This is a genomic window from Methylophaga sp. UBA3613 (assembly GCF_002375415.1).
Classification (GTDB): Bacteria; Pseudomonadota; Gammaproteobacteria; order Nitrosococcales; family Methylophagaceae; genus Methylophaga.
Window position 1 is genome coordinate 125,711 of the sequence record NZ_DFLS01000007.1, and the last position, 112,673, is coordinate 238,383.

At 45.3% G+C, this 112,673-nt stretch carries 116 protein-coding genes and 2 tRNA genes (1 of these 118 cut by a window edge); 60 read left to right on the forward strand and 58 right to left on the reverse strand.

Annotated features, from left to right (window positions below; translation table 11 throughout):
• On the reverse strand, nucleotides 1-783 hold the 5' end (the start) of the coding sequence (gene gltB / locus B3S93_RS09220; RefSeq protein ID WP_292748688.1) for a glutamate synthase large subunit. It extends 3,708 nt beyond the left edge of the window; the window shows 783 of its 4,491 coding nt (coding positions 1-783); the start codon lies at nucleotides 781-783; the stop codon falls past the left edge of the window.
• A 233-nt stretch (nucleotides 784-1,016) separates the two neighbouring features.
• On the opposite strand from gltB, the gene purE reads away from it, so the two are divergent.
• Genes purE through B3S93_RS09235 form a run of 3 tightly spaced genes read left to right on the forward strand, consistent with a single transcriptional unit; the run spans nucleotide 1,017 to nucleotide 2,931 of the window.
• The gene (purE, locus tag B3S93_RS09225) at nucleotides 1,017-1,511 is read left to right on the forward strand and encodes a 5-(carboxyamino)imidazole ribonucleotide mutase (RefSeq protein ID WP_292358520.1); all 495 of its coding nucleotides are present in this window, start codon (nucleotides 1,017-1,019) and stop codon (nucleotides 1,509-1,511) included.
• Nucleotides 1,512-1,525: 14 nt separating this feature from the next.
• Nucleotides 1,526-2,656 carry a 5-(carboxyamino)imidazole ribonucleotide synthase gene (locus B3S93_RS09230; protein WP_292402577.1) on the forward strand — a complete coding sequence of 377 codons (1,131 nt, stop codon included), beginning with the start codon at nucleotides 1,526-1,528 and terminating at the stop codon, nucleotides 2,654-2,656.
• Nucleotides 2,656-2,931 carry a SelT/SelW/SelH family protein gene (locus B3S93_RS09235; RefSeq protein ID WP_292402574.1) on the forward strand — a complete coding sequence of 92 codons (276 nt, stop codon included), beginning with the start codon at nucleotides 2,656-2,658 and terminating at the stop codon, nucleotides 2,929-2,931. The genes B3S93_RS09230 and B3S93_RS09235 overlap by 1 nt, the downstream gene beginning before the upstream one ends.
• A 52-nt stretch (nucleotides 2,932-2,983) precedes the next feature.
• Here the strand turns inward: B3S93_RS09235 and topA are convergent, their stop codons facing one another.
• From topA to B3S93_RS09255, 4 genes are all read right to left on the reverse strand, one after another.
• Entirely contained in the window at nucleotides 2,984-5,266 is a 2,283-nt protein-coding gene (gene topA / locus B3S93_RS09240) for a type I DNA topoisomerase (RefSeq protein WP_292358525.1), read from the reverse strand.
• An 84-nt stretch (nucleotides 5,267-5,350) separates the two neighbouring features.
• The gene (locus B3S93_RS09245) at nucleotides 5,351-5,818 is read right to left on the reverse strand and encodes a DUF494 family protein (RefSeq protein ID WP_292358527.1); all 468 of its coding nucleotides are present in this window, start codon (nucleotides 5,816-5,818) and stop codon (nucleotides 5,351-5,353) included.
• Nucleotides 5,819-5,841: 23 nt separating this feature from the next.
• On the reverse strand, nucleotides 5,842-6,963 hold the full coding sequence (gene dprA, locus B3S93_RS09250; protein ID WP_292402571.1) for a DNA-processing protein DprA: 1,122 nt from the start codon (nucleotides 6,961-6,963) through the stop codon (nucleotides 5,842-5,844).
• A gap of 10 nt (nucleotides 6,964-6,973) precedes the next feature.
• The gene (locus tag B3S93_RS09255) at nucleotides 6,974-8,005 is read right to left on the reverse strand and encodes a LysM peptidoglycan-binding domain-containing protein (RefSeq protein WP_414673861.1); all 1,032 of its coding nucleotides are present in this window, start codon (nucleotides 8,003-8,005) and stop codon (nucleotides 6,974-6,976) included.
• 187 nt (nucleotides 8,006-8,192) lie between these two features.
• Between B3S93_RS09255 and B3S93_RS09260 the strand changes: the two genes are divergently transcribed.
• From B3S93_RS09260 to B3S93_RS09330, 15 genes are read left to right on the forward strand one after another with little or no spacing between them, the layout of a single operon-like run.
• Nucleotides 8,193-8,510 carry a c-type cytochrome gene (locus B3S93_RS09260; RefSeq protein ID WP_292358533.1) on the forward strand — a complete coding sequence of 106 codons (318 nt, stop codon included), beginning with the start codon at nucleotides 8,193-8,195 and terminating at the stop codon, nucleotides 8,508-8,510.
• 37 nt (nucleotides 8,511-8,547) lie between these two features.
• Nucleotides 8,548-9,051, forward strand: a complete 504-nt coding sequence (gene def / locus B3S93_RS09265) for a peptide deformylase (protein WP_292358535.1) — start codon at nucleotides 8,548-8,550, stop codon at nucleotides 9,049-9,051.
• Nucleotides 9,052-9,059: 8 nt separating this feature from the next.
• A complete protein-coding gene (fmt, locus tag B3S93_RS09270; RefSeq protein ID WP_292402566.1) occupies nucleotides 9,060-9,992 on the forward strand; it encodes a methionyl-tRNA formyltransferase in 933 nt (310 codons plus the stop codon).
• Nucleotides 9,985-11,292 (forward strand): 16S rRNA (cytosine(967)-C(5))-methyltransferase RsmB, encoded by a 1,308-nt coding sequence (rsmB, locus tag B3S93_RS09275; RefSeq protein WP_292402563.1) that lies wholly within the window; start codon nucleotides 9,985-9,987, stop codon nucleotides 11,290-11,292. The genes fmt and rsmB overlap by 8 nt, the downstream gene beginning before the upstream one ends.
• A complete protein-coding gene (locus B3S93_RS09280) occupies nucleotides 11,270-11,851 on the forward strand; it encodes a DUF4390 domain-containing protein (protein ID WP_292358538.1) in 582 nt (193 codons plus the stop codon). Before rsmB ends, B3S93_RS09280 begins: the two co-directional genes overlap by 23 nt.
• On the forward strand, nucleotides 11,836-13,995 hold the full coding sequence (locus B3S93_RS09285) for an ATP-binding protein (RefSeq protein ID WP_292358540.1): 2,160 nt from the start codon (nucleotides 11,836-11,838) through the stop codon (nucleotides 13,993-13,995). Before B3S93_RS09280 ends, B3S93_RS09285 begins: the two co-directional genes overlap by 16 nt.
• Before the next feature lie 2 nt (nucleotides 13,996-13,997).
• Nucleotides 13,998-15,272 carry a sigma-54-dependent transcriptional regulator gene (locus B3S93_RS09290; RefSeq protein WP_292358542.1) on the forward strand — a complete coding sequence of 425 codons (1,275 nt, stop codon included), beginning with the start codon at nucleotides 13,998-14,000 and terminating at the stop codon, nucleotides 15,270-15,272.
• 9 nt (nucleotides 15,273-15,281) lie between these two features.
• Complete coding sequence (trkA, locus tag B3S93_RS09295) at nucleotides 15,282-16,655, forward strand: Trk system potassium transporter TrkA (protein ID WP_292358544.1); 1,374 nt, start codon at nucleotides 15,282-15,284, stop codon at nucleotides 16,653-16,655.
• Between the two features lie 3 nt (nucleotides 16,656-16,658).
• Nucleotides 16,659-17,216, forward strand: coding sequence for a YqgE/AlgH family protein (locus tag B3S93_RS09300; protein ID WP_292358546.1), 558 nt, complete (start codon nucleotides 16,659-16,661; stop codon nucleotides 17,214-17,216).
• Nucleotides 17,213-17,632 (forward strand): Holliday junction resolvase RuvX, encoded by a 420-nt coding sequence (gene ruvX / locus B3S93_RS09305; protein WP_292358548.1) that lies wholly within the window; start codon nucleotides 17,213-17,215, stop codon nucleotides 17,630-17,632. Before B3S93_RS09300 ends, ruvX begins: the two co-directional genes overlap by 4 nt.
• Nucleotides 17,629-18,159, forward strand: coding sequence for a bifunctional pyr operon transcriptional regulator/uracil phosphoribosyltransferase PyrR (gene pyrR, locus B3S93_RS09310; RefSeq protein ID WP_292358550.1), 531 nt, complete (start codon nucleotides 17,629-17,631; stop codon nucleotides 18,157-18,159). Before ruvX ends, pyrR begins: the two co-directional genes overlap by 4 nt.
• On the forward strand, nucleotides 18,149-19,123 hold the full coding sequence (locus B3S93_RS09315; protein ID WP_292358551.1) for an aspartate carbamoyltransferase catalytic subunit: 975 nt from the start codon (nucleotides 18,149-18,151) through the stop codon (nucleotides 19,121-19,123). The genes pyrR and B3S93_RS09315 overlap by 11 nt, the downstream gene beginning before the upstream one ends.
• Nucleotides 19,120-20,403 (forward strand): dihydroorotase, encoded by a 1,284-nt coding sequence (locus tag B3S93_RS09320; RefSeq protein ID WP_292402560.1) that lies wholly within the window; start codon nucleotides 19,120-19,122, stop codon nucleotides 20,401-20,403. Before B3S93_RS09315 ends, B3S93_RS09320 begins: the two co-directional genes overlap by 4 nt.
• 19 nt (nucleotides 20,404-20,422) lie before the next feature.
• Nucleotides 20,423-20,599, forward strand: a complete 177-nt coding sequence (locus tag B3S93_RS09325) for a DUF3012 domain-containing protein (protein ID WP_292402558.1) — start codon at nucleotides 20,423-20,425, stop codon at nucleotides 20,597-20,599.
• Nucleotides 20,596-21,363: an HAD family hydrolase gene (locus B3S93_RS09330; protein ID WP_292402555.1), complete on the forward strand. Its 768-nt coding sequence runs from the start codon at nucleotides 20,596-20,598 to the stop codon at nucleotides 21,361-21,363. Before B3S93_RS09325 ends, B3S93_RS09330 begins: the two co-directional genes overlap by 4 nt.
• Before the next feature lie 425 nt (nucleotides 21,364-21,788).
• On the opposite strand, the gene B3S93_RS09335 is transcribed toward B3S93_RS09330, so the two are convergent.
• Nucleotides 21,789-21,865, reverse strand: a tRNA-Asp gene (locus B3S93_RS09335).
• 225 nt (nucleotides 21,866-22,090) lie between these two features.
• A complete protein-coding gene (locus B3S93_RS09340; protein WP_292358559.1) occupies nucleotides 22,091-22,927 on the reverse strand; it encodes a plastocyanin/azurin family copper-binding protein in 837 nt (278 codons plus the stop codon).
• Nucleotides 22,928-23,550: 623 nt separating this feature from the next.
• On the opposite strand from B3S93_RS09340, the gene B3S93_RS09345 reads away from it, so the two are divergent.
• Nucleotides 23,551-25,683 carry a TonB-dependent receptor family protein gene (locus tag B3S93_RS09345; RefSeq protein WP_292748692.1) on the forward strand — a complete coding sequence of 711 codons (2,133 nt, stop codon included), beginning with the start codon at nucleotides 23,551-23,553 and terminating at the stop codon, nucleotides 25,681-25,683.
• Nucleotides 25,684-25,863: 180 nt separating this feature from the next.
• Here the strand turns inward: B3S93_RS09345 and B3S93_RS09350 are convergent, their stop codons facing one another.
• The 5 genes from B3S93_RS09350 to B3S93_RS09370 form a co-directional block, all read right to left on the reverse strand.
• Nucleotides 25,864-26,205: a hypothetical protein gene (locus B3S93_RS09350; protein ID WP_292358563.1), complete on the reverse strand. Its 342-nt coding sequence runs from the start codon at nucleotides 26,203-26,205 to the stop codon at nucleotides 25,864-25,866.
• Between the two features lie 78 nt (nucleotides 26,206-26,283).
• Nucleotides 26,284-26,664: a DUF6746 family protein gene (locus B3S93_RS09355; RefSeq protein ID WP_292402549.1), complete on the reverse strand. Its 381-nt coding sequence runs from the start codon at nucleotides 26,662-26,664 to the stop codon at nucleotides 26,284-26,286.
• A 159-nt stretch (nucleotides 26,665-26,823) separates the two neighbouring features.
• Nucleotides 26,824-27,249 carry a plastocyanin/azurin family copper-binding protein gene (locus B3S93_RS09360; RefSeq protein ID WP_292402546.1) on the reverse strand — a complete coding sequence of 142 codons (426 nt, stop codon included), beginning with the start codon at nucleotides 27,247-27,249 and terminating at the stop codon, nucleotides 26,824-26,826.
• A 223-nt stretch (nucleotides 27,250-27,472) separates the two neighbouring features.
• Nucleotides 27,473-27,898, reverse strand: a complete 426-nt coding sequence (locus B3S93_RS09365) for an MgtC/SapB family protein (RefSeq protein ID WP_292358566.1) — start codon at nucleotides 27,896-27,898, stop codon at nucleotides 27,473-27,475.
• A gap of 117 nt (nucleotides 27,899-28,015) precedes the next feature.
• Complete coding sequence (locus B3S93_RS09370) at nucleotides 28,016-29,092, reverse strand: AI-2E family transporter (protein WP_292358568.1); 1,077 nt, start codon at nucleotides 29,090-29,092, stop codon at nucleotides 28,016-28,018.
• Between the two features lie 162 nt (nucleotides 29,093-29,254).
• Between B3S93_RS09370 and B3S93_RS09375 the strand changes: the two genes are divergently transcribed.
• A complete protein-coding gene (locus B3S93_RS09375; RefSeq protein ID WP_292402542.1) occupies nucleotides 29,255-30,334 on the forward strand; it encodes an efflux RND transporter periplasmic adaptor subunit in 1,080 nt (359 codons plus the stop codon).
• A 6-nt stretch (nucleotides 30,335-30,340) separates the two neighbouring features.
• Nucleotides 30,341-33,505 carry an efflux RND transporter permease subunit gene (locus B3S93_RS09380; RefSeq protein WP_292402538.1) on the forward strand — a complete coding sequence of 1,055 codons (3,165 nt, stop codon included), beginning with the start codon at nucleotides 30,341-30,343 and terminating at the stop codon, nucleotides 33,503-33,505.
• Here B3S93_RS09380 and B3S93_RS09385 read toward each other — a convergent pair.
• Nucleotides 33,481-34,011, reverse strand: a complete 531-nt coding sequence (locus B3S93_RS09385; RefSeq protein WP_292402535.1) for a lipocalin family protein — start codon at nucleotides 34,009-34,011, stop codon at nucleotides 33,481-33,483. The genes B3S93_RS09380 and B3S93_RS09385 overlap by 25 nt on opposite strands.
• Before the next feature lie 48 nt (nucleotides 34,012-34,059).
• Here B3S93_RS09385 and B3S93_RS09390 point away from each other — a divergent pair, with 48 nt between their 5' ends.
• Entirely contained in the window at nucleotides 34,060-34,317 is a 258-nt protein-coding gene (locus B3S93_RS09390; RefSeq protein ID WP_292402532.1) for a TIGR03643 family protein, read from the forward strand.
• 30 nt (nucleotides 34,318-34,347) lie between these two features.
• Here B3S93_RS09390 and B3S93_RS09395 read toward each other — a convergent pair whose 3' ends face one another.
• From B3S93_RS09395 to B3S93_RS09450, 12 genes are all read right to left on the reverse strand, one after another.
• Complete coding sequence (locus B3S93_RS09395; RefSeq protein ID WP_292358578.1) at nucleotides 34,348-34,743, reverse strand: MAPEG family protein; 396 nt, start codon at nucleotides 34,741-34,743, stop codon at nucleotides 34,348-34,350.
• A 32-nt stretch (nucleotides 34,744-34,775) separates the two neighbouring features.
• Nucleotides 34,776-35,585, reverse strand: a complete 810-nt coding sequence (locus tag B3S93_RS09400) for an HD-GYP domain-containing protein (RefSeq protein WP_292402529.1) — start codon at nucleotides 35,583-35,585, stop codon at nucleotides 34,776-34,778.
• Nucleotides 35,586-35,632: 47 nt separating this feature from the next.
• Complete coding sequence (locus B3S93_RS09405; RefSeq protein WP_292402527.1) at nucleotides 35,633-36,370, reverse strand: dienelactone hydrolase family protein; 738 nt, start codon at nucleotides 36,368-36,370, stop codon at nucleotides 35,633-35,635.
• 79 nt (nucleotides 36,371-36,449) lie between these two features.
• On the reverse strand, nucleotides 36,450-37,460 hold the full coding sequence (locus B3S93_RS09410) for a class 1 fructose-bisphosphatase (RefSeq protein ID WP_292402524.1): 1,011 nt from the start codon (nucleotides 37,458-37,460) through the stop codon (nucleotides 36,450-36,452).
• Between the two features lie 159 nt (nucleotides 37,461-37,619).
• A complete protein-coding gene (locus B3S93_RS09415) occupies nucleotides 37,620-38,435 on the reverse strand; it encodes a formylmethanofuran dehydrogenase subunit C (protein ID WP_292402521.1) in 816 nt (271 codons plus the stop codon).
• Nucleotides 38,432-39,334 carry a formylmethanofuran--tetrahydromethanopterin N-formyltransferase gene (fhcD, locus tag B3S93_RS09420; RefSeq protein ID WP_292358588.1) on the reverse strand — a complete coding sequence of 301 codons (903 nt, stop codon included), beginning with the start codon at nucleotides 39,332-39,334 and terminating at the stop codon, nucleotides 38,432-38,434. The genes B3S93_RS09415 and fhcD overlap by 4 nt, the downstream gene beginning before the upstream one ends.
• Nucleotides 39,331-40,998, reverse strand: coding sequence for a formylmethanofuran dehydrogenase subunit A (locus B3S93_RS09425; RefSeq protein ID WP_292402518.1), 1,668 nt, complete (start codon nucleotides 40,996-40,998; stop codon nucleotides 39,331-39,333). The genes fhcD and B3S93_RS09425 overlap by 4 nt, the downstream gene beginning before the upstream one ends.
• Before the next feature lie 12 nt (nucleotides 40,999-41,010).
• Nucleotides 41,011-42,285: a formylmethanofuran dehydrogenase subunit B gene (locus tag B3S93_RS09430; protein ID WP_292402514.1), complete on the reverse strand. Its 1,275-nt coding sequence runs from the start codon at nucleotides 42,283-42,285 to the stop codon at nucleotides 41,011-41,013.
• 94 nt (nucleotides 42,286-42,379) lie between these two features.
• Nucleotides 42,380-42,976: an SPOR domain-containing protein gene (locus tag B3S93_RS09435; protein ID WP_292748697.1), complete on the reverse strand. Its 597-nt coding sequence runs from the start codon at nucleotides 42,974-42,976 to the stop codon at nucleotides 42,380-42,382.
• A gap of 11 nt (nucleotides 42,977-42,987) precedes the next feature.
• Nucleotides 42,988-44,751 carry an arginine--tRNA ligase gene (gene argS / locus B3S93_RS09440; RefSeq protein WP_292402511.1) on the reverse strand — a complete coding sequence of 588 codons (1,764 nt, stop codon included), beginning with the start codon at nucleotides 44,749-44,751 and terminating at the stop codon, nucleotides 42,988-42,990.
• Between the two features lie 77 nt (nucleotides 44,752-44,828).
• Nucleotides 44,829-47,003: a primosomal protein N' gene (locus B3S93_RS09445; protein ID WP_292402509.1), complete on the reverse strand. Its 2,175-nt coding sequence runs from the start codon at nucleotides 47,001-47,003 to the stop codon at nucleotides 44,829-44,831.
• Between the two features lie 233 nt (nucleotides 47,004-47,236).
• Nucleotides 47,237-48,850 (reverse strand): Na/Pi cotransporter family protein, encoded by a 1,614-nt coding sequence (locus B3S93_RS09450; RefSeq protein WP_292402506.1) that lies wholly within the window; start codon nucleotides 48,848-48,850, stop codon nucleotides 47,237-47,239.
• A 98-nt stretch (nucleotides 48,851-48,948) separates the two neighbouring features.
• Here B3S93_RS09450 and folA point away from each other — a divergent pair, with 98 nt between their 5' ends.
• Nucleotides 48,949-49,434 (forward strand): type 3 dihydrofolate reductase, encoded by a 486-nt coding sequence (gene folA / locus B3S93_RS09455; RefSeq protein ID WP_292402503.1) that lies wholly within the window; start codon nucleotides 48,949-48,951, stop codon nucleotides 49,432-49,434.
• Here the strand turns inward: folA and B3S93_RS09460 are convergent.
• The 3 genes from B3S93_RS09460 to B3S93_RS09470 are packed head-to-tail and all read right to left on the reverse strand — an operon-like array spanning nucleotide 49,431 to nucleotide 54,618.
• The gene (locus tag B3S93_RS09460; RefSeq protein WP_292358603.1) at nucleotides 49,431-49,667 is read right to left on the reverse strand and encodes a TIGR02647 family protein; all 237 of its coding nucleotides are present in this window, start codon (nucleotides 49,665-49,667) and stop codon (nucleotides 49,431-49,433) included. The genes folA and B3S93_RS09460 overlap by 4 nt on opposite strands.
• Before the next feature lie 25 nt (nucleotides 49,668-49,692).
• The gene (locus B3S93_RS09465; RefSeq protein WP_292402500.1) at nucleotides 49,693-53,670 is read right to left on the reverse strand and encodes a sensor domain-containing protein; all 3,978 of its coding nucleotides are present in this window, start codon (nucleotides 53,668-53,670) and stop codon (nucleotides 49,693-49,695) included.
• A complete protein-coding gene (locus B3S93_RS09470) occupies nucleotides 53,671-54,618 on the reverse strand; it encodes an ABC transporter substrate-binding protein (RefSeq protein ID WP_292411539.1) in 948 nt (315 codons plus the stop codon). It lies immediately after the preceding gene.
• Between the two features lie 173 nt (nucleotides 54,619-54,791).
• On the opposite strand from B3S93_RS09470, the gene B3S93_RS09475 reads away from it, so the two are divergent.
• Together B3S93_RS09475 and B3S93_RS09480 are read left to right on the forward strand one after the other, a co-directional pair.
• Nucleotides 54,792-55,040: a hypothetical protein gene (locus B3S93_RS09475; RefSeq protein WP_292358608.1), complete on the forward strand. Its 249-nt coding sequence runs from the start codon at nucleotides 54,792-54,794 to the stop codon at nucleotides 55,038-55,040.
• A gap of 12 nt (nucleotides 55,041-55,052) precedes the next feature.
• Nucleotides 55,053-55,397, forward strand: coding sequence for a pentapeptide repeat-containing protein (locus B3S93_RS09480; protein WP_292402496.1), 345 nt, complete (start codon nucleotides 55,053-55,055; stop codon nucleotides 55,395-55,397).
• Nucleotides 55,398-55,448: 51 nt separating this feature from the next.
• Here the strand turns inward: B3S93_RS09480 and tatC are convergent, their stop codons facing one another.
• Genes tatC through hisB form a run of 10 tightly spaced genes read right to left on the reverse strand, consistent with a single transcriptional unit; the run spans nucleotide 55,449 to nucleotide 60,626 of the window.
• Nucleotides 55,449-56,192, reverse strand: a complete 744-nt coding sequence (tatC, locus tag B3S93_RS09485; RefSeq protein ID WP_292358612.1) for a twin-arginine translocase subunit TatC — start codon at nucleotides 56,190-56,192, stop codon at nucleotides 55,449-55,451.
• Nucleotides 56,182-56,505 carry a Sec-independent protein translocase protein TatB gene (tatB, locus tag B3S93_RS09490; protein ID WP_292358614.1) on the reverse strand — a complete coding sequence of 108 codons (324 nt, stop codon included), beginning with the start codon at nucleotides 56,503-56,505 and terminating at the stop codon, nucleotides 56,182-56,184. The genes tatC and tatB overlap by 11 nt, the downstream gene beginning before the upstream one ends.
• 5 nt (nucleotides 56,506-56,510) lie before the next feature.
• Nucleotides 56,511-56,756: a Sec-independent protein translocase subunit TatA gene (gene tatA, locus B3S93_RS09495; RefSeq protein WP_292358616.1), complete on the reverse strand. Its 246-nt coding sequence runs from the start codon at nucleotides 56,754-56,756 to the stop codon at nucleotides 56,511-56,513.
• A gap of 9 nt (nucleotides 56,757-56,765) precedes the next feature.
• On the reverse strand, nucleotides 56,766-57,104 hold the full coding sequence (locus B3S93_RS09500; RefSeq protein WP_292358618.1) for a histidine triad nucleotide-binding protein: 339 nt from the start codon (nucleotides 57,102-57,104) through the stop codon (nucleotides 56,766-56,768).
• Complete coding sequence (locus B3S93_RS09505; RefSeq protein ID WP_292358620.1) at nucleotides 57,101-57,421, reverse strand: phosphoribosyl-ATP diphosphatase; 321 nt, start codon at nucleotides 57,419-57,421, stop codon at nucleotides 57,101-57,103. Before B3S93_RS09505 ends, B3S93_RS09500 begins: the two co-directional genes overlap by 4 nt.
• Entirely contained in the window at nucleotides 57,418-57,801 is a 384-nt protein-coding gene (gene hisI, locus B3S93_RS09510; protein WP_292358622.1) for a phosphoribosyl-AMP cyclohydrolase, read from the reverse strand. The genes B3S93_RS09505 and hisI overlap by 4 nt, the downstream gene beginning before the upstream one ends.
• Nucleotides 57,798-58,571: an imidazole glycerol phosphate synthase subunit HisF gene (gene hisF / locus B3S93_RS09515; RefSeq protein ID WP_292358623.1), complete on the reverse strand. Its 774-nt coding sequence runs from the start codon at nucleotides 58,569-58,571 to the stop codon at nucleotides 57,798-57,800. Before hisF ends, hisI begins: the two co-directional genes overlap by 4 nt.
• 1 nt (nucleotide 58,572) lies before the next feature.
• On the reverse strand, nucleotides 58,573-59,322 hold the full coding sequence (gene hisA / locus B3S93_RS09520) for a 1-(5-phosphoribosyl)-5-[(5-phosphoribosylamino)methylideneamino]imidazole-4-carboxamide isomerase (RefSeq protein WP_292358625.1): 750 nt from the start codon (nucleotides 59,320-59,322) through the stop codon (nucleotides 58,573-58,575).
• A 25-nt stretch (nucleotides 59,323-59,347) separates the two neighbouring features.
• On the reverse strand, nucleotides 59,348-59,983 hold the full coding sequence (gene hisH / locus B3S93_RS09525; RefSeq protein ID WP_292358627.1) for an imidazole glycerol phosphate synthase subunit HisH: 636 nt from the start codon (nucleotides 59,981-59,983) through the stop codon (nucleotides 59,348-59,350).
• Nucleotides 59,984-60,032: 49 nt separating this feature from the next.
• Complete coding sequence (gene hisB, locus B3S93_RS09530) at nucleotides 60,033-60,626, reverse strand: imidazoleglycerol-phosphate dehydratase HisB (protein ID WP_292358629.1); 594 nt, start codon at nucleotides 60,624-60,626, stop codon at nucleotides 60,033-60,035.
• Between the two features lie 97 nt (nucleotides 60,627-60,723).
• On the opposite strand from hisB, the gene fnr reads away from it, so the two are divergent.
• The gene (fnr, locus tag B3S93_RS09535) at nucleotides 60,724-61,473 is read left to right on the forward strand and encodes a fumarate/nitrate reduction transcriptional regulator Fnr (RefSeq protein ID WP_292402493.1); all 750 of its coding nucleotides are present in this window, start codon (nucleotides 60,724-60,726) and stop codon (nucleotides 61,471-61,473) included.
• A gap of 100 nt (nucleotides 61,474-61,573) precedes the next feature.
• Nucleotides 61,574-62,254 (forward strand): OmpW/AlkL family protein, encoded by a 681-nt coding sequence (locus tag B3S93_RS09540; RefSeq protein WP_292402490.1) that lies wholly within the window; start codon nucleotides 61,574-61,576, stop codon nucleotides 62,252-62,254.
• 47 nt (nucleotides 62,255-62,301) lie between these two features.
• On the opposite strand, the gene murJ is transcribed toward B3S93_RS09540, so the two are convergent.
• Nucleotides 62,302-63,846 (reverse strand): murein biosynthesis integral membrane protein MurJ, encoded by a 1,545-nt coding sequence (gene murJ, locus B3S93_RS09545; RefSeq protein ID WP_292402487.1) that lies wholly within the window; start codon nucleotides 63,844-63,846, stop codon nucleotides 62,302-62,304.
• Nucleotides 63,847-64,033: 187 nt separating this feature from the next.
• Here murJ and B3S93_RS09550 point away from each other — a divergent pair, with 187 nt between their 5' ends.
• Nucleotides 64,034-64,522, forward strand: a complete 489-nt coding sequence (locus B3S93_RS09550; RefSeq protein ID WP_292402484.1) for a hypothetical protein — start codon at nucleotides 64,034-64,036, stop codon at nucleotides 64,520-64,522.
• On the opposite strand, the gene B3S93_RS09555 is transcribed toward B3S93_RS09550, so the two are convergent.
• On the reverse strand, nucleotides 64,519-65,430 hold the full coding sequence (locus B3S93_RS09555) for a hydrogen peroxide-inducible genes activator (protein ID WP_292358639.1): 912 nt from the start codon (nucleotides 65,428-65,430) through the stop codon (nucleotides 64,519-64,521). The genes B3S93_RS09550 and B3S93_RS09555 overlap by 4 nt on opposite strands.
• Before the next feature lie 139 nt (nucleotides 65,431-65,569).
• Here B3S93_RS09555 and B3S93_RS09560 point away from each other — a divergent pair, with 139 nt between their 5' ends.
• From B3S93_RS09560 to B3S93_RS09575, 4 genes are all read left to right on the forward strand, one after another.
• Complete coding sequence (locus B3S93_RS09560; protein WP_292358641.1) at nucleotides 65,570-65,734, forward strand: rubredoxin; 165 nt, start codon at nucleotides 65,570-65,572, stop codon at nucleotides 65,732-65,734.
• 113 nt (nucleotides 65,735-65,847) lie between these two features.
• The gene (gene recF / locus B3S93_RS09565) at nucleotides 65,848-66,924 is read left to right on the forward strand and encodes a DNA replication/repair protein RecF (RefSeq protein WP_292402481.1); all 1,077 of its coding nucleotides are present in this window, start codon (nucleotides 65,848-65,850) and stop codon (nucleotides 66,922-66,924) included.
• Between the two features lie 74 nt (nucleotides 66,925-66,998).
• Nucleotides 66,999-69,413: a DNA topoisomerase (ATP-hydrolyzing) subunit B gene (gene gyrB, locus B3S93_RS09570; protein ID WP_292402479.1), complete on the forward strand. Its 2,415-nt coding sequence runs from the start codon at nucleotides 66,999-67,001 to the stop codon at nucleotides 69,411-69,413.
• A gap of 93 nt (nucleotides 69,414-69,506) precedes the next feature.
• Complete coding sequence (locus B3S93_RS09575) at nucleotides 69,507-70,064, forward strand: cytochrome b (protein ID WP_292402476.1); 558 nt, start codon at nucleotides 69,507-69,509, stop codon at nucleotides 70,062-70,064.
• A 68-nt stretch (nucleotides 70,065-70,132) separates the two neighbouring features.
• Here the strand turns inward: B3S93_RS09575 and B3S93_RS09580 are convergent, their stop codons facing one another.
• A complete protein-coding gene (locus B3S93_RS09580) occupies nucleotides 70,133-71,446 on the reverse strand; it encodes an NAD(P)/FAD-dependent oxidoreductase (protein WP_292402473.1) in 1,314 nt (437 codons plus the stop codon).
• A gap of 138 nt (nucleotides 71,447-71,584) precedes the next feature.
• On the opposite strand from B3S93_RS09580, the gene B3S93_RS09585 reads away from it, so the two are divergent.
• From B3S93_RS09585 to B3S93_RS09600, 4 genes are read left to right on the forward strand one after another with little or no spacing between them, the layout of a single operon-like run.
• Nucleotides 71,585-72,145, forward strand: a complete 561-nt coding sequence (locus tag B3S93_RS09585; protein ID WP_292358649.1) for a flavoprotein — start codon at nucleotides 71,585-71,587, stop codon at nucleotides 72,143-72,145.
• Nucleotides 72,138-73,613 (forward strand): DUF6513 domain-containing protein, encoded by a 1,476-nt coding sequence (locus tag B3S93_RS09590; protein ID WP_292402471.1) that lies wholly within the window; start codon nucleotides 72,138-72,140, stop codon nucleotides 73,611-73,613. The genes B3S93_RS09585 and B3S93_RS09590 overlap by 8 nt, the downstream gene beginning before the upstream one ends.
• Nucleotides 73,585-74,169, forward strand: a complete 585-nt coding sequence (locus tag B3S93_RS09595; RefSeq protein WP_292402468.1) for a DUF447 domain-containing protein — start codon at nucleotides 73,585-73,587, stop codon at nucleotides 74,167-74,169. The genes B3S93_RS09590 and B3S93_RS09595 overlap by 29 nt, the downstream gene beginning before the upstream one ends.
• On the forward strand, nucleotides 74,159-74,866 hold the full coding sequence (locus tag B3S93_RS09600; RefSeq protein ID WP_292402466.1) for a (5-formylfuran-3-yl)methyl phosphate synthase: 708 nt from the start codon (nucleotides 74,159-74,161) through the stop codon (nucleotides 74,864-74,866). Before B3S93_RS09595 ends, B3S93_RS09600 begins: the two co-directional genes overlap by 11 nt.
• Nucleotides 74,867-74,926: 60 nt before the next feature.
• Here the strand turns inward: B3S93_RS09600 and metE are convergent, their stop codons facing one another.
• Nucleotides 74,927-77,206 (reverse strand): 5-methyltetrahydropteroyltriglutamate--homocysteine S-methyltransferase, encoded by a 2,280-nt coding sequence (gene metE, locus B3S93_RS09605; protein WP_292402464.1) that lies wholly within the window; start codon nucleotides 77,204-77,206, stop codon nucleotides 74,927-74,929.
• A 100-nt stretch (nucleotides 77,207-77,306) separates the two neighbouring features.
• Between metE and B3S93_RS09610 the strand changes: the two genes are divergently transcribed.
• Complete coding sequence (locus tag B3S93_RS09610) at nucleotides 77,307-78,203, forward strand: LysR family transcriptional regulator (protein ID WP_292402461.1); 897 nt, start codon at nucleotides 77,307-77,309, stop codon at nucleotides 78,201-78,203.
• Here B3S93_RS09610 and B3S93_RS09615 read toward each other — a convergent pair.
• From B3S93_RS09615 to gpmI, 5 genes are read right to left on the reverse strand one after another with little or no spacing between them, the layout of a single operon-like run.
• Nucleotides 78,200-79,003, reverse strand: a complete 804-nt coding sequence (locus B3S93_RS09615; protein ID WP_292358661.1) for a response regulator — start codon at nucleotides 79,001-79,003, stop codon at nucleotides 78,200-78,202. The two genes, B3S93_RS09610 and B3S93_RS09615, sit on opposite strands and share 4 nt — an antisense overlap.
• A 12-nt stretch (nucleotides 79,004-79,015) precedes the next feature.
• Nucleotides 79,016-79,570, reverse strand: coding sequence for a DJ-1 family glyoxalase III (locus B3S93_RS09620; protein WP_292358663.1), 555 nt, complete (start codon nucleotides 79,568-79,570; stop codon nucleotides 79,016-79,018).
• A gap of 11 nt (nucleotides 79,571-79,581) precedes the next feature.
• Nucleotides 79,582-80,913 carry a S41 family peptidase gene (locus B3S93_RS09625; protein ID WP_292358665.1) on the reverse strand — a complete coding sequence of 444 codons (1,332 nt, stop codon included), beginning with the start codon at nucleotides 80,911-80,913 and terminating at the stop codon, nucleotides 79,582-79,584.
• Between the two features lie 24 nt (nucleotides 80,914-80,937).
• The gene (locus B3S93_RS09630; protein ID WP_292402458.1) at nucleotides 80,938-82,086 is read right to left on the reverse strand and encodes a murein hydrolase activator EnvC family protein; all 1,149 of its coding nucleotides are present in this window, start codon (nucleotides 82,084-82,086) and stop codon (nucleotides 80,938-80,940) included.
• A gap of 8 nt (nucleotides 82,087-82,094) precedes the next feature.
• Nucleotides 82,095-83,627 carry a 2,3-bisphosphoglycerate-independent phosphoglycerate mutase gene (gene gpmI, locus B3S93_RS09635; protein WP_292402445.1) on the reverse strand — a complete coding sequence of 511 codons (1,533 nt, stop codon included), beginning with the start codon at nucleotides 83,625-83,627 and terminating at the stop codon, nucleotides 82,095-82,097.
• 158 nt (nucleotides 83,628-83,785) lie between these two features.
• Here gpmI and B3S93_RS09640 point away from each other — a divergent pair, with 158 nt between their 5' ends.
• The 6 genes from B3S93_RS09640 to B3S93_RS09665 are packed head-to-tail and all read left to right on the forward strand — an operon-like array spanning nucleotide 83,786 to nucleotide 87,254.
• Nucleotides 83,786-84,076: an ArsR/SmtB family transcription factor gene (locus tag B3S93_RS09640; RefSeq protein ID WP_292358701.1), complete on the forward strand. Its 291-nt coding sequence runs from the start codon at nucleotides 83,786-83,788 to the stop codon at nucleotides 84,074-84,076.
• A 35-nt stretch (nucleotides 84,077-84,111) separates the two neighbouring features.
• Entirely contained in the window at nucleotides 84,112-84,531 is a 420-nt protein-coding gene (locus B3S93_RS09645) for a rhodanese-like domain-containing protein (protein WP_292402443.1), read from the forward strand.
• 16 nt (nucleotides 84,532-84,547) lie between these two features.
• Entirely contained in the window at nucleotides 84,548-84,805 is a 258-nt protein-coding gene (gene grxC, locus B3S93_RS09650; RefSeq protein ID WP_292402440.1) for a glutaredoxin 3, read from the forward strand.
• Between the two features lie 22 nt (nucleotides 84,806-84,827).
• The gene (gene secB / locus B3S93_RS09655) at nucleotides 84,828-85,310 is read left to right on the forward strand and encodes a protein-export chaperone SecB (RefSeq protein ID WP_292358674.1); all 483 of its coding nucleotides are present in this window, start codon (nucleotides 84,828-84,830) and stop codon (nucleotides 85,308-85,310) included.
• Nucleotides 85,311-85,319: 9 nt separating this feature from the next.
• Nucleotides 85,320-86,354 (forward strand): NAD(P)H-dependent glycerol-3-phosphate dehydrogenase, encoded by a 1,035-nt coding sequence (locus B3S93_RS09660; protein ID WP_292358676.1) that lies wholly within the window; start codon nucleotides 85,320-85,322, stop codon nucleotides 86,352-86,354.
• A gap of 24 nt (nucleotides 86,355-86,378) precedes the next feature.
• On the forward strand, nucleotides 86,379-87,254 hold the full coding sequence (locus B3S93_RS09665; RefSeq protein WP_292402438.1) for a hypothetical protein: 876 nt from the start codon (nucleotides 86,379-86,381) through the stop codon (nucleotides 87,252-87,254).
• A 53-nt stretch (nucleotides 87,255-87,307) separates the two neighbouring features.
• Here B3S93_RS09665 and B3S93_RS09670 read toward each other — a convergent pair whose 3' ends face one another.
• Entirely contained in the window at nucleotides 87,308-88,471 is a 1,164-nt protein-coding gene (locus B3S93_RS09670) for a class I SAM-dependent methyltransferase (protein WP_292402436.1), read from the reverse strand.
• A 16-nt stretch (nucleotides 88,472-88,487) separates the two neighbouring features.
• Between B3S93_RS09670 and B3S93_RS09675 the strand changes: the two genes are divergently transcribed.
• A complete protein-coding gene (locus B3S93_RS09675; protein WP_292402433.1) occupies nucleotides 88,488-89,207 on the forward strand; it encodes an SDR family oxidoreductase in 720 nt (239 codons plus the stop codon).
• Here B3S93_RS09675 and folK read toward each other — a convergent pair.
• Both folK and folB read right to left on the reverse strand, forming a co-directional pair.
• Nucleotides 89,139-89,666, reverse strand: coding sequence for a 2-amino-4-hydroxy-6-hydroxymethyldihydropteridine diphosphokinase (gene folK, locus B3S93_RS09680; RefSeq protein ID WP_292358683.1), 528 nt, complete (start codon nucleotides 89,664-89,666; stop codon nucleotides 89,139-89,141). The genes B3S93_RS09675 and folK overlap by 69 nt on opposite strands.
• Nucleotides 89,663-90,016 carry a dihydroneopterin aldolase gene (gene folB, locus B3S93_RS09685; protein ID WP_292358684.1) on the reverse strand — a complete coding sequence of 118 codons (354 nt, stop codon included), beginning with the start codon at nucleotides 90,014-90,016 and terminating at the stop codon, nucleotides 89,663-89,665. The genes folK and folB overlap by 4 nt, the downstream gene beginning before the upstream one ends.
• A gap of 76 nt (nucleotides 90,017-90,092) precedes the next feature.
• Between folB and plsY the strand changes: the two genes are divergently transcribed.
• On the forward strand, nucleotides 90,093-90,689 hold the full coding sequence (gene plsY / locus B3S93_RS09690) for a glycerol-3-phosphate 1-O-acyltransferase PlsY (RefSeq protein ID WP_292358686.1): 597 nt from the start codon (nucleotides 90,093-90,095) through the stop codon (nucleotides 90,687-90,689).
• Here plsY and tsaD read toward each other — a convergent pair.
• Complete coding sequence (gene tsaD, locus B3S93_RS09695; RefSeq protein WP_292358687.1) at nucleotides 90,681-91,697, reverse strand: tRNA (adenosine(37)-N6)-threonylcarbamoyltransferase complex transferase subunit TsaD; 1,017 nt, start codon at nucleotides 91,695-91,697, stop codon at nucleotides 90,681-90,683. The two genes, plsY and tsaD, sit on opposite strands and share 9 nt — an antisense overlap.
• A 151-nt stretch (nucleotides 91,698-91,848) precedes the next feature.
• Here tsaD and rpsU point away from each other — a divergent pair, with 151 nt between their 5' ends.
• The 7 genes from rpsU (at nucleotide 91,849) to B3S93_RS09730 (ending at nucleotide 97,963) form a co-directional block, all read left to right on the forward strand.
• On the forward strand, nucleotides 91,849-92,064 hold the full coding sequence (gene rpsU, locus B3S93_RS09700) for a 30S ribosomal protein S21 (protein ID WP_014705573.1): 216 nt from the start codon (nucleotides 91,849-91,851) through the stop codon (nucleotides 92,062-92,064).
• Nucleotides 92,065-92,087: 23 nt separating this feature from the next.
• On the forward strand, nucleotides 92,088-92,549 hold the full coding sequence (locus B3S93_RS09705) for a GatB/YqeY domain-containing protein (protein ID WP_292358689.1): 462 nt from the start codon (nucleotides 92,088-92,090) through the stop codon (nucleotides 92,547-92,549).
• Nucleotides 92,550-92,617: 68 nt separating this feature from the next.
• Nucleotides 92,618-94,342 (forward strand): DNA primase, encoded by a 1,725-nt coding sequence (gene dnaG / locus B3S93_RS09710; protein WP_292402430.1) that lies wholly within the window; start codon nucleotides 92,618-92,620, stop codon nucleotides 94,340-94,342.
• A gap of 95 nt (nucleotides 94,343-94,437) precedes the next feature.
• Nucleotides 94,438-96,276, forward strand: coding sequence for an RNA polymerase sigma factor RpoD (rpoD, locus tag B3S93_RS09715; RefSeq protein WP_292358692.1), 1,839 nt, complete (start codon nucleotides 94,438-94,440; stop codon nucleotides 96,274-96,276).
• A gap of 10 nt (nucleotides 96,277-96,286) precedes the next feature.
• Nucleotides 96,287-96,363 (forward strand) — tRNA-Ile (locus tag B3S93_RS09720).
• Nucleotides 96,364-96,683: 320 nt separating this feature from the next.
• A complete protein-coding gene (locus B3S93_RS09725; RefSeq protein ID WP_292402428.1) occupies nucleotides 96,684-97,664 on the forward strand; it encodes a DnaJ C-terminal domain-containing protein in 981 nt (326 codons plus the stop codon).
• The gene (locus B3S93_RS09730; protein ID WP_292402425.1) at nucleotides 97,661-97,963 is read left to right on the forward strand and encodes a chaperone modulator CbpM; all 303 of its coding nucleotides are present in this window, start codon (nucleotides 97,661-97,663) and stop codon (nucleotides 97,961-97,963) included. The genes B3S93_RS09725 and B3S93_RS09730 overlap by 4 nt, the downstream gene beginning before the upstream one ends.
• A 387-nt stretch (nucleotides 97,964-98,350) precedes the next feature.
• On the opposite strand, the gene B3S93_RS09735 is transcribed toward B3S93_RS09730, so the two are convergent.
• Entirely contained in the window at nucleotides 98,351-99,238 is an 888-nt protein-coding gene (locus B3S93_RS09735; RefSeq protein ID WP_292402422.1) for a LysR family transcriptional regulator, read from the reverse strand.
• Nucleotides 99,239-99,330: 92 nt separating this feature from the next.
• Between B3S93_RS09735 and B3S93_RS09740 the strand changes: the two genes are divergently transcribed.
• From B3S93_RS09740 to B3S93_RS09755, 4 genes are read left to right on the forward strand one after another with little or no spacing between them, the layout of a single operon-like run.
• Nucleotides 99,331-100,893 carry an NADH-quinone oxidoreductase subunit L gene (locus B3S93_RS09740; RefSeq protein ID WP_292402420.1) on the forward strand — a complete coding sequence of 521 codons (1,563 nt, stop codon included), beginning with the start codon at nucleotides 99,331-99,333 and terminating at the stop codon, nucleotides 100,891-100,893.
• Complete coding sequence (locus tag B3S93_RS09745) at nucleotides 100,890-103,277, forward strand: YbcC family protein (protein ID WP_292402418.1); 2,388 nt, start codon at nucleotides 100,890-100,892, stop codon at nucleotides 103,275-103,277. The genes B3S93_RS09740 and B3S93_RS09745 overlap by 4 nt, the downstream gene beginning before the upstream one ends.
• A complete protein-coding gene (gene cysD / locus B3S93_RS09750; RefSeq protein ID WP_292402415.1) occupies nucleotides 103,277-104,197 on the forward strand; it encodes a sulfate adenylyltransferase subunit CysD in 921 nt (306 codons plus the stop codon). The genes B3S93_RS09745 and cysD overlap by 1 nt, the downstream gene beginning before the upstream one ends.
• Nucleotides 104,194-104,982 carry a DUF6671 family protein gene (locus tag B3S93_RS09755; RefSeq protein ID WP_292354251.1) on the forward strand — a complete coding sequence of 263 codons (789 nt, stop codon included), beginning with the start codon at nucleotides 104,194-104,196 and terminating at the stop codon, nucleotides 104,980-104,982. Before cysD ends, B3S93_RS09755 begins: the two co-directional genes overlap by 4 nt.
• Before the next feature lie 118 nt (nucleotides 104,983-105,100).
• Here the strand turns inward: B3S93_RS09755 and tpiA are convergent, their stop codons facing one another.
• From tpiA to B3S93_RS09775, 4 genes are all read right to left on the reverse strand, one after another.
• Nucleotides 105,101-105,976, reverse strand: coding sequence for a triose-phosphate isomerase (tpiA, locus tag B3S93_RS09760; protein WP_292354253.1), 876 nt, complete (start codon nucleotides 105,974-105,976; stop codon nucleotides 105,101-105,103).
• A gap of 44 nt (nucleotides 105,977-106,020) precedes the next feature.
• A complete protein-coding gene (locus B3S93_RS09765; RefSeq protein WP_292402412.1) occupies nucleotides 106,021-107,025 on the reverse strand; it encodes a class 1 fructose-bisphosphatase in 1,005 nt (334 codons plus the stop codon).
• A 76-nt stretch (nucleotides 107,026-107,101) separates the two neighbouring features.
• Nucleotides 107,102-108,172: a class II fructose-bisphosphate aldolase gene (gene fba, locus B3S93_RS09770; RefSeq protein ID WP_292748707.1), complete on the reverse strand. Its 1,071-nt coding sequence runs from the start codon at nucleotides 108,170-108,172 to the stop codon at nucleotides 107,102-107,104.
• Between the two features lie 188 nt (nucleotides 108,173-108,360).
• Nucleotides 108,361-108,882: an ankyrin repeat domain-containing protein gene (locus tag B3S93_RS09775; RefSeq protein WP_292748709.1), complete on the reverse strand. Its 522-nt coding sequence runs from the start codon at nucleotides 108,880-108,882 to the stop codon at nucleotides 108,361-108,363.
• 175 nt (nucleotides 108,883-109,057) lie between these two features.
• On the opposite strand from B3S93_RS09775, the gene B3S93_RS09780 reads away from it, so the two are divergent.
• The gene (locus B3S93_RS09780; RefSeq protein ID WP_014705602.1) at nucleotides 109,058-109,231 is read left to right on the forward strand and encodes a YqaE/Pmp3 family membrane protein; all 174 of its coding nucleotides are present in this window, start codon (nucleotides 109,058-109,060) and stop codon (nucleotides 109,229-109,231) included.
• A 92-nt stretch (nucleotides 109,232-109,323) separates the two neighbouring features.
• Here the strand turns inward: B3S93_RS09780 and B3S93_RS09785 are convergent, their stop codons facing one another.
• Entirely contained in the window at nucleotides 109,324-109,464 is a 141-nt protein-coding gene (locus B3S93_RS09785) for an entericidin A/B family lipoprotein (RefSeq protein ID WP_292354261.1), read from the reverse strand.
• Nucleotides 109,465-109,926: 462 nt separating this feature from the next.
• Here B3S93_RS09785 and B3S93_RS09790 point away from each other — a divergent pair, with 462 nt between their 5' ends.
• Genes B3S93_RS09790 through B3S93_RS09800 form a run of 3 tightly spaced genes read left to right on the forward strand, consistent with a single transcriptional unit; the run spans nucleotide 109,927 to nucleotide 112,316 of the window.
• Nucleotides 109,927-110,388: a FecR domain-containing protein gene (locus B3S93_RS09790; RefSeq protein WP_292354263.1), complete on the forward strand. Its 462-nt coding sequence runs from the start codon at nucleotides 109,927-109,929 to the stop codon at nucleotides 110,386-110,388.
• Nucleotides 110,385-110,954, forward strand: a complete 570-nt coding sequence (locus tag B3S93_RS09795; RefSeq protein ID WP_292402400.1) for an OmpA family protein — start codon at nucleotides 110,385-110,387, stop codon at nucleotides 110,952-110,954. The genes B3S93_RS09790 and B3S93_RS09795 overlap by 4 nt, the downstream gene beginning before the upstream one ends.
• Nucleotides 110,955-110,969: 15 nt before the next feature.
• Nucleotides 110,970-112,316 (forward strand): TolC family outer membrane protein, encoded by a 1,347-nt coding sequence (locus B3S93_RS09800; RefSeq protein ID WP_292354267.1) that lies wholly within the window; start codon nucleotides 110,970-110,972, stop codon nucleotides 112,314-112,316.
• Between the two features lie 161 nt (nucleotides 112,317-112,477).
• Here the strand turns inward: B3S93_RS09800 and B3S93_RS09805 are convergent, their stop codons facing one another.
• Complete coding sequence (locus tag B3S93_RS09805) at nucleotides 112,478-112,645, reverse strand: hypothetical protein (protein ID WP_292748711.1); 168 nt, start codon at nucleotides 112,643-112,645, stop codon at nucleotides 112,478-112,480.
• Nucleotides 112,646-112,673 lie beyond the last annotated feature (28 nt).

A 112,673-nucleotide genomic window follows, 5' to 3' on the forward strand; every position in this document is an offset into this window, starting at 1 on the left:
GCCTTGAACAGTATTGATTTCGCCATTGTGTGCGAGATAACGGAATGGCTGAGCCAGACGCCATTGCGGCCAGGTATTGGTAGAGAAACGCTGATGGAACACACAAATCGCAGTTTCCATGCGTTCATCACTGAGATCTTTATAAAACACTGGCAAATATGAAGGCATTACCAGGCCTTTATAAGACACCACTTGTGATGACAGGCTTGGAATGTAGAAATCTTTATCGTCTGTAATGGCTTTTTCAGCTTTACGGCGCGCGATATATAGATTGCGTTCAAATGCCGCATCATCCATAGACTCGCCAGCATTAACAAATACATGGCGCATCTTCGGTAGCAGCCGCAGGGCTTCCTGACCACATGCTGCTTCAGGTTCAACGGGCACTTCACGCCAGCCAGCGATTTGCAGGCCTTGTTCGATGAGTTTTGCGGTAACTGCGTCCTGCGCTAACTGTGCTTTAGTGTCGTCCTGTGACAGAAATACCATACCCACTGCATAGCGCTTTGCCAGCGAAAAGCCAAGCTCTTCGGCAATAGCTTTAAAAAAGCTGTCAGGTTTTTTTAGCAATAAACCACAACCGTCGCCGGTTTTGCCATCCGCACCGATTGCACCACGATGGGTCAGGTTACCCAGTGCTTCAATGGCTGTCTTAACAAGCCAGTGACTGGGTTTACCATCCATCTGAGCAATAAGTCCGAATCCGCAGTTATCGCGCTCAAATTCAGGTCTGTAAAGACCTTGTGTTAGTTCTGTTGGCTGACTCACGTCACATACCTTCATCGTTTGTTAGCGCCGTCGCAGCTCCACTCCGGTAGTTAAACCGGCACAGCTATGTCTAAACTGAGGAGCGTCGCACAAAAACACGGCAGAAAGGATCACCTAGTATAACGATTGATCCGGTACCATTCAATTCTAGCTGCATTTTTTTGACAACAACCAACAGCAGTAAATTTTCCTATTTTCAATAAAATAGCTAAAATGCACTGCTTTTCTGACAAACAATCGGACTAACAATGGACAAACCACTGGTAGGCGTAGTGATGGGCAGTAATAGTGACTGGCCAGTCATGCAAAAAGCCGTTGAACAACTTGAAGCTTTTGGCGTTGCCTACGAAACTCAGGTTGTATCTGCTCACCGAACCCCCGATCTGCTGACCGAATATGCCAAAACGGCTAAAAGTAAAGGGTTAAGCTGCATCATCGCGGGAGCTGGTGGAGCCGCCCATTTGCCAGGTATGCTCGCGGCGAACACATTAGTCCCGGTACTCGGTGTTCCGGTTCCTTCGCGTTACCTCAAAGGCCAGGACTCTCTTTTATCCATTGTACAAATGCCTAAAGGTATTCCGGTTGCTACCTTTGCCATTGGTGAAGCTGGCGCTGCAAATGCTGCTTTGTTTGCTATTGCCCAGCTGGCAATTCATGACACAAAACTGGCAGCAAAACTGGAACAGTTCCGCAAAAACCAGCATCAGGCCGTGCTGGATATGACACTTCCCCCATTAGCATAGAACTGAGGATGTAGATGATTTTACCAGGTGCCACATTAGGAATGCTTGGCGGCGGTCAGTTGGGCCGCATGTTTACCACCGCGGCCCAGACGATGGGCTACAAAGTTATTGTGCTGGATCCAGACAAAAACAGTCCTGCCGGAATTATCGCTGATCAGCATATCTGTTCCGCTTACACTGATGAAGCCGCCTTGACCGAGCTGGCTCAGCATTGTGCAGCAATCACTACCGAGTTTGAGAATATTCCGGCCAGCACCCTGGCCTTTCTCGAAAAACGTACTGTTGTGCACCCCTCCTCATCTGCTCTGGCCAGCACGCAAAACCGCAATACAGAGAAAAACTTTATTCGTGCGCAAGGCATTGCCACCGTGCCGTTTGTCCGCATAACCCATCGGGATGATTTTGCTGATATCAGCACTCAGATTAAATTCCCGGCCATTCTTAAAGTCGCAACCTTTGGCTATGACGGAAAAGGTCAGATTGTTTGTGAGGATTTACAGGCTGCTTATGAAGCTTTTGAGGCTTTAGGCCAAAAAGAATGTGTGCTGGAACAGCGAATCGATTTGGAGCGTGAGATTTCGGTTGTTCTGGCGCGTGGTGAAGATGGTCAGATCACCGCTTTCCCGGTCGCAGAAAATGTCCACATCAACGGAATTTTACATTCAACCACTGTGCCTAGTGCTGCCGCTGAAACACAGCAACATGCTGCTATTGAAATGGCCAGTAAAATTGCTGATGGACTTGATTACGTTGGCACTATGGCAGTTGAGTTTTTCGTTTCCAAGCAAGGCGAAATAATTGCCAATGAAATTGCCCCTCGTCCGCATAATTCGGGTCATTACACACTGGATGCCTGCAGAACCTCACAATTTGAACAACAGGTACGCATGTTATGCGGTTTACCCGCTGGAAGCTCCAAATTAATATCCCCTGTGGTGATGATTAATCTACTGGGTGATGTATGGGGAAACAGTCAACCTGGCTGGGATAAGCTACTCAATAAACCAGATATTAAACTGCATTTGTATGGCAAGAGAGAAGCCCGTGCTGGACGCAAGATGGGCCACTTTAATGTTCTGGCGGACACTCCTGAATTGGCAATGCAATCCGCCAATATGGTGTTTGACGACATCAAGGCAGATTAATGCATAGCGTTACCATTGTTTACTGTACCCAATGTCGATGGATGCTCCGTGCGGCCTGGATGGCGCAGGAGTTGCTCAGCACCTTTGATGGAGAGATTGCAGAATTAACACTTAAACCGAGTACCGGCGGTACTTTTGAGGTTACAGCAGACAATCAGTTGGCCTGGTCTAGAAAACAAGAAGGCCGTTTCCCGGAAATTACGGAGTTAAAGCAGCGGGTCCGCGACATAATTGCCCCTGAGCAGGATTTAGGTCATTCGGATCGGAAAAACTAAAATGCCACTTTGGTGAATTAAAAAAGGGACGTTTTCGCGTCCCTTTTTATTGTTAAGCGCTTTCCACTTTCTCACTAAAGCCACAATCCTTCTGCGGACAGACTTTTTCGGTGCCTTTGCTCTTGGTTGTCTTAATGGTCAATATCGGCCACTGACAATTTGGACAGGCTTCTTTGATCGGTTCGTTCCATAATGCATAGTCGCAGGTCGGATATTCCGAGCAAGAATAAAACACTTTGCCTCGGCGTGACTTGCGCGTCAGGATTTCGCCCTTATTACATTTGGGGCATTCAACGCCAGTATTTTCAGGCTGCTCCAGTGATTCAATGTGTTTGCATTTCGGGTAACTGCTACAGCCGATAAATTTACCGTATTTACCTGTACGTACCCACAAATCCGATTCACATTTCGGGCATTTACGCCCTTCAACCACTTCCGGCTCACTCGCGGTGGTTTCTTCACCATCAATATTGCGGGTGTAATCGCATTCCGGATAACCGGTACAGCCGATAAACCGGCCACTGCGGCCTAACCTGCTGGATAGTTTTTTACCACATTTAGGACAATCTTCATCCAGCAGTTCCTGAGTGACATCGCTACGCTGGACTTCTTTATCCTTGGTTTCAACCTGCTCTTTAAATGGTCCCCAGAAATTGCGTAATAAAGGAATCCACTCGGCTTCACCCCGCGACACCGCATCCAGATCATCTTCCAATTTGGCAGTAAAGTCATAGTCCACATAACGGGTAAAATGCTGAACCAGAAACTTGCCGACAACACGTCCCACATCGGTGGGGTGAAAACGTTTGTTAATCAACTCAACATATTCACGCTGCAATAATGTAGAGATGATGCTGGCATAGGTCGAAGGACGACCAATATCATGTTCTTCCAGACTTCTGACCAGACTGGCCTCACTGTATCTTGGTGGTGGCTCGGTAAAGTGCTGTTCAGGGCGAATGGCGACTAGATCTACAACCTCTCCGACTTCCATCGGCGGCAGGATATTTTCATCTTTGTCACCCTTGGTATCATCCTTCCCTTCCAGATAAACACTCATGAAACCCGGGTTTACCACGGTAGAACCATTGGCGCGGAAGGTATTGCCCTTACCACAGCCCAGATCCACGGCAACGGTATTCAAAGTCGCGTGGATCATCTGACTGGCTAATGTACGCTGCCATATCAGGTTATAAAGTTTGTGTTGATCGACGGATAAATATGCTTTCATTTCATCCGGCGTGCGTAAAACTGAGGTTGGTCTTATTGCCTCATGCGCTTCCTGGGCATTTTTGGATTTGGTTTTGTATTCCTGCGGTTTGCCTGGTACCGATTTCGCCCCATAGCGCTGACCGATAAACATGCGAATTTCTTCAATCGCTTCTGCCGCCAGCGACACAGAGTCAGTACGCATGTAGGTGATTAAACCTTCTGCACCCTCACCGGTATCAACACCCTCGTATAATTGCTGTGCCACACTCATCGTGCGCTGAGCGCCAAACCCCAGCTTACGGGAGGCTTCCTGTTGCAAGGTAGAGGTAGTAAATGGTGCTGCAGGATTACGCTTGCGTTGTTTTTTCTCAACGTGGGTAACTAGCAGTTTACCTTCAGCCGCTTTTGTTAATGTCGAAACGACATCCTCAGCTTGCTCGGTATGACCGATGCTGAACTGGCTCAGCTTCTCATTTTTATAGTGGGTTAACTTCGCCTGAAACGGGGTTTTCTCAGCGGTGGCATCTGCTTCAATGGTCCAGTATTCCTGAGCTTTGAAAGCTTCAATTTCCAGCTCACGCTCGACAATCATCCGTAACGCAGGACTTTGTACCCGGCCAGCAGATAAGCCGCGACGTACTTTCTTCCATAATAACGGGGAAAGGGTGAAGCCGACCAGATAGTCTAGCGCACGGCGTGCCTGCTGAGCGTTAACCAGATCCATCGACAATTCGCGTGGATTGGCTACCGCATCATTAACGGCCTGTTTGGTGATCTCATGGAAAACAACACGGAAGGTTTCTTTATCTTTTAACACACCCTTCTTTTTCAATAACTCATACAGATGCCAGGAGATTGCTTCTCCTTCACGATCCGGATCCGTTGCCAGATAGAGCGTGTCAGCTTTTTTCATGGCCTTGGCAATCGCCTCGACATGTTTGCTGTTGCGATCAATCACTTGATATTTCATCGCAAAATCATTTGACGGATCGACGGCTCCTTCTTTGGGCTGTAAATCTCTCACATGACCATAAGATGCCAAGACTTCTACATCTTTGCCCAGATACTTTTTGATGGTCTTGGCCTTGGCCGGAGACTCAACAATAACGAGTTTTTTTCCCATATAATCCTGTACCAAAAATAGACGCTCTAAATAACACTGCCCGTGTAAAACGGGCAGTATTAAGGAGAATAAGAGCGGTCAGATTTAGTGAATAACCGCCTCCAAATCTTCAAACACCAGATCTTCCATCCAGGCATAAGCAACTTCTCGGCCCGGTTGATAAAACAGCACCATGAGTACGACCCACTTGAGCTGTTCCAAATCAATTTCTTCGCTGTCTAATGCCAATACACGTTCAATAACTACTTCGCGAGTTTCGACATCCAAAACACCGACCTGTTCCAAAAACAGTAAATAGCCTCGACAATGAATATCGAGACGCTCTATTTCACTCTCACTGAAAACACGAATATGTGTATTGGGATTGTCTGTCTGCGGAGCCACTACCGTCATATTGTCTAGCCAATCAAGTGCTTTGTGTATTTCCATTTCCTGAAAGCCGACCTGTTCTAATTCAAGCTCCAGGACATCTTTATCAGGCTGACTGCTATTTTCTGTATCGATATAGTTTTCGAACAGATAGAGCAACACATCAATTACATTTTCTTTCATCGGCTTCTCTGTTGTGGGCGTGATCAGGTTCCGTTTCGAACGTAACGTCCTCCAGGCAGTGAAGCAACCTGACCTTGCAGCTCCAGTAATAACAGCATGGATGAAACGGCATCAGCCGTCAATCCGCTTTTGTCAATAAGTATATCGATATGGATCGGGTCATAACCCAAAAACTCAAACAATAACTGGTAATCATTATCCAATTCTGCTTGCACCGATGCTTGCTCTAATGAGGTCGGTTTCTCCAAAGCTTGCGGAACAACCCCGGCAATGGCCCCCAGTTCTTCAATAATGTCATTTGCCGTTTCCACCAGCTTTGCTCCCTCACGTATCAACTGATGACAGCCCCGGGATAATGGATTATGAATTGATCCAGGAATAGCAAACACTTCACGACTCTGTTCCATAGCCATTCTGGCCGTAATCAATGAGCCACTTTTCACTGCCGCCTCCACAACCAAAGTGCCAAGGCTCAAACCACTTATAATACGGTTACGGCGAGGAAAGTTTTCCGCTTTGGGTGAAGTGCCTAATGGAAATTCAGAAACAATCGCCCCCCCTTCGGCAATGTGATGTGCCAGATTTCTGTGTGATGCTGGATACACTCGATCCAAACCGGTACCAATCACCGCGATTGTTTTGCCAGATGCTGCCAGAGCGCCTTTATGAGCGGCAGCATCAATACCCGTGGCCAAACCACTGGTAATGACAATATCGCCCTGAGCCAGGTATCGCGCGAATTCAAATGCTGTGTCGCTGCCTGAAGCGGTCGGGTTACGACTACCCACAATCGCCAACTGCCAGTTGTTAAGCAGATTGATATCCCCCTGAACATACAATAAAGCCGGAGGATCAGGTATTTGTTGAAGCAACTCTGGATAAAGATGATGTTGTTGATCGATGACATGGCGATTATCAGCTGATAGCCATTCCAAATCTCGCTCAACCTGCTCCCAATCTGGCGTTTGTAGCGCCGAGACAATTTTTGGATCAAAACCTTTTAATAAGCTTGGCGCTTGAAAAATATCAGCTGGTTGATGAACTTGCTGTAGCAGTTTGTTAAAAGTGGCTGGCCCAACACCCGGAATACGTTGCAGAGCCAGCTGACATGCCAGAGACAGTTGCGAAGCAGAAAATCTATGCAAACTGTTTCCTTTATTCTGCAGAACGCACCTTGTCAAAAAGGTGCATGGAGGTAGTTGCTTTCATCACAATCGCATAACTTACCTTTTCATAAAGCTTGAATACCAAAGCCTCCCCGGCGTGCACATCAGGCAGTGTCACCATCGCTTTACGATCTTCGCTGACGGCATCACGTATGGTTTTACCAGCTTTATATACGGAAAGAACATGGCCACTTTCCAGACCATCAAGTGTACCGAGATTTAGCACAATGATCTGATACTGACCCACCTGCGATACACCGTCAAATACCGAAATAATCATGCCATCCATTGGTTGTGATGGCGCACGGGGAATGAAGTTAAGTTCAAAATCCTCTTCTTCCACAGGCAACAACCTATCTCCCACCATCACTTCACGATTGGTATAGGTTAACCCCAGCGTGGAAACCTCTCCGGGCTCTTTCACCACAGCATCGCCTGTATATATAGCTTCAACGCCGAGCTCTTCGCCGGTATTGGGATCAAAATAAATCTTACCGCCACGGAACACATTAAATTCATTTTGCTCAGGATCAATAATACCTTTGGCATAAACAATATCGCCGGCTCCAGACAATAATCTTTCATCAGAAGTGGCAACAACATAGGGGGCAGCGTCAAGAACTTCAGCACCGACTACTCGAGGTTTCGTCAGAAAAGGTCGGATAATTGATAAAGGAATGGTATGGATGGCTTCATCCATTCGAATTTCACGCATTTCTGGTGAAAGTTTGTAAGTCTGCTGTCCACGGCTTAGCTCGAGTACTGGCCGACCATCACGATATACCAGCGTTAATTCATCGCCAGGATAGATAAGATGAGGGTTTTCAACCTGAGGATTTACCTGCCAGATTTCAGGCCAGTGCCAGGGGTATTGCAGAAATTTGGCTGATATATCCCAAAGTGTATCGCCTTTAACGACCACATAACGATCCGGATGATCAGGATTAAGGGCCACCTCATTTGCAAGCACTGAAGCACTCATCAACAGGGCGAAGAAACCTAAACAGATGTGACGTATCATCATAAAATCCTCATGGACGCTACAGGGCAGCCATTATCCCTGGACAGACAGCAACGGCTCATAGTGTCTAATAAGCGATTACACTAATCAAGTAATCCAGCAACAAACTTGGTTTATAATGTGTCGATATCTCGACTGGTTAAACTTTTTCAGTCTGGCAATACCAACTTACTTGACGGAGAACAGCATGAAATTAACGTTGTGTTTTATTATCGGCATTGCTGCCGTTATGATGAATTCCCTGGCTATTGCTGAAGGCGATATTGCTGCCGGAAAGGCAAAGTCCGCCGTCTGTTCAACCTGTCATGGTGCTGAAGGCATCGCAATTATGCCAGTTTATCCGAATCTCGCTGGACAGAATGCTGAGTATTTAGTGTCAGCGCTTAAAGCTTATCGTGATAAGCAACGCCAGGGTGGTATGGCCGCGATCATGCAGATGCAAGCGAATAACTTGTCAGACGAAGATATCGCCAACCTCGCAGCATATTACTCAAGTTTGAAATAACTGACTGCTGGTGAAATGATTTATAGCAGGTACTGAAATGGCTCAACTGAATATATTGCACTTCCCCGATCCCAGGCTACGTCTGAAAGCGAAGCCTATTGAAAAGGTAACGGATGAAATCCGCCAGCTGGCAAATGATATGCTGGAAACCATGTACGATGCTCCGGGCATTGGCCTTGCTGCCACTCAGGTTAATCAACAGAAACGGTTAATTGTTATCGATGTTTCTGAAGATAAAACCAGCCCGCTGTTTTTGATTAACCCCGAGTTAATTGAAACCGAAGGCGAACGTGAATTTGAAGAGGGCTGTCTTTCGGTACCGGAAGCTTATGAAACAGTTACCCGCGCTGACACGATCCGCGTCCGTGCATTGAATCTGCAAGGCGAACCGTTTGAAATGGATGCCGATGGTATTCTGGCAACCTGTATTCAGCATGAAATCGATCATCTGGAAGGCAAACTGTTTGTTGATTATCTTAGTAATCTCAAACGTCAACGCATCAAAAAACGGCTGGAGAAACACCAGAAACAAAAATTATAAGGACATCCATGCGCATCATTTTTGCCGGCACTCCGGACTTTGCAGCAACCACGCTGGCGGCTCTACTGACAACCGAACATGAAATTTGCGCCGTCTATTCACAACCGGATCGTCCGGCTGGCAGAGGTCGGAAACTGACTGCCAGCCCGGTTAAGCAACTTGCTTTACAACACCATATCCCGGTTGAACAACCACTCAATTTCAAAGCTGAAGCCGATCGAGCTACCCTTGCCAGTTATCAGGCAGACTTAATGATTGTAGTAGCCTATGGGTTATTGTTACCACAAAGTGTTTTGGACACTCCCCGACTGGGCTGCATTAATGTTCATGCCTCCCTGTTACCACGCTGGCGTGGTGCCGCTCCGATTCAACGTGCCATCCTGGCTGGGGATAAACAAACCGGTGTTTGTATTATGCAAATGGAAGCCGGACTGGATACCGGACCGGTTATCAAACGTGCAGAAATAGCCGTAGAAGCAAATGATACTGGCGAACAACTGCATGACAAACTGGCATTGCTGGGTGCCAACACCCTGCTGGAAACATTGAATAACTTTGAGGAATTACAATCTCAGGCTATTCCACAAGACGACAGAGAAAGCTGCTATGCCTCTAAACTCTTGAAAGCTGAAGCTAATATTGACTGGTCACAATCTGCCCAGCAAATCGATCGGCAGATCCGCGCGTTTAATTCCTGGCCGGTTGCCCAGACCCTGTGGCAGGACAAAATGCTGCGGATCTGGCAGGCAACAGTTGTTGACTCGCAAAACCATGCTGTGAAACCAGGCACGATTATCCAGGCAGACCGTCACGGAATTGATGTTGCTACCGGGGATGGTGTCATTCGCTTATTATCGCTCCAGGCGCCGGGGAAAAAGGCCGTTCCAACCAATGACTTTCTGAATGCGCACCCCTTAAAGGCAGGCGACTATTTTGGCTAAAAGTAATTTATTATGCCCACGCAGTGCCGCCGCTTTGGTCATACAGCGGGTAACGCAGGGCCAATCATTAAACACCGCTTTTGTAGATATCAGTAAACGACTGGATGAAACTCAACGCCCCCTGTTCCACCAATTAACCTATGGTGTAATCCGTTGGTTTTTTGCCCTCGAAAGCATCAGTCAGCAAATACTTTCCAAACCGTTAAAAACGAAAGATGCTGATATTCAGGCTTTGCTTCTGGTAGGTATATATCAGCTTCGCTCGTTACGCATACCTGATCATGCCGCCCTGTCAGAAACGGTTAACGCCAGTAAACGCTTGAACAAACAATGGGCAAGCGGATTAATCAATGCCTGTCTGCGAAATTATCAGCGCCAGCAGAAAACATTGGAAGAAACCCTGGCAGAACAAACAGTGACGGAATATGCTCATCCAGCCTGGCTGATTGAAAAATATCAGGCTGACTGGCCAGATTTGTGGCAAGACATTTTGACGGCCAACAATCAGCAACCGCCGATGATGCTTAGGGTTAACAGCCGGGAATATTCCCAGTCGGAATATCTGGAGTTATTAGAAAAAGCCACCATTCCTGGCACCGCGATTGAAAACTGTCCTCAAGGGATCTTGCTGGAACAAGCCTGTGATGTATTTGCTTTGCCAGGTTTTGTAGAAGGTGCGGTTTCTGTGCAGGATGGTGCTGCGCAACAAGTAGTTGATTTACTTGATTTACAACCAAACCAGCGCATTCTCGATGCCTGTTCGGCACCGGGTGGAAAAACCTGTCATATTCTGGAAAGATTTCCAAATAATGAAGTTATCGCTGTGGATATCAGTCAGGAGCGGCTCAAGCAGGTTGAGGAAAATCTGTCACGATTGAATTTATCGGCAAATTGTCTCGCAGGGGATGCCAGCAATCCACAAAACTGGTGGAATGGTGAACAATTTGACCGTATATTGGTTGATGCGCCATGTACTGGCAGTGGTGTTATCAGACGGCATCCGGATATAAAACTGCTTCGAAAAGCAGAAGATATCGAACAGTTGGTCGGACAGCAGCAAGCATTGCTGGATAATTTATGGCCATTACTGAAACCGGATGGCTTGTTAATTTACACCACTTGTTCTGCTTTGAAGCAGGAAAATGAACTACAGATAGAAGCATTTTTGCAACGCCAGCCCGAGGCAATGGAGCAGCTTCCATCCCGGGCTCCAGCTCGAAGAGTAAGCTTCGGCTATCAATTGCTACCGGGAGATAACCATCTGGATGGTTTCTATTATGCCTGCCTACGTCACCGTTAAACGTCTTCTGGCGTTTTTTTTGTTGCTGTTTGTCTCTGTGCAAACCGTACAGGCTGAGACATTTTACATAGAACAGGCACGCACCTCTCCGGCAGGCAACGGTTATCTATTGAATGCTTCTATCAGCTACCCGTTAAATGCCCGGGTTAAAGAAGCCCTCTATAATGGAGTGCCAATTACCTTTGTACAGGAAATCCAGCTAATCAGAAGTTATCCGGTACTGGGAGAATGGTGGCAATGGCAGAGTAATATCTGGTCCAATGAAATACGCTATGTATTGCGTTATCACGACTTGTCTCAGCAATATCTCTTACATTCCATGGACACCAAAACGCATCGCAATTTTACGACCATGGAAAGTGCATTAAGCGCCATGGGAGAGATTAAAGATTTCAGTCTGCCACCACAACATACGTTAGATACCAGTGACCTGACTCTAAGAGTTCGCAGTCAGATTGATTTAAACGCGCTGCCTTCGCCTATGCGGCCTGGAGCGTTTCTGTCAAATAAATGGGATTTAGCCAGCGATTGGTATGAGGTGGCATGGCCTTCCAATTAATAAGAGGTCTCAGCTCGGGAACTGCACCGTATTTTTCACTGGCTTTATTATTATTAATATTGGCCTACATGCTCAGTGCGGCTACCCAGGACACCTCTCGTCTCAGTGATTTATTTCTTTATATTTTTGGCCTGGGGCTAGTCTGCCTGCTGTTACTGGCCGGGATCCTGGCCCGGGGGTTATATCGACTTTACCGTGACTTCAAACGCAAAGCGCCTGGCTCCCGCCTCACACTGAAACTGGTCAGCTTGTTTGTGCTGCTGATCGTAGGGTCTACCAGTATTGTTTACGGGTTCTCCGTACATTTTCTGCAACGTGGCATCAATAGCTGGTTTGATGTAAAAGTCGAACAGGCTTTGGAGGACTCACTGGAACTGAGTCGTAGCGCATTTGGTATTCGTATGCGTACCTTACTCCGTCAGACACGAATGATGGCCGGTGTATTATCAGAACTACCGGACGCACGACTAACCAATAGCCTGCGAGAACTGGTGCAACTAAGTGGCGCACTGGAAATCAGTATCTGGAATATGCAAGGTCGACTGGTAGTCTCCAGCATTGAAAATCCGGCCATTATTATCCCCAATGCGCCTGATGAATCTATCGTACGTCGTCTGCAACAAGGCGAAGACTATATAGGTCTGGATCCGGCAGCAAATGATGAACTGCAATTACGTGCAGCGGTAATGTTGCCACGAAAATCCATTCTAGCCGAAGAACGCTATTTACATGTGGCTTTTCCGGTCAATGACCATTTGAGTTCATTGGGCAAAAATGTTCAGGATGCCTATACCGACTATAAAGAGCTGAGCTATTTACGCAAACCGTTAGTGACCATATTTACCTTGACGTTGAGCCTGATAGTTTTCCTGACCATGCTCGCCTCAATCTGGTTTGCGGTATGGATCTCTCGACGTATGGTTCAACCCTTGCAGGAACTGGCAGAAGGGACTCAGGCTGTTGCCTCAGGGAATTACAATATGCAACTTACCGCCTCAGGTCATGATGAAATCGGTTTTCTGGTACGCTCTTTCAACCAGATGACCCAACGCCTGACACAAGCCAGAAATGCCTCAGACAGAAGCCATCGCTTACTGGAACAACAGACCAGTTATCTGACCACCGTATTGGGCAGCCTATCAAGCGGGGTTATTACCATTGATAATGATCTGTACCTACGCACCGCCAATTTGGCCAGCAGTCAGATCCTGGGCGTCAATTTACAGCAAAGACTGGAAAGCTCTTTAGATGCTCTGGCCAAGCTTAATGACAATCTGCATAGCTTTGCCTTACTGATTCAAAATTACACCTTCAAGTCCGTCGCCTGGCAACAACAGATAGAGCTGCAGCAAACCAAAGGTCGTCAAACCTTAATGTGTCATGGTACCCCCCTGCCCGGTCAAACCGGCTGGGTGATTGTATTTGATGACATCACAGCCCTGTTACAGGCACAGCGAAATGCCGCCTGGGGCGAAGTTGCCAGACGCCTGGCACATGAAATTAAAAATCCACTTACTCCCATTCAGTTATCTGCTGAACGTTTACAACATAAATACGCGTCATTGGTGCCACCGGATCAAACCGAGACATTACAGAAGCTCACTGATACTATCGTGCAGCAGGTTGAGGCCATGAAAGATATGGTCAATGAATTTTCCGACTATGCCCGCAGCCCGGGTTTACAGTTTGAAACGGTGTCAATTGGTGAATTGCTAAGGGAAGTACTAACCCTTTACCAGAGTCATTCCAACCATCAATTTATTTTATTGAACAGTCCAACGGACATTCGTATAAAACTTGATAAAAACCGCATGCGGCAGGTATTTCATAATCTGTTAAAAAATGCCATTGAAGCCAGTGAAGAAGCCGGTAAACCTGTAGATATAGCCATTAGTTACCACATTATTGTGCAGCAGCATATGCCATGGCTGGAAATCACTTTCAATGATCAGGGACCGGGGCTTCCACAAAACATGGTGGACAAATTGTTTGAGCCTTATGCAACCACCAAAACCAAAGGAACCGGGCTGGGACTGGCGATTGTCAAAAAAATCATTGAAGAACATGGCGGGGATGTCTGGGCAGAAAACCTTAACCCCGAAGGAGCAGGTATAATAATCCGGCTACCACTGGAGGAAGACTAGGCGTGAGCAACGAAAAACCACTGATTTTAGTTGTCGATGATGAGCCCGATATTCGTGAACTCATTAAAGATATTCTTGAAGACGAAGCCTACCGGGTAATCACCGCAAGCAATGGTGAAGAAGCACGTCTTGTCTTTACCCAGAAACAGCCTCAACTGGTCTTGCTGGATATCTGGATGCCCGATGTTGACGGAATTACACTGCTTAAGGAATTCAAACAACAGAACACTGGCGTCACTATTGTGATGATGTCCGGCCATGGCACCATTGAAACCGCTGTCGAAGCCACCCGCTCAGGTGCCAGCGATTTTATTGAAAAACCTTTATCCATGGCCAAACTGCTTCGTGCGGTTGAATTAGCCATTGAAAATCGAGCAAAACAGGCCGCCCAGCGTCATGAGTTTGCATTAGAACCCGTCGGTAAAAGTGCCAAAATGACTCAGCTTCGTGAACAGGCTGAACGCATTGCCGGACACGAAATGCCTATTCTGCTGATTGGCGAGGGCGGTACTGGTAAACATTGTTTTGCTTATTATCTGCATAGACTGGGCCTGTACAACAATGGCAAATTTATTGAGGTTAGTCCGGAAAGTTTTCCACCAGACAGTCACAAACTAATTTCACTGGCCAAAAACAATACGCTGTATATCAATGATGTCGCCTTACTCAGTGATGAAGCTCAGGCCTTGCTGCAGCATTTGCTGGAAAGCGGCAGATTAAAAGAGTGTCAGTTGATCTGTGCTACCCAGTTGGGCCTTGATAAATTCATCGCCCGCGGCGATTTCAGCGAAGGTTTGTTTTATCAGCTCAATACCATCACGTTGCAACTACCTGCTTTACGTGATCACGTTGAGGACATTCCCGAACTGGTACACTTTTTTGTCGATCAGCAAACCACCCAGGCCGATCTGCCTTATCGTCGTTTTACTGTCGCCGCACAAAATCGTCTCCGCAATTATGCCTGGCCGGGCAATGTGCTCGAACTGAAAAACGTTATCCAGCGATTGCTGGTTTTGGGTGATTCCGATGATATTGACGTCGATGATGTGGAAACCGCACTGCAGTCAGAGCAGCCACCTCAAGCGGATGATGTCACCGGTATCAATTTTGACCAGCCTTTACGCGAAGCACGCGAACAGTTTGAACGAATATATCTGCTGCAAAAACTGCAGGAAACCGATGGCAATGTGGGAAAAGCCGCTAAATTAGCTGGCATGGAACGCACCCATCTTTACCGAAAACTTCGAGCACTAGGCATTGATAGTAAACAAGTATAAGGGTTTGTAATGAAGATTCTGATCCTCGGTGCCGGACAGGTTGGCGCTTCAGTTGCTGCCACCCTTGCCCGGGAAGATGACGACATTACCCTGGTCGATACCGATGCCAATAGCCTGCATAAACTTCAGGATCATTACGATATTCGAACGGTACAGGGACTTGCCTCACATCCTGATGTGCTGGAACGGGCTGGTGCAGCAGATGCCGATTTGGTACTGGCAGTCACTAATAGTGACGAAACCAATATGGTAGCCTGCCAGATTTGTCATACGCTATATAACACACCCACCAAAATTGCCCGGATCCGTACGCCGGAATACCTCACCAAACCTGAATTATTCAGTAACGAAGCCATTGCCATTGATGTATTAATCAGCCCTGAACAACTGGTGACCGATTATATTGAAAGATTAATCAGCCACCCGAATGCCTTACAGGTGCTGGATTTTGCCGATGGACTGGTTCAGCTGGTAGCGGTGAGAGCTTTCCATGGCGGGCCATTAGTGGGTAATCCCCTACGCGAATTACGTAAACATATTCCCAAAACCGAAACACGGGTCGCCGCTATTTTTCGTAATGGTAAAGCTATTCTGCCGGAAGCTGAAACGGTTATCGAAGCAGATGATGAAGTGTTTTTTATCGCAGCCAGCAAAGATATCCGCTCGGTGATGGCTGAATTGCGGCGGCTGGAAAAACCTTATAAAAGGATTATGTTGGCCGGCGGTGGCAATATCGGAATAAGACTGGCCCGAGCGCTGGAGCATGATTATCAAATCAAAATCATCGAAGCCAATAGTGCCCGAGCCGATTATTTATCAGAAGAGTTATCAAAAAGTATCGTTCTGCTTGGCGATGTGGCCAATGAGGAATTGCTCCGCGAAGAAGAAATCGACAATGTGGATTTGTTCTGTGCCCTGACCAATGATGACGAGGCGAATATCCTTTCAGCCATGCTGGCCAAACGTCTGGGGGCTCGCAAAGTGCTGTCGCTGATTAATCGTGCTGCTTATGTGGATCTGGTAGAAAGCGGTACCATCGATATCGCCCTGTCCCCCCAACAAGCCACTATCGGCAGTTTGCTGGCGCATATTCGTCGTGGTGATATTGTGGCGGTGCATTCATTACGTCGTGGGGCTGCTGAAGCTTTGGAGGCCATTGCTCATGGCGATAAAAGCTCATCGATGGTGGTGGGACGACGCATTGATGAAATTGACTTGCCACCAGGCACTTCTATCGGGGCAATTGTTCGTGGGGAGGAAGTGATTATTGCGCATCGCAATACCTTGGTTGAAGCAGAAGATCATGTGATTCTGTTTTTAACTAATAAACGTTATATCAAAGAGGTAGAGCGTTTATTCCAGGTAGGATTCACTTTCTTTTAATTTATGTCTTACTCACTTAAACATCATTTTCTCATCGCCATGCCCACGCTGATAGACAGTTTTTTCTATCATTCGGTAATTTATTTGTGTGAACACGACGAAGAAGGCGCGATGGGGCTGATTATTAATCGTCCAACCCGAATCATGATGCAGGAACTGCTTAATCATCTGCAGATTACCAACAATTCTGAATGGGCGATTAAAACAGCCGTTTTGTTTGGCGGGCCAGTACAGAAAGATCAGGGCATGGTAGTGCATGATGGTGGTGAAAAGTGGAAAAACACGCTGAAGATTACTGATGAAACATTTTTAACCACTTCCAGCGATATCCTGGAATCATTAGGCACCGAGAATGGCCCACCTCATTCGATTGTGACGCTGGGATATGCTGCCTGGGAAGCCGGTCAACTGGAACAGGAAATAGCCGATAACAGCTGGCTTACTGTTCAGGCAACCCCGGAACTGCTTTATGAAACACCTGCTGAAGAGCGCTGGCAGGCGGCTGCAAAATTACTGGGCATTGATATTAATCTGATGTCTAATACAACAGGTCATGCATGAGTACCGAGAAAAATATTCTCGGTTTTGACTTTGGTATGAAGAGTATAGGTGTCGCGGTTGGACATCATTTAACCCATACCGCCAGAGGCATCGCTGCTTTATCGGCCCGGGACGGGATTCCAGATTGGGATGATATCGCTAAAATAGTGGCTGAATGGCAGCCCGGACTTATCGTTGTGGGCTTACCGCTGAATATGGATGGCACCGAACAATTAATGACTGCTGCTGCCAGAAAATTTGGCAATCGGATGAACAATCGTTTTAATATCCCAGTGGTCTGGCAGGATGAGCGTTTAACCACATTCGAAGCGCTCGACCAAATGGGAATACGCAGTAAAATGCAGACCGACAAACGTAGTGATGTCGATAAACTCTCGGCTCAAATTATTCTTCAATCATGGCTGGACCAACAATGACAATGCCCAAAACATCAGCAGAAATTCAGAACCTGCTCGAAGAGATGGCTGAAACCATACGCGAAGAACTTGCGGATAAAGATCCGTTGCTGGTGGGGATTCATACCGGCGGGGTCTGGGTAGCAAAAGCATTGCAGAACATTCTAGGAGAAGACTTTTTTGATGCCCCGCTGGGTACATTGAATATTGCCTATTATCGTGATGATTTCACACGTATTGGCATGCACCCCCAAGTGTCTCCATCCGATCTGCCTTTTGAAGTCGATAATCGTCATCTGGTTCTGGTGGATGATATTTTTTACAGTGGTCGCACTACCCGCGCGGCGCTGAATGAAATTTTTGATTATGGACGCCCTGCGAGTGTCACATTAGCGGTGCTGATCGAGCGAAATGGCCGCGAATTACCGATTCGCCCGGATATTGTTGGCGCCTCCGTCATTTTGCCGCGTAATCAACATCTGAAATTGCGCAATAAAGATGGCTTACAACTGGAGATCCGTGCAGCTGGAGCACTTAATGCCGAGTAACCAACTGACAGAGAGCGGCCAGCTAAGACATTTTCTGACCATTGAAGGTCTGAAACGCCCTTTATTAACCGAAATTATGGATCGGGCTGAACAGTTCTCCGGAATCAGCCACCGCCAGGTAAAAAAAGTCCCACTGTTACGCGGCAAAACCATTATCAATCTGTTTTTTGAAAACAGTACACGTACCCGTTCTACTTTCGAACTGGCCGCCAAAAGACTTTCAGCCGATGTGATGAATTTTAATATCAACACATCAGCCACCTCCAAAGGCGAAAGCCTGCTTGACACCCTGCATAACCTTGAAGCCATGCACACTGATATGTTTGTGGTTCGCCATAATCAAAGTGGTGCGGCCGAGTTTATTGCACAGCATGTGGCGCCACATGTCAGCGTAATTAATGCTGGTGATGGTTGCCATGCTCACCCCACCCAAGCCATGCTGGATATGTTTACCATCCGCCGCCACAAACAGGATTTTGCCAATTTACGCGTGGCGATAATTGGCGATATTCTGCATTCGCGTGTGGCACGTTCGCAGATTCAGGCTTTAGCAACACTTGGGGTTGGTGAAATCCGCGTTATTGGTCCACAGACTTTATTGCCAAGAGAAAGTCAGACCCTTGGCGTACATGTTTATCACGATATGGAAAGTGGCCTTGAAGGGGTCGATGTGGTGATAACCCTGCGCCTGCAACTGGAACGTATGCAAGGAGCGTTATTACCCAGCGCACGAGAATATTTCCGCTGTTACGGACTAACGGAAGAAAAACTCAAATATGCCAAACCGGATGCCATTGTTATGCATCCCGGCCCCATTAATCGAGGCGTAGAAATAGCATCATCGGTTGCTGATGGGCCGCAATCCGTCATCCTGGAGCAGGTAACCCACGGCATAGCTATCCGTATGGCGGTAATGTCGATGGCGCTGGCCAGTCAATCAGAACAGGCAGAGATCGAAGAATGAAGATTTGTATTCTAAATGGTCGCGTCATTGACCCTGCCAGCCAGCTGGATATTGATCACAATATCTATATTGAAGACGGAAAAATTGTTGCCATAGCAGAAGATTTGGCAGGGTTTGATGCCGATATTGAAATTGATGCGTATAACAAAATTGTCTGTCCAGGCCTGGTGGATCTAAGTGCACGGCTACGTGAACCCGGCCAGGAACACACGGCAACAATTGAAAGTGAAACACGTGCTGCGGTAGCTGGTGGCATCACCACACTCGCCGTTCCCCCTGACACAGATCCGGTTATAGATAATCCGGCAGTGGTGGAATTGATAGAAGATCGTGCCAAGAAAGCCGGCCGTACCATGGTGTTGACGGTGGGCGCATTGACCCAAAAACTTAATGGTGAACTACTGGCTGAGATGGCTGCTTTAAAAGCGGCTGGCTGTGTCGGTGTCAGCAACGGCGTAACCGAGATTAAAAATACCGTAGTCTGGAGGCGTGCACTTGAATATGCCGCCACGCTGGATTTAACGGTGTTTATCAATGCAGCTGATCCCTGGTTGCAGAAACAGGGGTGTGTACATGAAGGTACTGTCAGTGCCCGGCTGGGGTTATCCGGTATTCCGGAAAGTGCAGAAACCATCGCCGTGAGCCGTGATTTGATTCTAATCGAACAAACCGGAGTACGCGCTCACTTTCATAGTTTATCTACAGGTAAAGCGGTTAAACTGATTCGTGAAGCACAGGATCGGGGGCTACCTGTCACTGCCGATGTCAGCGCCCACCACTTACATCTTTGTGAACATGACCTGGGTAATTACGATAGTTTCAGTCATGTGATGCCACCTTTACGAGGTGTACGGGATCGGGAACAGCTAAAACAAGGCCTGCGCGATGGTGTTATCCAGGCAGTCTCTTCTCATCATCAACCGTTGGATGCGGATGCCAAACTGGGTCCATTTGCAGAAACGACGCCAGGGCTTTCAGCGTTGGAAACCCTGCTACCTCTTACCCTTAAATTAGTGGAAGATGATGAAATCAGCCTGCATCAGGCTATCGCCAGTCTGACCTGCCAACCCGCAGCTATTCTGGGTATTGACGCTGGACAGCTCAAAGCCGGTGCCAGTGCAGATATCTGTATTATTGACCCGGATGTGCAATATGACTGCCTGCCATCAGCTTTTATCAGTGCAGGCAAAAACAGTCCGTTTGGCGGCTGGTTGTTCCAACATCAGGTCAGCCATACCCTGTTTCAGGGTAAAGTCGTTTATCAACGCGAGCCCAACTAACCCACCCGGAGTCTTCAAAATGACTATTACCCGTTATTGTTTCCGATTTCTTGGCCTGATGGCATTAACCATAGCCCTCTCAGCCTGTACTCCCGAGGTCGGCTCGGATGAGTGGTGTGTATATATGAAAGAGAAACCCAAAGGCGACTGGACAGCAAATGAAGCCGGTGCCTATGCGGAAAACTGTTTGCTTTGAAGATCGCAGCGAATAAATTATATGCTCTGGATTTTGACGGGGTAATTTGTGATAGCGCGATTGAAACCGGCATAACTGGCTGGCAAGTCGCAACGCAACTCTGGCACGACATGCCTAAAGATTTGCCTGAGCAAATCATGATTGATTTTCGCTATGTCCGACCGGTTATGGAAACCGGTTTTGAAGCCATCTTAATATGTCGGCTGTTATTTGAAGGTGTAAAAGCCGACACTTTAATGACTGACTTTTCCGGGCAAATAAACGCTATCCTGTCCCGTGATCAATTTGATACTACAGAATTGAAAAAACGCTTTGGCGAGCACAGGGATAACTGGATTGAAAATGATTTTTCGGGTTGGATAAAAATGAACCCGCTTTATACGGGTATCGACAAACTGCTGCAGCAAATTCCATTGTCCCAGCTTTTTATCATTACCACCAAGCAGGAACGTTTCGTTCGGGCCATTCTTCAGGCAAACCAAGTAGACATTATCCCGACGCATATTTACGGGTTAGAACGTAAATTGAAAAAACCGCAAATCCTCAACGACTTGCAACAATCACACCCTCAAACAACCATTTTATTTATTGAAGATCGTCTGCCTACCCTATTGGATGTTATCCACACTCCATCGCTATCCAATATCCAGTTATATTTGGCTAACTGGGGGTATAACACAACTCATGACATGCAAGCTGCCCGGCAGAATCCACGAATAAACGCCTTGGACACACCCTCTTTGTCTGACTTGAAATGCTGCTGATATAAAACGTATTGTCATCCAGTGTAGTGACGCAAATAACTGACATTGCTTGCGGCCACTTAAAAGGCATCCGTGTAATCCATTTGAACCATTGGCTTACAGCCTAATAAAAAGCTGTTAGCTATCCATCTATCACATCGATAACGTTATATCATCAGATAGAATTTTGCTCATACCCGGGGTAGGTTAATCTGCGGATATACTGATTCCGGCCAATAATAGTGACCAGCTAGTTTGAGGGGGGGGGCTACTACAAACAATTTTTCTGAAGTTTGAGCAGATTTATAGATAGCTATAGCGTGGAGGCGAGCGTCGGATGGTAAGTTTCACTGGTTATCCTGGTTTCACCTGTTTCGCTTTATTAATTGAAACAAACTTGATAACCAGGCAGCACTAACTAAGATGGAAAGGTCTACCAAAAAAAATGGCGGAGCGGACGGGACTCGAACCCGCGACCTCCGGCGTGACAGGCCAGCATTCTAACCAACTGAACTACCGCTCCGCGACCTGATGGTTTACATACAACCGGTCAGGAAGCGTGCAAGAATACAGTAAAAATTCAAAAGGTGTTAGTCTTCAACAGAAAAAAACCAGCATTCCTCACTAACTATCTGAATTAATGGCCATTAAACGATTTTAATGATTGAACAAATTCAGCGCTGGCGATAAATAACAGACAAAAAAATCCCCCGGGAGCTTCTATCATCAGCTCGCGGGGGAATCCTATTTACATAGCTTCAGCAGCTTGTACCGCTTTATTGACCAGACGTTTTGCTGCACCCTTGGCGCCAGCATTTTTAATCTGTTCCAGATTGACGGGTTCACCTACGATAATTGCCCCCCCCATACCTGCACCAAAATGCGGTGTGCATTTATAGACATAGATACCTTCCTGAGTAAAAGTACGAGTGTAATTTTCACTCATCGGTGAGTGCCAAAGTTCAGTGCCCTCAGGAACCAGCCCTTCAATTGCTTGAGTGTCATGTGTGCTCATATTAGTCCAGGAAACGCTGTCGCCCGGCGCAATTGTCACCACCAGCGGGTTATAAATTAATCCCTGGGCTGTGACGGTATGATTTTTAGATTCCGCTGTTGCAGGTTCAACCTCTGCAGGCTCTTCGGCAATACCCGCTTCTTTTTCAACTTCAGCCAGTATTGCTTCTGCCTCAGCCCGTCCCTCAGCTGCCGTGTTTTCTGCCGCAGCAATCGCTTGATTGGCACGGTCACTTACACTCTGACTGGTTTCCTTAGCCGTTTCAATGGCCGACTCAACCACTTCATTTGTATCTTCAAGCACCGCTTCCTGAGTATTGCTTTCCAAAGCATCCGCTTCTTGTTGAGCTACCTGAGAAACTTCTTCACTGGTCTGGGCAGGTTCTTCAATTTGAGCAGTTTCATCCGTGGCCTCTACGGCTTCAGACATTTTTTCCAGTACTTCTTTTGGAGAGCTTGGGCGATCGTAATGCTCACTGGTTCCGGAAATAAAGGATGAAACGATTGCCACCACAAAAACCGCTATGGCAATGATAATGGCGGCAGTAATAATTGAACGGGAATGACGCATTGGACTCTCCAATTGATAAATTTATTTCGATCATACCATCACCACAACGCTATTTATAAGCAAATATGTGCTGTTATTTGACCTAAGACAATTTTTATTCAGTAACCAGGCTGATTTGGGTTTATGTCTAAAGGCTGCCATACATTTCGATCTTTAGATTGGTTAAGAACGTGTAGTAGAAGGCAAGAAAAAGGCATTTCTCCTAAAAATTCGTGCGCAAACTCCCTAAACCTGTTTACTAAAACGAACAAAAAACCCTGTTTAGTTGTATTTAAACAACATTTTTTTCGAATTCAATCGTTTTAAACAAGAACTTTTAGAAATGCTTGTATACAGCCATATGGATGAACCATTACAACCACACCCTTAAATGACTGCGATTTTTCTCATGATAAAACTAAACAATCGCTAAAACTATTTTCCAGCAAAAGTGGTTGATTTAAACCACCTGCAGAGTCGCTGTCTTTGCTACGACTTAAAACACCTTGTTAGAACCTTTCCTCGAACATGTTTTGGGAGTTTTTCCTATATCAAGCCCATCAGCGTAGAGCTAGCCTGCACGGGCTTTTTACGTTCAGGAGAGAGAAATGAAATTAAAACCAAAAATTATTAGCACCGCGATAATGTCATCGCTGATGCTGATGCCTTATGCCGTTCTGGCTGAGGAAGATACTGTTGATACGGGCAAAATGACTGTTACAGGGATCTTGCCGGATCGTCTAGAAGCTGTTCCCGGATCATTCGATATAATCGATGAAGAATATCTAGAAGAACGTCGCCCAATATCTAATCTGGAAAGAATGAGAACAATACCAGGCATCAATGTTGTTGCTGACGGAAGCATGGGGTTTGATACAAACATTGGTATCCGTGGGCAGAATCCGCGTCGTAGCGCCAAAGCAATGATTATGGAAGATGGTATGCATTTACAACTGGCACCCTATGCTGATCCGGTTGTGCACTACACCACCCCCTCTCAAGCAGTTAATCGTATTGAGGTAATTAAAGGAGCCGGTCAAATTCTTTATGGACCTCAGACTTTAGGTGGTGCGGTGAACTTTGTGACTAACCCGGTTCCTCGTAATGGTGAAGTCGAAGGAAGTGTCACTTCTGCTTTTGGTAATCAAGGTTATCGTATGTTAAATGGCAGCGTTGGTTTTGGGAATGAAATCGGCGGAGTGATGTTCGATTTCAATCAGAACAAAGGTGACGGAGTTTATGACGATGCTGAGTTTGATGTTAAAGACTACCGTTTTAAAGGCGAGCTGGATATTACCGACCGTCAAACCCTTGCTTTAAAGTTAGTTCACACTCTTGACCGTCGCAATTCAACTGAGGCCTATTTAACCCCCTTTGAATACGATCAAGACCCTTATTCTCACCCATCTATTGAAAATGATGAATGGGAGCAAGATCGCGATGTCGTTCAGTTACAACATATTTTCGAAGTGAATGATAGTTTTAAGCTAACTTCTCAAGCTTATTACACCGATACCTTCCGCAATGGTCTGCGTAGTACTGAAGAGAATGAAGACGGAGATCTAAATAGTAACGGCAATATTACTTCCGTATTCAGAAATTGTCCGGGTCAAGGTGGGGAAGGTGTCCTGGCTGGTGACGTAGATGCTAGTCAATGCGCCGGTCGCCATGCACCACGCCAGTATTACACTCGAGGATTAGAAACCCGAGGTGATTTGTCATTCAGTCTGTTTGGCCTTGACCATGACACCATCTTTGGTGTGCGTTATCACGAAGAAAATGTCCATCGTCAGGAAATCCTGTCACAAAGTGTTGCTGAGCGTGAAGACTATGATTTGGCGCTAGCGAATAACCCAGGTGATGTTGAAGAAGCCTTTATCAAAACCAATGCCTTGTCTTATTACATGCAAAATACCACCTATGTTGGTAATTGGTCTTTCACTCCTGGTTTCCGAGTAGAAGATGTTCGCACCAGCGAAAAGTTCTTTGAAGGTGGCGTTCAAGAAAGTCGTGAAAGCCTCTCCTATACAGAGTTCCTACCCAGCTTTGGCGTAGCCTGGAATGGTATTGCTAACACAACTGTCTTTGCAGGTGTTCATAAAGGTATCGCACCGGCACGAGCAGATCGTGAATTTAGCGAAGATGGCGGCCGGGCAGAACCAGAAGAAAGTACCTTGTATGAGGTTGGTGTACGTAGCACGTATTTCAAGGGAATAAGCTTTAAAACAGCATTGTTCCACAATGATATCCAAAATACCTTGATTGATTTTGGTGACACCTTTGACAACAGCGGTGACAGCAAACAAACCGGTATTGAAGTAGCGGGTCGTGTTGATTTCGGTGACATTTATGGCTGGACGAATAATATCTATTTGTCAGGTGCGTATACCAATCTTTGGACAGCCGAATATGAAGATGGTCCAGATCCAACAATTAACGGTAACAGAATGCAATATGCACCTGAACACCTGTTAAACATTGATCTTGGCTATGAACATCAAAGCGGTGTGAATGCGAGAATCGGGGTACAGCATGTCAGCAAACAATTTGTTGATGATGGGAATACTCGCGTCGAAGATGTTAGCGGCCTTCAAGGAACTATTCCAAGCTTTACCGTTTGGAACGCTACGGTAAATTACCGCGTGCCTAATACGGGTGTAACGTTATTTACCGGTGTTGAAAACCTGTTTGATAAAGAGTACTTGGCCAGCCGTAACGAAGGTAAGTTAGTGGGTCGTGAGCGTCTTTACTACGGTGGTATTACCTACAACTTTTAATCGGCTTCAACGTTGACGGAGAAGGTATGCAGAACATGTTTTAAATATGTAATAAAACAGCCATTTCTCCCAGATTTGCTGTTTCTGTATGACCATTACCGACAAGCCCGCCTTAGGCGGGCTTTTTTTTACAAAAAAAACCCACGTTGAAGTGGGCTTTGATTGATTTGCTGTTTTGAATCAGTCTTTTTGAACTTCGCGTTTATCGATATACATCAACACGATTTGCCTATCCGTATAGATATCGTTTGAGCCACTGTTGCGAACCGTGTCATAAAAGGCTTTAAACTTGGGATCGCGTTGTTTCATATCTTCAAGATTATCAAGTAGCACCAGCGCCTGAAATGCCGTTGGCGCAGTATCAAAAAACCGCATAGTGCAATAGCTTGTTATCGGTTGACCAGAAACTTCAAGTTCAGCCTTCAGTGATTCATCAAATATACATTGCTGATAATTCTCATGCTCAGCAATAACATTTCCTGATAACAACAAGCTACATATAGCGGCGTAATGGGCTTTCATATCGTCTTCTCTGAACATCAAAATTAAAGATAATTGTTCAGACTGCTCTTATGAAGCTCGGTTCCTGTTTGCCGATTCTTATTGACCCATTTTACTGATGGTATTAATAACCTCCATATAAGCATCACCGTGATCCCGAACCGCATCAGCATCATATTTTTCCGAGGCCAGATGGACTTCTTCAAGTGTTACCGTTAACTTGCCCAGCTCATCGTTAATTTTCGCCAAAGCATTTTCCAGGGTATAGGTCAGTTCATGGACTTTGGTCACATCATCAGCTGACATTGAGTCTTTTTTGAGTAAACTCTCAAGCCGTTGATTATAAAGTTTAAAATTTGTTACGGCCTCCTCCAGTGATTCAGCGTTTTTCCCTTCGAAATGCTCAACTGCTTCCGCTTTCGCCATTGTAGCAACACCAAAACTGAGCGCCGCAGCGGCAAGATAATTCATCACTTTCATATAGGCAGGCCTCTATCAAATAATTAAGAATGGTTAACAAATAATAACGATAAACGTTATCAACAGTAGATAGGGGTAAATATTTCAATATCAAGGGGCATAAAAAAACCTCTCGTTACCAACAACGAGAGGTTTTATGTAGGACGCTGATTGAAGCGTTTACATTGATTCGGCTTCGGAGATAGTTTTTCTGACAACTCTGCCAAGACCACCGGTAACATCCGAAGCCTTTATTTCCTCCAGGTTTGTTGGCTCTCCAACAATGACTGCACCGCCCATACCAGCCCCAATATGAGGAGTACAGATATACACATAGATGCCTTCTTTTTCAAAAGTATGCTGGTAGTTTTCGCCCAAAGGGGTGTTTATTTTTTCTGTTCCTTCCGGTACAAGGCCTTCTATGGTTTCCACATTATGGGTAGGCATATTTTCCCAATAAACCGTATCACCTGGGGCAATTTTCACTACCATGGGCTCATACTTCATGCCAATAGCTGTGACCACATGCTTCTCTGCAAATGCAGACTGGCATAGAAATAGGAAAAGGACGGGAATGGTCTGTAATGCAAATTTCATATTAGGCATAGTGCCTCCTGTTCAGACATCGAATCAAATATAGAGCAACGAAATTGCTTAGGGAAAACATCCCTAACATTAATATGCTGACAGGGATCAATTTGCTATAGTTCCAGCAAAAGACCCATGATTTTTATGTTGGATGGTAGTGAAAAATGACGCATTAACTTGAGTTAATCACTGTGGTTGTTATCTTAGTGGTTAACCCTTACCCAAGGAAGCCTTCCCGGCTTTATGTTTTATCTCCATGTTTAAAAAAACTAACAACCTGAAAGATCAGAAATCCCATTAATGTTAAAACAATGGCAATCTCATAACGGGCATAGGCGACGGATAGACCAATTGCCCCTGTTAACCAGATTCCAGCTGCACTTGCCGTACCACTCACCCCGCTATTATTTTTCATAATAGCACCACCACCAATAAACCCCATACCAGTGATAATGCCGTACATCACCCTGGCTTCAGCGGCGTCGCCTTCATAGACATCTCTGGCGACCAACATGAAGGCGCAGCAGGCAATACTGACTAATGGATAGGTACGCATACCAGCCCCTCGGGCTTTATATTCCCTGTTCAAGGCTATTGGCAACGCTAACAGAAAAGCGATTCCCAGTTGATATGAGTGATACCAGATGAGTGCCAAGTTAAGTTCCATGCAAAATCTCCTGATGCTGTTTCAAGATTGTAAAAGAGTTTTCTGCTGACCTAGAGTGCTCTTCTCGGAAAAGATTCATTTACAGAATATGGAGATATGATGACTGAACCAGTGTTGTTATTCCGCTTTAATCTGTGACTTCAAGCCTCTCGGCCAGGCAGTAACCAGCGATTTCAGTAGCGTCGCCAAAGGTATTGCAAAGAAAATACCCCAAAATCCCCAAATCCCACCAAAGAACAGAACCGCTAATATAATAGAGACAGGATGCAGGTTGACTGCTTCAGAAAATAGAATGGGAACCAGTACATTACCATCCAGAGCCTGAATAATGCCATATGCCACTAACACGTAAGCAAACTCATCTGTCAGCCCAAAGTGAAAACCCGCTACAGCTGCAACGGGTATTGTTGCAACGGCGGCACCGATAAAAGGAATGAGTACAGAGAAACCAACTAAAACAGCCAATAACGCCGAATAAGGCAACCCAAACCAGGCAAAGGTAACAAATGCGACGGTCCCGACAATGATGATTTCAACCACCTTTCCACGCACATAATTAGCGATCTGACCATCCATCTCATTCCAGATCCGACTCATCAAACCACGTTTTTCTGGCATCATCGATAAAATAAACTTAACCAGTTTCTCACGATCTTTAAGCATGAAAAAAACCAGAATCGGCACCAGCACCAGATAAACAATCAAACCAATGACATTGCCCAGTGAAGCCAACGATAACGTGAGCGCTCGTTGGCCATAAACACTCAGTTCGCGCGCTACCATTGAAATCCAGTTTTGTATTTCATCCGGTGTTATCAGTGTTGGATACTTTGACTGAAGTTCATCCAGCCATGTTTGCCCACTGGAGAGCATTCTGGGAGTTTCCAGCACCAGATTGACCAGCTGATTCCATAACAGTGGCATCAGCAAAAAAGCCAGGGCCAACATCACACTGACAAATCCCAAAAAGACTATCGCTACGGCTATCGTTTCCGGAATATGCTGCCTGACCAGCATATTTACAACACCTTGAAGCAGAAAGGCGATGATCAGAGCGGTAAAAAAAGGTGCCAGCATGCTGCCGAACCAGATGATTGCAGCAAACCCTAAAATCAGGACTATCAGTAAAATGACGGCTTCTTCGTCAGAAAAATATCTTTCCGTCCAATCTTTGAAAACTGCGCGCAAGGTCATATCTGTTTTGGTCCTGTTCAGCGTCTTAATCAATGTCTGTTACTATTCTGGCATACCGGAATAAGACTTGTTACCAATTAAAAACAGTCTAACACTCATTTTTCAGGAACTATCCAACCCGGTTATGTTCATTATTTGCATTCACCAACCATGCGAACCACTATGCTGAACTCATTTTTTTCCAGCAAACTGCTGTGCGGTTTCTATTTTTTAATGATTAGTTATTCCAGTTTCGCAGCAACGCCCGTCAGCATCAGTAAACCGATAATTTCTGAATCTACTGAAAAACTTACCTTATCAGGTTCGTTAACGGCTGAACGTAGGGCGCTACTTTCCCCTCGGGTAGATGGCCTGGTCAAAGAAGTATTAGTCGACGCCGGCTCTCGGGTTAAACAAGGCGATATATTAATGCGTCAGGATGCCGCGATTGCACGACAGCAGCTTGAGCAGGCAAAAGCTGTAACAAATGAAGCTCAAGCCAGTGTTGATGAAGCTCAGCGTTTGGTGGATGAAGCCCAACGTCTGCGCGGGGAAAACTACATTTCTGCCACTGAACTGGCGAATCGCGAATCCAATTTTGCGTTGAACCAAGCTGCACTTGCTGCGGCTCGGGCCATGCAGAATATGGCTGAAGAGCAATTTCGACGTCACGAACTGCCTGCTCCCTTCAGTGGAGTTATCAGTAGCAAAATGACCGAAGCAGGCGAGTGGGTAAACCGTGGTGATCAGGTGTTGGAATTGGTTGCATTGGAACCGGTCAGACTGGATGTAAACGTTCCTCAGGAAAAATTTTCCGATATCACCCTCAAAACACGGGTAGAAATTCTGCCTGATGCACTGCCCTCACAAAAACTTTCTGGAAAAATAACTGCTCTGGTACCCGTTAGTAATGCTCAGGCACGCTCATTTTTAGTGCGTATTGTTATCGATTCCGCTGATGCGACACTGCTTCCAGGTACGTCCGCCAGTGCAGTGCTTTATCTGGGAAGCGATGAGAGGAAAGGTTATCGGGTTCCCCGTGATGCGGTGTTACGTCATCCGGACGGCGGACGAAGTGTATTTATTGTCGATGAAAACAACCAGGCACATCGGCGTAATGTGAAAGTCGGCAGAGAAGATTCGGATGGAATAATTATTACCGATGGCTTAACCGCAGATGATTTAGTGGTGGTCCGGGGCAATGAGGTGCTTCAGGAAAATGATGAAGTAGAAATTGTTCGCGACGATAATAAAAGGAATTAATCCCGCATGTTAGAAGCGCCTATTCGCAATGGCAAACTACTGACCGTCATTGTGCTTATTGTTTGTGTATTAGGTATTGCCGCCGCACGTTTAATACCCGTCCAGATGATTCCGGATCTGGATGTCCGCACTATCAGCGTAGTCACTCAATGGCCTGGTGCCACCCCGCAGGATATCGAAAAAGAAATACTTATCGAACAGGAAAGGTACCTGCGGAATATTCCCAATCTCCGCCGTATGGAAGCATTTGCTGAAACCGGTGAAGCTGTTATAGAGCTGGATTTTCCATTTGGGGTGGGTATCAACGAAACGTTAATCGAAGTCTCCAATGCATTAAGCCAGGTGCCCAGCTACCCGGAAAATGTCGATCAGCCGAGTATTCGCAGCAGCTCTTTTTCGGAAAATGCATTCATGTATTTTGCGGTATCACCCTTGCCTGGGAACCCGCTGAATCTCAACATCGACATGATTACGGACTTTATCGATGACAATGTTCGCACGCAGATGGAACGCGTGCCAGGGGTTTCCGAGGTACAGCTGCGTGGCGGGGCTGAACGGCAAATGCAGATCTTTATTGATTCCGCCAAACTGGCCCAACGCGGTTTAAGTCTGACCGATGTTCGTGATGCGATACGAGCCCGCAATAGCGACACCTCTGCCGGTGATTTGGATGATGGCAAAAAACGTTATTTGCTCAGAACCATTGGACGCTTTGAAGATAAACAGGAATTGGAAAACCTCATCCTGGCACACCGCAATGGTACGGATATTCTGTTAAAAGATATTGCTACCATCAAACTCGATCACTATGAAGTCCGCCAAGTTGCTGTAGTGAATGATGAACAGGCCTTGACCATGGCCGTTAAGCGCGAACCAGGCTCAAATGTAATTGATATCAAATACGCCATGATGGAAGTGGTCGAAGAGATGCGGCGTGATCTATTAAACCCGAACGGGTTAGATCTGGTACTAATCGGAGATGATGTCCGCTATGTAGAGTCATCAATTCAGAATGTTTCACAAAACCTGCTGTTAGGGGCTTTGCTGGCCACCTTTATCCTTTTTTTATTCCTGCGTAGCCTGCGCGGTACGTTAATTGGGTTGATGGGAATGCCTGTTTGTATCATTGCCGCCTTTTTAGGGCTTTTGGTATTTGATCGGACGATCAACGTTATTTCCCTGGCAGGTATTGCCTTCGCCATCGGTATGACAGTTGATAACACCATCGTAGTGCTGGAAAGCATTGAACAGGCCAGGCGGCGGGGGCTGGACCGAATTGAAGCAGCAATTGTGGGAGTTCGGGAAGTCTGGACGGCCGTACTGGCTTCCAGTATGACCACTATCCTGGTGTTTGCACCAGTGTTGTTTGTGCAGGAAGAAGCCGGACAATTATATTCCGATATCGCGATTGCTATTTCCGTAGCGATTCTTGCCTCAATGTTATTTGCTGTAGGCGTTGTTCCGGCTGCCTGCGCTCGTTTTGGTCTTGGAAAAAGTACAGGTACGCATGAAGATCTGCATCGTCGGGGGATTATACTGCATGGCGTTAACTGGTTAACCAAAGGCCCCGTCAGACGTTTAACAACGATGGCTGTTACGGTGTGTGCCACTTTGGTAGCCGCGTGGCACCTGATGCCCCCTGCAGAATATTTACCGGAGGGAGAGGAACCGAAAGCCTTTACCAGCATGATTCCACCGCCCGGCTATAATCTTTCTGAAATGTTACGCATCAGTGAAGAAGTCATTGAAATTCTGGCTGATGCCAAAGGCGCCGATCCGTCACTGTTTGATCAGGGTGAGGCCCCAATCCCTTCGCTCGCCTATTATTTCATCCGAACCTCTCCAACCGGATTACGGGTACTGAGTGAGCCCACCAGAACTCAAGATATCATTCCGATGATGAATGCCTTAACTGATTTATTCGAGAGTTATCCGGGTATGCGGGCGTTTTCCGGTCGTGGCTCAATTATCTCCAGCGATCAGGGCGGAACCCGTGCCGTCAGTCTGGATATTGCCGGACCGGATATGGAAAGTCTCTATAGTACGGCTGAGTTTGCTCTGAAGCGGGCCGAGAGATTGTTTGAAAACCCTCAGATTGACTCCATTCCAGGATCGTTATCGCTGGATCAACCGTTAATTGAAATTCGTCCACGCTGGTCACGGTTAACGGAAACAGGTTTTACTGCTGATGATTTTGGTTATGCGGTGGCCGCACTAAGTGATGGTGCATTTGTGGATGAGTTTTTTATCGATGACGACAAAGTGGATATGTTTTTATTCAGTACCGCTGGTCAGCAGCAGAATCTATCCGGGCTTGCCGGTTTACCGATCCTAACGCCCAATGGGGATGTTATACCGTTAAATGCATTAGCCGATCTGGAAGAAACGGTTGATAGTGCCACTCTGCGGCGGGTTGACAGTCGGCGTACGGTCACTTTACTGATTATCCCGCCGCGTGATGTAGCGCTGGAAACCGCGGTTAACAAAGTCCGCAATGAAATGATTCCAGCAATGCAGACTGAGGGTGAGGTTGCCAAAGGGGTTAATCTGTCGATTTCCGGTGCGTCAGATCAACTGGATGCCACCCGTGAATCGTTATCTGAAAATCTGCTTGTGGCTGTAATCCTGATTTATCTGGTATTGGTGGCCATTTTCTCGCATTGGGGCTATCCATTGATTATTTTAACCACGGTGCCATTAGGTATCGCTGGCGGTATCGTTGGCTTAGTGGGGGTCAATGCTTCGGGCAGTTTATTAAATGCGATGGGATTACCGGCCATTATTCAGCCGTTTGATATGATTACCATGTTGGGCTTTGTCATTCTGTTGGGTACGGTAGTCAATAACCCCATCCTGATAGTTGAACAGGCCAGACGCAATCTGGCTGATAAAGCAATATCAATACATACTGCGGTTAATCAGGCAGTGGCAACGCGGTTACGACCCATATTAATGTCAACGCTAACCACTATTTTTGGCCTGGCACCACTGGTCTTTATTCCTGGTGCCGGTACCGAGCTTTATCGAGGTGTCGGTATAGTTGTATTGGTTGGGATTGCTGTTTCTACCCTGATTACACTCACTTTCCTACCCAGTTTACTGGTCACAGTATTATCGTGGAAACAGAGACAACATCCGGTACAAGCTCATTCAGCTGAGACAGAATCCTGATCAACAAAAATCAGTTTATCTGTTTCAAAACCACGTTGTGAGGCCTCATTGATAAAGTCGGCGATAACCTCATCGCTGACTTGTGGGGTGCGAGCCAATAACCATAAATAGCCATGATTCGGTCCTGAAACAAACGCATATTGATAGTCCTGTTTATCCAGTCCAAACACTATATAACTGCCATAAAATGGGCCGAAGAACGAAACTTTAAGCTGGCCGATATCACTGGATTGAACAAATTTGGCTTTTCCCTCTGCTTCTTCCCACTGGTTTTCTGCAGCATTAAACCCACGATTAATCACTTGAACATGACCATCTTCATGCAGACTGTATTCCGCCGTCACCGAGGTTAACCCCTCTTCAAACGAATGATCCAGACGCGCTATCTCATACCATTTACCCAGATAACGATCCAGTTCAAAACCGGTGACAGGTTCGACGCCTTCCGGTATTCCGGTACAAGCCGTTAACATTAGAGACAGCAATAAGGTTTTAAATAGACGCATATTTCACATAACCCTGGTTATCTTGAGATTTTATTTAAAAGAAGTTGTATGCATCAGACTCTGAATTCAGTTGATATTTCCAGGATCATTGAAATGGCCTGGGAAGATCGCACCCCTTTTGAGGCAATTTTGCAGCTTTACGGGTTACCCGAACGACAGGTTATTAAATTAATGCGCCGTGAAATGAAACCGGGATCGTTCCGTTTATGGCGTGCTCGTGTTTCAGGTCGTAAAACCAAACATCAAGCCTTACGAAATCCTAATATCTCTCGAGCTTATTGCCCCACGCAATACAAACCCCGTTAGATCCTGCCACAACGGGATTTTTTTAATTGTTTAGACTGCTAAAAAAGCTCTTACGGCAATATAGACACAACTTAACCAGCCCACAATAAAAATCAGACTACGGAAAAGAGCCAAATCTAACGCGTAGAAGATTGGATGCAAAACGCGGCAAGCTAAGAACAGAATAGCGGCACCACTCAATTCCCGTAAATTTACACTGGAATAAAATGCCAGCAAGGTAACAGCTGAATAAAATATTAACGCTTCCCAGGCATTTTTTTGTGCTGCCAATATGCGAGCGGCAACACCGGTCAGTTCTGCCTGTTGTTCTCTGGGATGCCGATTGTCAAATTTATCAACATGCTTGTAACGCAAGTATCCCCCGATAAAGGCTAATATCATCGGAAAAAACGTGACGATAAATAACACAATGAACAACGCAGGCATGTATGACTCCAGGCAGCAAAAGTTAGGGGCATTTAACTGAAATCTGCTGCAATTTTCAGTTGGTTGTAATTCTTTACAAAAAGACTACAGATCTCCGGGTCGAACGCTTTCCCGGATTGATCAGATATATATTTAAGTACTTCATCTTCCGGCCAGGCATCTTTATAAACTCGACGATGATAAATCGCATCCCAGACATCTACTATCGAAAACAATCTGGCATCAAAATGGATCTGCTTACCTTGCAGGCCCTGTGGATATCCCAAACCATCCCATCGTTCATGATGTTCATGTGGAATCATCAGATACTGACACAGAAAATCGTTTTTAGACAAAATATCATACGCAATTTGTGGATGCATTTTCATGATTTGCCATTCTGCATCGGTTAGTTTGCCGGGTTTGGTCAGTATGGCATCCGGAATTCCAATTTTACCGATATCGTGCAGGATTGCACCGTAACGAATCGATTCAAGCTGTTTTTCATCTGCAATGCCTGATAGTTTGGCTAATTCTAAGGTCATTCGAGTCACTCGTTCAGAATGATCTCTGGTTTCCTTATGCCTTACATCCATAACATGGATCCAACCGGTCACCGCTTGTTCAATGCTGTCGAGGATTTTTTTGTTGGCCAACTCAATTTTATTAAAGTCATGACGAATCAATACAAACAAAAGAACTGTCGTGACGATTATGAATAACCAGCCTTTAAAGTGTTGTATCTGGGTAATGCCGCGTTCGTCGGAAAACAAATATTCTACGGTGATATCTGATAAAAAGATCCAGGCAATGCCAACCAGTAAATAGGCCAGCACAACTCGATAATGGGGAGGTAATTTCAAACGTTTACTCTTTTAACTTGTGAACAGTCTTATCGATACATACAGGTTTATTCTGAGCGTTTTTCATCCAGAAACTGCAACAAACGCCGCCAGGATTTTTCGTCGGCCTCAGCATGATACCGATCTATTCCAAACACGGTAAAAGCATGATCTGCACCGCCATAGGCGATCATTTCGTTAGGGACGTTAAAAGCTTCAAGCTGGTTGCTGAGCTCGGCAAACTCTTGCATGCTAATAGCCTTATCTGCGGCGCCATGCAAAATCAGGATTTCAGTTGAAGAATCAGCATAATCCTGGCCTGGAGGTGTTTTCAAACCACCATGAAAACTGACAACACCTTGCAGATCTTCTCCAGCACGTGCCATTTCCAGTGCAGCAGCACCACCAAAACAATAACCTATAACAACGGTTTGCTGTCGATTGGCGCCTAATTCAGCAGCTTTATCTAAAGCGCCCTTTATCAGTTGACGCATCTTCTGCCGATCCTGGTACAGCTCACCGGTATGCTGCTTTTTATCTTTATCCTCTGTGGGCCGAATACCTTTACCAAATAAGTCCGCCGCAAATACTGCATATCCCTCTTCTGCCAGCATATTGGCACGTTTGATTTCGTAATCCGTCAAACCGTCCCAGTCGTGTATCAATAGTACTAGAGGAGCATTATCTGCAGCACTGGTATAAAAGCCTTGATAGGTTTCCCCATTGACCTGGTAATCAATATTTTCTGCAACAGCAGTCATTGAGGCCCCCATCAGTCCCAGTAATAAACATCTTTTCAACGACATGATTTCTCCTTACCAAACACAGAAGTAAGTTAATGTGACCAAAATGCTGGCAAAGAGTTGGCCAGAATCGCCAAACGTTTTAGTGATCCTTGTGGTAACGCACCACTCTGTCGACCTCGTTTCTGGATCCCATAATCACTGGTACCCGTTGGTGAATGCTTTCGGGTTGTATATCCAGAATCCGTTCGGTGCCGGTTGAGCTTAACCCGCCTGCCTGTTCAACAATAAAACTCATCGGATTGGCTTCGTACATCAAGCGTAATTTGCCACCCTGCTTGGCTATTTTGGAATCCATCGGATACATAAATATGCCGCCTCGGGTCAGCACGCGATAAACCTCAGCAACCATTGATGCAACCCAGCGCATATTGAAATTTTTCTCGCGTTCACCCTCAGTACCTTTAATGCATTCTTCCACATATTTCTGAACTGGGGCTTCCCAAAACCGCTGGTTGGACATATTAATGGCAAACTCGGCGGTATCTTTGGGAATACGCATATTGGGATGGGTCAGAATAAATTCACCGACATCACTATCCAGCGTAAAACCATTGACACCATTACCAGTAGTCAGAATCAACATGGTGGCCGGACCATAAACAGTAAAGCCGGCACAAACCTGCTCAGTGCCTTTCTGCATAAAGTCTTTTAATGTCGGATTTTTGCAATCATTAGGGCAACGCAAAATGGAGAAAATAGTACCTACCGACAGATTAATATCAATATTTGAGGAACCATCCAGAGGATCAAAGCAGATCAGATATTTGCCTTTGGGAAATTTGCTGGGGATCTGAATAATTTCTTCGATTTCTTCAGATGCCATAGCTGCCAGATGGCCTGTCCACTTCAGATGATCAACCATTACTTCATTGGTAATGATATCGAGTTTTTTCTGCGTTTCACCCTGCACATTTTCACTGTCAGCATAACCGCCAAGACCAATAATATTGCTGCGGCTGACCAAGTGAGAGATTTTTTTGCAGGCACTAACTACATCACTTAATAATCCCGTCAAATCACCAGTTGAATCGGGGTGAGATCTTTGTTCTTCAACGATAAATTGATTAACCGATTTGCCGATATCAGACATGGCGTTTCTCTCTTTGACTATTTATTTTCTGGGAGTTGAGCTGATGATTCGCAGCTGTTAATAAGAGAGTAAACCAGTGGCAGTGAAAATGCCAAGAGCAGTTCAATTGGGTTTCAAAAACGGCGGGGATTAGACAGGCTAATCCCCTAGCAAATAGCCTTAAATCTTAACGAGAATCTCGCCCATGCCAATGCCACCGACATCGCCAGCGTATCGTTGTACCCGGGAAAATCCTTCAACATTGGCAAACTTGCTATCCAGTTTTTTAAATGAAGCAAACATCAATGGTAAAAATGCCAAGGTATGTGAACCACAATCATTAAAGTTGGCAGTGATGCCATGCTGCGGCATTTTAGGTAGCAATATCGTGCCGCGTTTCATGGCATACCCCAAATGTTTACCGACATCCCCCAATACCGCGATGGTGCCGGAAATCATCCGTGAACCGCAGTATTCTCCCGCATTACCTTCTATCAGTATCATGCCACGACGCATATGATCGCCGGTGCGTGCTCCGGTATTACCCGTGACAATAATAATGCCGCCAGTCATACCGTTTTTATATCCGCTACGAGCCGCGCCGACAAAATCTCCGGCATTACCGTTAATCTTTATTTGACCGCCTTTCATTTCACAGCCGGTGTAAATAAAAGTATTTCCGGTGATTTCAATATTTCCACCAGTCATAAACTGCCCGAGATAAGCACCGGCATCACCTTCGATGGTAATCCGCCCCTGACTCATGGCATGACCGATATGATCCAGTTTGGCTGAGCTGTTTTCAAAGCGAATATCATTTACATCATCACCACTGATATCAAACAGTTCCTCAACTGGCAGTGTTAAACGACCACTCACCAGTTCAATCGCAGCAATATCTGCGACATCTTTCCCTGCCAGCTTATCCGGTGTTAAAGGAGAGCAATCAACACGTTGTGCCAAATCCGTTTTGAGTTTAAGAGTCAGCGCTTTCATGCCATGATCTCCTGCAGATGAAAGTGGAATGGACCTAGTTTGCCACCATAGTTACCTGCACTGATTCGGCGAATACCGTTTTCAGCACCTAAATCACATGCCGCCTGAATGCCGACACGCATGGCTTTATCAATATCTTCTTTGCTCAATCCATCAATAACGATTTCCATAACGGATTCGACTTCTGGTGAACATTCGGATTTGGTCTGACCTTTCAAGGTCGGACAAAATGCATCATTGGTTGAGGCGTTTAACGCTTTATATTTGGAACCCACTTTTGAACCACTGCGGACCACACCGCCCGGAAACGGCATAATGATATTTGGCAGTTGTTTCATGGCCTTAACAGCTGCTTCACACGCTGCCAGTGCCTGGGGCTGGGACTCGGCAAGAATCAGAAAATTACCACCACCAACAGAGGAAACCACACCGGTATTTTCCTGGGTCAGAAATTCTCCATCCATCACCGGAATACGCCAGTAACGTTTACCATCAATCATTTTTGATATCTGATAACCATCACCAAAGAAACGCAGGTTTTTACCCAACGCAATTTCTTTACCATCTTCACCTTCAATCCCTGAAAATAAAGCAGATGTCGGCGAAGTTAAAACACACTGTCCAGCGCGAGTTTCAACCTGTTTCGCCAGTCCTTTACCGCCCATGGCAAAAATCAGACAAGCAACACCGGGACGGCCATCAGGGGTTTCAGAAGGCTCTAATGTTCGTTCAATGGAGGCCTCACAACCGCAGGCAATAACCGATGTAGCAAAACCGGTGAAGGCAGTAGCTGAATGCATTGCCCATTCCAGATTCTGAGCGGTAATGATAATTCGCGTTCCTTTCATCGGAAACGCTTCAGCAAAAGTTTTATCAATGCTGACGCCATTGATGATCATAGTCTGCCTCCCTTATGCAGCGGCTGTATCGTTAAGCTACCACGACCATCATCGACGATTTCGTCGTTACTGATTTTGAAGTTGCTCATTTTCAGGGTATGGAATTTATCAAAATATTGTTGCAGCGGTTTTTCAATGCTGACGTCATATTCCGGTTTCACTACATGGGTGGTACCCCAGGTAATTTTGATGACCTGACCCTGCCGCACCACCATTTCACCGTCTTTAAAGACATAATCCGGTTTTTCAAACATCTTTTCGCGATCGCTGTTGTCGGTGTAGACGGTGATATCCGCCGCTGCACCAATTCCCAGATGTCCACGATCCGCCAGACCAACCAGTTTAGCCGCACCAGCCCGGGTCATAATGGCAATTTCATATAATGAGTATTCGCGATCCAATGAAGCCAGATGGGTGGCTTTCTGTGCTTCCGGATGCAAGGTAGACAACATATCGTTACGGAAAGATTTATCCATCAACAACTTAATCAGATGTGGATAACTGGTAAACGGTGCACCATTTGGATGATCGGTGGTCAGGAAAATACGCCATGGATCATCGACCATCAAGAAGGTTTCCAGACCTATCATCCATTGCAATGCATTCACATAACTTTGGTCTTTGTACTTGAACGGTACAACACCACAACCCGCTTCACATTCGATATCCATACACACCCATTTATTCGGATGTGCATGTGGTGCACCGGCGAACTGACGCATATTGTCGCCAGAAGCGGTTACTGTCTGGCCGAACAGTATCTGCCCGACATCCACGGTAATGTTTTTATGTTTATTAATCGCCTCAGCAATTTCCGCCGCACCGGAGGAGAATTTGAAATCCCCTTCAGTACCGTAACTGTGAAACTGAATATGCGTCAGATGCATCGGCACGCCTTCAGCACCCTGAATGGTATCCAACGTGGTTTGCATATTGCCCGGTACACCCAGATTACAGCCATGTACATGCAATGGATGTGGCACGCCGATTTCCTGCACTGCTCGAGACAATCTATGCAGAATATCGCGGGGGGTGACGCCATAAAAATCATTTTTTTCGTCTAAATCCAGCTTACGCTGATTAAATTTAAAGGCGCTGATACCGCCCGGGTTAACCACTTTGAGGCCTACTGCCTGCGCGTGGTTAATTGTCCAGGCGACATAGTTATTAATCGCTTCCTGATCAGAATTGGCCGCCATCATCCGCAGCAGAAAGTCATCACTGCCGAGCATCACATAGCCACCTTTATCAATGATAGGTGTGTCATGCATTTCCATATGGGCCTGGCGGGCATTAATCGGTAATACGGCGGGTTCAAAGCCTGCGGTATACCCCATCTCTGCGTAACGATAACCTGTCGTCAAAGTGCTTGGAGCAGCATGGCCAGTGCCGGAACGTAACAGTTCGGTGCGTTCATAAACTGCTTCAGCATGGTCTTCCGGTAACATGGTACGGGCAATATTGACTTTACCGCCGCCGATATGGGTATGCATATCAATGGCACCCGCCATAATGACTTTACCACTAACATCTATTTCTTCATCGACCCGACCATCGGTGGGTTTTTCGACAATTCGTCCATCTCGGATATAAATATCTCGCACTACATCATTTACATCGTGTGCCGGGTCAAAAATACGTCCGCCGGTTAATTTTAAAAGCATCTTTCTCTCCGTTTACAGGGCCTGTTCGACCACACTGAGAACTTCAAACACGCTGGGTAAGCCGCTGTCGCGTAATTTTCTGAGTGGCACTGAAACCACACTGTCGCTGCGGAAGGTTCGCCCTTCGTGATCAATACCAGGAACACCCACGGGAATATAGACTTCCGGTTCCGTTTCAAACTGCATACCACTGCGTCCAAGCACAATGGTATTTGCCGATGATTGAGGTGGGGTCACCGCTGTATTGAAACTGGATACCCAGATCAAAAGATCACTTTCATCATTCGCCAGAATACGTCTACTGTCGTTCAAAAACGGATCGTAATCCGGAAAACGACGATTAAACGTTGTACGCATTGGATATCCGCTTTGCCAGGAAGCCACTGCATTTACCGTGGTATCGCCTTCTTTTCCGCCTATCGGCAGACCGTTACTGCGTGTCGTTGCATTGATCTCTTTGATCATTTCACAAACGTTTTGGATGGTCGCTTCAGCATGATCAATATCTAACTGTCCGGCTGACCATGTCACTACTGAATATTTAGCGGCATTTAACTTGTCTGCCAGCGCGGATAAATCACTCACGGCAACGCCCGCGACGGTTTCAGCTTGAATCTGTTTACCTTTTACTAAAGCACGTAAAACAGATACGACTTCCGGTAAATCGGCATTATCACAGGCTATAACCTGGGCTTTTTTACCATTTGGTGAAGTGGAAGCGTCACCACTAGGTGTTTTACCTAAATAAATAACTTCACGAGACTCAATATCCTGACCGAACATACTTTCCTTGTTCCACACCATGCGTTCGTAAAAACGTGGAAAAGTAGATTCAATATCAGTACCGACAAGCACTAATAAATCCACCCGGTTTCTGACTTCTGTCAGTGTGGTGGTCATATAGCCCGTATCCTGTAATACCAGAATATTGCGAAATGCGGCTGGAGAATAATAACTGTCAATGGTGGCGCCACTTTTATCGGCAAGCGCCATTGCTGCGCGTGCACCATTCAAGTCTGTTCCGAGACCGGCAATTAACGGTTGTTTGCTGTTAATCAGTAAATCAGCAATATGCGAAACGGCTTGATCCAGAGTGACCTCTTTACCGTTAATTCGTGGCTGTGTATCGGTGATTGGAGTTTCAAAACCGGGTCGGGTGACAGCATCGCCATTTTCCAGCACTTTAACAGTATTGCCGTTGACCTCTATCGTCAGATCATCGGAGGCTATTCCACAAAATGGACTGGCAACTTCATGCCAAACGGTGGCCGTACTGTTTTCTGTCATATCGCTGTCCTCGATAGTTCTCAATTAAATACACTGGGGCCATTTTAACCTGCTTCAAGTCCAGCCGGACGTTCAGCTGAAAATGTGCACTGGGTTATCCATGCTTTGCCCTTAGCAGGAGTGAATCAATATTATTGTCTCGTAGTTGTTTCTGTAATGCATCGGCCTTACTTCGCCCTACCACTGGCCCAACCTGCACCCGATGCCAGGTATCGGTATTATCAATTGTGACGGTTTGTACTTTTGATTCAATACCTAAAAAGGCTAATCTGGCCCGAAAACCATCTGCATCTTCAAGTTTTTTGAACGACCCCACCTGAATCATATAGCTTACGGCATCTGCAGGTGGTTCAGCTGCGGCCTGCTGGGTTTGCTCGGGCGCTGCCGAAATTTCTTCAGGTGGAGAGGAAACGATTGGTTTCTGTGGTTGATTGGCAATCGTTTTAGGCTTTTCTACCACCACCTCGGTTTCGGGTAATAACGTATAAAAATCAAACGTGGGCTCCACACTCGATTTTTTTGGCTGTTGCTGAGTAGTTTTTGCCTGTTGTTGATCTGCTGGAACATTTTCTTTCAGGTGCAATAAAAACATCACAAAAACACCCACAGCAAAACTGATTAACATTGGTCCCCAAGGCATACTTCCACCTTGTTTTGAAGACTGTTTACGAGTATTTCTTCTGGTTGCCACAAAAAAACCTCTTACATTGATTGTGGCGCTGAAACGCCCATTAAACCAAGGCCATTGGCAATCACCTGCCTGACGGCAGTGATCAGCGTCAGTCGTGCCTGACTTAAGTTAATATCATCTGTCATAAACTGGTGAGCGTTGTAGTAAGTGTGAAAATCACGTGCCAAATCCATTAGGAAATGCGCCAACAAATGGGGGGTATGCGTTATCGCTGCCAGTTCCACCACTTCGGGATAACGTGACAACATGGTAAACAAAGCCTGTTCATGATCTTCGGTCAGTAAAGACAGATTCTGTAATCCTGTCTGTTCATCCCAATTCATCTGCCTTTCTGCCAGTTGACGGAAAACACTGCAGACACGTGCATGAGCATATTGAACGTAATATACCGGATTATCATTACTTTGGGATTTTGCCAGTTCAAGATCAAAATCCATATGCTGGTCAGCACCGCGCATCACATAAAAGAAACGGGCAGCATCTTTACCAACTTCGTCCCGCAGTTCGCGTAATGTGACAAACTCTCCACTACGGGTCGACATACCGACTTTTTCTTTACCACGGTACAACACAGCAAACTGCACCAGCAAAACCTTCAGCTTGCTGACATCCTGATTGAGCGCCTCCATGGAGGCTTTAACCCGCGTTATATAACCGTGATGATCGGCGCCCCAGATATCAATAATCTGATCAAAGCCGCGATTGAATTTATTCAGGTGATAAGCGACATCAGAAGCGAAATAAGTTGCCTGACCATTGTCACGAACCACCACCCGGTCTTTTTCATCACCAAAATCAGTGGATTTAAACCACCAGGCACCATCCTGCTGATAAAGCATATTGGCGGCTTTCAGTTGTTCAACAGCTTTATCAACTACACCGGATTCCACCAGTGAACGCTCAGAAAACCATTCGTCGTATTCGGCGCCAAAACCAGCCAAATCATTACGAATATCATCCAGAATGGCATTGAGGCCCAAATCAAACAACTGACGATACATATCTGCACCGAGAAGACTTTTGGCCTGTTGGGTCAAGCCATCGATATGCAGCTCTTTATCACCACCTTGGGGTTCATCCGCCGGAACACCCTCAAAAACCAGAGATACTGGATGCAATAATGTATTTCCATGCTGTTGTTTTAATGTTTCAGCAATGTCTAAGACATATTCACCACGATATCCGTTACTTGGGAAAGTAAACTGCTCGCCACATTTTTCCAGGTATCTCAGCCAGACACTGGTGGCCAGAATATCCATCTGACGACCGGCATCATTTACGTAATATTCACGGTGAACATCAAACCCTACTGCTTTTAACAAACTGCTGACCACCGAGCCATAGGCCGCGCCACGTCCATGACCGACATGCAATGGTCCGGTTGGATTGGCCGAAACAAACTCCACCTGAACTTTCTGACCATTGCCGTATTGGCTCAGACCAAATTGACCGGCTTTTTTCAGGACATCTGCCACGACCTGCTGTCTTGAATTCGCGGATAAGCTGAAATTAATAAACCCCGGACCGGCAATTTCTACTTTCTCGATCACTTCATGCTGTGGAAGCGCATCAACAATCAAAGTGGCTATCTGCCTAGGATTCTTTTTGGCGGGTTTAGCTAATACCATCGCAATATTACTGGCGAAATCACCATGGCTACGATCTTTGGTTCGCTCCAGCTGAACATCAGCCGATGAAATATCTGCAGGAAGGCTTTGTTGGGAAATCAACGAAGCTAAAGCACTTTCAATAAGTTCTTTTAATTGGTCTTTCAAGGTAATGCAGTCCGGATAACAGAATTGTGATGGCGCATTTTAACCGATCAGACTAGCGGATGACATCATCGAGCGGATTAGATTAATTCAGTAGGATCGATGTCAATCGACCAACGTCCTTTTCGCGCCAGTTTAAGCTTGCTGACGGCTTCGATATGCTGATCGATTAATTGGTGCAACGATGCACGATCTGCGGATCGCATCAGCAATTGTGCCCGATATCGACCGGCCCGTTTTTCCATTAACGCTGGAACCGGCCCTAAAATCATTACCGGTGATGCGGTTTGCTGCAATAATTCGGCAACCTGTTGTAATAATTGCATAGCCAAATCGGCTTCTTTTGCCTCAGCACGCCAGACTGCCCAGAAACCATGGGGCGGCAGCTCCATCTGAATTCGCTCTGTTAATAAATTTTCAGCGATAGCTTCATACCCATCCTGCAGTAAATTTTTCCAGAAAGGGTGCTCAGGTTGTTCACTTTGTATCAACACTTCACCCGATTTTTTACCACGGCCAGCCCGACCCGTCACTTGAGTAATTAACTGTGCCAGCCCTTCAGTGGCTCGAAAGTCAGCACTGAATAACGCTTGATCCGCATCCACAACACCAACCAGCGTCACATCATGAAAATCATGCCCTTTGGCCAGCATTTGTGTACCAACCAAAATAGCGGCTTGTCCCTGATTAATCTGTTTGACCATATTGGCAAAAGCATTGACCCGTTGGGTACTATCCCTATCAATCCGTAAAACCGGTATATCGTTAAAAATGGCTGTTAGAGCCTGCTCAATTTTCTCTGTTCCGACGCCATAACTTTTAAGTTCGGAATGACCACATTCAGGACATTTTTTCGGCAGGGTCTGGATCAAACCACAATGATGACAAAACAAACGGTTTTGATGTTGATGAACCACCATTTTGGCATCACAACTTCGACAATTTGCCTGCCAGTTGCATTCATGACACATCAAAACCGGTGCGAATCCACGACGATTTATAAATAACAAAACCTGATGATTTTGCTGCAGATGTTTTTCAATAGAGTTAATTAACACTGAACTTAAACCATTGTTATCCGCTGTTTTATTGGCAGCAATAAGTTTAATGTTGGGCAGCGTAGCTCCACCCGCACGTTTTGTTAGTTTAAGTAATTGATAACGCTTTAATTTTACCTGGTAAAGTGTTTCCAGAGAGGGTGTTGCACTGCCCAGCACAATGGGAATATTCAATGATTTAGCCCGCATCAATGCTACATTTCTGGCGTGATAGCGCAGTCCATCCTGTTGTTTATAGGAACTGTCATGTTCCTCATCAATGATAATCAGTCCCGGATTGAGCATAGGAGTAAAAACTGCAGAGCGGGTACCGATAATAATGTCCGCTTTTCCTGATCTGGCCAGCAACCAGGCTTGTTTACGATCAGCATCTGAAACCGATGAATTTATAACAACGATATTGGCCGCAAGGGAATGACGGAAACGTTCAACAAACTGTGTGGTTAATCCAATCTCTGGAATTAATACTAAAACCTGTTGCTGGTTTTCGACAAATTCACGACAGATTTCAATATAAACTTCAGTTTTGCCACTGCCGGTAATACCGTGCAATAAAAAAGATGAAAATTGCCCTCTTGTTGCAAGAACTTGTTCAATAGACTGTTTTTGCTCGCTATTTAACGATACGGTTTGTTGTAATTCAAGACAGGGTACTGGTAATGCAACGTGTTGTCTGGCAGTAATTACGTTTTGTTGTGACAGAGCAGACAAACTGTTTTTTACATTGCCTAATTGTACCCGTAATGCTTTTTCACTGAGTCCTTCCGGATAGTCTTCCAGTAAATCCAGAATCTGTTGCTGTTTTTTACCCGGTTTATTCGCCGGAATCTGCTGCAAAGCCCAATAGGTTTCGGTTTGCATTTCATCGCTATCACCCAGTCGGAGTTTCTTGGGTAATGCCGCCTGAAAGCATTCGCCAATAGGATGATGATAATAACGACTTACCCACTGAACCAGTTGCATGATTTCTGTTGGTAAAAAATGCTGTTTATCAATTTGCTGTTCGATTTTTTTGAGTTTAGCAGTAGAAATGTCGCTGGCAGGTTTGATCGCGATTACGATCCCCACCAATTGTCTACTGCCAAATGGAATGACAGCACGCATACCGGGTTGCCAGTGTTCAACGGATTGATCACTCAGATAATCAAATGTCTGACGCAAGGGGCAAGCTAAGGCAATTTCGACGATGCAACTCATTAAACAATACTAATTAAATAAAAGAGATCTTTTAATGATGTTAATGCTTTAGTCCTGTGGATAGCTGTATTAATCCTGAAAAGCCTTTTTATTCATTAAGTTAAATACCAATCCAATTGTGTATAAGTTTATCCTTGCGGGATCGATCTCTTGTGGATAACATTACGACTTATCCACAGGTAATTTTATCCACAGCTTATGCCTCGTTTTATAAGCAAAGCATACCGTAGTTGTTAAGCCTGTTTTATAGCATGATCTTGTTGACTGTTATTAAAAAACAGACTGGCTTTTACGGCCTGCTGACATATTCTTCTAAGTTGAGATATGGCTTGTAATTCTTTTTCCATGCGGGCGATTGAAAGTCTTCCCTCAGCACCTCGACGTAATAACAAAGACTTTAAAGAAAGATAGGTTTTTTCCAGAGTGTCGAGCTGATTTTTTAAGGAAGGATTAGGCTTATCTAATGCCGAAATATCAATCAGCAATAAACACTCCACATTAAAGTTGTTGAGCTGTTGCTGGAGTTGGGCCTCAATCGGATGACCGGATAAAGCACGATTCTCAGCGATAGTAACGGTTAAGGCAGAAATGGCATCACAGTACTGCGAAACCCTTAATAAATCAGCCGTTTTTTCAGCTATCTGTTCATTAATGTGCTGTTGATAGAGTTTGCGACTGAAGTTGCCAATTTTTAAAATATTTTGCTCGGTAAAGGCGTGTTGCTGTTTTAACCAACTGATGGAACGGTTTTTATGGATACAGTGAGTCACCATTTTTAAAACATGTTTATTCAGGCGGATTAATTCAAGTCGGATGGATGTAATCGCCAGGTTTGGAATCTTTAACGTGGTGTTATCGAGATATTTGGTTTCGGCAATATTTTCTTCGGTTGTTGAAAATTTCGTTTTCAACCAGTTTTCCAGTGGATCGGCCAGCTTCCAGATAAGTGCTACGCCTAATAAATTAAACACGGTGTGAAATAAAACCAAAGTGGTCGTAAATTGCACATCATCAACCACTAATTGCTGAAACCAATGGATACTCCAGATTAACGGCACCAGAATAATCAGACTGACAATGGCTGTTAGCAGATTAAAAATAATATGACTGGCGACAATACGTTTTGCGACGGGCTGACTGCCAATAACGGCGAATATAGCCGTCGTCGTTGAACCGAGATTACTACCAATCACAATCGCTGCCGCGGGTAATAAGTCGATAATTCCGCCAGCAAGCGAAGTTAATGCCAGGGTTAAAGTAAGGCTGGACGATTGCAGTAAAGTGGTCAGAACCAAACCAGCCAATGCAAACAACAAAATATCAACCGCTAGCAATCCACTGGAAAAGTGCAAATCAAATAAACTATCCGCGCCTGAGAAGGTCGTTTTTAAAGCCGCAATTCCCATAAACAGCAGGCCAAAACCGGTTAATGCCAATCCAATATTTGCATAGGCTCGATTACTGTTTAATAAGCGCATCGCCATGCCGATTCCAATCAGCGGTAAGGCAAAATGTTCAATATTCAGGTTGAAACCTATCAGCACAACCAACCATCCTGTGACCGTCGTACCGACATTGCTGCCAAACACAATCCACATAGCTCTTCGGAGGCTAAGAATACCGGCATTGGCAAACCCAATAGTGGCCAGAGTAACGGCACCGGAATGTTGAATAAACGCGGTCAGCAGAAAACCCGCACTTAAGCCGCGCAGACGGCTGTTAGTCCAGTTTTTAAGGATTTGGTTGAGCCTGTCCCCGGCAATTTGTTTAAGGCCGTCAGACATCAACCACATCCCCAGCATAAATAAACCCAAGCCACCTATCAGCGATCCCAGCATATTCATCATCTATTACCCGACTTATTGATTTTATTAATTGAATTGATAATACCGGATAAAAAAACAGCGATGCTATGCTATGCCAAAGTTATTGAATGAGGTGACCGATGAAAACGGCGTTTGTAGTAGCAATGGATGAAAATGGATTAATTGGGCGGGATAATGATCTCCCCTGGCGACTCTCTGCTGATTTGCAATACTTTCGCCGTATCACCATGGGTAAACCCATTTTAATGGGGCGTCATACTCATGAATCTATTGGCCGGCCTCTTCCGGGACGGCAAAACATTGTGCTGAGTTCTCTGCCGGAATATCAGGCGCCGGGCTGTGATGTTGTTCACTCCATTGAGGATGGTTTAAATGCCGCAGGGGATGCTGAAGAGTTGATGGTCATTGGCGGTTCATCGCTGTTTAAGCAAATGTTTGATGACGCCGATATACTCTACCTGACTCGGGTGCATGCAGAGCTTGAAGGGGATACCTGGTTTCCCGCATGGGATGAAAGTCAATGGCAATTACTCAGCCAGGAATCCCACCCGGCTGATGAGAAAAATGACTATGCCTACAGCTTCGAGGTATATCAGCGGGTTTAATTCGGTGGTGACATTAGCTGTAAAGCGGTATGTAAATGTTCAGATGCTTCATGGCCGAGATCGGTCAGATAACCGCCATCAGGTTGGCTGATCAGTCCGTTATCAAATAATTTCTGTGCTGCTTCCACCAGACCATCACGAGCGGTTGAATGGTGAATTTTGATTCCTTGCAAATTATTACTGGGATCAAATTGTAATAACACTTCGATCTGATCAATTTTTTGCTGTTGCATATCCGGCTCCATTACCTGTTTGTATTCAGTCTACGCCTAAATTACCGAAGGGTGGATGATTTAATAAATTTAAAAATGGTTCTGCTGGAACAGGTTTGCTAAACAAATAACCCTGCATAAAATCACAGCCTTTATTATTCAATGCCCGAAGATGTTCAGGTGTTTCCACCCCTTCTGCCAGAGTTTTCAAACCGAGTGAGCGTGCCAGCGTAATAACAGCATCGACGATGGCTTCATCATCTTCATCGGTGAGCATGTCAAACACAAAGCTTTGATCAATCTTTAGTTTATTGATGGGGAATTTTTTCAGATAATTTAACGACGAATAGCCAGTACCAAAATCATCCAGAGATAACCTGATACCTGCATCTGCCAATGATTTTAATTGCTTTATTGTCAGATCTATATTGATCATGGCGACCGATTCTGTGATTTCCAGCTCCAGATTATCTGCTGGTAACTGATGTTCGTGGAGAATGGTGTTAATCATAGTGACCAGCAAGGGATTATTGAATTGCACCGCAGAGAGATTGATAGCAATTAATAAATCTGTATGTCCGGCATCTACCCATTGTTTACATTGACCTATTGCGGTGTGCAATATCCACTGACCTATCGGATTAATCATCCCGGTTTCTTCTGCAATGGGTATGAATTCCAGTGGAGAGATTATCCCGAGTTCCGGGTGGTTCCAGCGTATCAATGCCTCGGCACCGGTGATTTTATTCAGTTTGATATCAACCAGTGGTTGATAGACCAGAGAAAGCTCATTGCGAGCCAGAGCAAAACGCAAGGCATGTTCAAGTTCCAGTTTATAAACAATTTGTGAGTGCATTTCTGCAGTAAAAAACTGATATTGATTTCGACCGGCCTGTTTTGCACGATACATTGCCGTATCAGCATGTTTATTTAGACTCTCCGCATCCCTACCGTTATCAGGGTAAATACTGATACCGATTGAAACGGTGACAAATAACTGATTCCCATCAATTTCAAAAGGTGTGGTGATATTTTCAACCAGTTTCTGAGCCACATGGCCAGCTCCATCAGCGTCGGTATCCGGTAATAAAATTATAAACTCGTCACCACCGGTGCGACATACCGTGTCTTCCTCACGCATTTGCCGGTTCAACCTTTCCGCGACCTTAATCAGTAATTGATCCCCTATGGCGTGCCCAAGACTGTCATTGATAAATTTAAAGCGATCCAGGTCCAGATAGAGTAAAGCCAGTTTTTGCCGATGCCGTTCAGCAGAAATCAGTGCTTGCCCCACACGATCCTTAAGTAATGCCCGGTTCGGCAGACTGGTCAGAACATCGTGATGTGCCAGAAAGTTAATTTTTTGTTCGGCTTCACGATATTTACTGATATCAGACATGATGGCGACATAGTTTTGCAGTTGCTGCTGGGCGTTTTCAACACGGCTGATCGATAACCATTGTGGATAGGTTTTACCATTTTTCCGGCGATTTTGTACCTCACCCGACCAAAATCCCTGCTGCTCAAGTTGCGTCCACATTTGTTCATAAAAATACTGATCATGCTCCCCAGAACTAAGAATCGAAGGGTTTTTCCCGGCCACATCATCGAGAGAATAGCCGGTCATGGTTGTGAAGGCAGGATTAACGGTAATAATCAGGTTGTTTTCATTGGTGATAATAATGCCTTCATTACTATTCTCGAATACCAGACTGGCCAGGCGTAACTCCTTATCCGCTTCATATTGCCGACTGATGTCGCGACTGATGCCCAGAACCCCTATCGTTTTGCCAGCTTCATTTTTGAGAGAGGTTTTCAGGGTTTCAAATAATCCTTTTTGTCCCTTTGCTCCATATACGGTTTCTTCATAAAACTGGCTGGTGTTATGTTGCAGCGTCAGTTGATCGCTGTGCCGATAATTGCGTGCTTCTCTTTCCGAATAAAACTCAAAGTCGGTTTTTCCAATAATGTCTGATTCTGTGGTAGCCAAAAACTCCATTACGGCCTTATTACAGCGGATATATCTGCCTTGATCATCCTTACAGAAAATCAAATCGGGTGATGAGTCGATAATACTTCGCAACAAGGAACGTTCCTGAGAAAGGATCTTTTCCACCTGTTTTTGTTCAGATATATCCTCAATAATGGCGATAAATACCTCTCTCTCGCCATAGAACGCTGTTTGCAAATCAACATGAACGGCATACTGACTGCCATCCTTACGCCGGTGATTGGTTTCAAAAATTAACCTTGGCGTTTCACCACTGCGTAATGGTGAAATTAATGCTTTTAACGTTGTGAGGTTATAGTCTGTTTTGATATCCAGGGGAGTCAGCTTATGTATCTCTTCAAGGCTATAGCCCAGATTGATGAGAGCACCATGATTTACATGAATAAACTGGAAGCTTTCGGCATCAAACACATATATTTCATTAAGTGATTGTTCGAGGATTTCGCCAAACAATGCATTCTGCTCGGCAGTGTGCTTTTGTTCACTAATATCCAGTACAACGCCGACAATTTGCAGTTTTTCTGTGTGTTGGTCTTTTACTACTGACAGGTGATCTTCAACGGTAATGTAATGACCATCACGGTGACGAAAACGAAATTGATTGCTCACCGGTTTATCTGACTGCAATACAGTCAACAACGTCTGTTTAACCTTATTAATATCAGCGGGATGAACAGATTGTTGCCAGACTTCTGGCTGGCTTAACCAGTATTCGGCAGGATGCCCAGAGTAATGAATAACGGATTCGCTCACATAGCTCAGACGAAATTCAGTCGTGGTATCTTGCTTTACGTCCAGAATATAAGTGACACAAGGGCTAATGGTGAGCAGGTTTTTCAGAAAATCGACTGACTGGCGTAACTCTTGACGTAAGCGATATTGGTTAGTCACATTGGTAAAGACCAGAATCACGCCAAGAATTTCGGTTCCGCGATTATGATCCAGCCGAATTGGTGCTGCACTATCAGATATGTGATAGCTCACGCCATTTCTGGCCTTCAGTACAGTGTGATTGGATAATTCAACCACTTCACCATTTTGTATGACCAGATCTACCGGATTGGTTAGCTTCTCTCCAGTCTCGGCTTGATATATGTCAAAAACATTGAGTAACGGAAGTCCAATGGCATCCTCTTCCGGCCAGGCAGTTAATTCGCTGGCAACGCGATTCATACGGGTGATATTGCCTGAGGCATCGGTAACGATAACGGCATCACCGATAGATTCCAGTGTGATGCGTAAACGCTGCTCATTTTCAGTCAGAATGCTGATATGAGATTGCAGTTGTCTGGCAGCATCGACTAATGTCTGGCCCACTTGTGCTTGCTTAGTGTCACCTTTAAGTGGATTGATTAACTCAAATTGTTGATTCTGGATCTGTTCAGTCAGGTATTGCAGCGCGTTTAATGGCCTTATAACCAATTTACGAATCAGAAAAATCATCAGGATATTGGCTATCGTTATCAGCAAAAGCAAAGGAGCAATGGCATTGAGGATCTCTGTTTTGGCTGTTTCGAGTTTGTTCTTAATGGAATTCTGCAGTACTAAAACCTTTTGTTGATCCGCTTCAAGCAAAGGTAAAAAAAAGGTTAGCGAATCCCCTTTTTCATTACTTGTTTCAAAGTATCTCTTTTGTGAGCGGGCCAGTTTTACATACTGCAACATTTCATCATCGAGAACCTTCTCGGCCGGTTGGTCTTGCCAGATAAAATACGAAGATGATTCAATGACATTATTAGCATCAATCAATACTGCCAGTTGTGCATCAGTCCGTAATGAAAATCTGGCAACACTACTTCGTGCATGCTGTGAATCATTATTGGCAAGGGCATATTCAAGACTATGCCCCAGTTGTAATGCTGTTTCCTGGAGTTGAATCTTGGAGACTTCTTTTATATCTAACAGCCGATGCCGGTATTCATTGACTGAATAAAACAACAAAATAAAAACAAACAACAGGGTGATGGCCAGTGGTAGCCATAATGTCAGTCGATAGGTTTGAATTGGATTCATCTATAAATCCATTGTTTCATCAATTAGAAGCTGCCGACTATCAAGTTTTTTCTCTAACAATCCAACTTCTATCATCATCTTTGCAACAGACTCAATAATGGTTTTCAGCTGTTGATTAAAAATATTTTGCTGATGTTCTCTTTCCGGCAAAATCAGCTGCTGATAAAGAAGCTCAAGTTCTTCAGTTGAAATATCCAGACGTGGGGCAATTCTGATGAAAGCGTCCTGTGGATTTTTCGCCATGTAGTCCCGAGCTTGCCAATAGCCTTCCAGTAGTTGTTGAATGCTTTTTTTCTGTAATGTTAAAGCGCTATCACGTGTCACCAGCACATCAACGATTGGCGCGGGCAGTTGTCGACTATCAAACAGATTAATATAACCTTGTTGCTGAAGTTTATACGCAACAGGATCAAAGCTTATAACCGCATCAACGAGTTGATTTGTTAGCAAAGAAGAATGCTGATTCACCGTGGTAGGAATGATGGTAATGTCCTTTCTATCTAGCCCTGCCAGCTGTAGAACCTGCGACATCATATACGCGCCGACGCCACTTTGTTCAACGCCAACACGTTTACCCTTTAGCGCTTTGAGTGAAGTGATGGTGGGCTCAACCATCAGTTTGTCGGCTCCGTTGGAAATATTGAAGATCAGGATTATTTTGATATCGGATTGGGTTTCAGCCATCCTAAGTGCACCATCAAGGGTAGTCGCTACCATGTCCAGCTGGCCCTGGCGGAAGGCATGCATAACTTCTGTGCTGGAAGCCAACTCTTTTAGTTGGATCTGTGCGTTATTGTAATAGTGCAGATCACGCGCTAAATAGAGTAATTCGTACCCTGCCCACGGAACAGTCCCTACTCGCAACGGTTTTTCTGTCTGCGGATTACAGGCAATCAGGCTGGATAAAATGAACAGAAAATACAAAATCCGTTTACCCGGGGGCATCATCCACTCCCTCTTAGTTGAGTAAACCCAACGATAGCATAAAAACCACACTAAAATAGTATTTGCTAATATTGCTTAAAATTGAGAGAAAACCCATGGTTTTTCAGATACATGCGTTTACAATATCGCAATTATAAGAGTAAGCTGTAATTGTTGTTTTAATCAGGAGCAGAAAAATGGAAATTCCAGGCATTGCCCCTTTTAGTGGTCAGCCCACATTGACCAATCCCCTATCCTCTGAAAATCAGCTGGTAGGCCGTCAGACACCTGTTCAGCAGAATAGCGAAACGGCATCGACAACGGTTGCTCAGGAGCAGGCGCCAACCAGTTTACAGACAACGGCGGTGGTAAATGAAGCGACCCAAAATGAATCCGTTGGCTTTGATCCGGAAAATCCAGGCGGAACGATAGATATTACTGTTTAAGGCGCTACAACGATGGCTGAACCAAAAATCACACAAGATCCGCTTTACCAACTGTTACGTGATGGAAAAGTTGAAGAATTTAATCATCGCATCGCCAAGGGTGAAACTGTTGATTTAACCAGTTGTGATTTTCGTCATCTCAATCTTCAGGGACTAATTGCCAGCGGTCTGGATTTCAGTAACAGTTATTTTCGTCAGGCAGATTTACGCGGGATTGATTTCAGTCAAAGCATCAGTCTGCGCGGTGCCAGTATTCATGGGGCGAAAATTTCCGGCGTTTACTTTCCAGCATCGCTAACAGCTGATGAAATTAACCTTTCACTGCAACATGGCACCCGAATGCGTTATAAAGACTAGGTTTTTCATCTATCAGTAAGTACAGAGACTGCAATAAAAGATCAGCAAGCCTTAGGATAGCTCTTCGGTAGAATCTTTTGCCTTGGGAAGTAATCTTGATACCTGCAGGCCCAGTTCAAATAATAACCAGACAGGCACGGCCAGAAGCGTCTGAGAAATCACATCGGGTGGTGTCAGTAACATACCAATCACAAATGCTCCAACGATCACATAAGGTCTTTTTTCAATAAGACTTTGTCGTGTGGAAACACCGCTCCAAATCAATAGTAACGTCGCGATGGGCACTTCGAACGCCAATCCGAAGGCAAAAAACAGTTTCAGTACAAAATCCAGATAGCTGCTGATGTCGGTCATTACAGCCACGCCCTCCGGTGCCGCTTGCGTCAAAAAACCAAACACCAGTGGGAAAACAACGTAATAGGCGAATAGTATGCCGAGAACAAACAACACTGTACTGGCGAACATCAAAGGAAAGACAATACGTCTTTCATGTTTATAGAGGCCGGGAGCAATAAACGCCCACAGTTGATATAACAAGACGGGCATCGCCAGCATAATGGCGGCCGTCAGGGTCAGTTTGAAAGGTGTCAGGAATGGTGAAGCCACTTCGGTGGCAATCATCGAGCTGGTCTCGGGTAAATGCTCCAGCAATGGGGCTGATAAAATCAGATAAAGCTCATTGGCGAACGGTAACAAACACACGGCAATGATTAACACCGCCAGAATGCCTCTCAATAATCTATCCCGAAGTTCAACCAGATGGGAAATCAGTGGTTGTTGTTCACTATTTTCCATCTTCAGCCTGCTTTTTATCTTCATCAGAATCATTATCAGTTTTAGCTGAAGGATTCTGTTTGGGTTTTACCGGTTCATCGATATCAATAACTTCATTCAGATCGGGTAAATCATCCGGTTTTTTGAACGCTTGTTTGATTTCCTCGGCCCGTAATTCTTTTGCAATGTCGTTTTTGACCGCCTGAAGTGAGGCATTGGCACGGCCAATCCATAAACCGCAGACGCGAACAACTTTAGGGAGCTTTTCCGGCCCGACAACAATTAAAGCCACTACGGCAATTAACAGTAACTCCCAAAAACCTACGTCAAACACGGCGATTAACGTTTAGTTGAGTCGTGTTCTTCGTGCTGCTGTTTTTGTTGGATTTCACTGTCATCGTCATGTTTAAGATTGCTGGAATCGTTTTTTTGTTCCTCTTCGCCATCACGGACTGAGGATTTAAAGCTGCGAATGGCACTGCCCAGATCACCGCCTAGAGAACGCAGTTTTTTAGTGCCGAAAAGCAAAATGACGATGACCAAGACGATCAATAATTGCCATACACTGATTCCGCCAAATCCCATGGTGCACTCCTAATGAAAGCCAGGCAGGTTTTTGCCGCCTAACAAATGAATATGTAAATGATCGACTTCCTGACCACCACCGGGTCCGGTATTTATAATAGTACGAAAACCCGTCGTTAGGCCTTGAGACTGAGCTAGTTCAGGAAGTTTAAGAAACATATGTGCAATTAATTCCTGATGACTCTCATCAAGCTGATCCAGCCTGGCAATATGTTGTTTTGGAATCACTAACAGGTGCACGGCAGCTTTGGGGTTAATATCGTTGAACACATAGATCAGTTCATCTTCATAAACTTTCGCGGATGGAATCTCACCGGCAATAATTTTGCAGAAAATACAATCAGTCATTTTTTGCTCCTGCTGGCTTTTTCTTCGAGGCCTGATAAGCCAAACCGACGATCCAGCTCATGTAGAACGTCATCAACATCAATATTATTATGCGCCAGTAATACCATTGAATGAAACCAAAGATCGGCTGTTTCATAGATAATTTGATCTTTATCGCCAGCTTTTCCGGCGATAACCGTTTCGGTGGCTTCTTCGCCCAGTTTTTTCAGAATTTTATCCGTGCCTGCGGCATAGAGGCTGGCAACATATGAGCTATCGGCATCTGCTTTTTTACGATCATTGAGTACCGACATCAGTTTTTGCAAGGTATCACTCATTTATATATCTCATCGGGGTTTTTTAGCACTGGCTCCGTGGTTTGCCACTCACCATTTTGCAGTTCCGTGAAAAAACAATGATGCCGACCAGTATGACAGGCGATGCCACCTATCTGTTCAACTTCAAGCAAAATGGCATCCTGATCACAGTCAATACGTATAGATTTGATGATTTGCTGATGGCCGGATTGTTCACCTTTATGCCACAGTTTTTGCCGGGATCGTGACCAATAAACAGCGTGGCCAGTTTCAGCCGTTAGCTGTAATGACTCACGGTTCATCCAGGCTAAAGTAAGTACTTGCTTAGTTGAAAACTCTTGTGTGATAACGGGAAGCAAGCCATCGTTTCCCCAATTGACCTGTTCCAGCCATGCCGTCATAAACGTACCTCAATGCCTTGTTCTGCCATTTGCTGCTTGGCTTCGCCGACAGTATGTTCACCGAAATGAAAGATGCTGGCGGCCAGTACCGCATCGGCATGACCTAATTTGATACCATCAGTCAGATCCTGCAATTTACCCACACCACCAGAGGCTATCACCGGTACCACAACCGCATCACTGACAGCTCGGGTTAGCTCTAAATCAAAACCGGATTTGGTGCCATCACGATCCATACTGGTCAGTAAAATTTCGCCAGCGCCAAGCTCAACCATTTTTTTGGCCCACTCTACGGCATCAATGCCGGTTGGTTGGCGACCACCATGGGTAAAAATTTCCCATCTTGGTGTCTGACCCTCTGCAGAAACACGTTTGGCATCAATAGCGACCACGATGCATTGCGAACCAAATTTTTCGGCAGCTTCACGAACAAAATCCGGGTTTTTAACCGCTGCAGAGTTAATACCAACTTTATCTGCGCCAGCATTCAGCATGCGACGAATATCCGCTACAGTTCGAATGCCACCACCAACCGTCAGTGGAATAAATACCTGACTGGCAACAGCTTTGACAACATCTTCCATGGTGTCACGGTTGTGATGTGTGGCAGTGATATCCAGAAAAGTCAGTTCATCTGCGCCCTGTTCATCATAACGTTTGGCAATTTCAACTGGATCGCCGGCATCACGTATATCGACAAACTGCACACCTTTTACGACACGACCGGCATCAACATCAAGACAGGGAATTATGCGTTTTGCCAGTGCCATATCAGAACTGTAACGGTGGATTCAAACGATCAGCCAGCGATTGACCTTCCGCCAGATCGATGGTGCCTTCATAGATTGCACGGCCGATAATGGCCCCCATAACACCTTCTGATTCGTAATGGCAAAGGGCCTTGATATCGTCATAGTTGCTGACACCGCCGGAAGCAATTACCGGGATATTAATGGCGCGAGCAAGGTCACGAGTGGACTCAAGATTAACACCCTGCATCATGCCGTCTCGGCTGATATCGGTGTAAATAATAGCCTCAACACCATCCTGTTCAAACTGTTGGGCAATATCGATGACATCGTGATTGGACAACTTGGACCAGCCATCGATTGCAACCTTGCCGTCTTTGGCGTCGAGACCAACAATAATATGACCCGGAAACTCGGCACAAACATCGCCAACGAAATGCGGAGCATTGATGGCTTTTGTGCCAATAATGACATAGCGAACACCAGCATCCAGGTAGGTTTGGATGGTGTCTTCATCACGAATGCCACCACCAACCTGTACATCAAGATCAGGAAATGCAGCGCAAATTCGATGAATAACATCAGCGTTAACCGGATTACCCGCAAAAGCACCGTCCAGATCCACCATGTGCAAACGTTTGGCACCGGCTTCAACCCATCTGGTTGCAACCGCCAGCGGATCTTCTGAAAATACGGTGTTATCTTCCATGCGTCCCTGACGCAATCGAACGCAGTGACCCTCTTTAAGATCAATGGCAGGGATTAATAACATAACGCTTTCTCCATCAAACAAAATGTCAGGACTGACCGTCCCAATTAATAAAATTTTTCAATAACTGTAAGCCGGCATGCTGGCTTTTTTCGGGGTGAAACTGTACTGCAAAAAGGTTTTCATGCGCCAACGCTGCTGCAAAAGGTAAAGCGTAATGACTACGACCAGAGATTTTGGTTTCATCGGCGGGCTGTACATAAAAACTATGAACAAAATAAAAGCGACTATTCTGTGGTATATCTTGCCATAAGGGGTGGACGCAGGTTTGTTCGACTTCATTCCAGCCCATGTGTGGTACTTTCAGGCCCTGCTCAACCGCTTCTTTAAAATACAGAACGTCACCTTCAATGATGTCCAATCCAGCCGAGCCTTGGTTTTCCTGACTATGCGTTAATAAAGCCTGCATACCCAGACAAATTCCCAGAAAAGGTTTTTTGCTGGCCATTTCACAGATGAGCCTGTCGAGTTCAAGTTTTTTGAGTTCCGCCATACAGTCACGAATCGCGCCGACACCCGGGAATACGATGTGATCTGCTGCCCGAATCTCTGACGGATCAGCGGTAACGAGAATTTTAGTGTGGTTATCAGCTACGGCTTCCAATGCTTTGGAGACTGAGCGTAAATTACCCATGCCGTAATCAATAACTGCAACGCAACGCATAAAACAAAGACCTGCTCTAGAATGTGAGAGTTATAAAATCGTTAACCGATTATAATGCGCCCTTGGTGGATGGCAATTGCTGTAAGGCTCGTTCATCTAATGTGACAGCCATTCGCAGGGCCCGACCGAACGCTTTAAAAATGGTTTCAGCAATATGATGCGCATTTCGGCCTTTAAGATTATCAATATGCAATGTAATACCGGCATGATTGACTAAACCCTGAAAGAATTCATAAAACAAATCAACATCAAATTCACCGATTTTGTCTCGAGTAAATGTCACATCGAATTCAAAGCCGGGTCGGCCAGATAAATCCAATACTACACGAGACAAAGCTTCATCCAGTGGGACATAGGAATGACCATAACGGACCACACCTTTTTTATCCCCCAGCGCTTTTTTTAATGCCTGACCAATTGTGATACCAACATCCTCAACGGTATGATGAGCATCAATGTGCAGATCGCCTTTGGCGTTGATTTGCAGGTCGAATAAACCGTGACGGGCAATCTGTTCCATCATGTGATCAAGGAATGGCACGCCGGTTTCGGATTGAAATTTTCCGCTTCCATCCAGATTGATGGAGACTTCAATTTGAGTTTCGAGCGTGTTACGCGCAACAGTGGCGCTACGAACGGTCATTTGCTTTCCTGAAAACTGAAATAAAAACAAATAATAACTGTTTCAGTGGCGGGTTTGAAGCGTTATCATGTCCTGTGACTTTTTTACGGATAATAAAATGACACAAGCTCGGGTGATTACGCCATTATTTGAGGACTTGGCTAAGGTTGAACATCATCATCAGCTCGCCTGTCAATCATGTGCTTTGTATCGGTTATGCCTGCCCTTGGGGCTGCATCGGGATGACCTGACCAAGCTCGATCAAATCATTAAACGCAGTGCTGGATATAAACGCCACCAGATTCTGTTTGAACCCTCCTCTACTTTTAAAACAATCTTTGTTGTTCGTTCTGGTTCGTTCAAAACCACGATCTCTGCGACGGATGGGCGCGAACAGGTCACCAACTTTTATTTCCCCGGTGAATTTATTGGTATGGATGCAATTTACCAGCAACGTTATTTATCCACAGCCCGGGCACTTGAAGCCAGCAGTGTTTGCGAATTGCCTTATGAGCGCCTGCAGGAATTCAGTGCGACTATCCCGGAGTTGCAAAATCAATTGATGACCCGTTTGAGCAAAGAATTGTCATCGGATAAAAATTTATTATTGTCTCTCGGCAAAAAAACCGCCCAGGAAAAGCTGATTAGTTTTTTACTGTCTCTATCACAGCGTTTCAGTGAACGTGGTTACTCGTCGATGTCATTTCAATTGACCATGTCCCGAGGGGATATTGCCAACCATCTGGGATTGGCGATTGAAACGGTCAGTCGTTTATTTACCCAGTTACAGGATCAGCAGTTATTGTCGATTCAGGGCAAAGAAGTAACGATTTTAGACCTGCCAGCATTAAAACAACGCTGCGGATAGCCTGAACCACACTTTATTGACCTGGATCAATGTTGATCTCCAGATACTCCGTATGATCTGAAATTGTGTTCCACAACAGATCATTATTCGGAGTCGTGCCATGAAAAAAATTCCCCTGATTTCCTCAATCCTACTTGCTGCTGGTCTTGCCAGCCCTGTTTCAACTGTGATGGCTTATGAGGCCGGTGACTGGTTAATTCGGGGACGGGTTATCAATGTGAATCCAAATGATAGCAGCGGCACTCTCAGCCTCAATGGTGCAGATACTGGATTAAAAGGGGTAAAAGTCGATAGCGATACGGTTCCAGAACTGGATATTACCTATATGATCAACCGCAACTGGGGTGTAGAGCTGATTTTAGGCTATTCAGAACATACCGTTACCGGGGAGAAAAATTGGGGAGTGCTCGGTGATGTTATTGATACCAAAGTACTGCCACCCACATTGACGCTGCAATATCACTTTTTGCCAGGCTCAAATATTCGTCCTTATATCGGGGCTGGGGTGAACTACACCTATTTCTTTGATGAAGAAGTTCCGAGCAGTTCTTTACTTAGCAGTCCAGGCGATAAGGTCAAACTGGACAGCTCCTGGGGTTGGGCTGCACAAGCCGGGGTAGATATTGCCATCAATCAGGATTGGTTTATCAATATGGATGTCAAATATCTGGACATTGATACGACAGCCAGTTTCAAAAATGTACTTGGCACCAATAGCGCAAAAATTGATGCTGATATTGATCCCTTTGTTTATGGTATCGGTATAGGCCGCCGTTTCTAAATTCCTCTCTAAGGCCCTAAAAAAGCCCTCCTGATGGAGGGCTTTTTTTATTCCTGGCTTTGTGGTGTGACTAATGTTTTCAGCCTGACGCCACATAGAGTCAATACAGCAAAATAAACAATTGCAGAAGTCGTTATCAGCCCCATCAATATGCCAAACCGATGCCAGCCACTCCAGCTTATCCAATCGCCATTAATCGGCGTTACCCATAACAAGAACGCTATTAATACGATATTGGCGAGCAGCATACGGATAAAAAATAAGCCCCAGCCAGCGATAGGTTGATAGACCGCTTTTTTTCGAAGTGTGTAATACAGTAAGCCAGCATTGAGCATCGCTGATAAAGCTGTGGCTAAAGCCAGCCCCACATGGGCCAGATAAATCATCAACACAATGTTCAGTCCCATATTGCTTATCATCGCAATAATGCCGATTTTGACAGGGGTTTTGGTGTCCTGACGGGCATAAAAGCCCGGTGCAAGTACCTTGATAAAAATAAATGGCAATAAGCCCAAACCATATGCCATCAAGCTTAATGATGCCTGATGGGCATCATTTGGCGTGAATTCGCCATATTGAAACAAGGTAAGCAACAACGGTTCAGCAAGAATAATCAGGCCGATAGCGGCTGGTGTACCGATTAAAAATACCCAGCGTAACGCCCAGTCAATGGTGTGTGAGAACTCCTGCATGGAGGCTGTGGCGTGTTTCTTAGATAGATTGGGTAAAATGACAGTGGCCAGTGCAATCCCCAGAATGCCTAATGGAAATTCGACCAGTCGATCAGAATAATACAGCCATGAAATGCTGCCGGTGATGAGAAAAGAAGCCAGTAACGTATCCAGCAATAAGTTGATTTGTGAAACCGATACACCAAACATGGCTGGTATCATCAGTCGCAGAATTTTTTGCACACCTTCATCTTTCCAGGCCCAATGTGGTTTTGGCAAACTGCCAATTTTCATTAAAAATGGCATTTGAAACAGTAGCTGCACTACCCCGCCGATAAACACCCCCCAGGCAAGCGCTTTTACCGGTTCATCCAGATGTGGTGCCAGCCATAACGCACAGCTAATCATTGAAATGTTGAGAAAAACCGGTGTAAATGCCGGCACGGCAAACTTACCAAAGCTGTTTAAAATGGAGCTGGCCAATGCGGTAAGTGAAACGAACAGTATGTATGGAAAAGTAATCCTTAACAGTTCTCTGGCCAGTTGTAATTTTTCAGGCTGATCAATAAATCCTGGAGCAAAAATCAGAATAATTATTGGGGCGGCGATTACTCCTATCAGCGTAATAAAAAATAGTACGCCTGTAAGAGTCCCACTGGTTGCGGCAATAAGCTGTTTCAGATCCTTGTCACCGCGTTCGCGATATTCAGCAAGAACAGGGATAAACGCTTGTGAAAAAGCACCTTCTGCAAACAGGCGACGGAGAAAATTTGGAATCTTAAAGGCAACAAAAAATACGTCAGCGCCCATCCCTGCCCCAAGAAGTCTGGCAATGACAATATCTCGAACAAATCCCAAAATGCGGGATAAAAAGGTCATTAAACTGACAACCAAGGTAGACTTAAGCAGTTTTTCTTTCATAGTCGCTTATTTTATTGGATAAACGCTTTCAGCGTGTGAGGCGCTAAAAATGCAAAATATGTTTAAAAATGTTCATTCTAAGCGTTTTTTGCTGACATATCTTAGCTTGGTTGTTTTATTGCTATTGCTTTTTTTAACACTGAGTCAGCAGCCGCCGCCAGCAGAGTCATCAAATAGCAGCAGTTCTATGTTGACAGTCTTTGAGCCAACCTTGGAAATACCCCAGTTTCTTGCTTATACCAGTGATCATTCCGTATTTACCAATGATGCTTTTTCGGGCAAGTGGAGCTTTGTTTATATTCCGTCTGTTGGCTGCCATGATTGTGAGGCTATTTTCCGTGTATTAAAAAACCTTAAAGATGGGCTAGCAAATCGATCAGTTCAACTGGTGCTTATAGATATTGGTGGCCAGCAAATAGATGAACTGACTGCACTTGTCCATTCCCATGATGTTGATGCTCGAATTATCACTGTTAATGGCACACCATCGGAAAATAAATCGTTAAAGAATTTTTTTACCAGAAGCAGAGCCTACCCCGAACAGGACCTGGAAAATGCCGTTTTTTTAATCAATCCAAGAGCTTTGCTTGCCGCAAGGTTTCAAGCACCTTTTACCTCGGTGTTAATCCGTCAAAGCTTTATACAACTGCGTTCAGATTATGCGGTTAACCATTAATCAGATGTTTCGTCCATTGCTTCAGCAAAACTCAAGGCAAGCTGTTCAAGTGTACTGGTTCGGCGAAAGCTAGGACGCCACACCAGGCCAATTTCACGTTTTGCCAGACTATCCTGTTTTAACGGTCGCAAACAGATATCGGCATGACGCACCATATCGGAATTAATAGCCATTTGTGGAATCAAGGTAATCCCTAAACCGCTTGCCACCATTTCTATCAGCGTGTACAAGCTGGTCGCCTGTACACTGCGCCGTTGTGCTGAAGCGGGTAATTGACAGGCACTGATAGCATGCTCACGCATACAATGCCCTTCGGCTAATAGTAATAACTCGTTTATTGGCAGTTGATGTGGTTGCAGTGACTCATATTTGCTTAAACTATGTTGTCGGGGTAAGGCTACCCAAAAGGCTTCTTGTGAGATTACCCGGTAATTCAAATTTCGCGTATTGAACGGAAAGGCTAGTATTGCTACATCAATGGTGCCATTTTCTACTTGTACTAATAATCTTTCCGACTGATCTTCAATCAGTAAAACCTCTAACTCTGGTAATTGTTTACGAATTTTGGGCAATACACGGGGCAGTAGAAACGGACTAATAGTGGGGATAACGCCAATTCTGATTCTGCCGGCTAAAGGATTTTTCTCAGCTTGCGCCAAATCCACCAAATCATCACTTAAAGAGAGAATTTGTCGGGCGCGGTCAGCCACTTCTTCGCCAATAGGTGTTGTCAGTACTTTTCGATTGGTACGCTCTAGTAAACCAACTTCCAGTAAGTCTTCTAAGTCCTGAATTCCTGCACTTAGAGTGGATTGTGTCACATGACACTTCTCTGCGGCACGACCAAAATGTTTTTCATCAATGACTGCTGTCAAATATTGTAATTGCCGTAAGGTGGGAAGTCTCATAATCGGCCTATCCACTTATTAAGTTGAAAATGATTTGTTTTATATAAGTTAGCATAAATATAATGACAAATCGTCAGCCAATACAAAATTCGTTTGTTGTAAGATGTATTCATATTATTACTTTTTGTTAGGAGGTTTCATGCGTAAGTGGCAGTGTTTAGTGTGTGGGTTCATCTATGATGAAGCCAGAGGATTACCTGAAGAAGGCATTCCGCCGGGCACCTCATGGGACGATATTCCAGATGACTGGGAATGTCCGGAATGTGGTGTGGGCAAAGAAGATTTTGAAATGTTGGAAATTTGATCAGCGACGCGTAAATCCAGCTTCTTTATTTTTAAGCGTTTTTCGATATAGCTTATTGTTTTTAATTCGTAATCTTAAAACGAACTAATCGTATTATTATCTGGCAACGCAACGTGCTGACAGAACTTTCCCTTACGCATTTTCGTAATATCCATAAATCAATACTCTACCCCAGTTCTGGTGTGAATTTACTGGTTGGAGAAAATGGTTCTGGAAAAACCAGTGTGTTGGAAGCTATTTATCTGCTTGCAATGGGGCGTTCTTTTCGTTCGCGTAATTTGAAAAATGTAATTCAAAACGAAGAACAATATTTTCAATTATTTGCCAGAATTATTCAGGGTATTCCTGTTGGATTACAATTTGGGAATACGAGTGGTTTACAGATTCGTCTTAATAATGCTCCATTAAAAAAGCTATCTGAATTAGCTACGCATCTTCCCCTTCAATTTATTCCGGCTAATTGTCACCAGTTTTTTGAACTGGGTCCCCGGTTTAGGCGAAAAGTTGTGGATTGGGGATTGTTTCACGTGGAACAAGAGTTTTTTTATCATTGGCAAGCATACAAAAAAATTCTTTCCCAACGTAATGCTGCATTGCGAAATGCGAAACCGAATAGTGAAGTCAAAGTTTGGGATGCATCGCTAAATGCGCATGGTTTGAAACTGGCAACCTATCGGAGTGAATACCTGGACCAATTAGTGATTAGTTTTAAAGAATGGTTCATGTTGCTTTGCAATGATTATAAAACTTCAAAATTTGAATTACGATATTTATCAGGCTGGCCCAAAGGTGAAGATTTTGCTGATAATTTGAATAAAACAATTGATAGAGATCGTGCGCTTGGTTATACCCGATCAGGTCCACATGCTGCTGATTGGTCATTAAGAGTAGATGGACAAGATCCTGCAGAATTGTTTTCAAGAGGACAGCAGAAACTTTTTTTTCTTGCTATCAGCCTGGCACAAATAACTTTAATGCAACGGATAAATAAACAACAAAGCGTATTGTTGATTGATGATTTAAGCTCCGAACTTGATCGTGAACACCAGGTTTCTGTGCTGCAAGCGATCAAAAAACTGAAGGTGCAAACCTTTATCACGACGACAAATACAGAGTTATCAGCAAGGTTGGTAAAAGAAGAAAATGACATTATGTTCCACGTGGAACGTGGTGTGATTGAGCAAGTATAGTCAAGCTGTCAACCGGAGACGATACATAGTAGAATGAACGATTAGGCTTCACCTTGCTGTAAATGGACTAATTTATGACCACTGAAAATAATAGTTACGATTCTTCCAATATTAAAGTACTGAAGGGGTTGGACGCTGTCAGAAAACGGCCGGGCATGTACATCGGCGACACGGACGACGGAACCGGTTTGCACCACATGGTTTTTGAGGTGCTGGATAACTCAATCGATGAATCTCTGGCTGGCCATTGCACGGAAATAAACGTTCGAATTCATCCGGATGATTCCGTTTCTGTGGAGGATAATGGTCGTGGTATTCCGGTCGATATGCATGAAGGTGAAGGAGTATCTGCAGCTGAAGTTATCATGACGGTTTTACATGCCGGTGGTAAATTTGATGATAATTCCTATAAAGTTTCAGGCGGATTACACGGTGTTGGTATATCAGTAGTAAATGCGTTATCCAAAAAACTAACACTGGAAATCAAACGTAATGGTTTTTTGCACAAACAAAATTACACACATGGTGTGCCGGATGCACCGTTAAAAGCATTTGAAGAAACGCAGGATACTGGTACCAAAATTCAATTCTGGCCAAGCGAAGAAACCTTTACCCACATCACATACGATTACAAAATATTGGCCAAGCGCATTCGTGAGCTAGCCTTCTTGAATTCTGGTGTCAGAATTGTCCTGACAGACGAAAGAGATGAGAAAACAGAAGTATTTCATTATGAGGGTGGGATAAAAGCGTTTGTTACCCATCTGAATAAAAATAAAACATTTGTTCACGAGCATGTCATTGGCATTTCCGGATTACGCGATGATGTCGTGGTCGAATTAGCAATGCAGTGGAATGACTCTTATCAGGAAAATATTTACTGTTTTACAAACAATATTCCCCAGCGTGACGGTGGTACACATTTAGCCGGATTTAGAGCGGCGTTAACCCGAAGCCTCAACCAATACATTGAAAGCGAAGGTCTGGCAAAAAAATCTAAAGTCGTTACCAGCGGCGATGATGCGCGTGAAGGACTCACAGCGGTACTGTCAGTAAAAGTGCCCGACCCGAAATTTTCATCTCAGACCAAAGATAAATTGGTGTCATCAGAAGTTCGCACCATTGTAGAATCTTTAGTTAATGAGCATTTCCAGGATTTTCTGATTGAAAACCCAAGTGAAGCCAAACTGATTGCCAACAAAATGATTGATGCAGCACGTGCACGTGATGCTGCCAGAAAAGCAAGAGAATTAACTCGCCGTAAGGGCGTTCTTGATATTGCAGGTTTACCAGGCAAGCTGGCGGATTGTCAGGAAAGAGATCCGGCCCAGTCAGAACTGTTCCTGGTGGAAGGGGACTCGGCCGGTGGCAGTGCCAAACAAGGCCGTGATAGAAGAACACAAGCAATTCTTCCGCTGAAAGGAAAAATCTTAAATGTTGAGCGCGCCCGTTTCGATAAGATGATCGGCTCGGCCGAAGTGGGCACGTTGATTACTGCTTTAGGTTGCGGTATTGGTCGTGACGAATATGATCCGGAAAAACTCCGCTACCACCATATTATTATTATGACCGATGCGGACGTCGATGGCTCTCACATCCGAACCTTGCTACTGACATTTTTCTACAGACAGATGCCGGAACTAATCGAACGAGGCCATGTTTACATCGCCCAGCCACCGTTATATAAAATCAAAAAAGGCAAACAGGAGCGTTACGTAAAAGATGACGCAGAAATGGAGCGTTACCTGACAGAAGTTGCTTTAACAAATGCCGTGCTCTATCCAACAACGGATGCAGCACCTATTGAAGGTAATGCTCTAGCGCAGCTGGTCAATGAATATCAAACCATCAGAGCCATTATTACCCGGCTGGCAAATCATTATTACCCGGCTTTCCTGGACGAATTGATTTATCAAACAGCAATACCTGATTTCAGCGAAACTGGCGCTATGAAAGAGTGGCTGAAAGCGATAGAGCAACGCATGAATGACATCATGCCCACAGGAACATATTACGTTCTTGATCTACAAAAAAAAGAAAATGAACCAATGCCTCATGTGAATATCAGTTTCACCCGACATGGGATTAGTAACGATTTTCATGTTCCGGGAGAGTTTTTTGCCAGTACCGAGTATCAGAAGATCATGTCTTTTTCTAACAAAATCAATGGCTTGTTTGGTGAAGGTGCGAAGATCGAACGTGGTGAAAGAAATGAAAATGTTCAGCATTTTTCACAGGCAGTTAAATGGTTGATGGCTGAAGCCCGACGTGGTCAGCATGTACAACGTTATAAAGGCTTGGGTGAAATGAACCCTGAACAATTGTGGGAAACGACAATGGATAAATCCAAGCGTCGGTTGTTACAGGTCAGGATCTCAGATGCGATAACAGCAGATGAAACCTTCAATACTCTAATGGGCGACAATGTTGAACCTCGTAGAGAGTTTATTGAAACGCATGCTTTACAGGCATCTAATCTAGATATTTAAACCATTCGGGAATTGTTCCCCAACCCAACGGTCGGTTATGAAGGCCATTCAGTGATGCTGGATGGCCTTTTTTCATGTATTCAGGAGCAAATAATGACGACGAGTGACGTACGCTACAATCAAGGGCAGATAATTTTGCATTGGTTAATCGCGGCGATGATTTTCTTTATGATCGGCTTAGGTCTATGGATGGTTGGTCTGCCAAAAGAGTCAGAATTAGCGCCGGGTCAGGAAAGCGTGCGAGCATTTTGGTTTTTATTGCATAAATCAATGGGTATCACCGTCGCAGCCTTCATTTTGTTACGTGTAGTCTGGCGGTTAACACATAAGACTCCCCCACTGCCGACAAGTATTGCAAACTGGCAACAGAAGCTCTCCAGCGGAATACATTATTTACTTTATGGAGTAATGATGGCGATGCCGATAACCGGTTATCTACAATCCATGTACAGTAAATATGACACCAAACTATGGGGAATGAAGTTACCACGCCTTGCTGAAGCAAATGCTTCTGCAAGAGAAACGTTTACCGATATTCATCAGGTGTTAGCGTATATTTTTATTACACTGTTGATTATACATATCGGGGCAGCCATAAAACATCGATTAAATGGCACAGAAGTGACCCGTAGGATGTCATTGTGGAAATAACGATGTAGTTGCAATGAAATTAAAAAAGGCCCTTAAAAGGGCCTTTTTTGTATGAATGACAATGATTATTAATGTAGCTTAATTTTTGGATGTACGCTTCGACGAAAAAGATGAGATAGCGATAACATCAACACTCGAAACGGTCCAAATAAGGCAACTTGGTGCATCTTATACAGTGAAAGGTACATCAGTCGGGCCATTAAACCTTCTACTTTCATACTACCTTTACTTAAATTTCCCATCAGGTTGCCAACTGTACCGTAGCGACCTAAAGAAACCAAAGAGCCATAATCATGGTAATGATATTCAGGAAGCTCCTTGTCCTTCATTCGATTAACGATTGATTTATAAACCAGAGACGCCATTTGATGGGCTGCCTGGGCGCGTGGCGGTACATTCTGATCCTGACCAATCCATTTACATGCACAGCAGTCACCAATGGCATAAATATCATCATCAAAGGTGGTTTGCAGGGTCTGTTTTACCACCAATTGATTCATCCAGTTGGTTTCCAGACCATCAATATCTTTCAAAAACTCAGGAGCCTTAATGCCGGCTGCCCAGACTTTGATTGCTGCAGGAATATTACGACCACTTTGAGTTTTGATCTCTGTCTCGGTAACTTCAATAACACGCTCACCAGCAAGAATTTCTACGCCGAGTTCATTTAACTCCTCCTGAGCAGCAGCTGAAATATTTTCAGGCAACCCAGGCAAAATACGATCAGCAGCTTCAATTAAAGTAAGTTTTACATCCTGTGGTTTAACTTCATCAAGACCATAAGCATTTAACAGATGTGATACTTCGTAAAGTTGCGCACACAATTCGACACCCGTAGCACCCGCGCCGACGATAGCGATATTTAACTGACCCTCATCAAGAGGACGTCCTTGGGTATGAGCGCGAAGATACGATTCCAGTAACTGATTCTGGAAATATTCGGCTTGTTTTGTGGTATCCAGGAACAGACAATGATCGCTTACACCCTTGATACCAAAGTCATGGCTGACACTGCCAACAGAAATAATGAGATAGTCATAATCAAAACTACGACGAGGAATGATTTCCACACCGTCTTCGTTGAAGGTTGGCGCAACGGTTATCTGTTTGTTTTGACGATCTAGGCCTTCCATTCGGCCGAGACGAAAACGAAACCCACTGCACATGGCCTGGCTCAAGTATTCAATTTCATCTTCATGAGAATCGAGGGTTCCAGCTGCAACTTCATGTAAAAGGGGTTTCCAGATATGCGTATGAGTACTGCTAACCAGAGTAACTTGCGCTTTCTTTTTTTTGCCGAGTTTTTTCCCGAGTTTGGTAACCAGTTCCAGGCCACCTGCTCCACCACCAACGACAACTATTTTTGGCACTGCTTCTGACATAGATATGCGACTCCCATCAATCCGTTGCAAATTATGTGGTTAATTTTAACTTATATATAACAGATCAACCTATCTAATTTTTACTAGTAGGTCAGACTCTGGCAAAATTCACAGCTTAATATCAATTGAGATAACAGCATGCAATCAAGGCCGGAAAAGCCAAAATTGGCCTGGGCAATCACGGGTTCAGGACATTATCTGGATGAATGTTTGGAAATTATCCGTGAATTACCGGATGTAGACCTGTTTTACAGTCGTGCTGGAGAAGAAGTTATCCGTATGTATGGTCACGATCCCAAAACCTTGAACAACGAAGGTCATATTTATCGTGATAGAGCCGCAAGCTCACCTCCGGTCGGATTATTCTATCGAGGGGATTATCATACTCTGGTGGTAGCACCAGCCACCTCAAACACCGTGGCGAAAATGGTTATGGGCTTGTCTGACACACTGGTTACCAACGTGTATGCTCAGGCAGGCAAGTGCCGTGTTCCGAGTATTGTGCTTGCCTGTGATGCCATATCCGAAGTCGATACACCTGCCCCTGACCGTATGGTGAGATTATGGCCAAGAGCCATTGATCTGGCGCATACAGAAACTCTGCGTAGTTTTGAAGCAACCACCGTCGTGGAATCAGCTGAGGCTTTATACGAAACTTTGAAAAAGCGTCTGGAACACGTTAACGCCGATCATGGCTGAGACCATTCTCTTTCTCACCGGAAAACTTGCTCAACCCAGTGTTGAAAAGGTTTTGCAGGAAATGGCGCCATTGCCATTCGAGTATAGAGTGCATCAATTGGGTCTATCAGTTGCCGCATTAATGACCGATAAGATGATCGCCCGGCGGCTCAAGCCGGATGATTATGCGGACTGTAAACAGATCATTGTTCCCGGTCGCTGCCGTGGAGATTTGGCTGAATTGAGTAAAACGCTGGGGATTGAGGTAGTGCGGGGGCCGGATGAAATTAAAGATTTACCGATATTCTTTGGTAAGGAGCGGAAAATCCCTGATTTAAGTCGTTATGATGTCAATATCTTCGCCGAGATTGTTGATGCGCCCCAAAGGGATATTGCAGGTATTTTGGAGCGGGCAAATTATTACCGTGATTCAGGGGCCAACGTCATTGATATTGGTTGTCTTCCGGAAGAAAAATTCCCGCTGATGGAAGAAGCTATCGCAGCCCTACATGAAAATGGTTTTAAAGTTAGTGTGGACTCACTTTCAATAGATGACTTGAGACGTGCTAGCAAGGCGGGTGCAGATTACCTGTTGAGTCTGACAGAAAAAACCATCGACCTTGCGAAAGAAACCGATGCCATCCCGATACTGGTTCCAGCGCAGCCGGGTTCACTGGCTTCGCTCGAACGGGCTATGGAGGCAATGGACAAACTGGGAAAACCCTGGATAGCCGATCCAATTCTGGATCCAATCCATTTTGGCCTTACAGAGTCGATAGTTCGTTATCACACGCTACGTCAAAAATATCCAGAAGCACCCATGATGATGGGGATAGGTAATCTGACCGAGTTAACGGATGCTGATACCAGCGGAATTAATGCACTGCTGTTTGGCATTATTTCTGAGTTAAACATTACCAATGTTCTGGCGACGGAAGTCAGTCCTCATGCAAGGCGGGCCATTAAAGAAGCAGATGTGGCACGACGCATGATGTTTGCCGCTCGCGATGACAATAGCCTGCCACGGGATTTCACTGCAGATTTATTGGTTAGCCATGAACGCAGACCTTTTACCGATACTGAACAGGAAATTATTCAATTATCTGAGAATATAAAAGATCCAAACTATCGAATAAAAATTGCCCCTAAAGGGATATTTGTTTTTAATCGGGATGGTTTGTTGCAGGATACCGATCCGTTTGCTTTTTACCCTCAGCTGCAAGTGAAAGATGATCCGGGCCATGCCTTCTACCTGGGGGTGGAATTAGCACGTGCCGAGATCGCCTGGCAATTAGGGAAACGTTATACTCAGGATGAAGATCTGCAATGGGGTTGTGCTGTTGAAACCGAACAGGAAGATCTGACCCGGCAGAAGGCTGAAGGCACTACGATGCAAAAAGATCAGCAACGGACCTGTGGCACGGCCGATATTAAAAAAACCAAAAAACAGGAGCGCGCCTGTGGCACTGCTGACAAGCCGGATACATGAAGTTATCGTCACCACGATATCAGAAAATGGAAAGGTGCATTCTGCACCAATGGGGATAAGCGAAGTAAACGGTCACTTTCATATAAAGCCTTTCAAACCATCCCGTACTTACGATAACCTGCTTCGGCATGGTCAGTGTTCAATAAATTTTGTCGATGATGTACGGATTTTTGCTGGTGCGTTAACCGGACATCGTGATTGGCCCACCTCTCCCTGTCAGCAGATTGAAGGCGAATATATTGCAGATGCGCTATCACATATTGAGTTGGAAATTGTTCGTCTGGAAGATGATGATCCACGTGCCTGTTTTTACGGCGCTGTAATTTGCGATGTAAACCATAAGCCCTTCAGAGGTTTTAATCGTGCCCAGAATGCAGTGATTGAGGCTGCCATTCTGGTGAGTCGGCTGGGCATGTTGCCAGAGCATAAAGTTCGCGACGAAATTGACTACCTGACTATCGCTATTGAGAAAACGGCCGGTGAACGTGAGCTCCAGGCCTGGAGCTGGTTAATGGAAAAAGTTGAACAATCCGGAATAAAGCTAAATGATAACTAAGTGGTTAGCCAGCGTAGAATCGCTTGAGGAAGCAAAATCTTTAGTGGAGCAATTGCCACATATCCTTGATATGAAAAACCCGTCAGAAGGTGCTCTGGGAGCTTTAAACCATCAAACTGTCACTGAGATCGTTAATTGGATCAACAAAGGTTGTCTTTGCAGTGCAACGGTGGGTGATTTACCCATGCAAGCTGAGATAACTTCAGCAGCCATTCGCAACATGGCTGAAACAGGTGTGGATTATGTCAAAATCGGGCTATTTGATGAACCAGGTCTTATCCAATGCATTCAACAACTTGAGCCTACTATCAAAAGTCTTAGCACACCGGTGATTGCCGTTATCTTTGCTGATCAGTTACCACAGCAGAAGTTAATTCCATTACTGGCAAAAACTGGATTCGCTGGCGTGATGCTGGATACTGCCCGCAAAGATGGTCAGGGATTGTTGAATCATTTATCGGTAGAAGTTCTGCAACAGTTTGTTGTGGAGGCAAAATCCGCTGGAATGTTGTGCGGTTTGGCCGGCGCACTGAGGATTGAAGATATTGAAACACTCAGTCCATTGCAGCCGGATTACCTTGGGTTTCGCAGTGCGTTATGTCAGCAGCATCATCGCACTAATCGTCTGGATCCGGAGTTGGCCAAACAAATTCAAAATAAATTGAACGCGGCTTTACCTGAAGTTTTGGCCTGTTAGACGCAGACGCAAAAAAACCGGATAGAGAAAGTTACCTCCCCTACCCGGTTTATATCTTTTTCAAGCAGCCAGTTTTACTCTTAGTGATTTTGCTGCTGAAACCATGGCCTTTAATGCAGGCTCCACTTCTTCCCAGCGACGGGTTTTTAAACCGCAGTCAGGATTCACCCATAACAGCGTTTTATCAATTCGCTGTGCGGCCAGTTTGAGCAATTCCACCATCTCCTGCTCTGATGGAATATTCGGACTGTGAATATCATAGACACCCGGACCTATCGCATTGGGATAGTCAAACTCCTGAAAAACATCCAGTAATTCCATTTGCGAACGTGAGGTTTCAATGGTGATGACATCGGCGTCCATGGCGGCAATAGCTTCGATAATATCGTTGAATTCGGAATAACACATATGGGTATGGATTTGTGTTTCATCTGACACGCCATTAGCGGTGATTCGGAAGCATTCCACAGCCCACTCCAGATATGTCTTCCACTGAGATTGACGAAGTGGCAAACCTTCCCGCAAGGCGGCTTCATCAATCTGAATGATGTTGACCCCGGCACTTTCCAGATCGATTACTTCATCACGAATCGCCAGTGAAATCTGTTTAGAGGTTTCGCTACGTGGCTGGTCATCTCTGACAAAAGACCAGTTAAGAATGGTGACTGGCCCGGTCAACATCCCTTTTACTGGTTTGTCGGTTAATGATTGGGCATATTGAATCCACTCAACGGTCATCGGATCAGGACGTGAGACATCACCATAGATGATCGGTGGCTTCACACAACGGGAACCATAGGACTGAACCCAGCCATAGTCGGTGAATGCAAAACCCTGTAGTTGTTGACCGAAATACTCGACCATATCATTGCGTTCAGCTTCACCATGTACCAGTACATCAAGGCCCAACTCGAGTTGTTTATCGATGGCATAGCGAATTTCCGCCTGCATTTGCTGGCGATATTCAGCATCAGCCAGTTGACCCAGGCGAAACTGTTTACGTGTCTGTCGAATAACATTGGTCTGTGGAAAAGAGCCAATGGTAGTCGTTGGGAATGCCGGCAACTGTAGCGCTTGCTGTTGAAGGGCTGCTCGTTGTGAATAAGTACTCTGCCGCTGGCCTGATGCGGAATGAGTTGCTTCACAGCGCTGTTTAACGGCCGGGTTATGAACCCGAGTGGACTGCTGGCGACGTTGAATGGATTTTTTGTTTTCTGCTAGCTGTGCGGCAACACCTTCACGCCCCAGATTGAGCGCCTGAGCTAATATCGATAACTCTTCCAGCTTTTGTACTGCAAAGGCCAGCCAGTCAAGTGTTTCTTCAGCAAGATTATGCTCAGAGTTTAAATCAATAGGCACATGCAGCAACGAACAGCTTGGTGCCAGCCATAAACGTTCAGCAAGTCGGGTATGAATCGGCTCCAGCAGCTCAAGCGCCCTATTCAGATCGGTTTTCCAGATATTACGGCCATTAATAATGCCCACTGATAAAACTTTGTGTGAAGGCAGCCAGTCCACCACTCTGACAAGTTCATCTGCAGCATTGATCGCATCAATATGCAGTCCTGCTGTGGGTAATTCACAAGCTAGCTGCAGATTTTGCTGAAGTTGGCCGAAATAGGTCGTCAGCAACAATTTGACACGACATTTCGCTAAACTGAAGTAGGCTTTCTGCAAAGCCTGTTGCCATTCCGTTGACAGATCAGTGACCAGAACAGGTTCATCGATTTGTACCCACTCGACACCGTTATCTGCCAATTGATCGAGAATTTCTGCATAAGCCGGTAATAATTTATCCAGCAAAGCGAGTTTGTCAGTTTCGTCCTTGGTTTTCCCCAGCCAGAGATAGCTTACCGGACCAACCAGAACGGGTTTTATCTTAAAACCTGCAGCTTTTGCTTCTATGATTTGCGCCAGCAATCGTTCCGGATATGCCTTAAAGGCAGTTTCCGCGTTAAATTCCGGCACCAGATAATGGTAATTGGTATCAAACCATTTTGTCATTTCTGCAGCGGCGACCTGGTGATTGCAACAGGATGAACCTGCTTGTCCACGCGATGCCTGAAAATACTGTGTCATGGCATCAGCATTTTTATCAACCCGTGAAGGCAGGTTATCCAGCAGCTGACTGGTGTCCAGAACGTGATCATAAAAGGAAAAGTCTCCAACAGGCACCAGGTCCAGGTCAGCTTGCAATGTCCAATGACGTAAACGTAATGTTTTACCGGTTTGTTCTAAATCCTCAACAGACGTTTCATCACGCCAGAAGCGCTCCAGAGCAAATTTTAATTCTCGTTGGCCGCCCATACGGGGAAAGCCAAGATTATGTGTGGTGACCATTCGATATCCTCTCAATCGGTTTCAAAAAGCTTCATTGTAATCAGTCTTATTGATGAGTAATAATGATGATTATTTACTTATTCATGAGATATGTTCATATATGATTGAGCGCGCGCATTTAGGAATTATTCGAGCCTTGGCAGAAAATGGCAGTTTAACGGCAGCAGCCAATGCCTTATTTCTCACACAATCCGCCTTATCGCATCAGATCCGTTATCTGGAACAAAAGTTGGAAATAAGCTTATGGCAGCGGGATGGTCGTAAGTTAAGACTGACACAGGCAGGTGAACTGATGTTGCAGGTTGCTCAGCAGGTTTTACCGGTTTTGGAGCAAACTGAGCAGACCTTACAGGCCTATTCGGAGGGACGCGCAGGTATTTTGCGTCTGGGAGTTGAGTGCCACCCCTGTTATGAATGGCTGAAAAAAATTCTGGCAGACTATCTACGCGAAATGCCGCAAATGGATGTGGATATTGTGCATCAATTTCAGTTTTCAGGCATGGAAGGGTTATTGAATCATCATATTGATTTGCTGGTGACACCGGATGCCGTAAAACAGGTCGGCGTAATTTATCAGCCGATGTTTGATTATGAGTTGGTTTTGCTGGTGGCTGAAAGTCATCCATTAAGTAAGCAGAAATTTATTCAGGCAGAAGCACTGCACAAGGAATTATTGCTGACGTTTCCCGTCGCCCATGAACGACTTGATGTGTTTACCCAGTTTTTGATGCCCGCAGGTATTAACCCTCGAACCAAAGCCATGCAATCAATGGATATTATGGTGCAGATGGTGGCGTTACAAAGAGCGGTGACAGTGTTGCCTAACTGGCTGGCCAATGAGTTTTGTCAAACGCTTCCGGTTAAAGCGATACGGCTTGGAAGTGGCGGTTTGGCGAAAACGCTTTATGCTGCCATAAGAGAGTTAGACCAGGACGTCAGCTACCTGCAAAAATTTATTTCCCTTGGCGTGAAATCCAGCAATGCTGTGACCGATTAAGTTTGTTCGTCAAGCACTCGATAAAGGATTTCACGGATAGACTCAGGTTCAAAAGGTTTATCCAGAATAGCCGATACGCCCGCCTGCTCAACCTGACCCAATCGGGTCTGGTTCTGCTCACTGGTCACAACCAAAATGGGCACAAAAGTATTGCCCATCTCGCTGCGGATATGTTCAACCAGCGCCTGACCATCCATTTTTGGCATATTCAGATCGGTCACCACCAAATCAAAACTCTGTTGTTTGAGCATTTCAATCGCTTCAATACCATTTTCAGCCTGATGAATCTGGTTTATGCCCATGTTCTGAAACACGCGCATTAGATGGTTACGTGATACCAGACTGTCATCGACCAGTAAAACTTCCAGCTGTTCTACTTCGTAATTCTGTAATTCAATTTCAGTTGGATCAATATGCTGCAGGGTGGTACGGATGGCACGCTGCAGATTAGCGTGATCAAAGGGTTTGGGCAGAATGGCCACGACACCGGATTGGCGAAGAGGCTCAAGTGCTTCAATATTTGATTCGCTGGAGATCAGCATAAAATGGGTGTTTTCCAGATTATCCAGTCGACGAATTGATGAGAGTAGTTCAGTCGCGGTCATGTCAGGCAAATACATGGCGCTGATCACCAGATCCGGGGGATACTTTTGCATAGCCACGATAGCCTGCGCGCCATCGTGAACACCATCAATTTTATTCACTCCCGCCTGGCGTAATTCACGCATGATGATTTTCAGCTGAACGGAAGATGGCTCAACCAGTAATATCGAGAGTTCTGATTCATTAAGTGAGTACATGCTGGTTCCGTTTTAGCGAATAACGAGACTGGTTTCCACTTGTTCGCGAGTCTCTTCATCCATAAGTTTTTCGATAATTGTTAACGCAAAAGCCATTGCCGTTCCCGGTCCGCGGGAGGTAATGATTTTATTATCACAGACGACAGCATCATTACTGAATTGAATTTCTGGCCATTCGCTGGGCTTCAGTGCACCTGGATAACAGCTGACGCTCACCCCCTCTAGCAGGCCAACATGTGCCAGAACCATGGGTGCTGCACATATTGCTCCAAGCCATTTATCAGCCTGGTTAAACCGTTTGAGCAACGCATGAATCCGTTGATCGGCATTCAGATTGTTGGTGCCGGGTTGTCCGCCCGGCAGAACCATCATGTCGAATTCATCATCAATCACTGCATCCAGTGTGGCATCCGCCACCAAGCGGACACCACGGCTGGCAGTAATGTTTAGATCCTCCGTCAAACTGGCAGTAACAACATCTATCTCAGCCCGTCTGAGAACATCTATCAGCGTGACCGCCTCAATTTCCTCAAAGCCCTCAGCGAGTGGGATTAATACCGTTGCCATGAAAATAGCGTTTAACGTTTGCTCATAATGTTCATGCCTTTCAGCAGGTTCAATGCCTGAGAAAGCGGGTAATCACGCAGTGCTAAAGGCTGTTTTTCCTCTTCTTCATCGAGACCCGCTTCCGCGTCGGCCGGAGTTTCGTCTGATTCTTCCAGTAAACCATTTTCCAGATGACGACTGAGATCAACTTCTCGCAGCGGCTGGAAGCCATTATCTTCAGCTGCACTGATTTGTAAGGCATCAATCACGATATCAGGGTGTATACCATCTGCCTGAATAGAGCGTCCAGAAGGGGTGTAATACCGCGCGGTTGTCATCTTGACCGCGGTATCATTGGTTAAAGGCATAACCGTTTGTACTGACCCTTTACCAAAGGTTTTAGTACCCAGTATCACGGCCCGTTGATGGTCCTGCAAAGCCCCGGCAACAATTTCAGAAGCAGAAGCTGAGCCACCATTTACCAGCACAATAATAGGCGCGCCATTCAGCATATCACCAGGTTTGGCGTGGAATTTTTGATCGGCATCCTCAATACGTCCTTCAGTGTAGACAATCATGCCTTTGTTGAGGAAAGCATCAGAAACTTCAACCGCTGCATCTAAAACGCCGCCTGGATTATTGCGTAAATCAAGCACCAGACCTTTTAATTTGCCACCATTATCAGTCTTGAGTTGATTTACGGCGTCACGAAGATTCTCACCGGTTGGTGATTGGAAAGTAGTGATTCGTACATAACCATAACCTGGCTCCAGAACTTCGGTGCGTACACTTTTCACTTTGATAATGGCGCGAGTCAGTTCCAGTTTCAGCGGTTTATCAGCGCCTTCACGAATAATCGTCAGAACAATTTTGCTGCCCGGTTCACCACGCATGATGTCTACGGCTTCAGTCAGCGTCAGACCTTTAACAGGGGTGTCATCGAGACGGATAATCAGGTCACCGGCTTTTACACCTGCTTCAGCAGCGGGTGTTTCGTCAATTGGTGCAACCACTTTGACGAAGCCATCTTCCATTGATACTTCTATACCCAAGCCACCAAACTCTCCAGATGTGCCTTCACGGAGATCCTTGAATTCGCTGAGATCAAGGTAGGATGAATGGGGATCCAGTCCAGAAAGCATGCCGCGAATGGCGTTTTCCAGCAGAGCTTTGTCTTCCACCGGCTCTACATAACTGCTTTTGATGCGGCCGAAAATTTCAGAGAAAGCTCTTAGATCGTCTATTGGCAAGTCAGGCTTTGCGACAGTGTCTTTCTCGGCTGATACCATTTGACCAAAAATCAATGTGATGCCGATAATGACACCCGCTGTTACCAGCGCAAAATCACGTTTCAAAAAGCGCATATGAACTTTATTCCTTATTTCAAATTAACCTTGCTTGCGCAGCCATTGCATAGGATTGGTCGGACTGCCTTTATGACGTACTTCAAAATATAATCCAGCGGTTTGTCTGACACCCTGATCACCACTTTGAGCGATAACCTCACCAGCACTCACGGTATCCCCCGTGCTTTTCAGCAGACTGTCATTATTGCCATACAGCGTCATGAACTGTTCGCCATGATCAATGATGATTAACAAGCCAAAGCCTTTCATCCAATCGGCAAAAACCACCCTGCCCTCTGCGCTGGCTTTAACAGACGTGCCTTTTTCAGAGGCTATCAGTATGCCCTTCCAGCTGAGTTTATCAAGATTACGCTGGCTACCATAGCTTGCCAGTATTTTTCCAGACAACGGCCATTGTAACTTCCCACTCAGACTCGAAAATCGTTCACTTGGTTTCACCGTTTTTGATGGCGGAGGTCTTTTTGCTGCTTTTTTGGCGAGTGAGTCTAATAATGACTGCAGGTTTTTCTCTTCTTCTTTTAATGCAGCCAGTTGTGCATCCTGCCCTGAGATTTTTTTATTCAGCGCGGCAAGTGTTCTCTCACGTTCAACCGTTTGCTGTTTAAAAGCTTCTTGCTGCGAGAGCTGTTGTTGTTCCAGTTCATCCAGATTTCTTTTAACAGCATAAACAGCTTTTTCCTGCTCCGTTAAGTTTTGCAAAGTCGTGTGCAAGGTTTCGAGCTGCTGCTGGCGGGCCGAGTGAAAATAACGGTAATACGTGTTGCTTCGACTGACACGCTCAGGAGACTGTTCAGACAATAATATTTTTAGATAACTGGGTTGAGCATTCATAAATGCAGAGCGAATTTGTTGATTTAATGCCTCCAGTTGCTTTGCCTGCTGCTTTTGCGTCAGTCCCAACTGCTGTTGAAGATTAAGTAATTCATCATCTTTAACCGCAATAGATTGTTTAATCTGATTTAACTCGCGACTTATTTCGGAAACCTTGAGACTCTGCTGTTTTAATTGCTGTTGTAATTCCGCTTTGGTTTTCTTGTTAAGGTTAATCGTTTTATCAAGCTCAGATATTTCACTCCGTACCGCTTCGAGCTTTTTTGCTGACGAAGGTTCAGCAGCAAGATTTAATGGCACAAAAAGCCAGAAAAACAAGATTAAACCACGAATCATCATCTGCACGTTCAGGTGAGTTTCACCAGAAGGTGATTATTCATTTCCGCTGGAATCGGGAGATCAAGCAGGCTCAGCATGGTCGGTGCGATATCAGATAAACCACCCTGTTCGGCACAGACTGCCGAACGTCCCGCATAGATTAACGGCACGAGGTTGCTGGTGTGGGCTGTATGCGCCTGGCCTTTCTCATTGTCCACCATCTTTTCAGCATTGCCATGATCTGCTGTTACCAGCATTTCGCCACCGCTTTCTTTTAATGCGGACCAGATTTTACCGAGACAGTTATCCAGTGTTTCAATGGCTTTAACTGTCGCATCAAAATTACCGGTATGGCCTACCATATCTGCATTGGCGAAGTTACAGATGATGACATCATATTGATTGCTGTGAATGGCTTTGACCAGTTTTTCGGCCACTTCCGGAGCATTCATCTCCGGTTGTAAATCGTAGGTTTCGACTTTTGGCGAGGGCACCAGAATCCGATCTTCACCTTCGTAAGGAACATCGCTTCCGCCATTAAAAAAGAACGTCACATGCGCATATTTTTCGGTTTCAGCAATACGCAACTGGCGTAAACCAACAGCAGAAATACATTCGCCCAGCAGGTTTTTGAGCTTTTCAGCCGGAAAAGCCACCGGTACATCAAAATCCTTCTTATATTCAGTCAGCGTGACAAATTTTGACAGTTTTGGTGCTGCCAATATGGGAAATCCAGTAAATTCAGTATCAATGAAACACTGGGTTAATTCACGAGCGCGATCAGCACGGAAATTCATGAATACGATACTGTCACCATCCTCAATCGGCACGGCATCACCAATTCTGGTGGCTTTAACAAACTCGTCCGTTTCTTCTCGGGCATAGGCGTCCTGAAGAGCTTCAAGTGCATTGTCTGTCTGATAAACGGCTTTACCATTAGCAATCAGTTCATAAGCCTGTTGAACTCTATCCCAGCGCTGGTCACGATCCATCGCATAAAAGCGCCCGATAATACTGGCGAAACGGCCCTTACCGGTTTCGTTAAAACAGGCTTGCATGTCCGCAATGAACTTTTGAGCAGATTTGGGTGACGTATCGCGACCATCCAGAAAAGCGTGCAAATAAATTTTAGTCGCCCCACGGTCTGCAGCAAGTTTTACCATGGCCTGAATATGGCTGTCATGACTGTGCACGCCGCCATCGGAGAGCAAGCCCAGAATGTGCAGGGCTTTATCATTTTTCACCACGTCATCCACCGCATCAGTCAGTGTTTGATTGGTAAAAAAAGATCCGTTTCGAATGGCGACACTAATCCGGGTGAATTCCTGATAAACCACCCGGCCAGCACCAATGTTGAGATGACCAACTTCAGAATTTCCCATCTGATCGCCCGGCAAGCCGACACCAGCGCCGGAGGCGTTAATCAATGTATGTGCGTAATCATTCCAGAGGTGATCCCAAACGGGGGTATTGGCAGCCAAAATGGCATTATGCTGGACCTCTTCACTATAACCCCAACCATCCATAATGATTAGCGCAAGTGGGCGGTGCATGTGGCTCATGAAACTATCCTTTAATCACGGGTTACGACGACCTGGGGTTGTGAAAAACAGTGAACACTGCAAATCAACAACAATGCTGTGTATTATATGGGCTTTTGTAATCAATTACAGTTGCAATCTCGTTGACTAACATCATTTCACAATCCGGAAACCCGCAAATGCATGCCATTAATGACGATATTGAACGCGCTGCATTTGCGCTGAAAGCAATGTCGAATCCATTGCGTTTGAAAATTCTATGTACGTTGGGCGATCAGGAATTATCAGTACAGGATATTGTTGATCAGGTTGGCACAACACAAAGCAATGTGTCGCAGCATCTTGCCAAACTCAAAGATAAAAACATTCTGGCGGCAAGACGAGATGCAAACCGTATATTTTACCGGGTCAACGATGAGCGCCTGTTACGGCTAATCAGCATGATGTGCGAATTGTTTTGCGTAAAATAGAAATCATTATTTATTCATAAATTTAGGGCTGTTTAATGGAAAATCTGGGCGAATTTATTGTTAATCATTGGATACTGTCCAGTTTGTTTGTGGTGTTGTTGTTTTTGGTTTTTTCTGACTCACTCACTCGCAAACTGGGTGGGGTTAATGCCGTTGATGTGCCAACAGCTGTTAATCTGGTGAATCAGCAAAAAGGCTGTTTTGTTGATATTCGCGATAAAGCTGCATTTGAAACTTCACATATAGTCGATTCCGTTAATGTACCGGTGGCTGATATCGAGGCGAATCTCAAGTCGCTAAAAAATAAGGATCAGCCTCTGGTTCTGGTGTGTGACAGTGGTCAGCGTTCAAAAGCTGCTGCCAAACAGTTCAAAAAACATGGCTATACCAATATTTATGTAATGTCAGGTGGTCTGCACGCATGGCGAGATGCCAAACTGCCATTATTCACTTAAGACTTGGAGCGTTGTTATGAGCAAAGTCATCATTTATTCATCTGCGCATTGCCCGTATTGCACCATGGCAAAGCAGTTACTGGATCGAAAAGGTGTCAGTTATGACGAAATCCGTGTGGATCAGCATCCTGAAAAACGCCAGGAAATGATGCAAAAAAGTCAGCAACGTACCGTGCCGCAAATATTCATTAATGGTAAATCAATGGGTGGATATACCGATTTGGTTGATATCGATCGTTCGGGTCAGCTCGATGTTTTACTGACAAATAATTAAATTCTTTTAGAGAGGGAAAATCATGGCTGAAGAAAACACAGCAGCAACAGAAGAACAACAACCAAAGTTCATCATTCAGAAGATCTACACCAAAGATATTTCATTTGAAACACCTAATTCTCCAGCCATTTTCCGTGAAGAATGGAAGCCCAAACTGGATCTGCAATTGGGTAATGAATATAACCGTATTGATGAAGATACCCATGAAATTGTTCTGGTCGTCACAGTCACCGCGAAAGTTAATGATCAAGTCGCATTTCTGGCGGAAGTCAAACAGGCTGGAATTTTCACTTTGACCGGGTATAGCAAGGAAGAAATGGGTCCCCTGATTGGTAGTTACTGCCCGAATACTGTTTTCCCATTTGCACGTGAAGTGATTTCTGATGTGGTTATTAAAGGTGGTTTCCCACAACTCGTGCTGGCACCCGTGAACTTTGATGCAGTATACAAACATCAGATTGATCAGGCGCGTCAGCAGATGGAAGCAGCACAGGCTACTCACTAGTTTGTCTAGATGGCCATGACCGCTTCTTCTTTAATGCCAACAGTTGTCATTGGTGCCGGAGCCTGGGGTACGGCGCTGGCGATTGCCATGGCTCGCAATGGGCATGAAGTCTGGCTGTGGGGTCGTGACAAAGAACAGCTTTCCCGGATAGCGGCTGAACGGATGAACAGCCGCTATTTACCGGAAATTATTTTTCCGGATACATTGAAAATTGAAATGGATTTGGAAAAATCTCTGAAAAATTGCAGACATGTAATGATTTCAGTGCCAAGTGTGGCGTTTAGCGAAATATTGCATTGCATTAAACCTTTTCTGTCTGAAGATATCCCGATCAGTTGGGCGACCAAAGGTTTAACGCCCCACAATGGTCAATTTCTGCACGATACGGCTATTGAAATTCTGGGGCCTAAACATGCTTTAGCTGTCGTTTCTGGTCCATCGTTCGCCGCGGAGGTTGCGGCCGGGTTACCTACCGCTTTAACAGTTGCTTCCCGCGATACAGAGTTTGCCAAAGCCTTGGCAAATGCGCTTCATGGACCTGCTTTGCGGGCTTACACCACGGAGGACGTTTTAGGGGTGCAAGTTGGTGGCACGGTGAAAAACGTGTTGGCAATTGCCGCAGGTATCTGTGACGGATTAGGATATGGTGCCAACGCCCGTGCCGCTCTGCTGACCCGCGGTATGGCAGAAATTATGCGTTTAGCCAGTATATTGGGGGCTGAACCGGAAACCATGTTTGGTCTGTCTGGTATGGGGGATTTGATTCTCACCTGTACCGACAATCAGAGCCGCAATCGCCAGCTGGGCTTAGCGATTGGTTCAGGTCTTAAAGTTGATGAAGCGGTTTCAAAAGTCGGTAAGACGGTAGAAGGTATGCACGCTGCAAGAGAAGTTTTATTACGCGCTCAACAGGCGGGTGTTGAGATGCCAATTGTTGAGCAGGTATGCAAAATCCTGTTTGAAGGGTACGATCCGCGCAAATCGGTTCAGGCATTATTATGTCGTGAACAAAAAGCAGAATCTCCGGTAATCGGAAAATCGTGATACGAATTAATTGAGGAAAATTATATGCAAGGCATTGTGAAATACAGCAGCATCATTGCACTCAGTGTGGCAATGACTGTCGGCTTGTCTGCCTGTGGCAACCCATTCAGTAAAAAATCATCAGATGATGATGAAGTCGTTATGTCACAAAGTGGTCCGATACTGTGGGAGTCAAATCTGCAATACGTTCGTATGGTAGAGCGCGATCTGCCTGGAACCAATCAGCACCCTTTACCAATCAATCAGGATGAAATGCGTGAAGTGCTTTCATCACTTTACGTCAATCAGCGCGTCTTACTGAGAACTCAGCAAGTCCCGTTGTTTTCACCGGGTGAACTGCAAATTTTAAGTTCAACGTTGGCACAGGGTTTAAACCGTGCTCAACCCGATGAAGATATTACCTTTGTCACGCTAGGGGTTCATGCCGGAGCGATTGCAGCGGAACGCAAAACCAACAGTGGTCGCGTGTTTGTTGATAACAATGGGCGCTTGAACATTATCTTCGGTCTTGTTCATCAGGAATACCGTGATAAAGACCAATATACCGGTCAAGAGATTGATCGTCGGGTAAATCCATTATTACCGGGTACCCGTAAATCCGATTCTGAACCAGCAACCAAAATTGCTTTAGATAATGGCATTTCATATCACCAAGAGGATGGCTCTGAACGGTCTGACTGGGTAGTGATTGATATCCCAACCGTATTAGCTTCTGCAGCTGAGCGTAAAGGACAGGATACCGGCGCATTAACGCCTGAAATGCGTGAAGAAATAGCCAGAACCAAACGTCAAACAGATAATTTGACCGATGATGTGGCCAATATTAAGGAAGTCCTGTTTGAAATGTCTGAGCAGCTTGAACAGCTCAAACAACAATTAGAAGAAAGTAATCAGGAATAATGATTGCTTAATACATTAATAAAGGCGCTTCGGCGCCTTTTTTATTGCAATCTTTAAAGACGATAGCGCAAATCAGCAGATTTCGAGCGAGGCATTTCGACATTTTTTGACAGGCTGAGCACCTTAAACAGTTCTCCCATCTGTTCTGGCAATAATAAACGTTTCAAAGCTGCGGCCTGTTGCATCTGCTGAAAGGAATCAGGCGCATTTTGTTGGCTGAGATTGAGAATGTCACCTGCCAGCAGAAAATCACTCTGCCTTTGATAACCCTCAACTTGCAATCCTATTGCATGGGCTGTTTCAGCTAACGCAGTGAAGTCCACATGAGCGGTGATATCCTGCAGGCCGACCAAGACCAATGGATCATTATGTGCCTGATGTTGATAGTGGCAACGCAGCATGCCCTGATGCCGCATGGGATGAAAATAGTCACTGGCTTCATAGCCATAATCAATTAAATATATAGCACCCTGGGTCAGTTTTTCGGCGATGGTGCCAAGCCAGGCAGGTGCTTGCATGGCAACTTCTGTCTGATAAGGAAACTGCGGCAGTAAGGGGTGAATTTGTTCGCAACGTGTCTGTAAAAAAGGATCAGTCACGGTTTGTGAAAGCCATGCCAGTTGCCCTTCTTCGCGCCCTACTCCAACCTCCAGAATCTGGTTTTCTTCAAACTGCACCCGATGCACTGGCATCGCATCGCACACTTCGTTTGCAATGATCGCTCCGGTGAATTCAGTAGGCAGTTGATCCAGCCAGATCACGCAGTTCTGCTCACTTCCAAAGTTTTTATGTATTATTTCATATTGCTTTTGACGTAAGTGGGCACTTGCTTCAATTATGTAGTAATGTGTCGGCAGGCAATCAATTTCCCGCAGATGATGCAGAATATCGACTGCCATTTGACCGTTGCCTGCGCCAAATTCCAGACAATCTGCCGCGGGTATTTGTCTAAGCGCATCAGCAATATGATTGCCCAGCGCCTGTGAAAATAACGGGCTTATTTCCGGGGCAGTAATAAAATCCCCTGCTTCGCCAATCTTACTTAAGCCATTACTGTAATAACCTAGTCCAGGTTGGTATAAAGCCATCTGCATAAATTCTGCAAAGCTCAGCCAACCATTACGGTCTTCTATGGTCTGAAAAATCAGTTGCAACAGTTGATCGCTATGCTGTTGCGCAATGGGGTCAGGTGCAGGTAACTTGGCGGTATCTTTCATTTAGTCGGTAATTTCAGTGAATAATCCCATTTTAGTAACAGGTGCCGGAAAGCGGGTCGGATTTCATATTGCTTCCAGGCTAAAGCAGGATGGTTATGATGTATTGGCACATTACCGTACTGAAACAGATGATGTCCAAAAACTAAAACAATTAGGCATACAGACTATTCAGGCGGATTTGCAGGATACTGCCAGCATTATGGCGTTTATCGACAAACTCCAGCAATTCAGTCCGGCTTATCGAGGCATTGTGCATAATGCCTCAGCATTTACACCGACAGCAGAAGATTTGTTTGAGGCTGCTGAGCAATATCAACATTTTTTCACCATACATATGTTAGCGCCGTTTCTTATCAATCAGGCGTTATCAACGCTTTTAATCGGACCGGGAAACGATCCGGCCGACATTATTCATATCACCGATATCAATGTTGAAAATCCTACCCCACGTTTTGATATTTATGGCACAACCAAAGCAGGATTGCATAATTTGACGCTGGTATCGGCCAAAAAACTTGCTCCGCAGATCAAGGTGAATTCAGTGGCACCGGGCCCGGTTCTGTTTACTGAGTCTCATACACAAGAAGCCAGGCAGAAAATGCTGTCTGAAACCCCACTGGCTCGTGAAGGTGGTGCGGAACCTGTGTATCTCGCCATAAAAAGCTTGTTAGAGAACCCCTTTATTACCGGCGCGACTATCCCAGTAGATGGTGGTCGCCGTCTCTCCAAAGCGTAATTCAGACGTTTGTATCAAAACCCCTGCAGGAGGCGTGACTTCTGCAGTGTCAGTAAGATAACTGAGCAGCTCACGAATAATGGGGTAAAGAAAATACTCATCAGTAATGCTGCTGACAGCGATATCAGCCTCTTCAGGCAAACTCAGCTGTTTCAGAATATCGATATCGGCTGGTCGATCTTTGGTTTTGCTTAACGGATCGTCCCGATCCCGACCTAAATTGATTTCAATCTGATTGCAAAAGCTCTTTAATTCTCTCTGTGATAAATCGGTTTCAACGAAGACGATGGTATTGAGGAAATCCCGATGGCTGTTCATACCCACTGGCGGGATTTTTAATACTCGGCTTAGTTTTAGTGCTTTAAACTCTTGTAGCAGCGCAATGACCATTTTCTCGGTATTTTGCTGAGGATTTATGTTGCTGCCTAAACCAAGCAGATAACCTTTCTGCTGTCTCATTCGCTGGTGCGCTCAATCACAATTTGTGCCTGATTTTTTCCATGCAATTGGACGGGTTTGGTCAAAGTAAGCTTGAGCCGAGGAATGTCAAATGTCTTGAGTAAAAGTTGCGCTACCTCTTCAGCCAGGGTTTCTATCAACAGATATCGACTATTACTGACAAACTCGACAACGACATTGGCCACCGAACCATAATCCAAGGTGTTCGTAATATCATCCGATGCCGCGGCTTTACTGATATCCCAATCTATTTCAAAATCAAAGCGTAACGTTTGCAGCGTTTCGCGCTCCCAATCATAAATGCCGATAATCGTGTCAATTTTCAGATCATTTAGAAAAATTTTGTCCATGATGTCGCTTCAATGTTGGCAAAAGTGATAATGGTACTGAATAATACCGCTACATTTTCAAAGGTCACATCATAACATGCCTGAATTAACTGCCATCGCGCTGCTTGCATTGCTCGGCGCCTACCTCATAGGCTCATTATCGAGCGCTGTCATGCTTTGTAAGGTCTCTGGTTTACCGGATCCAAGGACTCAAGGCTCTGGCAATCCAGGCGCGACTAATGTGTTGCGGATGGGTAGCAAAAAGCTCGCGGCAATGGTCTTACTGATCGATGTGTTAAAGGGCGTCGTCCCGGTATTAATCGGGAGAATGTTGGACTTTGATATTAATATCTTGGCTTTAATTGCTTTTTTTGCATTTCTTGGGCACTTATACCCTGTATTTTTTCAGTTTAAAGGTGGCAAAGGTGTGGCAACGGCTTTGGGCGCGTTTTTGGCGCTGTCACCTGCCTTGGCTGGAGCGGCGTTACTGACTTGGATTGTGGTTTTTGCCATTAGTCGGATTTCGTCTTTATCAGCCATTGCCGCTGCGGCAATGACACCGGTTTATAGCTTGTGGCTTATAGATACGGTTTTTGCACGTGCGGTTATTCTGGTAATTGCACTGCTTTTGCTATGGCGGCACCGCAGTAATATCCAGCGTTTGCTGGCCGGTGAAGAGAAAAAGTCAGGCTGAAGCTGGCGGCGTTAGCTCATCTAAGGGCCAACGTGAACGCACATTAAATGTTGCTTCAGTTTCAACAACCATGGCCTGATGACGCATCGCTCCGGCAAACGCGATCATCGCTCCGTTATCGCTACAGAATTGTAATTGTGGATAATAAACCTGCACTTTCGGTAATGCATCTAAAGCCGCGCGCAACGACTTATTGGCACTGACGCCACCGGCCACGACCAAACGTTTATGCCCACTTTGTTTTAATGCCCGGCGACATTTAATCACTAAGGTTTCCACCGCCGCTGTTTGAAACGCCAACGCAATATCGGCTTTGGCTTGTTCACTCTGATCGCTGTTATGCCAGGTATTTAAAGCAAATGTTTTCAAACCACTGAAACTGAAATCCAAACCAGGACGATTGGTCATCGGTCTGGGAAAGATATGGGCGCCCTCCTGTCCTTTTTCCGCTAAAGCCGCTAAGGCCGGGCCACCCGGATAACCTAGCCCCAACATTTTAGCCGTTTTATCGAATGCTTCACCGACCGCATCATCAATTGATTCGCCCATTAATTCATATTCACCAACACCCTTAACATCAACCAGTAAGGTATGGCCGCCGGAAATCAATAAAGATACAAATGGAAATGTCGGTGGATTGGCTTCCAGTAACGGCGATAAAAGGTGTCCTTCCATATGATTAATTGGCAAGGCTGGAATATGTAACGCCCAGGCCAGACTGCGACCAATTGCGGCGCCCACCAGTAAAGCACCGACCAAGCCCGGCCCCGCCGTATAAGCCACCGCATCAATATCTTTTCGGTGCAGACCCGCTTCGTCCAAAACCTGTTGCATCAAGGGCAATGCCTTTTGAATATGATCACGGGAAGCCAGTTCAGGCACCACACCGCCATATTCGGCATGCATTTCTATCTGGCTGAAAAGGGCATGAGCCAACAGCCCCTTTTCAGTATCATAGAGTGCAATACCGGTTTCGTCGCAAGATGATTCAATTCCTAAAACACGCATAAATTTATTCTGACTGCATTAATTAATGGCGATTATTATGCCTTGATGGTGGTGGTCTCAGCCAACTAATTAGCATTTAGTATTTTCTTTCCTAAATAGATCTCGTACAATTAAGGGCTTTTCCGTCATTGTCTGTTTAGGAATGTATTGAATGCCATCTGTTAAGGTTAAAGAAAACGAACCATTTGACGTAGCTTTACGTCGTTTCAAACGTGCTTGTGAAAAAGCCGGTACGGTTGCAGAAGCTCGCGCTCGCGAAGCTTATGAAAAACCAACAACTGTTCGTAAACGTGCAGCAGCAGCGGCTGTTAAGCGTCACCAAAAGAAACTGTCACGTGAAAACGCTAGCCGCGTTCGCATGTACTAATTGCTGATTAGAATCTTATTCTAATGCCTCAAGAAGCCAGTCCACTCAAAGCTCGAATTCAAGATAGCGTAAAAGATGCAATGCGCGCCAAAGACAAAGATCGTCTTGGCACATTGCGCCAAATTACTGCTGCCATCAAGCAAGTTGAAGTCGATAATCGCCAGGATATGTCAGATGATGACATTATCGTTGTGCTGACCAAAATGACTAAACAGCGCAAAGATGCCTTATCGCAGTTTGAGCAAGCTGGCCGTGATGACTTAGCGGTCATCGAAAAAGCTGAACTGGCAATAATTGAAGAATTTTTGCCAACAGCCTTGAGCGAAGCAGAATTGCAGGCAGCTATCGCTGATGCAATTCAAGAGACAGGCGCTAGTAGCCAGAAAGACATGGGTGCGGTGATGAATGTGTTGCGTCCGAAAGTACAAGGACGCGCTGATATGGGCGCAGTGAGCAGCCAGGTTAAGGCCGCGCTCAGTTCTTAAGCCAGCAATGCCAGGTCTTTTTTCAGACGTGGTTAACATTCAAGACAGACTTCGGCCATAATTGATTTATGGCCGGACAAATCCCTCCACAGTTTATTGACGAATTGCTCTCACGAGTCGATATCGTTGATATTATCGATGCGCGAGTACCGCTGAAAAAAGCCGGTAAAAATCTGCACGCCTGCTGTCCATTCCACAACGAGAAAACCCCGTCATTTACTGTCAGCCCTGATAAGCAGTTTTATCACTGTTTTGGCTGTGGTGCGCACGGCACTGCGATCGGCTTTCTCATGGAGTACGACCAGCTCAGCTTTCCTGAATCGATTCAGGAGCTTGCGGACACCGTCGGTATGCAGGTTCCAGTCACGCAACAAGCTGCACTTACTCCCGCCAGACAAAACCTTTACGACTTGATGGATAAAGTCAGTCGCTACTACGTACATCAATTACAAAACCACCCGCAGCGCCAGGCTTTTCAGGATTATATCCAACAGCGTGGTCTTAGCCCTGAAACCGTAGCTGCTTTTGATATTGGTATGGCTCCGGATGGCTGGGACAATGTATTACGTACATTTGGCAACAATCAGCAAAGTCAGGACCAGTTGTTTGAAGCGGGAATGTTGATTAAAAACGATAAAGGTCGAACCTATGACCGTTTTCGTGATCGACTGATGTTTCCTATTCGCGATCGTCGTGGCCGCGTTATCGCTTTCGGTGGACGCGTTATTGATGCCGACGGCACACCGAAATACCTGAACTCTCCTGAAACGCCTATCTTTCACAAGGGACAGGAGCTTTACGGTTTATATCAAGCCCGTAAAGCCAATCGTCGACTGGAACGCATCCTGATAGTGGAAGGTTATATGGATGTCATTGCACTGGCTCAGTTTGGGATTAACAATGCAGTGGCAACGTTAGGTACGGCGACAACTTCAGAACACTTACGTCAATTGATTCGCAGCGCACCGGAAATTATTTTTTGTTTTGATGGTGACCGGGCAGGTAAAGAGGCCGCATGGCGAGCCGCCGAAAATGCGATGCCGATACTCGGTGGTAATTTTGAACTGAAATTTATGTTTCTACCGGAAGGTCAGGATCCCGACACCATGGTAAGGGAGCAGGGGGCCGCCACATTTCATCAGTTAGTCAGTCAGGCGCAAAGCTATTCTGAATTTTTCTTTGCGACATTGCTTTCCCGGGTAGACAGTCAATCGATGGATGGCCGCGCCAGACTGGTTGAAATTGCCAAGCCCTATCTAAGACATATCCCTGCAGGTTTGTATCGCGATATGCTGGAGCAGCAGCTGGCAGACCATGCTAAAACCAATATTGCTACCTTAAACAAACACTTGGAAAAGCCTGCGCCACCACCTCCAGTAAAAAACGCCAAACAAAATGCAATGGCCAATATGACACCTGTGCGCATGGCGGTGATGATTCTGTTACAGCATCCACAATTGTATGAGGCTGTTCCGGATACGGATAATTTACATCGGCTGGATATGCCCGGTTTAGCGATTTTAATTCAGCTACTTGAAACCATGCGTGAGCATCCCCATCTTAAAACCGCACAGCTTTTAGAGCGTTGGCGAGATACTCAACAAGCTCCCTATATGGAAAAGCTCGCAATGCAACCGTTGAATTTGTCGCCAGAACAACTGGAGCATGAACTCATTGGAATTGTGAGTCGTCTAAACAAGCAAGCACGAGATGAACGCTATACTTATTTGATAAATAAAGGACTCAGCCAGTTGACTGAGTCGGAAAGAATTGAAATTAATTCTTATAAGTGAGTGTTTTGTAATCAAAAATGATGCAATAACAAAGTGCTTTCACTATAATATAGTGTTACCGCCAAAAACAGCGTCACCATGCATAAAGAGGCCGAATGAAAGATCAGCAATCACGCGTTAAAGAACTTATCGCCCTTGGAAAGGAGCGCGGTTATCTCACCTACGGCGAGATCAATGACCACCTTCCAGAAGATTTGGTCGATGCGGATCAGGTCGAAGACATCGTCAGTATGTTCAGCGACCTGGGTATCATGGTCCATGAAGATGGGATGGATACCGATGAGATGGAACGTCTCGCCGAAGCTGTTTCATCAAATGACGAAGTCTCTGATGAAGAAGCTGCAGCTGTCCTGGCAAGTTCCGACGGTGAGTTTGGTCGTACAACCGATCCTGTGCGCATGTACATGCGCGAGATGGGCTCTGTTGAATTATTGACTCGCGAAGGCGAGATCGTTATCGCTAAACGCATCGAAGCAGGTCTCCGCGAAAGTCTGCTGATGCTGTCAACTTACCCACCGGTTATTTCGTCATTCCTTGAATTCTACGATGCGGTTGAAGCAGGCGAAATGCGCCTGAATGAACTTATTCGTGGTTTTGTGGCACCTGAAGAACTGGTCGCAAGTGATGACGACGATGATGATGTTACCAGCAGCTCAGATTCCGATGATTCTGACAGCGATGACGATGATGACGATGATGTTGGTGGCGTAAGCGATGATGAAGATGATTCTGGTGAAATCGATCCAGAAGAAGCCCGAGCTCGCTTTACCGCGTTGAAAGAAGCATACAAAAACGTTCTGGCCACCGAAGGTGACGCCATGATCGAATCTCGTGAACAGGCTAGTAACCTGTTTATGGAATTCAAATTGACACCAAAAACACTGCTTTACTTGAATGGCTTGATGGCAGAAACCATCGCCGAAGTGCGTAAACAAGAAAAAATCATTATGGACATCGTTGTAGAGCAGGCGGGTATGAATCGCCGTGACTTTATCGATGCATTCCAGGGTAATGAAAGTAATCTTGAATGGTCAGATAAATTCATTCGCGCTAAAAAACATTATTCATCCACCATCAAGAAAAATCTTGATGATATTCTGGCTGCACAAAGCAAATTAGCGGAAATTGCAGAAGATCGTGGACTGGATATTTCCGAGATTAAAGAAATCAGCCGTCAGATGTCGATTGCTGAAGCCAAAGCGCGTCGTGCCAAGAAAGAAATGGTCGAAGCCAACTTGCGTCTGGTTATCTCAATTGCCAAAAAATACACCAACCGTGGTTTGCAGTTCCTGGATCTGATTCAGGAAGGCAACATTGGTCTGATGAAAGCGGTTGATAAATTCGAATATCAACGTGGCTATAAATTCTCTACCTATGCAACCTGGTGGATTCGTCAGGCGATTACCCGTTCGATTGCCGATCAGGCACGTACCATTCGTATTCCGGTACATATGATTGAAACCATCAACAAACTCAATCGTGTTGCACGTCAAATGCTGCAGGAAATGGGGCGTGAACCGACTCCGGATGAATTGGCAGAACGCGTAGAAATGCCGGAAGACAAAGTACGTAAAGTACTGAAGATTTCCAAAGAACCGATTTCGATGGAAACACCGATCGGTGATGATGAAGATTCACATCTGGGCGATTTCGTTGAAGATATTAACGTTATGTCCCCAGCAGACTCCGCTATCATCGAAGGCCTCAGAGAAGCCACTCAGGGCGTTCTGAACGGCCTGACCGAGCGAGAAGCCAAAGTACTGCGTATGCGGTTTGGTATTGATATGAATACTGACCACACGCTCGAAGAAGTTGGTAAACAATTTGATGTTACCCGTGAGCGCATTCGTCAGATCGAAGCCAAGGCGTTACGTAAACTGCGCCACCCATCACGCTCGGATCAACTGAGAAGCTTCCTCGACTCAGACAGCTGATTTCAAAATCGGGCCTATAGCTCAGTTGGTTAGAGCAGGGGACTCATAATCCCTTGGTCCCAGGTTCGAGTCCTGGTGGGCCCACCATATAAATCAAAGCCTTAGTGCTAATTTTAGCGCTGAGGCTTTTTTGTTTTTATTTCATGTAGACAAACTCCGTGTTTTACGTTCGTGAAGAAATTAATGCTTCAATTAGCAGCCTCAGCTATCCGGAGCAAAGGTTTCATCAATCTCGTTGAATTTAGAGAAGCACGTCCATCCATAAGGCTTTAATTTTCTATTTCTTGAGTCGCTACGGATTGGCTGGACAGCTTTTATTTCGAAGCAGATACTTGGAACTGTGTGATTTAAGAACAAAAGTGCTCACTATAAGTTAATGCTTTTTAATCAAAACAAGAGGGATGAGCATGGAGTACAAGGACTATTACAAAATTATGGGCCTGTCTAAAGATGCGTCCCAAGAAGAAATCAAACGTACCTATCGTAAGTTAGCGCGTAAATATCATCCTGATGTCAGTAAAGAAAAAGATGCTGAGGAGAAATTCAAAGAAGTTGGTGAAGCTTACGAGGTCTTAAAAGATCCTGAGAAGCGTGCAGCTTATGATCAATTAAGTGCTGCTGGCTGGCAAGCTGGGCAAACTGGATTTGAGCCTCCGCCTGACTGGAATGCAGGCTTTGAGTTTCATGGTGGTGGTTCAGGTGGAAATACTTTTGGAGATGCTGATTTCAGTGACTTCTTTGAAAATCTATTTGGACAAGCTGGGGCCAGACATCAATACAACGCGAGTGGTCATGGACGTTCCGCATATCAAGCTAGGGGACGAGATACTCACGCCAAAGTGTTTATCGACATTGAAGACGCCTACCGAGGTGCTTCCCGGAGTCTCACCATAAAATCGACGGTACTCGATAAAAATGGTCACCCTGAATTAAAAAATCGTACGCTCAATGTCAAAATACCCAAAGGGGTTAAGCAAGGACAGTACATCAGGTTGCAAGGACAAGGCAGTGTTGGCACTGGTGGCGGTTCATCGGGCGATTTATATCTGGAAATAGAATTCAATCCACACTCTCACTATCAAGTAGATGGTTCAGATGTCACGCTAGAATTACCAATTACACCTTGGGAAGCAGCGCTTGGCAGTAAAATAAATCTACCGACACCTGGGGGCAATGTTGAACTCAAGATCCCAGAAGGATCGTCCAGCGGTAAACGGATGCGTCTTAAGGGGAGAGGCATTCCAAGCAAATCTCCTGGTGATTTTTATGTCATTTTAGAAATTGCCATGCCTGAACAATTGAGTGACAAAGAAAAGTCTTTATATCAGGAGCTCCAAAAAGCATCGTCCAATTTCAATCCTCGTTATAAGTTAGGGGGTATAAGATGAATAATGATGTTATTGAATCATATACTGGGATCATTGTAGATGACGGCGAAACGGTGTCATTGATTAAGCTGAGTCACTGTTGTGATTTGTCGGTAGAGGAAATTTTAACAATGGTAGAGTATGGCGTTATCGAGCCATTGAATTTTCAAACAAGTCACATCCGTTGGGAGTTTAATAGTAGTAGTATCGTGCGGGTAAATATTGCCACTCGACTGCAGCGTGACCTTGAGGTGAATTTAGCGGGTGCCGCACTGGCACTTGAACTATTGGATGAGATAAAAACGCTGCGTTCTACTTAAAGTTTAGTCTTAATAGTAATGTGGCATTTCAATTTTTTGGTGCGTTCTTGATGCAGGAAAACTGTAAAACCTGAAATAAAACCACCTACTTTTTAACTTTTTTGAATAGTGATGCTCTGCGGGAATTTTGCGGGGATAAGTTATCAAAAGTTATGCGTTGTGGTGCAAAATACGCAACGAGTGCATCAGTAAAGTTTAATAAAAACATTAGCTTAATGTTGTATTTCAAAACTGATAATCCCATGGTCCCAGGTTCGAGTCCTGGGGGGGCACCAATTACACTAAGCGGTTAGTCGATTTTCGGTTAACCGCTTTTTTGTCTGCGGGTTTTTTGCATGGGATTAACCGGAAGTTCTCTATGACACTTCGGATAATCTAGCCCTAAAATTATTTGGCTATAATATTACTGTGAAGCAGCCTTTTGACGATATCTGGCATATAAGTGCGGCGGATGGTTATGGCATAAAAGTTTTCGAAAACATTAGGCAAAATTTGATATTCAGCTAGTCGACCACTGCTAATTTCGTCTTTGACAACGACACTAGGTAGGGCTGTAACGGCACCACTATCCCGAACCAATAATCGTAACATTGCCATATCATCGGCTTCTGCAATGATTTCGGGTTTATAACCTAAAGCGGAACAATAAGCATTGAATCCAGAACGGATTTCTGTGATCTCCGTTGGTAAAACCCATTTCAAGGCATCGTAACCATGCGGAAAGCTAGTCTTCGGTTTGTGTTCGGCCGGCCCAATGATTGAAACTGACTGTCGTGAAACCAGTTGATTTTGCCAGATGGCATCATCATTTTGCTCGTTTACCGAACGATTGGTGAGTACCAAGTCAAGTTCGTGACTGGTCAATCCATTAAGCAAGTTTGTCATCCCTCTCGTCGATAAGGTGAAGCTGACATTGGATTCCTTCAGTAAGGGGCTGATAAAAGTTTCGGTAAAGTTTCTCGAGAGAGTCGTTAATACGCCAATGTTGATATGACGCTGTGCGAATGAATCTCCTTTATTCAGGAATGATTGCAGCTCTTCGCCTGTGGTAAAAATTTCATCTGCATAGTTCAGTACTTTTCTACCCATATCAGTTAGCACGAGTTGTCTGCCAACTCGGTCAAATAACTGGACATCCATAGTGTTCTCAAGCTGTTTAATTTGTTGCGATAGCGCCGACTGTGAGACATGACATTCATTAGCAGTTTGCGTGATACTGCCTGATAGCGCGACACGCCAAAAATAAAAGAGATGGTGATAGTTAATTTTAGCCATAGTTAAGTTAAACTTGTCAATTAATTAATAAATATCTATTTTATTTATGTTATCGCGTTTGACATACTTCCGCCAGCTAAGGAGGTATGTTTATGAGTCAATTCTTTTCCATTCTTATTCCGTTGGTTTTAGCGGCAGGGGCCTTGATTGCAGGTAACCCTAGGCTGACTGAAATCAAGCGGCAAATATTATTGCGAGCCATTTCAATTGCTTTAGGTATATCCACAATTCTGGTGGCTATTGCTTTCTTTAGAATTACTGAACAAAACTCAGAATATCTTTTAAGGCTTAATGCCATCAATCTTACCGTGTTGTTTCTGGTCAGCTTCATGGCCATCATTCTTATTAAATTTTCTGAAGGTTATATGCGTTCAGAAAAGCAATCTCATAAGTTCTGGCGCTGGTTATTACTGAGCCTGACATCGGTGTCTGTTGTTGTGCTGAGTAATAATCTGTTGTTGTTATGGTTGGGTTGGGTCTCAATCAGTCTATGTTTCCATCGCTTGTTATTGTTTTATCCTGACAGACCACGTGCTGTTTTTGCTGCACATAAAAAATTCATTCTCGCGCGGCTGGCTGAGGTATGTCTTCTGGGGGCTGTACTCCTTCTGTATTCTCATCATGGTACCTTCCAGCTGAATGTCCTACTTGACCATTACCAGGGGTTGGCGGCGAAATATGAGTTGAGTTTTGTTGAAAAGCTGGCCGCTTTTCTGATTGCACAAACCGCCTTAATCAAGTGTGCTCAGCTGCCTCTGCATGGCTGGCTGATACAGGTTGTTGAAGCACCGACGCCTATCAGTGCGCTTTTACATGCCGGTATTATTAATCTGGGTGGTTTTCTGCTTATCAGTTTTGCGCCACTGATGGCACTGGCACCGGTCGCCCAGTGGACGCTACTTATTGTTGCTGGCCTGAGCACGTTGATAAGTGCACTGGTGATGGTGACAAGAATCAGCATCAAAGTCCGGCTTGCCTGGTCTACCTGTGCCCAGATGGGACTGATGCTGATTGAATGCGCGCTGGGTCTTTATGAACTGGCATTACTGCACTTGCTTACACACTCACTGTACAAGGCCTATGCTTTCCTGAGCACCGGCGAAGCAGTCCATGACTTTGGCCTCAAGCAGTTGGCACCGCAGAAAAAGGTCAGTTTTGAAAGCGCTGTTATCTGTCTATCTCTGGCCGTCGCGGTTACGGCCGCTATTCCATTGTTAACAAGCTATGACGGGCCACTCAGTGTCTGGCTTCTGGTCAATACAGCGCTAGCTCTGTATCTGGTTTCGGCGTTTAACCAAAGCAATAAACGTGCTTGGTTACCGGCGCTGGTCATCGCTGCTGGTTTGTTGGGTTTCTATTTGGCTGGGAAGTCTTTGCTCGGGAATATGTTTTCATCATTAACTCACACCAACATGTTCTCAGCCATGGATATCTGGCTGATGATCTTGTTCTTATGCCTGTTTTCCCTGACCGTGCAGATAAGGCTTTTTCCTCAGGCCAAACAGACACAAACCCTTTATCGCTGGTTATTTTCCGGCATATATCTGGATGAAATGATGACGCGGCTGACCCTTCAGCTCTGGCCGGTCGTACTGCGTCCCAAAATCAAGCAAAGCAAGACGGAACAAAAATCTATCGAGGAGTCATGGGTATGATTGAAGCAAAAGCAGAGTCGGTCAATGAAGCGAGTAGTGAACAACTTTCAGCCATCCACAATGCCTGCGCCCTGATTGCGCCCAGCTGGCCTTTAGATCGTTTCATCGCTGTTAATGCCTTATGGGAATGTCGTCATCATCCCATTGAGTTGGTTTCCGCCAGGCTCGCGGCTCTGGCTGACGTCAAAACGACCTTGTCTGCAGATGAATTACTAACCCGTTATGACAAGGGCGAGATTTCAGACTCATCGCTGACGACAGCGGCAAAAGCCTATAAAACAACAACCGATATCGAATCACTGAAAGCGGGTTTGAAACAGCCCGGGCCTGATGTCTGGCTGAGTATTGCTGAAATTGCAGATTTGAGTCGAGATCACCACAAGATGCGCTGGCAGGATGAAACGGTGCATCAAATTAGTCAGTTTTGTGGCGAATTTATTAATCAACATCCAGATAACCTGGAAAGCCTTTATTCCCGCTGGCTTGATTTCACCACGCATGATTACGGAATGTCCTTGCTGATGGGCGAAAAACATCTTCGGCAAGCGTTTTTAGACCTGCCTGGTGATTTTGAAAGCCTGTTTGCAGAAGTTGCGGCTGAATTTGAACTCGGCCCCTACGAACTGGAGCTTTACGCACATATGCTGTTGCTAAGTATCAACGGCTGGGCCAGTTACTTCTCATGGCAGCGTTGGGAAAAGACATTACTGGGACAGGAAAGCCAGTATGTGGAGTCTCTACTTGCCATCAGAATGGCCTGGGATCTTATCGTATGGCGTCAGTTAAAAAACAAAGAGACGAAAACAGACTTTCGTACACTGAAGGCACGATGGGTACAACAGAAGTTCCAAATCAACGAACTCATTGATGAGCATGTAGAGCATCTTCGTTTTTTTTGGGTTTGGACGCATGCAGCGGAACTGGAATACCAGAAAAAGCTGCACAAGATTTTGAAAACTCCAGCACGGCCCGGTCAGGCTACCCCAGTGTTGCAGGCAGCATTCTGCATTGACGTTCGTTCCGAACGTTTCAGAAGATCACTTGAAAATCAGAGTCAGGCAATTCAGACCATCGGCTTTGCCGGATTCTATGGGCTGCCAATCAGTTATCAGCCTGCAGACACACCGACAGTGCGTCCTCAGTTACCCGGTCTGGTTGCACCGGCCATCAAGGTCAGTGAGAAAAAAGCGCGTCAGGATCAGCTTCACAACCTATACACGCTGAGCCACTGGAAGAGTTGGGGCAACTCCTCCGTATCGGCGTTCACCATGGTCGAAACTGTGGGCTGGACATATGCGTTCAAGCTACTTAAGGACAATTTTCTCCGCAAGAAAAAAGAGAACCTGATTGATTCACTAAGTCACCATCATGACTGGGAACTACTGAGCCAGGATCAGCCCCTCAGTCTTGAGGATAAAACCAGTCTGGTCAGTGGCGTACTGAAAGGCATGGGGCTTACCCGGCAGTTTGCTCCGACCGTACTTTTGCTCGGTCATGGCAGTGAGACGCGCAATAATCTCCATGCGTCGGGTCTCGATTGCGGTGCCTGTGGCGGACAGACCGGTGAGGTCAATGTGCGAGTGCTGGCGAGTCTGCTCAATGACGCGTCAATAAGACAGAAGCTGGAAGAAGAGGGCATTCAGATTCCCAAAAAGACCCGTTTTGTTGCCGGTTTGCATAACACCACTACGGATGAAGTGAGTTGCTTCGGGGAAATCGACACTGATATCGAGGCTTGGTTGAAACAGGCTTCCAACGCTACGCGTCGTGAACGCGCAGCGACGATGGAGGCGGGACTGCAGGAGCTTGATGACAAGAAACTGGAGAAAGCGCTGTCAAATCGTGCCAGAGACTGGTCAGAAGTCCGCCCTGAATGGGGACTAGCCAACAACGCCGTGTTTATTGTGGCACCACGTGACAGGACTCGAGCATTGCCACTTGATGGGCGAGCATTCCTGCATGATTACGACTGGCATCAGGATCCGGATGCCGCGTTACTGGAGCAGATCATGACTGCACCGATGGTGGTGACGCACTGGATAAACATGCAATACAACTTGTCCGTGGTTGATAACGACTTCTTCGGTAGCGGTAACAAGCTGCTTCACAATGCAGTGAATCAGCATATCGGGGTTTTTGAGGGGAATGGCGGGGATTTGCGGATTGGCTTGCCTTTCCAGTCAATCCACGACGGGAATGAATGGCGTCATCAACCACTCAGACTCTGCGTTTACATTGCTGCTCCAAAAGCGGCGATAGAAAACGTTATCGCCTCACATGAAACAGTTCGACAGCTAGTGGATAACAACTGGTTATTTCTGTTTTGCTGGAATGATGACAACAGCATTGAACGTTATCGTCCCGATTACTGGGAGCTGGTGTAATGAAAACACTCAACCACCTACAGCAACTGGAAGCCGAAAGCATTCATATCATGCGTGAAGTGGCTGCTGGTTTTGAAAACCCCTGCATGTTTTATTCAATCGGTAAGGATTCAACTGTCATGCTGCACCTCGCCCGTAAAGCATTTGCACCCGGCAAAGTACCATTTACGCTGTTACATATTGATACGACCTGGGAATTCGCTGAAATGGCCAGTTTCCGTGATCGACTGATTGACAAGCATGATCTGGATCTCATCGTGCATATCAATGAGGCTGCTTTGACCGAAGGTGTTCATCCGATTGCCTCTGGTTCTGTGGTCTATAATGATTTGATGAAAACGGTCGCCCTCAAGCAGGCACTGGATAAGCATGGTTTTGATGCAGCACTAGGCGGAGCTCGCCGTGATGAAGAGCGCTCCAGAGCTAAAGAAAGAATCTTCTCAATCAGAAACACTTCACATCGGTGGGATCCGAAATCGCAGCGTCCAGAGCTCTGGAACATTTACAACACCAGGATCAATTCCAAAGAAACGGTACGGGTCTTCCCCTTATCTAACTGGACTGAGCTGGATATCTGGATGTACATCTTCAAAGAAAACATCGATATCGTTCCACTCTATTTCGCCAAACCCAGACTTTCATGGGTGGATGAGGGAACCGGCCAGATTCTGGGACTTGATGATCAACGTGTCTTGCCTTATCTCACGGACTCAGAAAAAGCCAGCATAGAAGAACGCTGGATACGCTTCCGAACGCTCGGTTGTTACCCCCAGACCGGGGCGGTTGAAAGTCGGTCTGAAACAGTGGGCGATATCATTATTGAAATGATGAACTCACGAACCAGTGAGCGGCAGGGCAGAATGCTCGATAAAGATCAGGCCAACTCTATGGAGAGAAAAAAGCAGGAGGGTTATTTTTGAAAACGGTAGCTCTTCTAACCAAACATCGTAAATCTCAACAACTGGCACCGGTTTTGTATGAGATTGGTATCGAACTGGTAGAAATCGACTTTTTTGATACCGATCAGCTTGGCACTTTCTCTGGGGAAATACCCAGAAAATTATCTCCCAGAGAATGTGCCTTAGTAAAAGCCAAAAAAGCAGTAGAACTGAGTGGTATTAACGTTGGACTCGGTAGCGAAGGCAGCTTTGGTGGTGGTCCGCTGGAGGGCTTTATGAGCTGGAATCAGGAAATAATTTGCCTGTTTCAGAAAGAACCAGAACTGATAATTTTTGCCCAAGCTGAGGGGCCGACACCACTTAGGGAGCTAACTGCAGAGTCATTAGAAGATTTGAAACAAAAATTGGCTGACTTTGAGAGACAGAAATGGATACTTACCTGCCCGGATGGCATTTTGAAAGGACTCTCAGACACCGAAGTTATTGCTATACATCAAACACCCTATACAGAATGGCCTGTTTATCTGACACCTGATCTCAGAGCAATGAATTCTCCACTCAGACAGATTATGCTGCAAAAAGCTGCTTTAAACCTCGCAGAGCGGCTACAGAGTAAATGTCCGAATTGTGCAGAAATGGATTTTTGGCCTGACGTTAGAGAATTTGGACCGACTTGTGCGTTATGCGGCCAGCCTACCAATGAAGTCAAGGCGCTGGTGAGTTGTTGCAAATCATGTGGTTACAGTGAGTCAGAGCTTAAAAATTTAAATGGAAATCCAGCCTGCTGTAATTACTGTAATCCATAGCAAGAAGAGTCAAATTTATGGTGTTATTTCACTAATAGACCACAACACTGTTACTTATTACGAGAGGTTTTGGGAAAACCCACCTTAAAACAGGATTCCAGAAGCTTTATTCTCAAGTTCATAATCCCTTGTTAGTCCCAGCTTCGAGTTCTGGTGGGATATTCATATGGCCAGGCTGGCAAGTGTAGGATTGAGTCGCACCAAAACAGATTTGGATAAATTCCTCGGCGTCGAGTGAAGCGCCACCGATAAGGCCGCCGTCAACATCTGCTTGGCAGAAGATTGCCGCAGCATTATGGGCTTTGACGCTACCACCATAAATAATTCGAACAGTTTCACTGCTGGCCTGGTCATGTTTGGCAATTCGCTGACGCATAAAGCTGTGTACACTCTGAGCCCATTCCGGTGTAGCAGATTTGCCGGAGCCGATAGCCCATACAGGTTCATAGGCCAGCACTACATTGGCTAATGCTTTTGGCCCTTTATGAGCAATTAAAATATCCAGTAAGCGAGCAATCACTTCCTCCGTCTTGCCTGATTCATAGTCATCTTCTGTTTCGCCGATGCAGATAATTGGAGTGAGATCATTGTTGATTGCCTGGGCGTATTTTTCAGCGACAATTTGATCTAAAACATACTGATCGAGTTCCAGCTTTTCATACAGGCAACGACGTTCTGAGTGGCCAATTAAAACGTAGTGACAGCCAAAGCCTTTAATCATCGAAGCCGAAATCTCACCGGTATAAGGTCCTTCATCATAGGCAGAGACATTTTGGGTGCCCCATTGAAGTCTGGAACCGGACAGCACTTCCTGTGCTTCTCTGAGATACACTGATGGCGGAAACAGAGCGATATCTATTGGTAGGGCGTTTTCACTGCTGGACAGGATGCTGTCAAGCATATGGGCGCTGTGTAAAATATTCTGGAGTAATGTTCGTGGGCTTTCGGTTGGATTGTTCATTTTCCAATTTCCGGCCACCAATGGTTTACGCATAATGTTTACACCTTAGATAAAACGGTTTGGATCACTGGTACTGTTTACGCTTGCTGATGGTAATCAACCACCCGTTCAACTTCATTTTTTGAGCCGAGAATGACCGGTATACGTTGATGAATACTCTCAGGCTGAATATCCAGAATGCGTTGTCGGCCCGTTGAGCAAAGACCCCCGGCCTGCTCAATAATAAAGCCGATTGGATTGGCTTCGTACATCAAACGCAACTTGCCACCTTTGTCTGGCTGACGCTGATCAAGTGGGTAAAGGAAGATGCCGCCACGGGTCAGAATTCGATACGCTTCAGCGACCATAGAAGCGACCCAGCGCATATTAAAATTCTTGCCGCGAGGGCCTTGCCTGCCTTGCATGCATTCATCAATGTAACGTTGCACAGGCGCTTCCCAGAAACGCTGATTGGACATATTGATGGCAAATTCCTGCGAATCTTCGGGGATGGTCATATTGCGATGGGTCAGCACAAACTCCCCGATATCCGGATCCAAAGTAAAGCCATTAACACCATGCCCGGTGGTGAGAATCATCAAGGTTGAAGGACCATATAAAACAAACCCCGCACAAACCTGATGGTTGCCTGGTTGCAGAAAATCTTCCAGGCTGGCATTACGGCCTTCGCGGCCCTTTAATATTGAAAAGATAGTGCCTACGGTCAGGTTGATATCAATATTCGATGAACCATCCAACGGGTCAAACAGAGCGAGATATTTTCCCTTGGGAAAGTGCTCAGGTATGGCAATCGGCTCATCGATTTCTTCAGAGACCATGCCACTAAGATGGCCGGTCCACTCGAGGGCATCAACCATGATGTCGTTGGTAATAATATCCAACTGCTTTTGGGTTTCACCTTGCACATTTTCACTTTCGGCACTGCCAAGCTGACCCGTCATTGCACCACGACTGACGGCATGAGCAATACGCTTGCAAGCACTGGCAATATCACTCAGCAGCATGGTGAAATCGCCAGATGCGTTGGGGATGCTGCGTTGTTGCTCAATAATAAATTGGGTCAAGCTGATATGTGGCTTCATGGTTGTTATCCTTAAAAAACGGTTACGCCATTTACTGCCAATGCCAAAAAAGGCAGAGATTTGTTACGGAGATAAATCAGAGATCTTTGGGGGAAAGCTCTCCTGAGGCGTAACGTTTCACCATTTTTTCCAGTGAAATCACTTTGATTTTGCTGGCATGTCCGGCACTACCGAAAGCTTCATAACGGGATTGGCAGATCGCCTGCATTGCCGTGGTAGCGGCTTTATAGAATTTACGTGGGTCAAAATCGCTGGCATGTTCCGGCTGACCCAGATATTGACGAATTGCACCCGTGGTAGCCATACGTAAATCGGTATCAATATTGACTTTGCGTACGCCAAATTTAATACCGGAGACGATCTCGTCAACCGGCACACCATAGGTTTGAGCAATATCACCACCGTAATTATTAATGATTTGCAGCCAATCCTGTGGTACCGAACTGGAGCCATGCATGACAAAGTGGGTATTTGGCAAACGTTGTTGCAACTTTAGCAGATGACTGATGGCTAACACATCAGCAGTCGGTGGCTTACTGAATTTATAGGCGCCATGGCTGGTACCAATGGCCACAGCCAGCGCGTCGACATGGGTCTGTCTGATAAATTCAACCGCTTCATCAGGATCAGTTAATAACTGACTGTGATCCAGCTTGTCATCCGAACCATGTCCGTCTTCTTCACCCATCATGCCGGTTTCCAGTGAGCCCAGACAGCCTAGTTCGCCTTCTACAGAAACTCCACAGGCATGGGCCATTTCGACCACTTTACGGGTGACGTCGACGTTATAGTCAAAAGATGAAGGTGTTTTCATATCGCTCATCAAAGAGCCATCCATCATCACTGAGCTAAAGCCGGATTGGATAGAGCGTGCACAGACCGCAGGCTCGGCTCCATGATCCTGATGCATCACAACAGGTAAATGTGGATATTGTTCTATCGCAGCTAGAATCAAATGGCGGAGAAATGGTTCACCGGCATAAGAACGTGAACCGGCCGATCCCTGCAGAATAACAGGACTGTCTACGGCGTCAGCTGCCTGCATAATAGCCTGGACCTGCTCCATGTTACTGACATTGAAAGCCGGAATCGCGAACTGTTGTTCAGCAGCATAATCCAGCAGTTGTCGCATTGATATTAACGCCATAAGCCTACCTTTTTATCTTTGCAAATCAGAGGTTTTTTGAAGCAGGATTGGCGCTGAAACTGATTTAAGCCAAAATCACGCCCTTGCCTGAATAAAAACCATAGGCAGTTTAGGCATATTTTTTGGATAAAAAGAAGTTAGATATTTTTATGAAGCGTATAAGAAAAAATTATGTTTAGGTGTAAAAACTAGCGATCGGATAATAGCTGAATACTGTCCTGGGCATTCATTGATTGCGCCAGACTCATTGCCGTCATACCTTCGGCGGATTTTAAATCAGCATTAGCGCCATGAGAGAGTAATAACTCCATGATTGCTGTTTGGTTAAACATAGCCGCAAACATCAGTGGTGTTTTTCCATCAGGAGTGGTGGCATTAACGTCCGCACCATGCTCTATCAATATTTGAGCGATATCTACATAACCTTTAAAAGCCACTCCAGCCAGCGGTGTTTGGTGGCGTAAATTCGCGAGTTCAGGATCCGCACCATGTTGCAGTAACAGTCGGGTAATTGCTCCGTGACCATTATAGGTCGCCAGCATTAACAGACTGTTGCCATTGCTGTCGCGAATATTGGGGGCCAGTCCCAGTTCCAGCGGTTTTTCTAATGCTTCAGTATTACCTTGTCGTGCCAGTTCAAACAGCTGTTGCGCAAGTTCCAGTGTTTCATCATCTAGCGAAGGTTTTTGATTATCTTCGGGTTTATCCACATGTTTATCCTTATCGATTTCTATCTGATAAAAATCTGGCAGAGTTGGGCCGACCTGTAGCTAACAACGTAATCGTCCGGGATTAAATTAAACACAGGTTAATGTGGATCAGTGAAGTGTGTCTATACTGATTGCTCGTGCAATTTATCGACGAACCAAAATAAAGGAAATCAATATGGCTTTTACCGCGACCGATCCAATCAAAATTCTGTTCGCTATTTTACTGCCGCCGTTAGGGGTGTTCCTGGAAGTTGGTTTTAAAGGACATTTTTGGTTAAGTATTTTGTTGACATTGCTCGGATTCATTCCAGGCATTATTCATGCGTTATATGTGATTTTGAAACATTAAAATTGCGATAAAAAAGCCCTGCGGAACGTTATGTCAGCAGGGCTTTTTTCATTTAACTTAACTAAGTAGATTAGTTGAAAAAGCAGGTAAAACTAGTAGTTTTTATTTTCTTCTGCTGATTCTTCGACTGCACCACCGGCAGCCTCTACATCTTCGCCTATGCCTCCAATCGTGTTGCAAGCAGCAAGTCCAAAGATAAAAAACAAAGATAAAAATACAGCTGTAATTTTCATGTTAATTCCTTAGAAAAATGAATGTGTAAAAAGAATTTGGGAAACCCAATCTTTAAGACCAGAGCAAGCAAGCTGACCGAATTGCCTGGTAAATTTTTACAGTCAATTAAGCCGCCTACTCTGTTTGGAGCTACATTTTGTTATTGTATTTTTTCTTCACCCAGATGCTATTTATGCCGATAATGTGGTTAACAGTCAATCCAAAAGAAACGATTATTAATTGATGTCGTGTTTATTGGTTTGAAGAAATTGAATTCATAAGCTTTATTTTCTGTTAAATATAGTCATCTCGAAAAAAATGTGACAGAGTTCACATTGTATTGGCGGAATCTTTTTGAATAAACCATGAATCTGACCATTTTGTGATTCATGTGATTTAGAGCAATCTCGTCTTTTATAGTGTTTAAATCAAACGTTAGACTTCGTTATAACGGCTGTAACCAATGGATGGTTCTGAGAGATATGGTGCCTAAAAAAATAGTTTTAGCTTTATTATCATTCACTCTGCTTTTTAGCTCGACAGGGTATGCTCAAAGTGTGGGTGTGGTAAAAACACTGCTGGGTGATGTGCAGTTAATTCGTGCCGGTGAATTTGTTAAAGTTGGCTTGGGAGATGAAGTCTTTATTGATGATGCATTGCATACCGATAACAATAGCAGTGTAGGGATTTTGTTTAACGACAATACCCGTATCGGTGCTGGCCCCAACACCCGTTTTTCGATTGACAGTTATCATTTTGATAACCAATCACAACAAGGACAGGCAGATTTATCTATTGTTAATGGAACGCTGGCATTAGTTGGTGGCCAATTGACTGCCAAAAGACTGGATGCAGTAAAAGTCCATACACCAACGACGACGCTGACGGCTTCATGTTCAACATTATCAGTAAAAGTCGATCCACTTACTAAAGAAGCGCCATGATGCTGACACATATATTCCGAATGATATCTTTTTTGTTACTTCCCGTATTCATCACCGGATGTAGCGGTTACAGCAGTGCTGTCAATTCATTTGGTCCGGAAACACCTACTTCCGAAATGCGAGAAGAGATTGAAGCACCTATGGTGCTGACAGAGGGCGAATCACCGTTTTGTGCCAAACCGCCGGTAGAAGCAGATCCTGAAATGGAACCTGCGATGGCCGCTTTACCTGCAGAACCTTATCGCGCCCGTCTGTATTTCATCTTTGATACCAGCACGTTTACTCCAGAATCAGAAACAGAGGCTCAAAAAGTCTTTGATGAAATAAAAGCGAGACAAATTGCTGAAGCGATTGTTATCGGACATACTGATACTATGGGGTCTGAACAATATAATATTGGCTTGTCAGAACGTCGCGCACAGAGGGTTCGCCAGGAACTTATACGACGTGGCATTCCGGAAAATATCATTACAACCAAAGGTATGGGCGAATCGGAGCTGTTAATTGAGACTGCCGATGAAGTTGCTGAAGCAAGAAATCGACGTGTTGAAATAGACGTTCGCTGATGGAGTGTTGGATAGATGAACAGAAAAATTAAAGTACTCGCGCTTAGCACCACTTTGTTGACAGGTGTAACGGCTTTTTCTCCGACAATTCTGGCGCAAACGCTGGTTCAGGCCGTCGAGCAGACCATTCAAAGCAACCCTGAAATTCTGGCCGAAGCATATCGTCGATTGAGTGTGAATAAAACAATTGACCAAGCGCGTGCAGGTTACGCTCCAAAAGTTGACCTGAATTTGGGATATGGGCGTGAATATACCAAGAATCCCGCTACACGCCCCGGCAGCGAGACGCTGACGCGAGGCGAGGCCAGCATTACCGCAAAACAAATGTTATATGATGGCTTTTATACCAAAAGTGAGGTCGATCGTACTTCCGCCGCTGCCGACTCTGCCGGGTATGCAGTAACGGATATTTCTGAACGCACCAGCTTGCAGGCAATTGAAGCTTATCTTGATGTTCTGCGTCGACAGGATCTTTTGGAACTGACCCAAACCAATCTGCAATCGCATGAAACGATTTTTTCTCAGATCCAGCAACGGGCTGAGAGCGGGGTAGGCCGTCAGGCCGATGTTGAACAGGCCCAGGCACGTTTATCTTTGGCAAAGTCAAATCTTGAATCACAACTTGGCAATATCGAAGATGCCCGAACCAATTTTCAACGGGTTGTTGGAACAATGCCGGAAGATCTCAGTAACCCCGGTGATGATTGCTGTGACAAAGCCCCTGCCACGCTGGATGATGCGGTAAAAATCGCCTACAACCAGCATCCAACTCTGCGCAGCGCACTGGCGGATCATGAAGCCTCTCTGGCCCAGGAAAATGCGGCTAAATCTGCGTTTCATCCTCGTATCGATTTGGATTTGGGTGCGTCAGCAAATAACAATCTTGATGGTGAGCCAGGCAAAGACAAAGGTCTCTATGCGATGTTCCGCCTGCAATATAACCTGTTGAATGGCGGCGCAGATATGGCCCGGGTAGAACAAATTGAACATTTGAGTGAACAGCAAAAAGAGCTGATTAATAGGGCAAAACGGGAAATTGGGCTGGATGTTCGCCTGGCATGGAATGCATTGGTAAATGCTAACAATCGTTTACCGGGATTACAGCAACGGGTTGAAGCTGCCGAAAAAACCCGTGAAGCGTATGCGTCCCAGTTTCGCGTGGGGCAACGTACCTTAGTTGATTTATTAGATACTGAGAATGAATTGCTTAGCGCCGGAATTGAATATACCGAAGTCTATTATGACCGGATATACGCCTGTTACTGGCTGATGCAATCAATGGGTAAACTGCTGGAAACCATGGCTATCGAACAACGTGAAGAAGCGATTACAGTAGCCAATCAGGAAGCTGATACAGAATAATTAAAAGCGGATATCCGACTAAATCAGGATATCCGCTTCAGTCTAGGGCTTGTTGATCTTTCATCTCCGCCTCTGTTGTGAGCTGAAAAAGCGTCAATCAAGGCACGAGGAGCGCCTTTTGTGAGATACATCCATGTATCTCACCCCATTGGGGCTTGCGCTCAAAAACGTTCATGACGTTTTTGTAGTTGTTCTAAATAAGTGACGAGCAAAGCTTCCGCATCCTGCTCACGCCCCTGACCTACATCCATGTAGGCCACGCAGAGTGGCGCTTTTTCAGTCACAACCCGAAGGGCTGCGACTATTTTTGCGGCCGCCTGCGTTGTCAATCACTTATGTAGGATGGCTACACTGCGT

Coding starts and splice junctions, on each gene's coding strand:
- B3S93_RS09665 (WP_292402438.1), top strand. CDS start 86,379: ATGCAAGGCATTGTGAAATACAGCAGCATCATTGCACTCAGTGTGGCA.
- grxC (WP_292402440.1), top strand. CDS start 84,548: ATGAGCAAAGTCATCATTTATTCATCTGCGCATTGCCCGTATTGCACC.
- B3S93_RS09300 (WP_292358546.1), top strand. CDS start 16,659: ATGTCTTACTCACTTAAACATCATTTTCTCATCGCCATGCCCACGCTG.
- pyrR (WP_292358550.1), top strand. CDS start 17,629: ATGACAATGCCCAAAACATCAGCAGAAATTCAGAACCTGCTCGAAGAG.
- B3S93_RS09785 (WP_292354261.1), bottom strand. CDS start 109,464: ATGAAAATTACAGCTGTATTTTTATCTTTGTTTTTTATCTTTGGACTT.
- B3S93_RS09790 (WP_292354263.1), top strand. CDS start 109,927: ATGGTGCCTAAAAAAATAGTTTTAGCTTTATTATCATTCACTCTGCTT.
- fnr (WP_292402493.1), top strand. CDS start 60,724: ATGACACAAGCTCGGGTGATTACGCCATTATTTGAGGACTTGGCTAAG.
- folB (WP_292358684.1), bottom strand. CDS start 90,016: ATGGACAAAATTTTTCTAAATGATCTGAAAATTGACACGATTATCGGC.
- B3S93_RS09345 (WP_292748692.1), top strand. CDS start 23,551: ATGTCATCGCTGATGCTGATGCCTTATGCCGTTCTGGCTGAGGAAGAT.
- B3S93_RS09780 (WP_014705602.1), top strand. CDS start 109,058: ATGGCTTTTACCGCGACCGATCCAATCAAAATTCTGTTCGCTATTTTA.
- B3S93_RS09620 (WP_292358663.1), bottom strand. CDS start 79,570: ATGGCAACGGTATTAATCCCACTCGCTGAGGGCTTTGAGGAAATTGAG.
- murJ (WP_292402487.1), bottom strand. CDS start 63,846: ATGAAAGAAAAACTGCTTAAGTCTACCTTGGTTGTCAGTTTAATGACC.
- B3S93_RS09645 (WP_292402443.1), top strand. CDS start 84,112: ATGGAAAATCTGGGCGAATTTATTGTTAATCATTGGATACTGTCCAGT.
- tatA (WP_292358616.1), bottom strand. CDS start 56,756: ATGGGATTTGGCGGAATCAGTGTATGGCAATTATTGATCGTCTTGGTC.
- B3S93_RS09580 (WP_292402473.1), bottom strand. CDS start 71,446: ATGTCAGAAGCAGTGCCAAAAATAGTTGTCGTTGGTGGTGGAGCAGGT.
- B3S93_RS09350 (WP_292358563.1), bottom strand. CDS start 26,205: ATGAAAGCCCATTACGCCGCTATATGTAGCTTGTTGTTATCAGGAAAT.
- hisA (WP_292358625.1), bottom strand. CDS start 59,322: ATGTTATTAATCCCTGCCATTGATCTTAAAGAGGGTCACTGCGTTCGA.
- B3S93_RS09600 (WP_292402466.1), top strand. CDS start 74,159: ATGATAACTAAGTGGTTAGCCAGCGTAGAATCGCTTGAGGAAGCAAAA.
- B3S93_RS09325 (WP_292402558.1), top strand. CDS start 20,423: ATGACTATTACCCGTTATTGTTTCCGATTTCTTGGCCTGATGGCATTA.
- B3S93_RS09445 (WP_292402509.1), bottom strand. CDS start 47,003: ATGAGTTGCATCGTCGAAATTGCCTTAGCTTGCCCCTTGCGTCAGACA.
- tpiA (WP_292354253.1), bottom strand. CDS start 105,976: ATGCGTAAACCATTGGTGGCCGGAAATTGGAAAATGAACAATCCAACC.
- B3S93_RS09230 (WP_292402577.1), top strand. CDS start 1,526: ATGATTTTACCAGGTGCCACATTAGGAATGCTTGGCGGCGGTCAGTTG.
- B3S93_RS09245 (WP_292358527.1), bottom strand. CDS start 5,818: ATGAAAGAAAATGTAATTGATGTGTTGCTCTATCTGTTCGAAAACTAT.
- hisF (WP_292358623.1), bottom strand. CDS start 58,571: ATGGCACTGGCAAAACGCATAATTCCCTGTCTTGATGTTGATGCCGGT.
- B3S93_RS09285 (WP_292358540.1), top strand. CDS start 11,836: ATGGCCTTCCAATTAATAAGAGGTCTCAGCTCGGGAACTGCACCGTAT.
- B3S93_RS09585 (WP_292358649.1), top strand. CDS start 71,585: ATGCAATCAAGGCCGGAAAAGCCAAAATTGGCCTGGGCAATCACGGGT.
- B3S93_RS09255 (WP_414673861.1), bottom strand. CDS start 8,005: ATGATACGTCACATCTGTTTAGGTTTCTTCGCCCTGTTGATGAGTGCT.
- B3S93_RS09425 (WP_292402518.1), bottom strand. CDS start 40,998: ATGCTTTTAAAATTAACCGGCGGACGTATTTTTGACCCGGCACACGAT.
- B3S93_RS09280 (WP_292358538.1), top strand. CDS start 11,270: ATGCCTGCCTACGTCACCGTTAAACGTCTTCTGGCGTTTTTTTTGTTG.
- B3S93_RS09365 (WP_292358566.1), bottom strand. CDS start 27,898: ATGGAACTTAACTTGGCACTCATCTGGTATCACTCATATCAACTGGGA.
- dnaG (WP_292402430.1), top strand. CDS start 92,618: ATGGCCGGACAAATCCCTCCACAGTTTATTGACGAATTGCTCTCACGA.
- B3S93_RS09460 (WP_292358603.1), bottom strand. CDS start 49,667: ATGCAACAGCAAAAAATTGATCAGATCGAAGTGTTATTACAATTTGAT.
- B3S93_RS09480 (WP_292402496.1), top strand. CDS start 55,053: ATGGCTGAACCAAAAATCACACAAGATCCGCTTTACCAACTGTTACGT.
- B3S93_RS09415 (WP_292402521.1), bottom strand. CDS start 38,435: ATGAAAGCGCTGACTCTTAAACTCAAAACGGATTTGGCACAACGTGTT.
- B3S93_RS09475 (WP_292358608.1), top strand. CDS start 54,792: ATGGAAATTCCAGGCATTGCCCCTTTTAGTGGTCAGCCCACATTGACC.
- B3S93_RS09740 (WP_292402420.1), top strand. CDS start 99,331: ATGAGTCAATTCTTTTCCATTCTTATTCCGTTGGTTTTAGCGGCAGGG.
- B3S93_RS09390 (WP_292402532.1), top strand. CDS start 34,060: ATGCATCAGACTCTGAATTCAGTTGATATTTCCAGGATCATTGAAATG.
- ruvX (WP_292358548.1), top strand. CDS start 17,213: ATGAGTACCGAGAAAAATATTCTCGGTTTTGACTTTGGTATGAAGAGT.
- B3S93_RS09745 (WP_292402418.1), top strand. CDS start 100,890: ATGATTGAAGCAAAAGCAGAGTCGGTCAATGAAGCGAGTAGTGAACAA.
- B3S93_RS09575 (WP_292402476.1), top strand. CDS start 69,507: ATGACGACGAGTGACGTACGCTACAATCAAGGGCAGATAATTTTGCAT.
- B3S93_RS09555 (WP_292358639.1), bottom strand. CDS start 65,430: ATGAGACTTCCCACCTTACGGCAATTACAATATTTGACAGCAGTCATT.
- B3S93_RS09375 (WP_292402542.1), top strand. CDS start 29,255: ATGCTGAACTCATTTTTTTCCAGCAAACTGCTGTGCGGTTTCTATTTT.
- hisB (WP_292358629.1), bottom strand. CDS start 60,626: ATGACCGTTCGTAGCGCCACTGTTGCGCGTAACACGCTCGAAACTCAA.
- B3S93_RS09660 (WP_292358676.1), top strand. CDS start 85,320: ATGGCCATGACCGCTTCTTCTTTAATGCCAACAGTTGTCATTGGTGCC.
- gpmI (WP_292402445.1), bottom strand. CDS start 83,627: ATGAGCCACATGCACCGCCCACTTGCGCTAATCATTATGGATGGTTGG.
- B3S93_RS09340 (WP_292358559.1), bottom strand. CDS start 22,927: ATGCGTCATTCCCGTTCAATTATTACTGCCGCCATTATCATTGCCATA.
- hisI (WP_292358622.1), bottom strand. CDS start 57,801: ATGACGGCATGGCTGGAACAGGTCAATTGGGGAAACGATGGCTTGCTT.
- B3S93_RS09560 (WP_292358641.1), top strand. CDS start 65,570: ATGCGTAAGTGGCAGTGTTTAGTGTGTGGGTTCATCTATGATGAAGCC.
- B3S93_RS09410 (WP_292402524.1), bottom strand. CDS start 37,460: ATGTCTGATATCGGCAAATCGGTTAATCAATTTATCGTTGAAGAACAA.
- fba (WP_292748707.1), bottom strand. CDS start 108,172: ATGGCGTTAATATCAATGCGACAACTGCTGGATTATGCTGCTGAACAA.
- secB (WP_292358674.1), top strand. CDS start 84,828: ATGGCTGAAGAAAACACAGCAGCAACAGAAGAACAACAACCAAAGTTC.
- B3S93_RS09315 (WP_292358551.1), top strand. CDS start 18,149: ATGCCGAGTAACCAACTGACAGAGAGCGGCCAGCTAAGACATTTTCTG.
- B3S93_RS09380 (WP_292402538.1), top strand. CDS start 30,341: ATGTTAGAAGCGCCTATTCGCAATGGCAAACTACTGACCGTCATTGTG.
- B3S93_RS09795 (WP_292402400.1), top strand. CDS start 110,385: ATGATGCTGACACATATATTCCGAATGATATCTTTTTTGTTACTTCCC.
- B3S93_RS09800 (WP_292354267.1), top strand. CDS start 110,970: ATGAACAGAAAAATTAAAGTACTCGCGCTTAGCACCACTTTGTTGACA.
- B3S93_RS09630 (WP_292402458.1), bottom strand. CDS start 82,086: ATGATGATTCGTGGTTTAATCTTGTTTTTCTGGCTTTTTGTGCCATTA.
- plsY (WP_292358686.1), top strand. CDS start 90,093: ATGCCTGAATTAACTGCCATCGCGCTGCTTGCATTGCTCGGCGCCTAC.
- B3S93_RS09705 (WP_292358689.1), top strand. CDS start 92,088: ATGCCTCAAGAAGCCAGTCCACTCAAAGCTCGAATTCAAGATAGCGTA.
- fhcD (WP_292358588.1), bottom strand. CDS start 39,334: ATGATCATCAATGGCGTCAGCATTGATAAAACTTTTGCTGAAGCGTTT.
- tatC (WP_292358612.1), bottom strand. CDS start 56,192: ATGGAAAATAGTGAACAACAACCACTGATTTCCCATCTGGTTGAACTT.
- B3S93_RS09765 (WP_292402412.1), bottom strand. CDS start 107,025: ATGAAGCCACATATCAGCTTGACCCAATTTATTATTGAGCAACAACGC.
- B3S93_RS09385 (WP_292402535.1), bottom strand. CDS start 34,011: ATGCGTCTATTTAAAACCTTATTGCTGTCTCTAATGTTAACGGCTTGT.
- B3S93_RS09505 (WP_292358620.1), bottom strand. CDS start 57,421: ATGAGTGATACCTTGCAAAAACTGATGTCGGTACTCAATGATCGTAAA.
- B3S93_RS09610 (WP_292402461.1), top strand. CDS start 77,307: ATGATTGAGCGCGCGCATTTAGGAATTATTCGAGCCTTGGCAGAAAAT.
- B3S93_RS09500 (WP_292358618.1), bottom strand. CDS start 57,104: ATGACTGATTGTATTTTCTGCAAAATTATTGCCGGTGAGATTCCATCC.
- def (WP_292358535.1), top strand. CDS start 8,548: ATGGCTCAACTGAATATATTGCACTTCCCCGATCCCAGGCTACGTCTG.
- rpsU (WP_014705573.1), top strand. CDS start 91,849: ATGCCATCTGTTAAGGTTAAAGAAAACGAACCATTTGACGTAGCTTTA.
- B3S93_RS09615 (WP_292358661.1), bottom strand. CDS start 79,003: ATGTACTCACTTAATGAATCAGAACTCTCGATATTACTGGTTGAGCCA.
- B3S93_RS09540 (WP_292402490.1), top strand. CDS start 61,574: ATGAAAAAAATTCCCCTGATTTCCTCAATCCTACTTGCTGCTGGTCTT.
- trkA (WP_292358544.1), top strand. CDS start 15,282: ATGAAGATTCTGATCCTCGGTGCCGGACAGGTTGGCGCTTCAGTTGCT.
- purE (WP_292358520.1), top strand. CDS start 1,017: ATGGACAAACCACTGGTAGGCGTAGTGATGGGCAGTAATAGTGACTGG.
- B3S93_RS09670 (WP_292402436.1), bottom strand. CDS start 88,471: ATGAAAGATACCGCCAAGTTACCTGCACCTGACCCCATTGCGCAACAG.
- tsaD (WP_292358687.1), bottom strand. CDS start 91,697: ATGCGTGTTTTAGGAATTGAATCATCTTGCGACGAAACCGGTATTGCA.
- folA (WP_292402503.1), top strand. CDS start 48,949: ATGAAAACGGCGTTTGTAGTAGCAATGGATGAAAATGGATTAATTGGG.
- B3S93_RS09550 (WP_292402484.1), top strand. CDS start 64,034: ATGTTGACAGTCTTTGAGCCAACCTTGGAAATACCCCAGTTTCTTGCT.
- B3S93_RS09590 (WP_292402471.1), top strand. CDS start 72,138: ATGGCTGAGACCATTCTCTTTCTCACCGGAAAACTTGCTCAACCCAGT.
- folK (WP_292358683.1), bottom strand. CDS start 89,666: ATGAGACAGCAGAAAGGTTATCTGCTTGGTTTAGGCAGCAACATAAAT.
- rpoD (WP_292358692.1), top strand. CDS start 94,438: ATGAAAGATCAGCAATCACGCGTTAAAGAACTTATCGCCCTTGGAAAG.
- B3S93_RS09260 (WP_292358533.1), top strand. CDS start 8,193: ATGAAATTAACGTTGTGTTTTATTATCGGCATTGCTGCCGTTATGATG.
- B3S93_RS09735 (WP_292402422.1), bottom strand. CDS start 99,238: ATGGCTAAAATTAACTATCACCATCTCTTTTATTTTTGGCGTGTCGCG.
- metE (WP_292402464.1), bottom strand. CDS start 77,206: ATGGTCACCACACATAATCTTGGCTTTCCCCGTATGGGCGGCCAACGA.
- B3S93_RS09640 (WP_292358701.1), top strand. CDS start 83,786: ATGCATGCCATTAATGACGATATTGAACGCGCTGCATTTGCGCTGAAA.
- B3S93_RS09730 (WP_292402425.1), top strand. CDS start 97,661: ATGAATAATGATGTTATTGAATCATATACTGGGATCATTGTAGATGAC.
- B3S93_RS09355 (WP_292402549.1), bottom strand. CDS start 26,664: ATGAAAGTGATGAATTATCTTGCCGCTGCGGCGCTCAGTTTTGGTGTT.
- B3S93_RS09465 (WP_292402500.1), bottom strand. CDS start 53,670: ATGAATCCAATTCAAACCTATCGACTGACATTATGGCTACCACTGGCC.
- topA (WP_292358525.1), bottom strand. CDS start 5,266: ATGGGAAAAAAACTCGTTATTGTTGAGTCTCCGGCCAAGGCCAAGACC.
- cysD (WP_292402415.1), top strand. CDS start 103,277: ATGAAAACACTCAACCACCTACAGCAACTGGAAGCCGAAAGCATTCAT.
- B3S93_RS09725 (WP_292402428.1), top strand. CDS start 96,684: ATGGAGTACAAGGACTATTACAAAATTATGGGCCTGTCTAAAGATGCG.
- fmt (WP_292402566.1), top strand. CDS start 9,060: ATGCGCATCATTTTTGCCGGCACTCCGGACTTTGCAGCAACCACGCTG.
- B3S93_RS09470 (WP_292411539.1), bottom strand. CDS start 54,618: ATGATGCCCCCGGGTAAACGGATTTTGTATTTTCTGTTCATTTTATCC.
- B3S93_RS09405 (WP_292402527.1), bottom strand. CDS start 36,370: ATGTCGTTGAAAAGATGTTTATTACTGGGACTGATGGGGGCCTCAATG.
- B3S93_RS09370 (WP_292358568.1), bottom strand. CDS start 29,092: ATGACCTTGCGCGCAGTTTTCAAAGATTGGACGGAAAGATATTTTTCT.
- B3S93_RS09430 (WP_292402514.1), bottom strand. CDS start 42,285: ATGACAGAAAACAGTACGGCCACCGTTTGGCATGAAGTTGCCAGTCCA.
- B3S93_RS09360 (WP_292402546.1), bottom strand. CDS start 27,249: ATGCCTAATATGAAATTTGCATTACAGACCATTCCCGTCCTTTTCCTA.
- gyrB (WP_292402479.1), top strand. CDS start 66,999: ATGACCACTGAAAATAATAGTTACGATTCTTCCAATATTAAAGTACTG.
- B3S93_RS09395 (WP_292358578.1), bottom strand. CDS start 34,743: ATGCCTGCGTTGTTCATTGTGTTATTTATCGTCACGTTTTTTCCGATG.
- B3S93_RS09235 (WP_292402574.1), top strand. CDS start 2,656: ATGCATAGCGTTACCATTGTTTACTGTACCCAATGTCGATGGATGCTC.
- B3S93_RS09320 (WP_292402560.1), top strand. CDS start 19,120: ATGAAGATTTGTATTCTAAATGGTCGCGTCATTGACCCTGCCAGCCAG.
- hisH (WP_292358627.1), bottom strand. CDS start 59,983: ATGCGTTGCGTTGCAGTTATTGATTACGGCATGGGTAATTTACGCTCA.
- B3S93_RS09625 (WP_292358665.1), bottom strand. CDS start 80,913: ATGCGCTTTTTGAAACGTGATTTTGCGCTGGTAACAGCGGGTGTCATT.
- B3S93_RS09450 (WP_292402506.1), bottom strand. CDS start 48,850: ATGATGAATATGCTGGGATCGCTGATAGGTGGCTTGGGTTTATTTATG.